At 73.8% G+C, this 112,607-nt stretch carries 105 protein-coding genes, 1 pseudogene and 1 riboswitch (2 of these 107 cut by a window edge); of the genes and pseudogenes, 81 read left to right on the top strand and 25 right to left on the bottom strand.

All coding sequences use genetic code 11. The features are described 5' to 3' along the window. A protein-coding gene (locus IG63_RS0104685) for a LacI family DNA-binding transcriptional regulator (RefSeq protein ID WP_030483223.1) crosses the window boundary here: on the bottom strand, positions 1–789 show its 5' portion. 258 nt of this gene lie to the left of the window's left edge; the window shows 789 of its 1,047 coding nt (coding positions 1–789); the start codon lies at positions 787–789; its stop codon lies beyond the left edge, outside the window. Positions 790–886: 97 nt separating this feature from the next. On the opposite strand from IG63_RS0104685, the gene IG63_RS0104680 reads away from it, so the two are divergent. The 11 genes from IG63_RS0104680 to IG63_RS0104630 all read left to right on the top strand — a co-directional run bounded on the left by IG63_RS0104680 (position 887) and on the right by IG63_RS0104630 (position 14,382). Beyond that, positions 887–2,251, top strand: a complete 1,365-nt coding sequence (locus IG63_RS0104680; RefSeq protein WP_030483222.1) for an MFS transporter — start codon at positions 887–889, stop codon at positions 2,249–2,251. Then, positions 2,248–3,096, top strand: coding sequence for a shikimate dehydrogenase (locus tag IG63_RS0104675; protein WP_030483221.1), 849 nt, complete (start codon positions 2,248–2,250; stop codon positions 3,094–3,096). The genes IG63_RS0104680 and IG63_RS0104675 overlap by 4 nt, the downstream gene beginning before the upstream one ends. A 96-nt stretch (positions 3,097–3,192) precedes the next feature. Beyond that, complete coding sequence (locus IG63_RS21315) at positions 3,193–4,221, top strand: cobalamin B12-binding domain-containing protein (RefSeq protein WP_084596613.1); 1,029 nt, start codon at positions 3,193–3,195, stop codon at positions 4,219–4,221. Further along, positions 4,211–4,981 carry a sensor histidine kinase gene (locus tag IG63_RS0104665; protein WP_030483219.1) on the top strand — a complete coding sequence of 257 codons (771 nt, stop codon included), beginning with the start codon at positions 4,211–4,213 and terminating at the stop codon, positions 4,979–4,981. The genes IG63_RS21315 and IG63_RS0104665 overlap by 11 nt, the downstream gene beginning before the upstream one ends. 51 nt (positions 4,982–5,032) lie before the next feature. Next, positions 5,033–5,138, top strand: a riboswitch (TPP riboswitch). A gap of 1 nt (position 5,139) precedes the next feature. Beyond that, a complete protein-coding gene (locus IG63_RS0104660) occupies positions 5,140–6,234 on the top strand; it encodes a thiamine ABC transporter substrate-binding protein (RefSeq protein ID WP_036194398.1) in 1,095 nt (364 codons plus the stop codon). Then, positions 6,210–7,841, top strand: coding sequence for an ABC transporter permease (locus IG63_RS0104655; protein WP_030483217.1), 1,632 nt, complete (start codon positions 6,210–6,212; stop codon positions 7,839–7,841). Before IG63_RS0104660 ends, IG63_RS0104655 begins: the two co-directional genes overlap by 25 nt. Next, positions 7,841–8,845, top strand: coding sequence for an ABC transporter ATP-binding protein (locus IG63_RS0104650; RefSeq protein ID WP_030483216.1), 1,005 nt, complete (start codon positions 7,841–7,843; stop codon positions 8,843–8,845). Before IG63_RS0104655 ends, IG63_RS0104650 begins: the two co-directional genes overlap by 1 nt. Before the next feature lie 10 nt (positions 8,846–8,855). Next, positions 8,856–9,929, top strand: coding sequence for a phosphatase PAP2 family protein (locus IG63_RS0104645; RefSeq protein WP_245604325.1), 1,074 nt, complete (start codon positions 8,856–8,858; stop codon positions 9,927–9,929). 281 nt (positions 9,930–10,210) lie between these two features. Next, positions 10,211–11,614: a C40 family peptidase gene (locus IG63_RS21310; protein WP_051706145.1), complete on the top strand. Its 1,404-nt coding sequence runs from the start codon at positions 10,211–10,213 to the stop codon at positions 11,612–11,614. A gap of 75 nt (positions 11,615–11,689) precedes the next feature. Continuing rightward, positions 11,690–13,729: an acyl-CoA dehydrogenase family protein gene (locus tag IG63_RS0104635; RefSeq protein WP_051706144.1), complete on the top strand. Its 2,040-nt coding sequence runs from the start codon at positions 11,690–11,692 to the stop codon at positions 13,727–13,729. Continuing rightward, positions 13,729–14,382, top strand: coding sequence for a class I SAM-dependent methyltransferase (locus tag IG63_RS0104630; RefSeq protein WP_051706143.1), 654 nt, complete (start codon positions 13,729–13,731; stop codon positions 14,380–14,382). The genes IG63_RS0104635 and IG63_RS0104630 overlap by 1 nt, the downstream gene beginning before the upstream one ends. 26 nt (positions 14,383–14,408) lie before the next feature. Here the strand turns inward: IG63_RS0104630 and IG63_RS0104625 are convergent, their stop codons facing one another. Then, positions 14,409–15,491 carry a Fic family protein gene (locus IG63_RS0104625; RefSeq protein ID WP_030483211.1) on the bottom strand — a complete coding sequence of 361 codons (1,083 nt, stop codon included), beginning with the start codon at positions 15,489–15,491 and terminating at the stop codon, positions 14,409–14,411. Between the two features lie 337 nt (positions 15,492–15,828). After that, positions 15,829–16,368: an inorganic diphosphatase gene (locus IG63_RS0104620; RefSeq protein WP_051706142.1), complete on the bottom strand. Its 540-nt coding sequence runs from the start codon at positions 16,366–16,368 to the stop codon at positions 15,829–15,831. Between the two features lie 106 nt (positions 16,369–16,474). Between IG63_RS0104620 and dacB the strand changes: the two genes are divergently transcribed. Genes dacB through tilS form a run of 3 tightly spaced genes read left to right on the top strand, consistent with a single transcriptional unit; the run spans position 16,475 to position 19,954 of the window. Then, complete coding sequence (dacB, locus tag IG63_RS0104615; protein ID WP_051706141.1) at positions 16,475–17,941, top strand: D-alanyl-D-alanine carboxypeptidase/D-alanyl-D-alanine endopeptidase; 1,467 nt, start codon at positions 16,475–16,477, stop codon at positions 17,939–17,941. 1 nt (position 17,942) lies between these two features. After that, the gene (locus tag IG63_RS0104610; protein ID WP_030483208.1) at positions 17,943–19,004 is read left to right on the top strand and encodes a zinc-dependent metalloprotease; all 1,062 of its coding nucleotides are present in this window, start codon (positions 17,943–17,945) and stop codon (positions 19,002–19,004) included. Beyond that, the gene (gene tilS / locus IG63_RS0104605) at positions 19,001–19,954 is read left to right on the top strand and encodes a tRNA lysidine(34) synthetase TilS (protein ID WP_030483207.1); all 954 of its coding nucleotides are present in this window, start codon (positions 19,001–19,003) and stop codon (positions 19,952–19,954) included. Before IG63_RS0104610 ends, tilS begins: the two co-directional genes overlap by 4 nt. Here the strand turns inward: tilS and IG63_RS0104600 are convergent. Continuing rightward, the gene (locus tag IG63_RS0104600; RefSeq protein WP_030483206.1) at positions 19,951–20,979 is read right to left on the bottom strand and encodes an LLM class flavin-dependent oxidoreductase; all 1,029 of its coding nucleotides are present in this window, start codon (positions 20,977–20,979) and stop codon (positions 19,951–19,953) included. The two genes, tilS and IG63_RS0104600, sit on opposite strands and share 4 nt — an antisense overlap. Positions 20,980–21,061: 82 nt before the next feature. Between IG63_RS0104600 and hpt the strand changes: the two genes are divergently transcribed. From hpt to IG63_RS21305, 8 genes are all read left to right on the top strand, one after another. Then, positions 21,062–21,613: a hypoxanthine phosphoribosyltransferase gene (hpt, locus tag IG63_RS0104595; RefSeq protein WP_030483205.1), complete on the top strand. Its 552-nt coding sequence runs from the start codon at positions 21,062–21,064 to the stop codon at positions 21,611–21,613. Positions 21,614–21,674: 61 nt separating this feature from the next. Beyond that, positions 21,675–23,726 carry an ATP-dependent zinc metalloprotease FtsH gene (gene ftsH / locus IG63_RS0104590; RefSeq protein WP_084596612.1) on the top strand — a complete coding sequence of 684 codons (2,052 nt, stop codon included), beginning with the start codon at positions 21,675–21,677 and terminating at the stop codon, positions 23,724–23,726. A gap of 51 nt (positions 23,727–23,777) precedes the next feature. Next, positions 23,778–24,350 (top strand): GTP cyclohydrolase I FolE, encoded by a 573-nt coding sequence (gene folE / locus IG63_RS0104585; protein WP_245604351.1) that lies wholly within the window; start codon positions 23,778–23,780, stop codon positions 24,348–24,350. After that, a complete protein-coding gene (gene folP, locus IG63_RS0104580; protein ID WP_051706140.1) occupies positions 24,350–25,234 on the top strand; it encodes a dihydropteroate synthase in 885 nt (294 codons plus the stop codon). The genes folE and folP overlap by 1 nt, the downstream gene beginning before the upstream one ends. Then, entirely contained in the window at positions 25,231–25,668 is a 438-nt protein-coding gene (folB, locus tag IG63_RS0104575) for a dihydroneopterin aldolase (RefSeq protein WP_084596611.1), read from the top strand. Before folP ends, folB begins: the two co-directional genes overlap by 4 nt. Continuing rightward, complete coding sequence (gene folK / locus IG63_RS0104570; RefSeq protein WP_030483200.1) at positions 25,665–26,234, top strand: 2-amino-4-hydroxy-6-hydroxymethyldihydropteridine diphosphokinase; 570 nt, start codon at positions 25,665–25,667, stop codon at positions 26,232–26,234. The genes folB and folK overlap by 4 nt, the downstream gene beginning before the upstream one ends. A 10-nt stretch (positions 26,235–26,244) precedes the next feature. Beyond that, complete coding sequence (locus IG63_RS0104565; RefSeq protein ID WP_051706139.1) at positions 26,245–26,769, top strand: DUF3180 family protein; 525 nt, start codon at positions 26,245–26,247, stop codon at positions 26,767–26,769. Positions 26,770–26,786: 17 nt separating this feature from the next. Beyond that, a complete protein-coding gene (locus IG63_RS21305; RefSeq protein WP_157210017.1) occupies positions 26,787–27,332 on the top strand; it encodes a hypothetical protein in 546 nt (181 codons plus the stop codon). Positions 27,333–27,351: 19 nt separating this feature from the next. Here the strand turns inward: IG63_RS21305 and IG63_RS21300 are convergent, their stop codons facing one another. Next, the gene (locus tag IG63_RS21300) at positions 27,352–29,202 is read right to left on the bottom strand and encodes a glycosyltransferase (RefSeq protein WP_051706138.1); all 1,851 of its coding nucleotides are present in this window, start codon (positions 29,200–29,202) and stop codon (positions 27,352–27,354) included. Between the two features lie 125 nt (positions 29,203–29,327). On the opposite strand from IG63_RS21300, the gene IG63_RS22540 reads away from it, so the two are divergent. Next, entirely contained in the window at positions 29,328–29,468 is a 141-nt protein-coding gene (locus IG63_RS22540; RefSeq protein WP_157210016.1) for a hypothetical protein, read from the top strand. 41 nt (positions 29,469–29,509) lie between these two features. Here the strand turns inward: IG63_RS22540 and IG63_RS0104545 are convergent, their stop codons facing one another. Continuing rightward, a complete protein-coding gene (locus IG63_RS0104545) occupies positions 29,510–30,565 on the bottom strand; it encodes an endonuclease/exonuclease/phosphatase family protein (RefSeq protein WP_030483196.1) in 1,056 nt (351 codons plus the stop codon). A gap of 212 nt (positions 30,566–30,777) precedes the next feature. Between IG63_RS0104545 and IG63_RS0104540 the strand changes: the two genes are divergently transcribed. Then, positions 30,778–31,686, top strand: a complete 909-nt coding sequence (locus IG63_RS0104540; protein ID WP_084596609.1) for a TylF/MycF/NovP-related O-methyltransferase — start codon at positions 30,778–30,780, stop codon at positions 31,684–31,686. A gap of 46 nt (positions 31,687–31,732) precedes the next feature. Continuing rightward, the gene (locus tag IG63_RS0104535) at positions 31,733–34,351 is read left to right on the top strand and encodes a glycosyltransferase (protein WP_030483194.1); all 2,619 of its coding nucleotides are present in this window, start codon (positions 31,733–31,735) and stop codon (positions 34,349–34,351) included. Here the strand turns inward: IG63_RS0104535 and IG63_RS0104530 are convergent. Together IG63_RS0104530 and IG63_RS0104525 are read right to left on the bottom strand one after the other, a co-directional pair. Next, entirely contained in the window at positions 34,323–36,332 is a 2,010-nt protein-coding gene (locus IG63_RS0104530) for a glycosyltransferase (protein WP_030483193.1), read from the bottom strand. The two genes, IG63_RS0104535 and IG63_RS0104530, sit on opposite strands and share 29 nt — an antisense overlap. 75 nt (positions 36,333–36,407) lie before the next feature. Next, complete coding sequence (locus IG63_RS0104525) at positions 36,408–38,186, bottom strand: glycosyltransferase family 61 protein (protein ID WP_030483192.1); 1,779 nt, start codon at positions 38,184–38,186, stop codon at positions 36,408–36,410. A gap of 196 nt (positions 38,187–38,382) precedes the next feature. Here IG63_RS0104525 and IG63_RS21295 point away from each other — a divergent pair, with 196 nt between their 5' ends. The 4 genes from IG63_RS21295 to IG63_RS0104505 all read left to right on the top strand — a co-directional run bounded on the left by IG63_RS21295 (position 38,383) and on the right by IG63_RS0104505 (position 44,243). After that, positions 38,383–41,598 carry a bifunctional glycosyltransferase/CDP-glycerol:glycerophosphate glycerophosphotransferase gene (locus IG63_RS21295; protein ID WP_051706137.1) on the top strand — a complete coding sequence of 1,072 codons (3,216 nt, stop codon included), beginning with the start codon at positions 38,383–38,385 and terminating at the stop codon, positions 41,596–41,598. 127 nt (positions 41,599–41,725) lie between these two features. Next, positions 41,726–42,640, top strand: coding sequence for a Rossmann-like and DUF2520 domain-containing protein (locus IG63_RS0104515; protein WP_051706136.1), 915 nt, complete (start codon positions 41,726–41,728; stop codon positions 42,638–42,640). Continuing rightward, the gene (panC, locus tag IG63_RS0104510; protein WP_030483189.1) at positions 42,637–43,467 is read left to right on the top strand and encodes a pantoate--beta-alanine ligase; all 831 of its coding nucleotides are present in this window, start codon (positions 42,637–42,639) and stop codon (positions 43,465–43,467) included. Before IG63_RS0104515 ends, panC begins: the two co-directional genes overlap by 4 nt. Continuing rightward, a complete protein-coding gene (locus tag IG63_RS0104505) occupies positions 43,464–44,243 on the top strand; it encodes a type III pantothenate kinase (RefSeq protein ID WP_030483188.1) in 780 nt (259 codons plus the stop codon). The genes panC and IG63_RS0104505 overlap by 4 nt, the downstream gene beginning before the upstream one ends. A 164-nt stretch (positions 44,244–44,407) precedes the next feature. Here the strand turns inward: IG63_RS0104505 and IG63_RS0104500 are convergent, their stop codons facing one another. After that, positions 44,408–45,352, bottom strand: a complete 945-nt coding sequence (locus IG63_RS0104500) for a DUF808 domain-containing protein (RefSeq protein WP_030483187.1) — start codon at positions 45,350–45,352, stop codon at positions 44,408–44,410. Between the two features lie 64 nt (positions 45,353–45,416). Between IG63_RS0104500 and lysS the strand changes: the two genes are divergently transcribed. The 6 genes and pseudogenes from lysS (at position 45,417) to IG63_RS0104475 (ending at position 51,514) form a co-directional block, all read left to right on the top strand. Then, positions 45,417–46,949 (top strand): lysine--tRNA ligase, encoded by a 1,533-nt coding sequence (lysS, locus tag IG63_RS0104495; RefSeq protein ID WP_030483186.1) that lies wholly within the window; start codon positions 45,417–45,419, stop codon positions 46,947–46,949. Positions 46,950–47,074: 125 nt separating this feature from the next. Beyond that, positions 47,075–47,407, top strand: a complete 333-nt coding sequence (locus IG63_RS0104490) for a histone-like nucleoid-structuring protein Lsr2 (protein WP_030483185.1) — start codon at positions 47,075–47,077, stop codon at positions 47,405–47,407. Between the two features lie 75 nt (positions 47,408–47,482). Then, positions 47,483–48,088, top strand: a complete 606-nt coding sequence (locus IG63_RS0104485; RefSeq protein ID WP_030483184.1) for a flavin reductase family protein — start codon at positions 47,483–47,485, stop codon at positions 48,086–48,088. A 61-nt stretch (positions 48,089–48,149) separates the two neighbouring features. Further along, a pseudogene (locus IG63_RS23950) lies at positions 48,150–48,320 on the top strand (DUF2071 domain-containing protein); the annotation flags it as partial. Continuing rightward, complete coding sequence (locus IG63_RS23900) at positions 48,260–48,886, top strand: DUF2071 domain-containing protein (protein WP_425411771.1); 627 nt, start codon at positions 48,260–48,262, stop codon at positions 48,884–48,886. The pseudogene IG63_RS23950 and the gene IG63_RS23900, both read left to right, overlap by 61 nt. 90 nt (positions 48,887–48,976) lie before the next feature. Then, complete coding sequence (locus tag IG63_RS0104475; RefSeq protein ID WP_030483183.1) at positions 48,977–51,514, top strand: ATP-dependent Clp protease ATP-binding subunit; 2,538 nt, start codon at positions 48,977–48,979, stop codon at positions 51,512–51,514. Between the two features lie 201 nt (positions 51,515–51,715). On the opposite strand, the gene IG63_RS0104470 is transcribed toward IG63_RS0104475, so the two are convergent. After that, positions 51,716–52,369, bottom strand: coding sequence for a hypothetical protein (locus IG63_RS0104470; protein WP_030483182.1), 654 nt, complete (start codon positions 52,367–52,369; stop codon positions 51,716–51,718). Next, the gene (locus IG63_RS0104465; protein ID WP_036194392.1) at positions 52,366–53,238 is read right to left on the bottom strand and encodes an HhH-GPD family protein; all 873 of its coding nucleotides are present in this window, start codon (positions 53,236–53,238) and stop codon (positions 52,366–52,368) included. The genes IG63_RS0104470 and IG63_RS0104465 overlap by 4 nt, the downstream gene beginning before the upstream one ends. A 65-nt stretch (positions 53,239–53,303) precedes the next feature. Here IG63_RS0104465 and IG63_RS21290 point away from each other — a divergent pair, with 65 nt between their 5' ends. Beyond that, complete coding sequence (locus IG63_RS21290; protein WP_157210015.1) at positions 53,304–54,101, top strand: hypothetical protein; 798 nt, start codon at positions 53,304–53,306, stop codon at positions 54,099–54,101. 254 nt (positions 54,102–54,355) lie between these two features. On the opposite strand, the gene disA is transcribed toward IG63_RS21290, so the two are convergent. After that, complete coding sequence (gene disA / locus IG63_RS0104455; RefSeq protein WP_030483179.1) at positions 54,356–55,441, bottom strand: DNA integrity scanning diadenylate cyclase DisA; 1,086 nt, start codon at positions 55,439–55,441, stop codon at positions 54,356–54,358. A 69-nt stretch (positions 55,442–55,510) separates the two neighbouring features. After that, on the bottom strand, positions 55,511–56,956 hold the full coding sequence (radA, locus tag IG63_RS0104450) for a DNA repair protein RadA (protein ID WP_036194390.1): 1,446 nt from the start codon (positions 56,954–56,956) through the stop codon (positions 55,511–55,513). A gap of 139 nt (positions 56,957–57,095) precedes the next feature. Between radA and IG63_RS0104445 the strand changes: the two genes are divergently transcribed. Then, positions 57,096–58,187, top strand: coding sequence for a LacI family DNA-binding transcriptional regulator (locus tag IG63_RS0104445; protein ID WP_030483177.1), 1,092 nt, complete (start codon positions 57,096–57,098; stop codon positions 58,185–58,187). A 178-nt stretch (positions 58,188–58,365) separates the two neighbouring features. Here the strand turns inward: IG63_RS0104445 and IG63_RS0104440 are convergent, their stop codons facing one another. The 3 genes from IG63_RS0104440 to IG63_RS0104430 all read right to left on the bottom strand — a co-directional run bounded on the left by IG63_RS0104440 (position 58,366) and on the right by IG63_RS0104430 (position 60,555). Next, entirely contained in the window at positions 58,366–58,956 is a 591-nt protein-coding gene (locus tag IG63_RS0104440; RefSeq protein WP_245604324.1) for a class I SAM-dependent methyltransferase, read from the bottom strand. 113 nt (positions 58,957–59,069) lie between these two features. Further along, a complete protein-coding gene (locus IG63_RS0104435; RefSeq protein ID WP_030483175.1) occupies positions 59,070–59,708 on the bottom strand; it encodes a VOC family protein in 639 nt (212 codons plus the stop codon). Positions 59,709–59,787: 79 nt separating this feature from the next. Then, complete coding sequence (locus IG63_RS0104430; protein ID WP_030483174.1) at positions 59,788–60,555, bottom strand: DUF3109 family protein; 768 nt, start codon at positions 60,553–60,555, stop codon at positions 59,788–59,790. A 36-nt stretch (positions 60,556–60,591) separates the two neighbouring features. Between IG63_RS0104430 and IG63_RS0104425 the strand changes: the two genes are divergently transcribed. The 5 genes from IG63_RS0104425 to IG63_RS0104405 all read left to right on the top strand — a co-directional run bounded on the left by IG63_RS0104425 (position 60,592) and on the right by IG63_RS0104405 (position 64,487). Further along, positions 60,592–61,527, top strand: coding sequence for a Ppx/GppA phosphatase family protein (locus tag IG63_RS0104425; protein ID WP_030483173.1), 936 nt, complete (start codon positions 60,592–60,594; stop codon positions 61,525–61,527). Positions 61,528–61,541: 14 nt separating this feature from the next. Further along, positions 61,542–62,387 carry a sugar phosphate isomerase/epimerase family protein gene (locus tag IG63_RS0104420; protein WP_030483172.1) on the top strand — a complete coding sequence of 282 codons (846 nt, stop codon included), beginning with the start codon at positions 61,542–61,544 and terminating at the stop codon, positions 62,385–62,387. Continuing rightward, a complete protein-coding gene (locus IG63_RS0104415) occupies positions 62,384–62,986 on the top strand; it encodes a TetR/AcrR family transcriptional regulator (RefSeq protein ID WP_030483171.1) in 603 nt (200 codons plus the stop codon). The genes IG63_RS0104420 and IG63_RS0104415 overlap by 4 nt, the downstream gene beginning before the upstream one ends. 77 nt (positions 62,987–63,063) lie before the next feature. Next, the gene (locus IG63_RS0104410; RefSeq protein ID WP_245604315.1) at positions 63,064–63,759 is read left to right on the top strand and encodes an ABC transporter ATP-binding protein; all 696 of its coding nucleotides are present in this window, start codon (positions 63,064–63,066) and stop codon (positions 63,757–63,759) included. Continuing rightward, positions 63,756–64,487, top strand: coding sequence for an ABC transporter permease (locus IG63_RS0104405; protein WP_030483169.1), 732 nt, complete (start codon positions 63,756–63,758; stop codon positions 64,485–64,487). The genes IG63_RS0104410 and IG63_RS0104405 overlap by 4 nt, the downstream gene beginning before the upstream one ends. 30 nt (positions 64,488–64,517) lie before the next feature. On the opposite strand, the gene IG63_RS0104400 is transcribed toward IG63_RS0104405, so the two are convergent. Beyond that, positions 64,518–65,384 (bottom strand): aldo/keto reductase, encoded by an 867-nt coding sequence (locus IG63_RS0104400; protein WP_036194388.1) that lies wholly within the window; start codon positions 65,382–65,384, stop codon positions 64,518–64,520. Between the two features lie 82 nt (positions 65,385–65,466). Between IG63_RS0104400 and IG63_RS0104395 the strand changes: the two genes are divergently transcribed. From IG63_RS0104395 to IG63_RS0104365, 7 genes are all read left to right on the top strand, one after another. Continuing rightward, positions 65,467–66,396: a proline dehydrogenase family protein gene (locus IG63_RS0104395; RefSeq protein ID WP_030483167.1), complete on the top strand. Its 930-nt coding sequence runs from the start codon at positions 65,467–65,469 to the stop codon at positions 66,394–66,396. A gap of 17 nt (positions 66,397–66,413) precedes the next feature. Next, positions 66,414–67,217, top strand: coding sequence for a pyrroline-5-carboxylate reductase (proC, locus tag IG63_RS0104390; protein WP_030483166.1), 804 nt, complete (start codon positions 66,414–66,416; stop codon positions 67,215–67,217). Between the two features lie 32 nt (positions 67,218–67,249). Beyond that, the gene (locus IG63_RS0104385; protein ID WP_030483165.1) at positions 67,250–68,449 is read left to right on the top strand and encodes an acetoin utilization protein AcuC; all 1,200 of its coding nucleotides are present in this window, start codon (positions 67,250–67,252) and stop codon (positions 68,447–68,449) included. A gap of 205 nt (positions 68,450–68,654) precedes the next feature. Further along, positions 68,655–68,861 carry a helix-turn-helix domain-containing protein gene (locus tag IG63_RS0104380; protein WP_030483164.1) on the top strand — a complete coding sequence of 69 codons (207 nt, stop codon included), beginning with the start codon at positions 68,655–68,657 and terminating at the stop codon, positions 68,859–68,861. Positions 68,862–69,070: 209 nt separating this feature from the next. After that, positions 69,071–69,172: a 30S ribosomal protein bS22 gene (locus tag IG63_RS21995; protein ID WP_081683056.1), complete on the top strand. Its 102-nt coding sequence runs from the start codon at positions 69,071–69,073 to the stop codon at positions 69,170–69,172. A 17-nt stretch (positions 69,173–69,189) separates the two neighbouring features. Next, positions 69,190–70,332, top strand: a complete 1,143-nt coding sequence (locus tag IG63_RS0104370; RefSeq protein ID WP_084596592.1) for an NAD-dependent epimerase/dehydratase family protein — start codon at positions 69,190–69,192, stop codon at positions 70,330–70,332. Further along, complete coding sequence (locus tag IG63_RS0104365; RefSeq protein ID WP_030483161.1) at positions 70,325–71,497, top strand: lysophospholipid acyltransferase family protein; 1,173 nt, start codon at positions 70,325–70,327, stop codon at positions 71,495–71,497. Before IG63_RS0104370 ends, IG63_RS0104365 begins: the two co-directional genes overlap by 8 nt. Before the next feature lie 18 nt (positions 71,498–71,515). Here the strand turns inward: IG63_RS0104365 and IG63_RS0104360 are convergent, their stop codons facing one another. From IG63_RS0104360 to IG63_RS0104350, 3 genes are all read right to left on the bottom strand, one after another. Continuing rightward, complete coding sequence (locus IG63_RS0104360; protein WP_030483160.1) at positions 71,516–72,802, bottom strand: DUF5667 domain-containing protein; 1,287 nt, start codon at positions 72,800–72,802, stop codon at positions 71,516–71,518. A gap of 205 nt (positions 72,803–73,007) precedes the next feature. Beyond that, positions 73,008–73,787 (bottom strand): sigma-70 family RNA polymerase sigma factor, encoded by a 780-nt coding sequence (locus tag IG63_RS0104355; RefSeq protein ID WP_030483159.1) that lies wholly within the window; start codon positions 73,785–73,787, stop codon positions 73,008–73,010. Positions 73,788–74,035: 248 nt separating this feature from the next. After that, a complete protein-coding gene (locus IG63_RS0104350; RefSeq protein ID WP_030483158.1) occupies positions 74,036–74,950 on the bottom strand; it encodes an HAD family hydrolase in 915 nt (304 codons plus the stop codon). A gap of 226 nt (positions 74,951–75,176) precedes the next feature. Between IG63_RS0104350 and IG63_RS0104345 the strand changes: the two genes are divergently transcribed. The 7 genes from IG63_RS0104345 to hemB all read left to right on the top strand — a co-directional run bounded on the left by IG63_RS0104345 (position 75,177) and on the right by hemB (position 82,934). Next, entirely contained in the window at positions 75,177–76,769 is a 1,593-nt protein-coding gene (locus IG63_RS0104345) for a class I adenylate-forming enzyme family protein (RefSeq protein WP_030483157.1), read from the top strand. Continuing rightward, positions 76,766–77,020 carry a glutaredoxin family protein gene (locus tag IG63_RS0104340; RefSeq protein ID WP_030483156.1) on the top strand — a complete coding sequence of 85 codons (255 nt, stop codon included), beginning with the start codon at positions 76,766–76,768 and terminating at the stop codon, positions 77,018–77,020. Before IG63_RS0104345 ends, IG63_RS0104340 begins: the two co-directional genes overlap by 4 nt. Before the next feature lie 160 nt (positions 77,021–77,180). After that, entirely contained in the window at positions 77,181–77,957 is a 777-nt protein-coding gene (locus IG63_RS0104335) for a redox-sensing transcriptional repressor Rex (protein ID WP_051706135.1), read from the top strand. After that, positions 77,954–79,252 carry a glutamyl-tRNA reductase gene (locus IG63_RS0104330; RefSeq protein ID WP_030483154.1) on the top strand — a complete coding sequence of 433 codons (1,299 nt, stop codon included), beginning with the start codon at positions 77,954–77,956 and terminating at the stop codon, positions 79,250–79,252. Before IG63_RS0104335 ends, IG63_RS0104330 begins: the two co-directional genes overlap by 4 nt. Beyond that, complete coding sequence (hemC, locus tag IG63_RS0104325) at positions 79,249–80,208, top strand: hydroxymethylbilane synthase (protein WP_245604313.1); 960 nt, start codon at positions 79,249–79,251, stop codon at positions 80,206–80,208. Before IG63_RS0104330 ends, hemC begins: the two co-directional genes overlap by 4 nt. A 59-nt stretch (positions 80,209–80,267) precedes the next feature. Next, complete coding sequence (locus tag IG63_RS0104320; protein WP_030483152.1) at positions 80,268–81,944, top strand: bifunctional uroporphyrinogen-III C-methyltransferase/uroporphyrinogen-III synthase; 1,677 nt, start codon at positions 80,268–80,270, stop codon at positions 81,942–81,944. Beyond that, entirely contained in the window at positions 81,945–82,934 is a 990-nt protein-coding gene (hemB, locus tag IG63_RS0104315) for a porphobilinogen synthase (RefSeq protein WP_281174264.1), read from the top strand. Between the two features lies 1 nt (position 82,935). Here the strand turns inward: hemB and IG63_RS21285 are convergent, their stop codons facing one another. Continuing rightward, positions 82,936–84,258: a lytic transglycosylase domain-containing protein gene (locus IG63_RS21285; RefSeq protein ID WP_157210014.1), complete on the bottom strand. Its 1,323-nt coding sequence runs from the start codon at positions 84,256–84,258 to the stop codon at positions 82,936–82,938. A 264-nt stretch (positions 84,259–84,522) separates the two neighbouring features. On the opposite strand from IG63_RS21285, the gene hemL reads away from it, so the two are divergent. The 7 genes from hemL to IG63_RS23790 are packed head-to-tail and all read left to right on the top strand — an operon-like array spanning position 84,523 to position 90,830. Further along, positions 84,523–85,938 carry a glutamate-1-semialdehyde 2,1-aminomutase gene (gene hemL, locus IG63_RS0104305; RefSeq protein WP_036194385.1) on the top strand — a complete coding sequence of 472 codons (1,416 nt, stop codon included), beginning with the start codon at positions 84,523–84,525 and terminating at the stop codon, positions 85,936–85,938. After that, on the top strand, positions 85,935–86,645 hold the full coding sequence (locus tag IG63_RS0104300) for a histidine phosphatase family protein (RefSeq protein ID WP_030483148.1): 711 nt from the start codon (positions 85,935–85,937) through the stop codon (positions 86,643–86,645). Before hemL ends, IG63_RS0104300 begins: the two co-directional genes overlap by 4 nt. Then, positions 86,642–87,208: a TlpA disulfide reductase family protein gene (locus IG63_RS0104295; RefSeq protein WP_030483147.1), complete on the top strand. Its 567-nt coding sequence runs from the start codon at positions 86,642–86,644 to the stop codon at positions 87,206–87,208. The genes IG63_RS0104300 and IG63_RS0104295 overlap by 4 nt, the downstream gene beginning before the upstream one ends. A gap of 32 nt (positions 87,209–87,240) precedes the next feature. Then, positions 87,241–87,996, top strand: coding sequence for a cytochrome c biogenesis CcdA family protein (locus IG63_RS0104290; protein WP_030483146.1), 756 nt, complete (start codon positions 87,241–87,243; stop codon positions 87,994–87,996). Then, positions 87,996–89,663, top strand: a complete 1,668-nt coding sequence (gene resB / locus IG63_RS0104285) for a cytochrome c biogenesis protein ResB (RefSeq protein WP_030483145.1) — start codon at positions 87,996–87,998, stop codon at positions 89,661–89,663. Before IG63_RS0104290 ends, resB begins: the two co-directional genes overlap by 1 nt. After that, positions 89,660–90,658, top strand: coding sequence for a c-type cytochrome biogenesis protein CcsB (gene ccsB / locus IG63_RS0104280; protein WP_036194382.1), 999 nt, complete (start codon positions 89,660–89,662; stop codon positions 90,656–90,658). Before resB ends, ccsB begins: the two co-directional genes overlap by 4 nt. 37 nt (positions 90,659–90,695) lie before the next feature. Continuing rightward, positions 90,696–90,830: a hypothetical protein gene (locus tag IG63_RS23790; protein ID WP_281174263.1), complete on the top strand. Its 135-nt coding sequence runs from the start codon at positions 90,696–90,698 to the stop codon at positions 90,828–90,830. A gap of 61 nt (positions 90,831–90,891) precedes the next feature. Here the strand turns inward: IG63_RS23790 and IG63_RS0104270 are convergent, their stop codons facing one another. Then, the gene (locus IG63_RS0104270) at positions 90,892–91,152 is read right to left on the bottom strand and encodes a DUF4229 domain-containing protein (RefSeq protein ID WP_030483143.1); all 261 of its coding nucleotides are present in this window, start codon (positions 91,150–91,152) and stop codon (positions 90,892–90,894) included. Positions 91,153–91,202: 50 nt separating this feature from the next. On the opposite strand from IG63_RS0104270, the gene IG63_RS21280 reads away from it, so the two are divergent. Then, positions 91,203–91,547 carry a hypothetical protein gene (locus tag IG63_RS21280; protein WP_051706133.1) on the top strand — a complete coding sequence of 115 codons (345 nt, stop codon included), beginning with the start codon at positions 91,203–91,205 and terminating at the stop codon, positions 91,545–91,547. Here the strand turns inward: IG63_RS21280 and IG63_RS0104260 are convergent, their stop codons facing one another. Further along, on the bottom strand, positions 91,548–92,444 hold the full coding sequence (locus tag IG63_RS0104260; RefSeq protein ID WP_030483141.1) for a 1,4-dihydroxy-2-naphthoate polyprenyltransferase: 897 nt from the start codon (positions 92,442–92,444) through the stop codon (positions 91,548–91,550). 151 nt (positions 92,445–92,595) lie between these two features. Between IG63_RS0104260 and IG63_RS0104255 the strand changes: the two genes are divergently transcribed. From IG63_RS0104255 to IG63_RS0104230, 6 genes are read left to right on the top strand one after another with little or no spacing between them, the layout of a single operon-like run. Continuing rightward, on the top strand, positions 92,596–93,558 hold the full coding sequence (locus tag IG63_RS0104255) for an AMP-binding enzyme (RefSeq protein ID WP_245604311.1): 963 nt from the start codon (positions 92,596–92,598) through the stop codon (positions 93,556–93,558). Then, positions 93,555–94,487, top strand: coding sequence for an o-succinylbenzoate synthase (locus IG63_RS0104250; RefSeq protein ID WP_030483139.1), 933 nt, complete (start codon positions 93,555–93,557; stop codon positions 94,485–94,487). The genes IG63_RS0104255 and IG63_RS0104250 overlap by 4 nt, the downstream gene beginning before the upstream one ends. After that, positions 94,484–96,088: a 2-succinyl-5-enolpyruvyl-6-hydroxy-3-cyclohexene-1-carboxylic-acid synthase gene (gene menD / locus IG63_RS0104245; RefSeq protein WP_030483138.1), complete on the top strand. Its 1,605-nt coding sequence runs from the start codon at positions 94,484–94,486 to the stop codon at positions 96,086–96,088. Before IG63_RS0104250 ends, menD begins: the two co-directional genes overlap by 4 nt. Positions 96,089–96,094: 6 nt before the next feature. Continuing rightward, entirely contained in the window at positions 96,095–97,975 is a 1,881-nt protein-coding gene (locus IG63_RS0104240; RefSeq protein WP_030483137.1) for a cation:proton antiporter domain-containing protein, read from the top strand. A gap of 22 nt (positions 97,976–97,997) precedes the next feature. Then, positions 97,998–98,642 (top strand): MBL fold metallo-hydrolase, encoded by a 645-nt coding sequence (locus IG63_RS0104235; RefSeq protein ID WP_030483136.1) that lies wholly within the window; start codon positions 97,998–98,000, stop codon positions 98,640–98,642. A 5-nt stretch (positions 98,643–98,647) separates the two neighbouring features. Next, positions 98,648–99,223: a hypothetical protein gene (locus IG63_RS0104230; protein WP_051706132.1), complete on the top strand. Its 576-nt coding sequence runs from the start codon at positions 98,648–98,650 to the stop codon at positions 99,221–99,223. A gap of 20 nt (positions 99,224–99,243) precedes the next feature. Here IG63_RS0104230 and IG63_RS0104225 read toward each other — a convergent pair whose 3' ends face one another. Beyond that, positions 99,244–100,545, bottom strand: coding sequence for an isochorismate synthase (locus tag IG63_RS0104225; protein ID WP_030483134.1), 1,302 nt, complete (start codon positions 100,543–100,545; stop codon positions 99,244–99,246). A gap of 18 nt (positions 100,546–100,563) precedes the next feature. Further along, complete coding sequence (locus tag IG63_RS0104220; protein ID WP_030483133.1) at positions 100,564–101,484, bottom strand: L,D-transpeptidase family protein; 921 nt, start codon at positions 101,482–101,484, stop codon at positions 100,564–100,566. Between the two features lie 100 nt (positions 101,485–101,584). Between IG63_RS0104220 and IG63_RS0104215 the strand changes: the two genes are divergently transcribed. The 11 genes from IG63_RS0104215 to IG63_RS0104165 all read left to right on the top strand — a co-directional run. After that, positions 101,585–102,274, top strand: a complete 690-nt coding sequence (locus IG63_RS0104215) for a demethylmenaquinone methyltransferase (protein ID WP_030483132.1) — start codon at positions 101,585–101,587, stop codon at positions 102,272–102,274. A 169-nt stretch (positions 102,275–102,443) separates the two neighbouring features. Next, positions 102,444–102,803, top strand: a complete 360-nt coding sequence (locus IG63_RS0104210) for an NADH-quinone oxidoreductase subunit A (protein ID WP_030483131.1) — start codon at positions 102,444–102,446, stop codon at positions 102,801–102,803. 63 nt (positions 102,804–102,866) lie between these two features. Further along, on the top strand, positions 102,867–103,421 hold the full coding sequence (locus IG63_RS0104205) for a NuoB/complex I 20 kDa subunit family protein (RefSeq protein ID WP_030483130.1): 555 nt from the start codon (positions 102,867–102,869) through the stop codon (positions 103,419–103,421). A 68-nt stretch (positions 103,422–103,489) separates the two neighbouring features. Next, positions 103,490–104,179, top strand: a complete 690-nt coding sequence (locus IG63_RS0104200) for an NADH-quinone oxidoreductase subunit C (protein WP_051706238.1) — start codon at positions 103,490–103,492, stop codon at positions 104,177–104,179. Between the two features lie 103 nt (positions 104,180–104,282). Next, positions 104,283–105,617: an NADH-quinone oxidoreductase subunit D gene (locus tag IG63_RS0104195; RefSeq protein ID WP_030483128.1), complete on the top strand. Its 1,335-nt coding sequence runs from the start codon at positions 104,283–104,285 to the stop codon at positions 105,615–105,617. A 67-nt stretch (positions 105,618–105,684) separates the two neighbouring features. Continuing rightward, complete coding sequence (nuoE, locus tag IG63_RS0104190) at positions 105,685–106,593, top strand: NADH-quinone oxidoreductase subunit NuoE (RefSeq protein WP_084596590.1); 909 nt, start codon at positions 105,685–105,687, stop codon at positions 106,591–106,593. Then, complete coding sequence (gene nuoF, locus IG63_RS0104185) at positions 106,590–107,906, top strand: NADH-quinone oxidoreductase subunit NuoF (protein WP_030483126.1); 1,317 nt, start codon at positions 106,590–106,592, stop codon at positions 107,904–107,906. Before nuoE ends, nuoF begins: the two co-directional genes overlap by 4 nt. Beyond that, positions 107,903–110,374, top strand: coding sequence for an NADH-quinone oxidoreductase subunit G (locus IG63_RS0104180; protein WP_030483125.1), 2,472 nt, complete (start codon positions 107,903–107,905; stop codon positions 110,372–110,374). The genes nuoF and IG63_RS0104180 overlap by 4 nt, the downstream gene beginning before the upstream one ends. Then, positions 110,374–111,651: an NADH-quinone oxidoreductase subunit NuoH gene (nuoH, locus tag IG63_RS0104175; RefSeq protein WP_030483124.1), complete on the top strand. Its 1,278-nt coding sequence runs from the start codon at positions 110,374–110,376 to the stop codon at positions 111,649–111,651. The genes IG63_RS0104180 and nuoH overlap by 1 nt, the downstream gene beginning before the upstream one ends. Next, positions 111,651–112,214, top strand: coding sequence for an NADH-quinone oxidoreductase subunit NuoI (gene nuoI, locus IG63_RS0104170; protein WP_030483123.1), 564 nt, complete (start codon positions 111,651–111,653; stop codon positions 112,212–112,214). Before nuoH ends, nuoI begins: the two co-directional genes overlap by 1 nt. Next, positions 112,211–112,607, top strand: partial view of an NADH-quinone oxidoreductase subunit J gene (locus IG63_RS0104165; RefSeq protein ID WP_084596589.1) — the 5' portion only. 395 nt of this gene lie beyond the right edge of the window; only the first 397 of its 792 coding nucleotides appear in the window; it begins with the start codon at positions 112,211–112,213; the stop codon falls past the right edge of the window. Before nuoI ends, IG63_RS0104165 begins: the two co-directional genes overlap by 4 nt.

The raw sequence follows: 112,607 nt of genomic DNA, 5'->3' as shown, positions 1-112,607 counted from the left end.
GACGCCGCGCTCCTCCAGCCGCCGCAGCACGCCGATGGCCAGCACGTCGTTGTGCGCCACGACGGCGGTGGCGCCGCTGGTCAGCAGCGCGTCGGCGGCCGCCGGGCCCGAGGCCATCGTGGGCGTGTAGGGCCCGAAGCGGGTCGCGCTCAGGCCGAGCTCCTCGGCGGCGGTGCGCAGGCCGATCCAGCGCTGGGCCCCCGACCACGACTCGGCCGGACCGCCCAGGAAGACGAAGGAGCGGTGGCCGTGCGAGGCCAGGTGGGTGACGATCTGGCGGGTCCCGCTGGCGAAGTCGGCGACCACGCTGGTCAGGCCGGGGACGGCCCGGTTGACCAGCACCAGCGGGTTGAGCTCGGCCGCGCGGCGCAGCGCCTCGTCCGGCATCCGGGAGGCCATGATGACGAAGCCGTCGACCGCCCGGCCGAGGCGCTCGACCAGGCGCTCCTCCTGCGCGGGGCTCTCCTGCGAGTCGCCGATCACCAGGGTCAGCCGCGCCTCGGCGGCCGCCCGCTCCGCGCCCTTGACCACCCCGGCGAAGTACGGGTTGGTGATGTCGGGGACGACGAGCGCGACCGTGCCGGTGCGACCGGTCCCGAGGGCGCGCGCCGTCGGGTCGGGGGAGTAGCCGAGCCGGGCCGCCACCTCCAGGACGTGCTCCCGGGTGACGTGGTTGACCCGCCCAGGGTTGCTGAAGGCGCGCGACACGGTCGACGGGGCGACCCCGGCCGCCTCGGCGACCGTGGTGATCGTCGCGCGACGCTTGCGCGGGGGTGGGGGCGGGCTCATCCGGCCATCGTGGCACCGGTCTGGCAAATTTTGGCAACCGGTTGCCATGTGACGGACGCCACTCCTAGCGTCACGGTCACTCATCAAGGAGGACCACATGAGCAGCCACACCGCCGCGGACGTCGCGGCCCAGCAGGACCGACGTACGCCGAAGCGCGCGGCCGTCGCCGCCTGGACCGGCAGTGCCCTGGAGTACTACGACCTCGCGATCTACGGCACCGCCGCCGCGCTGGTCTTCCCCCAGATCTTCTTCCCCGAGGGCAACGACTCCGCTGCCACGATCGCGGCCTTCGCCACCTTCGGCGTGGCCTACGTCGCCCGCCCCTTCGGGTCCTTCCTGATGGGCCACATCGGTGACCGGCTCGGCCGCAAGACCATCCTGGTCGGCTGCCTGATGCTGATGGGCATCGCGACCTTCCTGATCGGCTGCCTGCCGACCTACGAGCAGATCGGGCTGTGGGCGCCCACGCTGCTGGTGCTGCTGCGGCTGATGCAGGGCCTCTCCGCCGCCGGCGAGCAGGCTGGCGCCAACTCGATGTCCTTCGAGCACGCCCCCGACGACCGCCGTGGCTTCTTCACCAGCTGGACGCTCAGCGGCACCCAGGGCGGCCAGGTGCTCGCCCCCGCGGTCTTCCTGCCGCTCGCCGCCGTGCTGCCCGAGGAGGCGCTGCTCAGCTGGGGCTGGCGGGTGCCCTTCCTGCTCTCCGCGCTGCTCTTCGTGGTCGGCATGGTGATCCGGCTCAAGCTCGACGAGACGCCGTCCTTCCAGGACGAGGTCGAGGAGGCCGAGGTGCGCAGGGCCCCGCTCTCGGAGCTCTTCGCCGACCACAAGGCCGCGGTGCTGCGGGTCTTCTTCGCCGCCTTCATCGCCATGGTCAACACGATGTTCCAGGTCTTCGCGCTCAACTTCGCGACGTCCGACGACTACGGCATCGGCTTCTCCAACAGCTTCATGCTGTGGCTGGCCATCGTGGCCAACCTCGTCGCCATCGCGATCATCCCCTTCTGGGCGATGCTCTCCGACAAGGTCGGCCGCAAGCCGGTCTTCCTCACCGGACTGCTCGGCAGCGCCGTCCTGGTCACTGCCTTCCTCGGCGCGATCCGGGCCGGCAACGAGCCGCTGACCTTCGCGCTCGGCGTCGCGCTCGCCGGCGTCGTCTACTCCATGCCCAACGCCGTGTGGCCCGCGACGTACGCCGAGTACTTCCCGACCACCGTGCGGCTCTCCGGCATGGCCATCGGCACCCAGTTCGGCTTCGCGCTGGCCGGCTTCACGCCCACCATCGCCAGCGCGCTGATGGGCGGCGACGCCGACAACTGGTGGCGGGTCGCGGCCTTCGCCGTGAGCGCCTGCCTGATCTCCGCGGTCGCCGTGCTCACCGGCCCGAAGGCCACGCACACGGTCCCGACCACCGAGGTCGGCCTGCGGCCGGCCGCCCGTCCCGCGGTCGGTGTCGGGTGAGCGACTCCTACGCCCTCGCGCTCGTGGGCTCCGGCATCGCCCGGTCGCTCACGCCGGCGATGCAGGAGCGCGAGGGCCGCGAGCAGGGTCTCGCGCTGACCTACCGGCTCCTCGACGCCGAGGTGCACGGGCTCGGCGCCGACGACCTGGCCGAGGTGCTGACCTGGGCCGAGCGCTTCGGGCTCGCCGGGCTCAACGTCACCCACCCCTACAAGCAGGCCGTGGTGCCGCTGCTCGACGACCTCTCCGACGCCGCTGCCGACCTCGGCGCGGTCAACACGGTGGTGCTGCGCGAGGGGCGCCGGGTCGGCCACAACACCGACGCCACCGGGTACGGCGCCGGGCTCGCGCGGCTGCTGCCCGACACCGTGGGGGACCGGGCGGTGCTGGTGGGGGCGGGTGGCGCCGGGGTCGCCGTCGGCTACGGCCTGCTCGAGCACGGCGTCGCGCACGTCGCGGTGCACGACCAGGACGCCGAGCGGGCCCACGCGTGCGCCGTACGGCTGGGCAAGCGCTTCGGCGACGACCGCGTGAGCGTGGTGGGGGACCTGGAGTCGGAGACGGCGCGGGCCGAGGGGCTGGTCAACGCCACCCCCGTCGGCATGCACGGCCACCCCGGGCTTCCGGTGCCCGCGCACCTCGTCCGGCCGGGCACCTGGGTCTCCGACGTCGTCTACTTCCCGCTCGAGACCGAGCTGGTGGCGCTGGCCCGCGCGCGGGGCTGCCGGGTGCTGCCGGGCGGCGCGATGGCCGTGGGCCAGGCGGTGGGGGCCTTCGAGCTCTTCACCGGCCGTCCCGCCGACGCCGGGCGCGTGCAGCGCCACTTCGAGCAGCTCACCGGCTGACCGTCTCGACGACGGTGGGGCGTCGCGCGCCCCTGACGTGCGGAAAGGTCCGTTCGGAGCAGTGCGCGGCGGCGCGTTCCGACGTACCCCCGGCCAATGCCGTCGTGGAAGGCCCCTGCGCTCTCGGGAGTCCCGGTCGACGTCCGGGTGCTCGCCGAGGAGGTGGCCGCCGACCTGCAGCTGCTCACCGGCACCGTGGTCGAGGTGGTGCGGCTGCACCTGGAGGCCCTCGACACCGCCCTCTCGCTCGACATGCCCGAGCTGCTCGCCGACCAGCTGAGGTGGCAGGCCGTGCGGCTCGAGAGCGCGGGCGCGCCCTTCGGGCCCGACGACGTGGAGCGCGTCGTCCGCGAGGCGCTCGCGCCGCACCTCGACGACGCGGCCATGCGCGCCGTGCAGGACCTGCAGCACGCCGCCTCGGTGCTCGGGGCGAGCGGCAGCGTCGCCGACGGCGCCGTCGAGCTGGGCGAGGGCCCGGCCCGCGACTACCTCACCGCCGCGCTGGCGGGCCGCCGCGACGACGCCGTGAAGGTCGTGCGCGAGGCGATGCTCGCCGACCTCGACGCCGCCGACATCATGCTCACCATCCTGCAGCCGGCGCAGGTCGAGCTGGGGCGGCTCTGGGAGTCCGGCGAGATCTCGATCGCCCACGAGCACTACACGACCGCGATCACCCAGCTCGCGCTCTCGCTGCTCTACCCCCGGATGCTGCTCAACCGCACCCTGCTCGGCCACAGCATCGTGGCGCTCAGCGTCGGCTCCGAGGGCCACGAGGTCGGCATCCGGATGATCTCCGACCTGCTCGAGCAGGCCGGCTGGCGCACCGCCTACCTGGGGGCCGACGTGCCCCACCGCGACGTCGTCGAGCAGGTGGCGCTGCACCGAGCCGACGTGCTCGCGGTCTCCGCCACGATGGCCGGCCACATCAGCGGCGTCCGCGAGCTGGTGGCGATGCTGCGCGCCGACCCGCGATGCGCCGACGTCCGCGTGCTCGTCGGCGGGCGGCCCTTCACCATCAACCCCCGGCTGGCCGAGCTCGTCGGCGCCGACGGCTGGGCCCCCGACGCCAGGGGCGCGCTCGAGCTGTGCCGCTCGTGGACCGAGGTGCGGACCCGTGCACGCTGACGAGCCCGGCCACGAGCTGCTCCTCCGCGAGATGGGGCGGATCAACAGCGAGCTCGCGGCACAGCGGCGGCTCAGCGCCACCACGCTGCACGACATGTCGGGTCCGGCGCAGGTCGTGCTCGGTCTCAGCGAGTCGATGCTCGAGCACCCCGGGCTCGACCCCTTCCTGCGCGGCCGGCTCGAGCAGCTCTACCGCAGCGCCACCGCGATGGCCGACCTGCTCGCCGACCTCAACCGCGGCTTCTCCCTCGACAACCCCACCCACCTCGACGTACGCCGCCTCGAGGTCGTCGAGCTGGTCTCGTCGGTGGTCGAGCGCACCCGGCTGCTCGCCGACGCCAAGCGGATGCGCCTGCTCCTGCTCGTCGACCAGGTCGACGGCCAGGGCTGCTGGGTCGACGGCGACCCGCTCAAGCTCGAGCGGGCACTGGGCAACCTGCTCGGCAACGCCATCAAGTTCGGCCCCACCGGCTCGACGATCTCCGTGGCCGTCGACCGCGGGATCGAGCACGCCAAGGTCTCGGTGCACGACGAGGGCCCGGGCATCAGCCCGGAGGGCCAGGAGCACGTCTTCGACCTCTTCCACCGCGAGCCCGCCACCGAGCACCTGCCCGGCCAGGGGCTCGGTCTCCACGTCACCAAGCAGATCGTGGAGGGTCACGGCGGCGTCGTGAGCGTGCAGTCGCGCCCGGGGCAGGGCGCGACCTTCCTGATGGAGCTGCCGCTCTCGGTCGACGAGGTCTACGCCGACCTCGCGTGAGGCCCGGGTGAGGGTCCCGTCGCTCCCGGTCGGCGATGTCCTAGGCTGGGCCGCGTCCGACAGGGGAGCGCCACGGAGGCGCTGAGAGTGCGGTGCGCCGCAGACCCTCGAACCTGCTCCGGTTAGCACCGGCGAAGGAAGTCGAAGGAGATCGACTCATGCGTCGTCCGTTCGTCCTCACCCCCCGTCCCCACCACCGCCCCCGCCGCGGCACCCCGCTCCGTGCGCTCGCCGCGGTCCCCGTCCTGGCGCTCGTCGTCACCGCCTGCGGCAGCAGCGCCGGCGACGACGCCGCAGCCGAGGCAGACACCATCACCCTCGCCACCCACGACAGCTGGGCGATGCCCGAGGAGGTGCTGGACGCCTTCAGAGACGAGACCGGCATCGAGGTCGTGGTGCAGCCACAGGGCGACGCGGGCACGCTGACCAACAAGCTCGTGCTGACCCGCGACAACCCGCTCGCCGACGGCGTCTACGGCATCGACAACACCTTCGGCTCGCGCGCCGTCGACGAGGGCGTGCTGGCGCCGTACGACGCGGCGCTGCCCGAGGAGGCCGAGCAGTACCGGCTGCCCGGGGGCGAGCGTGAGCTGACCCCGGTCGACTTCGGCGACGTGTGCGTCAACTACGACCGCACCTGGTTCGAGGAGGAGGGCCTCGAGCCGCCGCGGTCGCTCGACGACCTGCTCGACCCGGCGTACGCCGACCTCTTCGTCACCCCCGGCGCGGCGACCTCCTCGCCCGGCCTGGCCTTCCTGCTCGCCACCGTCGCGGCCGAGGGCGACGACTGGCCGGCGTACTGGGAGGCGCTGGTCGACAACGGCGCCAAGGTCACCGCCGGCTGGTCCGACGCCTACGAGGTCGACTTCACCGCCGGTGGCGGCGGTGGCGACCGCCCGCTCGTGCTGTCGTACTCCTCCTCGCCGCCCTTCACGGTGCCGGAGGGCGGCGACGAGCCGACCACGGCCGCGCTGCTCGACACCTGCTACCGCCAGGTGGAGTACGCCGGCGTGCTCGAGGGCGCTGCCAACCCCGAGGGCATGCAGCAGCTGATCGACTTCATGGTGGGCGAGCAGTTCCAGGAGGCCCTGCCCGACAACATGTACGTCTACCCGGTGACCGACGTGGCGCTGCCGGAGGCCTGGGCCGAGCACGCCCCGACCGCCGAGACGCCGTACGCCGTCGACCCCGCGGAGGTCGCGGCCAACCGCGAGGGCTGGGTGCGCGAGTGGCGCGACCTGGTCTCGCGCTAGCGACCCGGCTGCTCCTGGCCGCGGTGCCGCTCACGGCACTGGGGCTCTTCTTCGCCTACCCCGTGGCCGGGATCCTGCTGCGCGGCCTGCGCCCGGACGGCGCCTGGGAGCTCGGCGCCGTGATCGAGGTCCTGGCACGCGAGCGGGTGCACCGGGTGCTGTGGTTCACGCTGTGGTCCGCCGCGGCCGGAACGACCCTCGCGGTGGTGCTCGGCCTCCCGGTGGCGTGGGCGCTGCACCGGCTGCGCTTCCCCGGCCGTGACCTGCTGCGCGCGCTCGTGCTGGTGCCCTTCGTGCTCCCGACCGTCGTGGTCGGGGTGGCCTTTCGGCAGCTGCTCGCGCCGTCCGGGCCGCTCGGCGGCCTTGGGCTCGACGGCACCGCGGTGGCGATCGTGCTCGCCCTGGCCTTCTTCAACGTCAGCGTCGTGGTGCGCACGGTCGGCTCCTTCTGGGAGGGGCACGACCCGCGCCGTGAGGAGGCGGCGGCCGCGCTCGGCGCCTCCCCGTGGCAGGTGTGGTGGACCGTGACGCTGCCGGGGATCCGGCCGGCCGTGGTCTCGGCGGCGAGCGTGGTCTTCCTCTTCTGCGCCACGGCCTTCGGTGTCGTGCTGACGATGGGCGGGCTGCGCTACGCCAACGTGGAGACCGAGATCTACCTGCTGACCACCCAGGAGCTGGACCTGGCCGGGGCCGCCGCGCTCTCGCTGCTCCAGCTGGCGGTCGTGGTGGGGCTGCTCGGCGTCTCCGCCCGCGCGCGCCGCGGCTCGGGACCCGTGGCGCGCTCCCCGCGTCCGCTGCCGCGCCCCGGGGTGCGTCACCTCGGGGTGCTCGCGTGGACCGCCGCCGTGGTCGCCTTCCTGATGACCCCGCTGGTCTCGCTGCTGGTGGCCTCGCTGCGTCGCGGTGACGGCTGGGGGCTGCAGAACTACGCGGCACTCGCGACCACGGGGGAGGGCAACGCGCTGCTCGTGCCGGTGACCCGCGCGCTGACCACCTCGCTGACGGTGGCGCTGCAGGCCTCGGCCTTCGCGCTCCTGCTCGGCACGCTCGTCGCCTACCTGGTCTCCCGGCCCCGGCGCGGCTCCGGTGCCGCCGTGCTCGACGGGCTCTTCATGCTGCCGCTGGGGGTCTCGGCGGTGACCGTCGGCTTCGGCTTCCTGATCACGCTCGACCGGCCCCCGCTCGACCTGCGCAGCGCCGCCCTGCTGGTCCCGGTCGCCCAGGCCATGGTGGCGCTGCCGCTGGTGGTGCGTACCGTCGCGCCGGTGCTCCATTCCGTCGACGACCGCCAGCGCCAGGCGGCCGCCTCGCTCGGCGCCGGGCCGCTCCGGGTGCTCCGCACCGTCGACCTGGCGGTCGCCTGGCGAGCGCTCCTGGCGGCGGCGGGCTTCGCCTTCGCGGTGTCGCTGGGGGAGTTCGGCGCGACCGCCTTCCTCGCCCGCGACGACGACCCCACGCTGCCGGTGGTGATCTACCGCCTGATCGGTCAGCCGGGCGCGGAGAACTTCGGCATGGCGATGGCCGCCTCGGTGGTGCTCGCCGGCACCACCACGCTGGTGGTGCTCGGGGTGCAGCGGCTGCGCGTCGGCTCAGCGGGAGCCTTCTGATGGGGCTCTCGGTCGAGGCCGTGAGCGTGCGGTACGGCGCCACGCTCGCCGTCGACGCGGTCTCGCTGGAGGTGCCGACGGGGTCGGTGACCGCCGTGCTCGGCCCCTCCGGGTGCGGCAAGTCCTCGCTGCTGCGCGTCGTGGCGGGCCTCGAGCGCCCGGCAGCCGGTCGGGTCGCCGTCGACGGTCGCGACCTGGCCCGGGTGCCGACGCACCGCCGGGGCTTCGCGCTGCTCTTCCAGGACGGCCAGCTCTTCGAGCACCTCACCGTGGCGGGCAACGTCGGCTACGCGCTGCGCCTGCGCCGGGCCCCGCGAGCCCGGCGCGAGGCCCGCGTCGCCGAGCTGCTCTCCCTGGTGGGCCTGGAGGGGTACGACGCCCGCCTGCCCGCGACGCTGTCGGGCGGCGAGCGGCAGCGGGTCGCCCTGGCGCGCGCGCTGGCGGTGGAGCCGCGGCTGCTGCTGCTCGACGAGCCGCTCTCGGCGCTCGACCGGGGACTCCGCGAGCGCCTGGCGGCCGACCTCCACGAGATCCTGCACACGGCCGGCGTCACCGCGCTGCTCGTGACCCACGACCAGGAGGAGGCCTTCGCGGTCGCCGACCGGATGGCGGTGATGCGCGAGGGTCGCGTGGTCCAGCAGGGGTCGCTGGCCGAGGTGTGGCGGCGTCCGGTCGACGCCTGGACCGCGCGCTTCCTCGGCTACGCCGAGACCCTCGAGGGCGAGCAGGCCGCGGCGCTGCGGCGCCTGGCTGCCCCGGAGGCGGACTGGTCGGCGCTGGCGCTGCGGCGCTCCGCGGTGCACCTCGACCCCGAGGGTCCCCTCGCGGCCCGGGTGCTGGAGGCCCGGCTCGACCCCGACCACGTGCGGCTGGTGCTCGACGTCAACGGCGTGGGCCGGCTCCCCGGCGTCGCCGCTCCCGGCAGCGCCGTACGGGTGGGGGAGCGGGTGCGGCTCTCCCTCGACCCCGACCGGCTCGCGTCGCTCCCTCGGGTCACGGCCTAGACTTCTGCGGGTGCGCCGCGCCTACACCCTGATGATCGCCAACACGGTGGTCATGGCGGGTCTGGCGATCGGCTTCAGCCAGTACCTCGGGATCCCGCTGCGCGACCCCGACGGCTTCCTGGGCCCCGCGTGGGTGCGGGCCCCGCTGCTGATCCTCGGCGCCTTCGTCGTCGACATCGTGCCCCGCACCCTGTGGCGCTCGCGCGGCAAGCTGGCGCAGTTCCGCAGCGAGGCGCGGCTGCTGGTGCGCGAGCACTGGACCCGCGAGCGGATCCAGCTGGTCGTGCTCGGCGTGATCTGCTTCTACATCACCTACGTCAGCTACCGGAACCTGAAGAACTACCTGCCGGTGCTGCGGGGCGAGGAGGCCCGCGTCGCGGGCGACTACGAGCTGCACAAGCTCGACCAGTGGCTCTTCCTGGGCAACGACGCCGCCGTGGTGCTGCACGACGTGCTCGGCACCGGGGTGACCGCCCACGTGCTCTCGTGGATCTACCTGATCTTCCTGCCGATCGTGCCGATCTCGGTGACGGTCTGGGTGGTGTGGTCGCGCAACGTCAGCTTCGGCTACTGGTTCGTCACCAGCCAGTGCCTGGTGTGGACCTTCGGCACCGCCAGCTACTACATGATCCCCACGCTCGGCCCCAACTTCGCCTTCCCCTTCCTCTACTCCGAGCTCGAGACCACGGAGGTGAGCGGGCTGCTGGAGGCGCTCTACTGGGGCCGGCGCGACGTGATGAGCGGGGTCTCCGACGGCGTGCAGTCGATCGCCGGCTTCGCCTCCCTGCACGTCGGCGTCACGCTGCTCGTCGCGCTGATCGCGCAGTACACCGTGCGCCACCGGATCATCAAGATCGTGTGCTGGACCTTCATGGGCCTCACCGTGCTGGCGACGACGTACTTCGGCTGGCACTACGTCGCCGACGACATCTACGGCGCCCTGATCGCCTTCACCGCCTTCTACCTCGGTGGCCTGGCCACCGGCCAGCGCTTCGACGAGCACGGGCGTCACACGCACCCGACGACCACGACGGCACGCGTCCCCTCCGACGACGAGCCGGGCCTGCGCCTCCGCGCCAAGTAGCCCCGCCGATCCGCCTCATCTGCACGCCCACCCGCCTGAGATGCGCGCCGACCCGCCTCATCTGCACGCCCACCCGCCTGAGATGCGCGCCGACCCGCCTGAGCTTCCGGCATCTGAGGCGGATCGGCGCGGACGCGCGTGACCCCTGTGTCAAGACGACACGCGAGTTACACGTGTGTATTTATGTGAAGGGTGTTCCTTGTGTGACGAAAGGGACCTAAGGTCGGCCAGGTCCGTGCCGTGGGGAAGCGGCACGGACCCCCGACGAAAGGTGTCGCGACGTGCGCCGCGCCGTCCCCTGCGCCGACCTGCGCGCCGACCTGAGCGCCGCCTCCGCCGGCCGTCCCCTCCGGGGCCGTGCCCGCGTCGTGGCCGGCCTCGCCGCGCTGCTGCTCGCCGCCACCTTGGCCCCGACGGCGACGCCCGCGTGGGCCGACGACGACGCGCCGAGCGCGGACGACGTGGCCGACGCCGAGCGCGAGGTCACCAGCTCGCGCGACCAGGTCGCGGCGATCGAGGGCTCGCTGGCCGCGGCCACGGCCCGGCTCGACGAGGCCAACCTGGCCGCCGCCCAGGCGGCCGAGGCCTACAACGGCGCGGTCTGGCAGCTGCAGCAGGCCCGGGACGACGTACGCCGCTCGGCCGCCGAGCGCCGCGAGGCCGAGGCCGACGTCGAGCGCCAGCGCTCGGGCATCGTCGGCCTGGTCACCGAGAGCTACCAGAACGGCACCGAGCTGAGCACGGCCACGGCCCTGCTCAGCGACGACGGACCGGCCGGGCTGATGAACCGGCAGGCCGTGGTCGAGAGCGCCGGCCAGTCGATGGACGCGCGCTTCCAGGACTTCGAGCGCTCCTCGGAGCGCGCCGAGCGGGCCTCCGAGCGCGCCGAGGCCGCCGAGCAGCGGCAGCAGGACCTCGCCGCCGAGGCCGAGGGCCTCGCCGCGGCCGCGGCCGGCTCGGCCCAGGCCGCCGCCGACGCGACGGTCGCCATCGAGGGGGAGCGCCAGCGCCTGATCGCGCAGCTCGCCCGCGCCCAGAGCATCTCGGTCTCCCTGGCGACCCGGCGCCAGCACGCGCTGGAGCAGCGCGCCCGGCAGCAGGCCGCCGCGGCGGCCGCGACCGCCGCCGCCGCGAGCGAGGCGGAGCAGGCGAGCGGGTCGACCGCCCCCGCGGAGGAGCCCGCCCCCGCTCCGGACCCGGCCCCCGCACCGGACCCGGCCCCCGCACCGGCACCCGAGCCGGAGCCCGCACCGGCCCCGGCCCCCGCGCCAGCACCGGCACCCGCTCCGGCGCCGGCCCCGGCACCCGCCCCCGCCCCGTCGAGCTCGGCGGTGCAGCGTGCCGTCGCCTACGCCTACGCGCAGGTCGGCAAGCCCTACCGCTGGGGCGCCGTCGGCCCCGACACCTTCGACTGCTCGGGCCTGACCATGCAGGCGTGGGCGCGCGGCGGGAAGTCGCTGCCGCACTACTCGGTGGCGCAGTACTCCGAGGGCACCCGGGTCCCCGTCTCGCAGGCCCGCGCCGGCGACCTGCTCTTCTGGAGCAGCAACGGCGCCCAGAGCGGCATCCACCACGTCGCCCTCGCGCTCGGCAGTGGCCGCTACATCGAGGCGCCGCGCACCGGTCTCGACGTCCGCGTGAGCACCTACAGCTACTGGTACCCGACCTTCGCCGTGCGCCTGTAGCGCGCTCGGCGCGAGCACTGTGACGCTTCGCGCAAAGACTGCGTGCACGGTCGTGCTCTCGGGCACAGTGAGGTCATGGCACTGCTGCAGTCCTCCGACCACCCCCGGCAGCCCGAGCCCTCCGAGGCCCCCGACAGTCCGGGCAGCTCCGACACCTCCGTCGACGTCGCCGGCCTCCGCGAGCTGCTCGACGGCCGGTACGCCGCCGTCCGCGACCAGGTGCGCCGCACCATCGCCGAGCACGCCGACCTGGTCGACGCCGGGCTCCGCCTCTCGCGCGACGACTACCGCGACCAGGTGCGCGACGTCATCGTCGACTCCGCCGGCACCGGCGCCCAGGCGCACGGCTTCCCCGAGGCCTACGGCGGGGGCGGCGACGTGGGCGCCAGCATCGCGGCCTTCGAGACGCTCGCCCTCAGCGACCTCAGCGTGCTGGTCAAGTCGGGCGTGCAGTTCGGCCTCTTCGGCGGCGCGATCCTGCAGCTCGGCACCGAGCGGCACCACGCGGCGTACCTCGAGGACCTGATCGGGGCCCGCCTGCTGGGCTGCTTCGCGATGACCGAGACGGGTCACGGCTCCAACGTGCAGGCGCTCGGCACGGTCGCGACGTACGACGCCGTGACCGACGAGTTCGTCATCCACACCCCCGACGCCTACTCGCGCAAGGACTACATCGGCAACGCCGCCCGCCACGGCACCGTCGCGGCGGTCTTCGCCCAGCTCGACGTCGACGGGGAGCGCCACGGCGTGCACGCCTTCGTCGTCCCGCTCCGCGACGAGCAGGGGCAGGTGCTGCCCGGCATCACCATCGAGGACGACGGCCCCAAGATCGGCCTCAACGGTGTCGACAACGGCCGGATCGGCTTCGACCACGTGCGCGTGCCGCGGGAGGCCCTGCTCGACCGCTACGCCACCGTCGACGAGGACGGCACCTACGCCTCGCCGATCGACAACCCCGACCGCCGCTTCTTCACCATGCTCGGCACCCTGGTGCAAGGGCGCGTCTGCGTCGGCGCCGCCGGCATCTCTGCGAGCAAGGTCGCGCTCACGCTGGCGCTACGGTACGCCGAGAAGCGCCGCCAGTTCGGCACCCCCGGGAGCGGCACGGAGGAGGTGCTGCTCGACTACGGGCTCCACCAGCGCCGGCTGCTGCCCCTGTTGGCGCGCACCTACGCGCTGCACTTCGCCCAGGAGGTGCTCTCCGACCAGCTGCACGGCATCGCGACGGCACGCTCCGGGGGCACCGAGCCCAGCGACAAGGACCAGCGGGCGCTCGAGTCGCGCGCAGCCGGCACCAAGGCGCTCGCCACGTGGCACGCCTCGGAGACGATCCAGGAGTGCCGCGAGGCCTGCGGCGGAGCCGGCTACCTGCTCGCCAACCGGCTCGGCACGCTGCGCGCCGACACCGACGTCTTCACCACCTTCGAGGGCGACAACCACATCCTGCTGCAGCTCGTGGCCAAGGGGCTGCTCACCGACTACAGCACCAACTTCGAGGAGCTCGACCAGCTCGGCATGGTCCGCTTCGTCGCCGACCTCGCCGTGGAGACGGTGATCGAGCGCACCGCGGTGCACAAGCTGCTCGAGCGCGTGCGCGACGTGCTGCCCGGCGATGCCGGCCGCGCCCCCGACGCGGGGCTGCGCGACCCGGCGTACCACCTGCAGCTGCTGCGCTGGCGCGAGGAGCACTCGCTCTCCGGCGTCGCCCGCCGGCTCAAGCGCGGCATCGACGCCGGCCACGACCCCGCCGAGGTCTTCGGGCGCGCCCAGTCGCACGTGATCCACGCGGCCCGCGCCCACGTCGAGCGCCTCGTCCTGGAGGCCTTCGTGGCCAAGCTCGACGCGCTGCCGGCCGACGACGCCAACCGCGCGGCGCTGGGCGCGCTGTGCGACCTGCACGCGCTGACCGTGATCGAGGCCGACCGCGGCTGGTTCATGGAGCACGGGCGGCTCTCGAGCGAGCGCAGCAAGGCGATCACCCGCGAGATCGCGCAGCTGTGCCGCGAGGTGCGGCCCGTGGCGGCCGACCTGTGCGACGGCTTCGGCATCCCCGAGGAGCTGCTCGACGTCGAGATGCTGCGCCAGGCGACCGCGGCGGAGTCCGGGATCGCCTGATGCCGCTGCTCGGCGGCTGGGACGCCGACCCGCTGTGGGCCACGGTCTACGACTGGACCGTGGAGCACCCGCGGCTCGGGGGCGCCGCCTGGCGGCTGGGCACCGGGAGCCCGCTCGCACGCCTGTACGCCGCCGCGGCCCCGGTCGGCGAGCAGCCCGCCGGCGCGGCGGTGCTCGACGTGCCCGTGGGCGGAGGGGTGGCCCTGCGGGCGCTGCGGCCCGGCCAGGGGCTGCGCTACGTCGCCTGCGACCTCAGCCCGGCGATGCTGGCGCGCGCGGCGTCGCGCGCCGCGGCGTACGGCGTGGAGGAGCAGGTGGAGACCGTGGCGGCCGACGTCGGGGCGCTGCCCTTCGACGACGCGACCTTCGACCTGGTCGTCAGCCTGACCGGGCTGCACTGCTTCCCCGACCCCCGACGCGCGGTGACCGAGATGGTGCGCGTGCTGCGCCCCGGTGGCTCGCTGTCGTGGTCGACGCTGCTGGAGGACAGCGGACCCCGCACCTGGCCGCTGCGCACCGTCGGCCGCCGCGCCGGCCTGCTCGGCCCCGGCGTCACCGCCCGCGAGCTCACCGGCTGGCTCCACGCCCTCCGCGTCGAGGCCACCCTGGAGCGCTCGGGCCCCTTCGGCTACGTGACCGGCACGCGGGGCTGAGCGCCGGTCTCGTGGCGCGAGTTCGTTCACTCGGGCCGCGTCAACACATCCAGAAACTCGTGGTTGACGAAGAGGATCTCCCTTCCAGCCTTCACATCGCTCAGGAGACCCGCCTGAACCAGGGCGTGCAGCCACGTCGACGCCGTCTGACGCGACACATCGCATCGATCGGCCACCATGCTGATGCGGCAGTAGGGCTGCTCGAACAGGACGGCCAAGAACTGTGCGTCCCGTCCACCCGGAGTTGCAGCGCGAGCTCGTTCGGCAATGTCCTCCTGACACTTGCGGATGGCTCCGATCTTCCGCGACGTCGACGTTGCAGACTCGCGGACAACGTCGAGCATGTAGAGAATCCAGTCGAGCCAGGCGCCTTCGGCGGTCACCGCTCGCAGAAGTCGGTAGTAGTCGTTCTTGCGGGCGATGATCGCGCGCGAGAGATAGAGGATCGGCTCGTGCAGCAGGCCGGCCTCGATCAACATCAGGATGTTGATGACACGTCCGGTCCGCCCATTTCCATCGTGAAACGGGTGGATCGCCTCGAACTGGTAGTGGGCCACTGCCATGCGCACCAACGGATCAAGATCGTCCTCGGCATGGACGAAGCGCTCCCACGCCGCGAGCTTCCCTCGAATGAGGTCGGCTCCCTCGGGCGGCGCGTACACAATCTCCCGCGTCGTGGGGTTTGCGATCCGGGTGCCGGGCACAGCTCGCACAGCCATCTCCCGAGCATGCAGCTCAGAGCAGATGCGAGCAGCCGTCGCCGCCGTAAGCGGCCGACTCCTGATCGATTCGACCCCAGCGAACAGCGCGGTCCGGTAGCGCAGCGCCTCCTTCGTGGCGTGGTCTCCCCCACCTGTGTCGACGTGCTTGAACAACTCATCGGCCGTGGTCACGATGTTCTCGATCTCAGAACTGGCCTGTGCCTCGAGCAGTGGGACAGCGTGGATCAGGATGCCGGGGTTCGGCAGCAGCTGGCCGGCCTGGGCGAGTGTCGCCAGGGCGGCGCGGGCTTCGACAGTGGCCTTGAGCACGGGCTTGGGCTCGAGGTCGAGGCCAGCCGGCGGCAGCGGTGGCAGATCGTTGAAGGGGACTTCGGGGCTCCAGGACAACGTGTCAGCTCTTTCGACTCGTCCGCACTACGTGTTAAGAATTTCAGATAAACCTAACACGTTACCTGGACGTGTCAGGAGACCCGACACATAGCTGAGGCGCCCGCGTGATGCACGAAAGTGATGCACGAAGCCCCGGAATCGGTGTCAAACGGCGGTCATGACTGAACCAGCTTGAACCGCCACGCCCCCGCTGCCCTGCAGTTTCGTCAAGATCCGTGGGCGACCGTCTACCCGGCGACCTCGTGACGCCGGTGGCCGGTTCGTCCCTGTACGACGGGGTGGGGCCATCTGGCGGTCCGTGGCAGCGCGGGAGCGGAAGGGGGAGCGGGCGACCTCAGCCGTCGGTGTGGCGACCGGCGGCGGGGGCGGCGTCGTCCTCGACCTCGGCGTGGTCGGACTCCTCGAAGCGCGTGAAGGAGGCGCGGACCTCGGCCTCGGCCTCGGTGCGGCCGACCCACTCGGCGCCCTCGACGGACTTGCCGGGCTCGAGGTCCTTGTAGACCTCGAAGAAGTGCTGGATCTCGAGGCGGTCGAACTTCGAGACGTGGTTGATGTCGCGCAGGTGCTCCAGGCGCGGGTCGGTCTCGGGGACGCAGAGGACCTTGTCGTCGCCGCCGGCCTCGTCGGTCATCCGGAACATGCCGATCGCGCGGCAGCGGATCAGGCAGCCCGGGAAGGTGGGCTCCTGCAGGATCACCAGGGCGTCGAGCGGGTCGCCGTCGAGGCCCAGGGTGTTCTCGATGAAGCCGTAGTCGGCCGGGTACTGCGTGCTGGTGAAGAGGGTGCGGTCGAGCCGGATCCGGCCACTCTCGTGGTCGACCTCGTACTTGTTGCGCTGACCCTTCGGGATCTCCACCAGTACGTCGAACTCCACCGCGACTCCTCCAGTTGCACGTCGGCACCTGACCCGTCGGCGGGCGCCCGTCCGGCTAGTCTCGCGCACGACCAACGGGAGCGCACGTCGAGAGGGGGTCGCCGCGATGGCGCGTGACCAACGCCACAGTCGGCGACGTCGACGGGTCCTCGGCTGGCTCGCCGAGCTGGTCGTGCTCGCGCTGCTCGCCTTCGCGGTGGCGGCCTACCACTACGACCTCGGCGAGCGCTGGTTCGGCTGGGGTCCCGTCGACCCGCTGGCCGAGCCCGCCGCCGTGCTGCCTCCGGTCGGGCTGCGGCTGCCGGAGCTGCCGGCCGCACCCGCGGTCGCGCCTGCCGAGGACGCCGTGGCGCCGGCGCCGGGCGCGGTCGCCGCGGCGCTGCGCCCCCAGCTGCGGGGTGAGCTGGGTGAGGAGCTCGGCGACCACTACGCCGTGCTCGTCACCGACCTCGCCTCGGGCGAGGAGGCCTTCAGCGCCGGCGCTGCGCGCACCATCCCCGCCTCCACGACCAAGATCCTCACCGCGGTGGCGGCGCTCGAGGCGCTCGCACCGACCGACCGCTTCGCGACCACGGTGCGCTGGCTGCCGGGGCAGCGACGGCTGGTGCTGGTCGGCGGCGGCGACCCCTACCTGGAGCGCTCGCCGGCCGACGCCGAGGGGCTCTACCCCGAGCGGGCCGACCTCGCCACCCTCGCCCGGCGTACGGCGCAGGCGCTGCGGGCGGAGGGCATCGACCTGGCCGGACTGCGGCTCGGCTTCGACGACAGCCTCTTCACCGGACCCGCGGTCAATCCCACCTGGCCAGACCGCTACCTCGACGACATCACCTCGGGGGTCAGCGCGCTCTGGGTCGACCAGGCCGAGCTGGAGGAGGGGGTCGGCTTCGCCGAGGACCCCGCGCTGCAGGCGGCCGGCGTCTTCGCGGCAGCGCTCGAGCGTGCCGGCGTGGAGGTGGCGGGGGAGCCCCGGCGCCGCGCCGCTCCGGACGACGCGGCCGAGGTCGCCCGCGTCGAGGGGGCTCCGGTCGGCGAGGTGGTCGAGCGGATGCTCGCCACGAGCGACAACCAGGCCGCCGACGTGCTCGCCCACCACGTCGGGCTGGCCGAGCGGGGCGAGGGGTCCTTCGTGGCGGGCGCGGCCGCCACGCTCGACGTCGTACGCCGCCTCGGCGTCCCGGCGCGGGGCGACCGGTTGCTCGACGGCAGCGGGCTCTCGCGACGCAACGCGCTGTCGGCCCGGACCCTGGCCGCCACGCTGCGGGTCGCCGCGTCGCCGGAGCACCCGCGGTTGCGGCACGCCGTCACCGGGCTGCCGGTGGCGGGCTTCTCGGGGTCGCTCGCGGCGCGGCTCGACGACGGTCCGCAGGACGCCCTCGGTCGCGTCCGGGCCAAGACCGGCACCCTCACCTCGGTGCACGGCCTCGCGGGCGTCGTCGACACCGCCGACGGGGCGCGCATGGCCTTCGTCGCCATCACCGACTCCGCCCCGGCCGACGGCGAGCTCGACGCGCAGCTGCGCGTCGACGCACTGGCGGCCGCGCTGGCCGCGTGCCGCTGCGGCGTAGGGTCGTGACATGAGCGAGCCAGCCGCCCGCGCCGGGATGATCGACTGGGACCTGGCGGTGAAGGTGGGCTCGCGACTCGTGGGCGAGGGCCCCCGGGTCTCGCGCGACGAGGCCCGCGACGCCGTCGCCGAGCTGCGGGCGGGAGCCGACCGCTCCACCGCCCTGGTCCGCGACTACACCGGCCTGGTCGCCACCGACCGCAGCGCTCCGGTCCTGGTGGTCGACCGCCCCGGCTGGATCCAGGCCAATGCCGACGCCTTCTCCGAGATCATCGGTCCGCTGGTGGAGCGGCTGCAGGGCAAGAAGGGCGCCCCCGGGCCGGTCGCCGAGGCGATCGGGTCCCGCATCACCGGCGCCGAGGTCGGCGCGATGCTCGGCTTCCTGGGCTCGAAGGTGCTCGGGCAGTTCGACCCCTTCCACGACCGGCCGGGCGAGCAGGGACGACTGCTGCTGGTCGCGCCCAACGTCGTGCACGTCGAGCGCGAGCTCGGCGCCGACCCCACCGACTTCCGGCTCTGGGTGTGCCTGCACGAGGAGACCCACCGGGTGCAGTTCACCGCCGTGCCTTGGATGACCGACCACCTGCGCGGCGAGATGGAGACCCTGCTCGGCAGCGTGCGCACCGACGTGGGCGAGCTGCTCGGCGACGTCGTCCGCACCCTGGGCGAGCTCCGCAAGGGCGAGCGCGACGGCAGCCTGGTCGACCTCTTCGCCACCGAGGAGCAGCGCGCCACCATCGACCGCGTCACCGGGGTGATGAGCCTGCTCGAGGGGCACGCCGACGTGGTGATGGACGGCGTCGGTCCCGAGGTCATCCCGAGCGTCGCGGAGATCCGCAAGCGCTTCACGCGACGCCGGCAGGGCGTCGGCCCGCTCGACCGCGTGCTCCGCCGGCTGCTGGGGCTGGACCAGAAGATGGCGCAGTACCGCGACGGTGCGGTCTTCGTGCGCACCGTCGTCGACAAGGTGGGGATGGACGGCTTCAACGCCGTCTGGACCGCCCCCGAGCAGCTCCCCAGCAAGGCCGAGATCCTCGACCCGGCGCTCTGGGTGGCGCGCGTCCACGGATGAGCGCCCTGGCGGTCCGCCAGGCCGTGCGCGAGCACCTGGCCGGCACCGTGCTCGTGGCGTGCTCCGGCGGGGCCGACTCGCTGGCGCTGCTCGTCGCCGCCGTCGCCGAGCGGGGTGCAGCGCGGGTCGTCGGCGTCGTCGTCGACCACGGGCTGCAGGCCGGGTCGGCCGCCCACACCGCCCGCGTCGTCGACCAGATGGCCGCCCTCGGGGTCGACGAGACGGCCTCGATCAGGGTCACCGTCGACCCCGGTCACCGGGGCGTCGAGGCGGGGGCGCGCGAGGCGAGGTACGCCGCGCTGGGCCAGCTGGCGCGTCACTTCGCGGCCGACGTCGTGCTGCTCGGCCACACGCTCGACGACCAGGCCGAGACCGTGCTGCTCGGGCTCACCCGCGGCTCCGGGGGCCGCTCGATCGCCGGGATGCGGCCGGCCCACGACCGCGACGGCGTGACCTTCGTCCGGCCGCTGCTCGACGTCACCCGTGCCGAGACCGAGGCCGCCTGCCGCGAGCAGGACCTCACCTGGTGGGAGGACCCCCACAACGCCGACCGGCGCTTCGTCCGCTCCCGGATCCGCCACGAGGTCGTGCCGACGCTCGAGCGCGAGCTCGGTCCCGGTGTCGCCGCCGCGCTCGCGCGCACCGCGCAGTCCGTGCGGGAGGACGTCGACGCGCTCGACGACATGGCCGAGGCCTGGCTCGCGGCGTCCGTGGGCGAGGTCCGCGTCGACGGTCTCCGGGGGCTCCCGCCGGCGCTGGGGCACCGCGTCGTCCGGCTCGCGGCGCTGGCGGCCGGGGCCCTGCCCGGCGAGCTCACCCGCGCCCACGTGCTCGCGGTCGCCTCGCTGGCCGACGGTCCCGGCGGGCGGCTGATCCGCCTGCCCGGTCACCTCACGGCGTTCCGGGAGGACGGCGTGCTGCGCTTCGGCGCGACGCCGCCGACCGGCTAGAGCACCTCGGCCAGCAGCCGCAGCGTGCTCTCGCGCGTGGGGGAGGTGCGGGGGTCGGTGCCCGGGAGGGCGCCGGCCACCGGGTGCAGCATGACCTCGTCGACGTCGAAGGTGGCGGCGAGCTCACGCACCTGCTTGGCGGCCGAGGCCGGGTCGCCGATCACCCAGCGCTCGAGCATCGCGGTGGCGAGCGGCTCGTGCTCCGGCGCGACGACGGCGTCGGGCACGAGCGGCTGCGGCAGCAGCGGCCGACCGGTGCGCAGCGCGACCATGGCGGTCAGGTTGGGCCGCGCGAGCTCGAGCGCCTCGTCGTACGTCGGCGCGACGACGGCGTTGACCGTGAGGAAGGTCTGCGGTGCGGCGAGCCGCTCCGAGGCCTGGAAGCCCTGCCGGTAGAGCGCGAGCGCGTCGGCGGTGCCCTCACCGGAGAAGTGGTGGGCGAAGACGTAGGGCAGCCCCTGCTGCGCCGCCAGCCGCGCCGAGTAGTCGCTGGAGCCGAGCAGCCACACCGGCGGCACGGAGGTGGCGTACGGCGTCGCGCGCAGCGGGTGGGTGCCGCTGGGCAGCTGCAGCCCGACGCCGTCGGGCGACATCATCGCGAGCACCTCCTCGACGTACTGCGGGAAGCGCGAGACCGCGTCGTCCCCGACGCCCCCGGCGCCGTGGCGCAGCGCCCACGAGGTCACGGGGTCGGAGCCCGGGGCGCGGCCGATCCCGAGGTCGATCCGCCCGGGGTACGCCGCCTCGAGCAGCGCGAACTGCTCGGCCACCACGAGCGGCGCGTGGTTGGGGAGCATCACCCCGCCGGACCCCACCCGGATCCGCGACGTCGCCCCGGCCAGCATCGAGATGAGGAGCGGCGGGTTGGTGGCGGCGACCGCCGGCATGTTGTGGTGCTCGGCCACCCAGTAGCGCTCGAAGCCGAGCTGGTCGGCGACGACCGCGAGCGCGGTGGAGGCCGCGAGGGCGTCGCCGGTGGTCTGGTCGGTGCGGACGGGCACGAGGTCGAGGACCGAGAGGCGCATGCCGGTCCAACGCCGCACCCTGCCCGTCGCATTCCTGACGCCGCCCGTCGTCCGGGGTCGGGCGCTGTGGCAGGCTGCGCCCATGGACGCCAGCAGCGTGCAGGGAGACCTGGTCGACGTCATGTTCACCGAGGCGCAGATCCAGGCCAAGCTGGCCGAGATGGCGCGGCAGATCGAGCGTGACTACGAGGGCGAGGAGCTCCTCCTCGTCGGGGTGCTGCGCGGGGCGGTGATGGTGATGGCCGACCTGGCCCGCGCGCTCGACCGCCACGTCGAGATCGACTGGATGGCGGTCTCGTCCTACGGCTCGGGCACCAAGTCCAGCGGCGTGGTGCGCATCCTCAAGGACCTCGACACCGACATCAGCGGGCGCCACGTGCTGATCGTCGACGAGATCATCGACACCGGCCTCACGCTGAGCTGGCTGACCTCCAACCTCGCCAGCCGCGACCCCGCGAGCGTCGAGATCGGCACCCTGCTGCGCAAGCCGGAGGCCGCCAAGATGGACGTCGACGTCAAGTACGTCGGCTGGGACATCCCCAATGAATTCGTCGTCGGCTACGGCCTCGACTACGACGAGCGCTACCGCAACCTGCGCGACATCGGCACGCTCGCGCCGCACGTCTACGGCTGAGGCCGGGTGACGGGACCGCGACCGCCCACCTCGCGACCCCCCCATTTGGCCACCTGAGAGGATGACGCACGTGAAGAAGTACGTGCGCAGCCCGTGGCTGTGGATCGTCGTGGCCACGGTCGGGGTCCTGCTGGCGCTGAACTACCTCGTGCCCAACGGCGGCTACGAGGAGGTGCGCACCTCGACGATGGTGCGCTACATCCAGGACGGCGACGTCGACCGGATCACCTTCGTCGACGGCGGCGACCAGCGGATCGAGGCCACCCTCGACGACGACCGCGAGGTCACCGCGACCTGGGTGGCGGGCCAGCAGCAGCGGCTGGTCAACGAGGTGCAGCGGCAGATCGCGGCCGACGAGATCGAGAGCTACACCGTCGAGAACCCCCAGCCGAGCGTGCTCGGGTCGCTCTTCACCTTCCTGCTGCCCTTCGTCATCATCATCGCGCTCTTCCTCTTCCTGATGAACCAGGTGCAGGGCGGCGGCGGTCGCGTCATGCAGTTCGCCAAGTCCAAGGCCAAGCTGATCACCAAGGACATGCCGAAGACGACCTTCGCCGACGTCGCCGGCAACGACGAGGCCATCGAGGAGCTCGGCGAGATCAAGGAGTTCCTGCAGGAGCCCGCGAAGTTCCAGGCCGTGGGGGCCAAGATCCCCAAGGGCGTGCTGCTGTACGGCGCCCCGGGCACCGGCAAGACGCTGCTGGCCCGCGCGGTCGCCGGCGAGGCCGGCGTGCCCTTCTACTCCATCTCCGGGTCCGACTTCGTCGAGATGTTCGTCGGCGTCGGCGCCAGCCGCGTCCGCGACCTCTTCGAGCAGGCCAAGGAGAACGCTCCGGCCATCGTCTTCATCGACGAGATCGACGCCGTCGGCCGACACCGCGGTGCCGGCATGGGCGGCGGCCACGACGAGCGCGAGCAGACGCTCAACCAGCTGCTCGTCGAGATGGACGGCTTCGACGTGCGCGGCGGTGTCATCCTCATCGCCGCGACCAACCGTCCCGACATCCTCGACCCGGCGCTGCTGCGCCCGGGTCGCTTCGACCGGCAGATCTCCGTCGACGCCCCCGACCTGGAGGGACGCGAGCAGATCCTCCGCGTCCACGCGCGCGGCAAGCCGATCGCCGACGACGTCGACCTGCGCTCCGTCGCGCGCCGCACGCCCGGCTTCTCGGGCGCCGACCTGGCCAACGTGCTCAACGAGGCGGCGCTGCTGACCGCGCGGGAGAACAAGCTGCAGATCGACGCGCTCGCGCTCGACGAGGCGATCGACCGCGTCATCGCCGGCCCGCAGAAGCGCTCCCGGCTGATGAGCGAGAAGGAGAAGCTCATCACCGCCTACCACGAGGGCGGCCACGCCCTCGTCGCCGCGGCGCTGCCCGGCACCGACCCCGTGCACAAGGTCACGATCCTGCCGCGCGGCCGCGCGCTGGGCTACACGATGGTGCTGCCCGACGAGGACAAGTACTCCCAGACCCGCGCCGAGATGCTCGACCAGCTGGCCTACATGCTCGGCGGCCGGGCCGCCGAGGAGATGGTCTTCCACGACCCCACCACCGGGGCCGGCAACGACATCGAGAAGGCCACCTCGCTGGCGCGGGCGATGGTCACGCAGTACGGCATGACCGAGCGGCTCGGTGCCATCAAGCTGGGCGACAGCCAGGGCGAGCCCTTCATGGGCCGCGACATGGGCCACACCCGCAACTACTCCGAGGACGTCGCCGCGGTCGTCGACGAGGAGACCAAGCGGCTGCTCACGACGGCCCACCAGGAGGCCTTCGACATCCTCGAGGAGAACCGTGACGTCCTCGACGCGCTGGTGCTCGCGCTGATGGAGAAGGAGACCCTCGACAAGGAGCAGATCGCCGAGGTCTTCGAGCCGCTGCGCCGCCGCCCGGTGCGGCCGGCCTGGACCGGCTCGCCGACGCGCAACCCCTCCGACATCCCGCCGGTCGTCATCCCCGAGCGCATCCGCCGTGCGGCCGCCAACGGCGCGGCGCCCGAGGAGGAGGGGGCCGTCGTGCTCACCCCGCCCGGCGCCGGCGGCGACACCCACGGCGACCCGTCGCTCGGCGGCGGCGAGCCGCCCGCACCCCCGTCGCCCGGACAGGCCTGAGCCGACGTGAGCGGGTCCGGCATCGACCCCGTCGGCGAGGGGCAGGGCGCGATCGCGCACTTCGACCAGGCACGCGCCGAGGCAGCCGTGCGCGAGCTGCTCCACGCCATCGGCGAGGACCCCGAGCGCGAGGGGCTGCGCGACACCCCCGCGCGCGTCGCCCGGGCGTACGCCGAGCTCACCCTGGGGCTGCACCAGACGCCCGAGGAGGTGCTCACCACCACCTTCGACCTCGGCCACGACGAGATGGTGCTGGTGCGCGACATCGAGCTGTGGTCGATGTGCGAGCACCACCTGGTGCCCTTCACCGGCGTCGCCCACGTCGGCTACATCCCCAACGGCAGCGGCAAGATCACCGGGCTCTCCAAGCTCGCCCGCGTGGTCGACGTCTTCGCCAAGCGCCCGCAGGTGCAGGAGCGGCTGACCACCCAGGTCGCCGACGCCCTGGTGCGGATCCTGGAGCCGCGCGGGGTGATCGTGGTCATCGAGGCCGAGCACCTGTGCATGACGATGCGCGGCGTCCGCAAGGCCGGTGCCCGCACCATCACCTCGGCCGTGCGCGGCATGATGCACCAGCCCGCGACCCGGGCCGAGGCCATGTCGCTGATCCTCGCCTCGCGCTGATGCGCTCGGCAGGCCTCCCGCGCTCGGCCTGGGCCGACGGCCTGCCGCGCCCGCCCCAACCGCTGGTCATGGGGATCGTCAACGTCACGCCCGACTCCTTCTCCGACGGCGGCCGGTGGGCCGACACCGACCGCGCCGTCGAGCACGGCCTGGCGCTGCTGGAGGAGGGCGCCGACCTGCTCGACGTCGGAGGCGAGTCGACCCGACCCGGCGCCACCCGGCCACTGCTCACCGAGGAGCTCGACCGGGTCGTCCCCGTCATCCGCGAGCTGGTGGCGGCCGACGCCGCGGTCTCGGTCGACACCATGCGCCACGAGGTGGCGGCGGCCGCGCTCGAGGCCGGCGCCGTGATGGTCAACGACGTCTCGGGCGGCCTGGCCGACCCGGCGGTGCTCGACGTCGTCGCCGGGGCCGGAGCGGCGTACGTCGCGATGCACTGGCGCGCGCACGCCCAGCAGATGCAGCAGCACGCGCAGTACGCCGACGTGGTCGTCGAGGTGCGCGACGAGCTGGCGCAGCGGGTGGCGACCGCCGACCGGGCCGGTGTCGACCTCGACCGCCTGGTGCTCGACCCCGGCCTCGGCTTCGCCAAGACCGCCGACCACAACTGGTCGCTGCTGCAGCGACTCCCCGAGCTCGGCGAGCTCGGGCTCCCGCTGCTGGTGGGCTCGAGCCGCAAGTCTTTCCTGGGCACGCTCCTGGCCGACGCCGACGGCACCCCGCGCCCCGTCGACGAGCGCGAGGACGCCGGTGTGGCCCTGACCACACTGGCCGCCATGCAGGGGGTCTGGGGGGTGCGGGTGCACCAGGTGCGGGGCAGCCGCGACGCCCTCCGGGTGCTGGAGAGGTGGTCGCGGACCCCGGGTAGGGTCGGGCCACGATGAGCCACTCCGCCGCCGTCCCCGCAGGCCAGGCGCCCGGTCCGCCGGCGACCCCGCCGCGCCGGGCCGACCGGCTCTCGGTGCGGGGGCTCCGCTTCCAGGGCCACCACGGCGTCTTCGAGCACGAGCGCCGCGAGGGCCAGGAGTTCGTCGTCGACGTGACGCTGCTCACCGACACCCGGCCCGCGGCGCTCAGCGACGAGTTGCGCGACACCATCGACTACGGGACGCTCGTCGAGCAGGTCCGAGCGGTGGTGCAGGGCGAGCCCGTCGACCTGATCGAGACGCTCGCCCACCGCATCGCCGAGGTGTGCTTGAGTCATCCGGCCGTGCTCGAGGCCGAAGTCACCGTGCACAAGCCGCACGCACCGATCCAGGCGTCGTTCGACGACGTCACCCTGACCATCCTCCGAAGCCGACGAGGAGTCGTTTCGTGACCGAGTCACCCAATCCCCACATCATCGACGCCGACAGCCTCACCGGTGAGATGCGCCCCATCCGGCGCGCGGTGATCTCGCTGGGGTCCAACAAGGGCGAGCGCCACAACTCCCTGCAGGGCGCCGTCGACTCCCTCGCCGACACCCCCGACGTGTGGGTCACCTCGGTCTCGCCCGTCTACGAGACCGAGCCGGTCGACGCCCCCGAGGGCTCCAAGCCCTTCCTCAACGCCGTGCTGCTGCTCGACACCACGCTCTCGGCGCCGGTGCTGCTCGAGCGCGCGCTGGCCGTGGAGTCGGCGTACGGCCGGGAGCGCAGCGGCACCCCCAACGAGCCGCGCACGCTCGACGTCGACCTCATCGTGCTGGGCGACCGGCGCGCCGACGACCCCGAGCTCAAGCTGCCGCACCCCAAGGCCGCCGAGCGTGCCTTCGTGCTGGTGCCGTGGCTCGACCTCGAGCCCGACGCCGAGATCCCCGGCGTGGGCGCGGTGGCCGACCTGGTCGAGCAGACCGGTCGCGACGGCGTCGTGCGCCGCGACGACATCGAGCTCGAGCTTCACTGAGGCTCCGGGCTTGACCGACCAGTCCGGACGGCGCCCGAACGAGGGCCCGAACGAGGGCCCCGACGAGGGGCCCGACGACGAGCAGCCGGGCAGCGTCCGGCCCACGGGCCACCGGCCCCTCGCCGCGCTCGTCGTGCTGGGGCTGGTGGGCGGCTGGTCGCTGCGCTTCCTGGCGCTGCGCACCTCCCGGCCCGAGCCCGACGTGCCCTGGACGTCGGTGGCGCTGCTGGCGCTCACCGCGGCGATCCTGGCGACCACCGCGCTGCTGACGCGGCGCGTCGTACGCCGTGACCGGGGCCGGCTGGCCCACCACCAGGCCGTCAACCGGCTGGTGCTGGCCAAGGCCTCGGCCCTGGTCGGCGCGCTGCTGCTCGGTGGGTACGCCGGCTACGCGCTGGCGCAGGTCGGCGTCGGCACCCCGGGCTCGGGCGCCCGGCTGGTGCTCGCGGCGCTGGCCGCCCTGGCGGCCCTGGCGATGACGGCCGGCGCGCTGCTCCTCGAGCACGCGTGTCGCGTCCCACCACGCGAGACCTAGCACCTACGCTGCCGAGCATGGCAGCGACGCCCCCGGGCCGCCCTCCACTCCGGTCTCCACGCCGTCGTCGCCAGCGCAGCGTCCGGGTCTCGGTCGCGCTCTCCCTGCTCGGCAGCGCCACCGTGCTGGTCCTGCTCAGCCTGCCGACGCGCTCGCCGCTGTGGCTGAGCCTGGCGTCGGTCACCTCCATGGTGCTGTCGTGGGCGGCGCTGCGGATGATGTGGTCGGAGGTGGCGCAGTCGCGCCGCGAGAGCGCCGCCGACCGCGCGGCCGCCGCCGTCGCCTACCGCGACCTCTTCGCCACCCGGGCCGCCGAGCACGCGGAGTTCACGACCGCGATGACCGAGCGGCTCGCGCAGGCGACCCTCTCGCAGCGCTACCTCGAGGGTCAGGTGGCCAGGCAGTGCGCCCGCGCCGAGGCCGCCGAGGCCGAGCTGACCCAGGCCCGGGAGCAGGCGCGGCGCGACGAGGTCGGTGGCCGGCGCGACCCCGACGTCGTCGACCTGACCGAGTGGGACGCCGAGGGTCGCCCCTCGGGGTCGCGCGCGCTGCGCCAGGCGTAGGCCCGCCGCTCGCCGCTGGTCACCCCTCGATCAGCAGCCGGACCCGCTCCTGCGGCGAGGCCCCGGGCACGTCCAGGTCGCGGCTCCACACGTGGTTGCGGCACACCATCGAGAGCCGCAGGTACGCCGCCCCGGCGGGGAGCGCCGCGGTGAGCGACGCCGCCGCGACCTCGCCCGTCAGGGTGACCCGGGAGTCGTCGCGTTGCGCCTGCAGCGGCACCTCGACGTGGTGCTCGCTGTCCTCGCCCACGGCCAGGAGCCGCCACCGGGCCTCGTCGAGCACCTGCGGCCGCTTGGCCCGCACGTCGACGGCGACCTCCACCTCGACCCGACCACGCTCCCGCACGGTGAGCTCGCCGGTGGTGAGGGCGTCGTGGTCGCGCCCCCAGCGGCGTCGCAGCCGCAGCCCCGTCAGCTGCGCCTCGACCCGGGAGAGGTCGACCCGGCGCCGCTTGGTGCGCTGCGCCAGGCGCAGCACCTCGACCCAGTCGTCCTCGAAGCGCTGCACGCTGGTGGCGGTGGCCAGGCGGGCGGCCTCGCCGAGCCGGCGTGCCTCGTCGGCGTCGGTGAGCAGCCGCAGCACCGCGGCGGCCATCGCGTCGACGTCGCCGTGGGGGACGAGCAGGCCGTCGCTCCCGTCGGTCACCTGCTCGCGGGGGCCGTACTTGATGTCGTAGGCGACGACCGGGCAGCCGTGGCTCATCGCCTCCTGGATGCTCATGTTCCAGGTCTCCGACTCGCTGGTCATCAGCGCGGCCGCGGCCGTCCAGAGGTGCTCCTTGGCCGCCGGGTCGTGGCCGTGCAGCGTCACGTGGCGCTCCAGGCCGCGCTCCGCGACGGCCCGCTCCAGCAGCTCGCGCTCGGGGCCCTCGCCGTAGACGTCGAGGTGCACCTGGGGCACGCGAGCCCGGACCCGGTCGACCACGGCGACGGCGTCGAGCAGCCCCTTGCCCGGCATCAGCCGGCACACGGTGATCAGGCGGTGCGGGTCGCGCGGGACGGGTGGCGGCTCGGTCGGCGCGTCGACCGCGTTGGGCGCCACGGCCAGCTGCGGTGCCTCGCCGTAGCGCAGGGCGAGGTCGTCGAGCTGCCGTCGCGTCTGGACCACGAGGGCGTCCATCGCGGGCAGCTGCCGCAGCACCGCCCGGCTGTCGCGGACCAGCCGTGAGGTCCAGGCGTACGGCGGCGCCACGTGCACGCCGTGCAGGACGAAGACGGTGTGCACGTGCGGGGCGCGCAGCGGCAGCAGGTGCATGCCCAGCGACCGGGAGTCGATGAAGAGGAAGGTGGGGTCGCCGGCGGTGACCTCCAGGACCCACCGCCGCACCCACGACGCGTAGCTGTCGAAGGTGCCGCGCGGCTCGCCGTCACGACCGACCCGCTCCAGGCTGCGCGGCCAGGTGCGGGAGAAGCGGTAGGCGAAGCGCGGCACCCGCAGGTACGGCGTCCCGTCGGCGCGGAGGTACTCGTGGACCACGGTGCCCCCCTCGGGGCTCCCGTCGGGCTCGGTGTGCACGTGGCGCCACGGACTGCCGTCGGGGCGCAGCTCGGTCTCGCGTCGCATCGTCGGCGTGAGCAGCGGCGTCGCCGGCTCCTCGACGGGGTGCTCCCCCCAGCCGGTCGTCGCGTGCGCGTCGTACAGGTTGGTCACGGGTGTCCCGGGCAGCAGCAGGCCGCTCTCGCGGAGGTCGTCGAGTCGCTGCGACCAGGAGGGTCGCGGGTTGAAGGTCAGCACCTCGGGACGCAGCCCGAAGCGCTCGGCGAGCAGCCGGTTGCGCACCAGGGTGGCGCGGGTCTGGCCGCCGTAGTCGACCCCGACGTCGAGCGGGGTCGAGAGGTAGCGACCCGGCGGCATCCGCTCGTCGCTCATCGCGTGGCATTGAATCATCGCCCTGACCCGTACCCCGTCACGGCGCGCTGTCTGGCAGGATCGGTCCGGTCGAGCGCAGGGGAGCGGGGTCGGTGGTCGTGCGGGTACCAGGTCCACGTGCGCCGGTGCGCGCCTTCCGCCGCCTGCAGGAGCGGATCCAGCAGCAGCAGCAGAGGATCGCGCGACTCGAGACCGAGCTCGGCCGGCTGACCGCGCAGGTCGACGCGCTGGAGCGGATGCTCGCCGAGCGCTCGGGTCGCCCCTGACCCGTGCCCCGTGGCGCGGCCGCGCACGGCCCGACGCCCGGCTAGGGGATCACGATCGTCGCGCGCACCAGGTTGTGGTCGGAGGGGAAGGTGCCCTTGCCGCGCAGCCGGCGCTTGTCGATCCAGGCGACGGTGGCGTACTCGGTGATGGTGAGCCGGTTGGAGGCGAAGATCCAGTCGATGACGTTGCCCTGCTTGCGCTTGTCGCGGTAGTAGCTCCAGGTCTTGACGTCCTTGCGGTAGCCGCTGAAGGAGTTGAGCCAGCCGTTGACGACGCGCTTGGCGCGGGGCTTGCCCGGGTTCTGCTGGAAGCGCTGGTTCAGCGCGTCGGACATCCCGAACTTCCGGGTCAGCGGCAGGGTGCGCTTGGCCCAGGTGGAGAACTTGGTGGTGTTGTAGTCGCCCACCGAGATCACCGGCAGGCTGCCGCGGTTGGCGCCCACCCACTCCAGCAGCTGGCGCCACTGCTTGGGACGGTTGGCCTTGGAGTTGGGGTCGAGGTGGGTGTTGGTGAAGAGGAACTGCGACCCCGTCGCCCGGACCTGGAAGACCGCCCACTCCAGGTAGCGGTCGTAGCCGCCGCGGGTCTGGTCGCGGTACTTCACCGAGCCCTTGCGCACGACTGCGAGACGGTCGGCGTTGTAGACGATCCGGTTGGACAGGGCGCTGCCGTGGTTGCGGTAGTCGCAGTTGGTGCCGCTCCAGGCCCGCTCGCAGTTGTAGGCCTCCGCGGTCGTCAGGCGGTAGTCGCCCGTGCCCTTGCGCCGCAGGCCGTTGAGGACGTCCTCGTACTGCGTCGACCCGGTGACGAGCTTGCGACGGTGCACGGTGCTCGGGTTGGCCTCCTGCAGGCCGATCACGTCGAGCCGGCTGTCGGAGATCCGGTTGACGACGCCGTCGCGCCGGACCGCCCAGGTGCGGTGGGAGCCACGGGCCGACTTGTCGGTCTGCACGCCACCGATGTTGAAGCTGCCGACGCGCAGCGAGGTCGCCGCGGCGGCCTCGGCGCGGTCGCCGGTGGTCGCGGCCGGCGCCAGGATGCCGGCGAGCGACAGGCTGAGGGACGTGGCGAGGACGATGAGTCCACGGTGACGCATGGGGTGAACCTCCAGGTAGGTATGTCCGATTATGCGCAATTTCGGACCACCGCGGGTCGGAATCCCAGGAACTGGACGCCGCGTCCCGCGCGCACCTCCTGGGTGGGCGGGCCTCCGCGGGGCGCGGGCGTCGCTCCCGACCCCGGCCCGTCGGCGCACTAGCATCGGGCCGGGGTCGGACGTACGTCGTCCGCGGGTCCCGGGAGGGTGGCATGGCGCAACCGATCGATCGTGCCCGTCGCGCCGTCGGTGCGGTGCGGCGGCGGCTGCCGGGCGGGACCGCGACGTCCGGCAGGTCTGCCGACGGGAGCACCGACGGCGCCACCGAGGCCGAGCTCCGCACCCGGCTGCGGGCGGCACGGCGCCGGCTGGCCAAGCAGCAGGCGCGCAGCGAGCGGCTGCGCGAGGAGCTGGTGGCCACCCGCGACTCGCTGCGCGACCCCTTCCCCGAGCTCGAGGTGCCCGACCGGGTCGAGCAGGTCATCGCCTCGGTGCGCGCCCAGGGGCTCTCCTACCTCAAGGCGCCCGACCTGCGGATGCTGGCGCGGGTGGTGGCCGAGTCCGACCTCAGTGGCCGCGAGGGGGCGGTGCTGGAGTGCGGCACCGCCCGCGGCGGCTCGGCCATCGTGATGGCGGCCGCGAAGGGGCCGACGCGGCCGATGCGGGTCTACGACGTCTTCGGGATGATCCCGCCGCCCTCCGAGCGCGACGGCGAGGACGTCGCGCGCCGCTACGCCGCGATCCAGTCCGGCGCCGCGCGAGGCACCGGGGGCGAGACCTACTACGGCTACCGCGACGACCTGCTCGGCGAGGTGACGCGCTCCTTCGTCGAGCACGGCGTGGCGCCCGAGGAGCACCGGGTCGAGCTGGTGCAGGGTCTCTTCGAGGACACCGTGCAGGTCGACGGCCCGGTCGCGCTGGCCCACCTCGACGGCGACTGGTACGAGTCGACGATGGTGTGCCTCGAGCGGATCTCGCCGCACCTGGTGCCCGGCGGCCGGCTGGTCATCGACGACTACTACTTCTGGTCGGGCTGCCGCACCGCGGTCGACGAGTACTTCGCGGGCCGGGAGGGCTACCGGCTCGAGCGCCGCGCGCGGCTGCACGTCGTACGCCTCTGACCACGCGCGACCCCGGTCGTCGCCGCCACCCGCCTCGAGGAGAGCCATGAAGAGACTGCCGCGCCGGCTGGCGCACGCCTACCTGCCCGAGGGCGCCAAGCGCCGGCTGCGTGCCTCGCGCGACGCCGTACGCCGCCGCACCGGCACCGAGGCACCCGCGGCGCCCACGCCGTCCGCCGCTCCCGCCGCGCGCCGCCGCAAGCGCCCGGCGTCCGTGCTGGAGTCGGTGCGGCAGGGGCGCCCGCTCGTGGCGGGCCTGGTGACGGAGACCCGGGCGCTGCTGCGTGGCGGCGACCGGGCCGCGGCCCAGGCGCTCGCCGCCTCGCTGGCCGAGCACGACGAGACCGCCACCCTGGGGTCGCTGTGCAGCGGCCTGGTGGCCGCCCACGGCGGGCACCGGGCCCTGGCCTGGCACCACCTGCGCGACCTGCCCCGGGAGCTCTGGTCGCGCTACGCGCTGCGCGAGTTCGTGCGCTGCGGCCTCGACCACGAGCCCGAGCGGGCGCTGGCGGAGGTGCGCGGGCTGCTCGACGGCCCGGCGTCACTGGGTCCGCAGCGCTGGATGGAGCTGCTGGAGGCGGTCTTCGGCCACGGCGACCTCGAGCTCGCGACCGAGCTCTTCGCCGCGCTCGACGACGCGATCGCGGCCGGCGACGACGTCGACGACAGGCTGCTGGTCACGCGCGACTGGGTGCACCGCTGGATCTCGCGTCGCCACGACCAGCCCGCGGCGCCGCGCACCGCCGACGTCAGCCTGGCCGTCGTCGACTACGACCACCCCGGCCGCCACCGGGCCTCGGCCAACATCGGCGACCACGTGCAGACGCTGGCCTCCATGGGCCACCTGGTCCGCCACGCCGACCTGCGCCTGACCGGCCCGCAGGACCTCGTCGAGCTCGCCGAGCAGCTGCGCTCCCGCGTGCCCGAGCACCGCCGCCTGCACGGCGCCGACGCCACCGTGCAGCTGCTCACGATCAACCGCGACGCCAGCGAGTACGACGAGGTGCCGGAGGGCACCTTCGTGCTCGCCTTCGGGTGGTACATGCACGCGGTCTTCGGGCGCCGCTACGGCCTGCCGATGCACCGCAACCTGCACCCGATCTTCGTCTCCTTCCACTGCAACAAGCGCGACCTGCTCACCCCCGAGGCGATCGAGTGGATGCGTGCCCACGGGCCCGTGGGCTGCCGCGACTGGACCACCGTCGACATCCTGCTCTCCGTCGACGTGCCCGCCTTCTTCTCCGGGTGCCTCACCACGACCGTCGACACGGTCTTCCCCGAGCTGCCCGACGCCTTCCCTCCCGCGGCGCCGATCGCGTACGTCGACTCGCCCGCCGAGGCGGAGGCGGCCGGGCCGGACGCCGTGCAGTACCGCCACAGCTCCGACGAGGTCCGCTTCCGCTCCTTCACCGGCAACATGCAGCACGCGATCGACCTGCTCGAGACCTACCGCCGCGACCACCGCGCGGTGGTGACCTCGCGGCTGCACTGCTACCTGCCGATGCGCTCCCTCGGCGCGCAGGTCGACTTCCGTCCCAAGAACCTCTCCGACATCCGCTTCGCCGGGCTCGGTGGCATCGACGACGAGGCCTTCGCGGCCATCCGCGACGGGATGAACGAGCGGCTCGCCCAGGTCTACGGCTGGATCCTGGCCGGCGAGCCCGCCGAGACCGTCTACGCCCGGTGGCGCGAGCTCTGCGCCCCCGACGTCGCAGCCGCCATGGCTCGGCGCGAGGCACCTCCCGCCGCGCTGCCCCCGGTCGACCTCTCCTCGGAGGTCGCGCTCGCACGCTCACGCACGACGTACCACCCCGGTGCGCCGGGCCCGGACGGCGACGCGGTGCGCCACGTGGCGCTCCGGGTCGACCGGCGCCGGGTCCGGGTGGTGCAGGTGGCGCTCGCCGCGCTCACCTCGCGCGCCTCCCGGCCGTTGCACGTGTGGCTGCTCGACGTCACCGGCAGCCATACGCTGGAGACGCTGGCGCCGCACGCCCACGGGCACGCCGTGAGCCTGGTCCCCGTGCGCGGGCTCGGCGCCGGGCTGCGCTCGGGCGACCTCGAGGCCCGCGAGCGGGCGCAGCAGCAGCTCGAGCTGCTGGTGCTGCCCGAGCTGCTGCCCGACGTCGATCGGATCGTGGTGCTGCCGCTCGACGCGGTGGCGCTCGACGACGCGACCTCCCTGACCGACCTCGACCTGGGTGGCGCGGTGCTGGCCGCCAGCGCCGTGCCCGAGGGGCGCGCGGCCAGCGGCTTCGGCGTCGTGCACGCGGCCGGCGACCGCCTGGGGGAGCGCACCACGACGGCGGTCGAGCTGCGGCGGGTGGCCCACGCCTGGCACCGCTTCGACTTCGCCGCCTTCGACCTCGACGTCGCCGTGCTCGACCTCGCCGGCTGGCGCGAGCGTGCGACCGGAGCGCGGGCCCTCGGCCTGCTCGCGGCCTACGACCTCTCGCCCCGCGAGGCGCTGCACGTGCTGCTGGGGCCGGCGCACGCCGTGGTCCCGGCGCGCTGGCACGTGGTGCCGGGCCGCACCCACCACGAGGACCCGGCGCTGCTGCACTGGCTCGACGAGGGCAAGCCGTGGCTGGCGGACCACGCCCCGGGCCAGGCGGCCTGGCACGCGGTGGCCGCCGGCCTCAGCGGGTCGCCGGCGCCCGGCGCGTGAGCACCCACGCGTCGTCGTCGTCGTAGCCGGTCTCCAGGCCGCCCGCGGCGCCCTGCTCGCGGCGCAGCTCGGAGGACCACGCGACGTTGCGCCACGTCACGAAGAGCCGCAGCCGCACCCGCTCGACGTCGTCGTCCGGCGGCGGTACCCCGTCTGCGGCCCCGTCGGCGGCCCCGTCGACCGCGACGGCGTCGCGGACCTCCGGGGTCTCCGGGGTCTCGGAGGACTCCGCGGTCTCCGGCGAGACGAGCACCTCCTCGGGGGTCTCGGGCTCGCCGCCGTCGAGGAGCTGCGCCAGGGTCACGTCGGCCGCCAGCTGCACGCCGCCGTCCTTGCCCGGTCGTGACCGCACCCGCACCGGCACCGTCAGGCGGCGGCCCGACACCGCGTGGACCGCGGCGAGCTCGACCTGCAGCTCCCCGGGCGACGGGGTGCCGTCGGGCGCGCCCCGGAGGTGCAGCTCGCCGCGGAAGCGGAGCCGCTCCTGCGGTCGCCGCCGTGAGGACCACACCGCGCGGCGGCCGCGGCCCACGCGCAGGCGGCGTACGTCGAGCCGGGCGTGCTGCAGCGCGACCCGGCGGGGGCGCGAGCGCACCACAGCGTCGACGACGGCGGCCCAGTCGGCCAGGAAGCGGTCCTGGTCGTGCTGGCGGGCCTTCTCCAGCGCGGCCGCGCTCATCTGCCGCACCAGCTCCGGCTGCCGCAGCAGGCCGACGACGCGCTGCGCCATCGCCTCGACGTCGCCCGCCGCGACGAGGTAGCCGTCGACGCCGTCGGTGATCTGCTCGCGGGGGCCGTACTTGATGTCGTAGCTGACCACCGGGCAGCCGTGGCTCATGCTCTCGAGCGTGGCGAGCGGGTAGCCCTCGAAGCGGCTGGTCATCAAGAAGGCCGAGGAGCGCCACAGGTGCTCGCGCGCGCGAGGGTCGTGACCGCGCAGCGTCACGCGGTCGGCGAGGCCCAGGCGGCGGGCGAGCCGCTCGAGGGCCTCGTGCTGGTAGCCGCTGCCGTAGACGTCGAGGCGCGCGTCCGGCACCTCGCGCGTCACCAGGGCCATCGCCCGGATCGCCTCGCCCAGGTGCTTCTGGGCGGTCAGTCGCGCCACCACGGTCACCTGCCGCGGGTCACGCTCGACGTCGGCGGCCGGCTCGGGCACCTCGACCGGGTTGGGGACGACGTAGGTGTTCGTGGCGTGCCCCCGTGCCATCTCGATGTCCTCGCGCTGGCGCTCGGTGAGGGTCACCAGGGCGTCGAGGTCGTCGGCGCGGTCCATCATCCGCTGGAAGGACTCGTTGAGGGGGCGGTCCCAGCGCCGGTCGCCGGTGACGTGGATGTTGTGCAGCAGGTAGAGCACGTGCACGTGACGGGCCCGGAAGGGCACCACGTGGGGCACCATGTGGCGCGAGTCGAGCATCACGAAGGTCCGCTCGCCCTCCGAGAGCTCCTGCACCCAGCGGCGGTACCACTGGCCGCGGTCGCGGTAGCCACCGACGACCTGGCCGTCGCGGGAGACCCGGAGCAGCCCGCGCCCGAAGGTGCGGGGGTCGTGCCAGTCGAGCTCGGCCACGCGCAGGTACGTCGTGCCGTCGGCCCGCAGGTAGTCCCACCGCGAGCTGCCGTCCTCGAGCTGGTAGTGCCGCCGCCAGGGCTCCCCGTCGCGGAAGCTCTCCTCGGCCACCGTGAACCGGCTCAGGTCGGGCAGCGCGCGCGGTGACGAGACCTCGGGCCAGTCGCGCTCGCGGTAGTGCTCGAAGATGTTGAGCAGCGGGACCTCGGGGGTCAGCATGCCGCGCTCGAGCAGCAGCTCGCGGCGCCGGTCGAGGTCGTCGTGGGGCGTGACGGTCAGCACCCGGGCATCGGCGCCGGCCGCCGCGAAGAGACGGTTGCGCATCAGGGTCGCGCGCGTCTGGCCGCCGGCGTCGGGGTCGACGCCGGGCGCGAGCGAGAAGTAGCGGCCGGAGGCGAGCGGGTTGTGCGACACGGGGGTCCTCGGCGGGGTGCGCGGGTGGGCTGTCCAGATCCTAGGGCCGCCCGTCGCGCGGGGGACGAGCCGCGCTCAGGAGACGGCGCGCTCGAGGAAGTCGCGGTCGCGGTCGAGGTCGACGGTGAAGGCAGAGTTGAAGGCGGCGCTGGACCACTCGCGGGGACGACGTGGGATGTCGGCGGGGCAGTAGACCGTGTGGACCTCGTGGCCGAGCGCGCTGGAGATCAGGAACTCGTTCTGCGCGGTGTAGGACTCCGAGCTGATCAGCACCACGCGGATCGGCTGGGTGGTGAAGATCAGGTTGAACAGCGCGCTGCCGGCGTACCCCGCGACGATCTCGGCGCCGCGGAAGAGCGCGGCCTGCTCGGCCATCGTGTAGTCCTCGGTGAAGACCACGGTGAAGCCGCGCTCGCGGAACCACGCCTCGACCTCCGCCCCGTTGTGGCACACCCGGCGCTGGCCCTTGAAGGCGCCGGGGGAGGTGTGCACCGTGCGGCGGGAGCAGAAGAGCCGCCGCGGCCGGTCGCCGTCGGGGGCCTTCGCGGCCAGGCGCTCGCTGAGCCCGGCCCACTCCCCGACGATGCGCGGGTGCACGTAGCGGGGGTTGTCGAAGAGCGGCGTGGCGCCGATCAGCCGCTCGGGCCGCACCGGCGAGTCGATGAGCTCGATCCGGTCGGCCGGGATGCCCGCGGCGGCGAAGAGCTCGAGCTCGAAGGCGGCCAGCGACGTGCGCCCCGCGTTGACGCCGACCAGGGCCTTGACGTCGGGGTCGCGGCGTTGCGCCTCCTCCCAGCCCCAGAAGCGGGAGACCTGCTCGGTCATGGCGTGCCCGAAGTGACCGCGGAACTCCGAGTCGAGGTAGTAGTAGGTGCCGGGCAGGCGCTCGGGGTCCTTCACGGGGGTCGCCGGCCGGCCCCAGTCGGGGGCGAGGTCGACGACGTAGCGGTTGATCAGCCGCTGCCTGGTCAGGTGGCGGTAGGTGTCGGGCAGCAGCACCCCGCGAGCGCCGACGACCTGGCCCGGCGCGCAGAAGGGGCCGTCGTACTCGCGCAGCGTCGGGGCCGGTGCCTCGGGGTTGGGCTCGAAGCGGTCGGAGCGGTGCGACTCGTTCTCCAGGATCCGCGCCAGGCGCGGTACCGGCGCGGCGTCCTCGCGCAGCAGCACCCGGCCACGCCGGCCCTCGCCGGCGTCGAGCCAGGCGTCGGCGCGGGCCTCGTCGAGCTTGGCCAGCGAGCGGCGGCGCTTGCGCACGGCGAGGTAGCCGGGACGGTCCTCCACCGAGGCGATGCTGTCGGCGAGGTGGGTGCGGTCGGAGCGGCTGGTGCCGCGGTGGGGGTGCGACAGCTCGCCGACCTCGTCCTGCTGCTGGATCTCCAGCAGCCGGGCGACCGTCTGCCGCAGCGTGCGGCCACGTCGGGGGCCGGGACGGTCGGCGGCCTCGGGCGAGACGAGGTAGAGGCCCTGCAGGCCCAGGGCGAAGAGGCTCGCGCCCAGCGCCTCGACGGGCTGGCCGTCGTGGGCACCGGTCTCGAGGACCACCTCGATGGCACCGTGCACCGCGAGCCGGTCGTGCCAGTCCTCGGTCCCCGGGTCGAAGGTGGTGACGTCGATGCTCGGCGCGGCGTCGGCCAGGGCGCGCTCGACCCGGGAGTCCCGCGCGAGCACCGCGACCCGCGTGCGCCGGCGACCCTCGACGACCTGGGCGAGCCGGTGCCCGAGGTCGTCACCGCGTCGTCGTCTGCTCCGCCCGCCCGTGGCCTCGGCGAGGCGGCACCCGAGGCAGTCGCCCCGACCCACGAGGTGTCGCACCGCGGTGCGGACCGCCTCGACGCGGGGACGCAGGCCGCTCATCGAGCACCTCGCCGGATCTCCGCGGGGTGTCGTGACATCGGGGCACCTCTCGGGCTGGGGCGACGGAGACGACGGAGCCGCAGCAACCTACCAGCCACGACGGTGCCTCCGGACGGCCTGGTCGCCCGCCTCGGGACCGCGACGCCCTCGCTACAGTGGCGCCGTCGTGTCGTCTGTCCGAAAGAGGCGCCTGCTCGTGGAGCTTCGTGCGTTCACACGGCGGCTGCCGCCCGGGGCCAAGCGGGTCGTGCGGGCCCTGCGTCGTCGACGCCAGGCGATCGGGCAGCCGCTCCTCAGCGTCGTCGTGCCGGTGCACGACGCCGAGCTGACGCTCGAGCGGTGCGTGGAGAGCCTGGTGGTGCAGTCGTGGCCCCGCAAGGAGATCCTGCTCGTGGTGCACGAGCAGGACGCCGCGTCGCTCGCGCTCGCCACCGACGTGGCCAAGGGGCGCCGGGCCGTCCGGGTCGTGCGCGGTGGCACGGGCTCGGTGGGCTCCGCGCGCAACGCGGGCGAGCGCGCGGCCAAGGGCGCCTACCTGGCCTTCTGCGACGCCGACGACTCGGTGCCGCCCGTGGCCTACCAGCGGCTGCTGCAGAGCCTGGAGGCCTCGGGCTCCGACGTCGCGGTCGGCGGCCTGACCGTCGAGGAGCGTGGTCGCCTGCTGCGACCCTCGTGGCTCTCCTCCACCAACCCCGGCGTACGCCGTGGGGCGTCCGGCGCCGAGGTGCCCGACGTGCTGGCCCACCCCTACCTCGGGGCCCGGCTCTTCCGGCGGTCGTCGTGGCGCCACGCCGGCCTGCGCTTCGCGGAGGGCACCGCCTTCCCCGACCACGTGCTGCTCGCGCAGGTGGCGCTCGCGCCGTGGCGCGTCGACGTGCTGCCCTCGACGGTCTACCACGCCCGCCAGCGGCACGACCGCGGCTCGATGACGCAGCGCTCGCTGCGCGACACCGACCTGGCGATGGACCGTCTCGACCGGCTGCGCGACGCCGTGGCCCTGCTCGACGGCCGGCCCGACGCGCGGCGGGCGCTGCTGCGCGGGGCGCTGATCACGGTCGTGGCCGACCTGGTCCGCTACGCGCTGGTCTACGGCCCGCCGTCGTGGGACCGCGTCAGCCCCGCGGTCTCGGCGCTCCTCGCGGACGCCGACGACGACACCTGGGCCGACGTGCCGGTGGTCGAGCGGATGCTCGCCTGGCTCTGCGCGCACGAGGACATGGAGACCACCGGGGCCTTCCAGGCCTACGCCCACGCCAACCGCACCGGGCTGCACTACGAGCTGGTCGACGGCGTCCCGGTGGTGCGACCCGACGAGCTGGCCGTGCTGGGTCCGCACCCGGAGCACCTGCTGGAGATCTCCCGCCACGAGCTGCGCTACCGCACCCGGCTGGAGGCGCTGCGCTGGGAGAGCGACACCCGCCTGACGATCCGGGGCACCGCCTTCACCGAGTACCTCACGGCCGCCGACCCGGGAGCGGTGACCCGCGTCGTCCTCGAGGACGAGGTCACGGGGGAGCGGTGGCCGCTGCCCACCGAGCCCCACACCGACGAGACGGCCAACCTGTGGGCCGGTCGTGCCCACGAGGACCTCGCGTCGGCGGGCTTCGTCGCCACGGTCGACCTCGACGCGCTGCCGCCGCGCCACGGCCCCGAGCGCGTCTACCGCGTCCTCGTCGAGCACGAGACGGCCGGCAGCTCCTGGGTGGCGGGGCTGCAGAGCCGGCTGCTCGACGGGTCCGCGGGCCAGCTGCACACCGGCGGGGTCGACGGCGCGGTGCTGCGCTTCACCTGGGAGGCCCACGAGGGCCTGCAGGTGCGGCACTCCGGCGGCCGTCTCGACCGGCGCCGGCGCGAGATCGACCCCAACGCCCTGGCCACGGTGCTCGACCTCGAGGTGCTCGACGACGCGGTGGTGCTCACCCTCGACGCGCCCTCGCCCGTCGAGCTGGCGCTGCGCTCGCCCCGGGCCCACCTCGACTGGGTGCCTGCCGAGCGTGGGCACGACGGCGTCGTCCGCGCCCGCCTCCCGCTGCGCAGCGACGAGTGGGGGCAGGGCGCCACCGAGCTGCCCCAGGACCGCTACGTCGTCGACGTGCGGCCGGTCGGCAACCCCCGCCGCACCGTCACCATCTCCAGCTCGCTCTCGCTGTGGCAGCGGATGCCCGTGCGCCTCACGGTGGGCACCTCGACGGTGATCCCCGAGGTCACCGTGGGCCGCGGCTTCCGGATGCGGGTGCAGCCCGCCGAGTGGCGCACGGACCAGTCGGCCAACGCCCGCGCCACGCTGCGCGAGGTCGACTACCCCAGGATGCGCGAGCTGCCGCTGCTCGACGTCGCGATGTTCGAGACCTTCGGCGGCCGCGCCGGCGGCGACCAGCCCGGGCCGCTCGCCGAGGAGCTGCACCGCCGGCACCCCGACCTCGACCTCGCCTTCGTCGTCGTCGACCGCTCGGTGCAGGTGCCCGCGTGCGCCCGGAAGGTGGTGCGGCTCTCGCGCGAGCACCTCGAGCTGCTGGCCCGGGCCCGCTACCTGGTCGTGAACTCCAACCAGCCGCCCTTCTTCGTGCGGCGCGAGGGCCAGGCCGTGGTGCAGACCTGGCACGGCAGCCCGCTCAAGCGCATCGGGCACGACCGCATCCACAACGACATCGACAACTGGTACCACCGCCGCAACCTCGTCGAGGCCGTGAAGCAGTGGGACTTCCTGGTCGCCCAGAGCCCCTTCTGCTCCGTCCGGCTGCGCGAGGCCTTCCACTTCACCGGCACCATGCTCGACGTCGGCTACCCCCGCAACGACGTGCTCCGCTCGCCCGACCGCGCGGAGCGGGCCGCGGAGGTACGCCGCCGGCTCGGCATCGGGGCCGACGTGCCCGTGGTGCTCTACGCCCCGACGTGGCGCGAGACCCGCCGCACGGGTGCCGTCTACGACAAGGTCCTCTACCTCGACCCGCCCACGGTCGCGCGCGAGCTCGACGCCGTGGTGCTGGTGCGCGGGCACTACCACTCCATCCAGGCCGCGGAGAAGCGCGACCCGGACCGCCGGGTCATCGACGTGACGCGCTACCCCGACATCGCCGACCTCTACCTCGCGGCCGACGCGATGGTCACCGACTACTCCTCGGCCTTCTTCGACTTCGCCGCCACCGACAAGCCGATGGCGTTCCTGGCGCCCGACCTCGCGGAGTACCGCGACGACAACCGCGGCTTCTACCTCGACTACCACGAGACCGTGCCGGGGCCGGAGTGCCAGACCACCGCCGAGGTCGTCGAGGTGCTGCGCACCGCGCTGGCCGATCCGTCGTACGACGCGGAGCGACGCGCACGCTTCCGCGAGACCTACGCCCCCTGGGACGACGGCGGCGCCTCCGCGCGCGTGGTCGACGCCCTGCTCGAGGCCTTCCCGCGCCTGTGAGGGGCCGGCCGCGCCGCCGCCACGTGTCGCGCGTCACGTTCCCTGGGTGCGGGTCGACGGGGCGGCGTACGCTTCAGGAGCACGTCATCGAGTAGTCCGGTACCCCTCGGGGACCGGAACGAAGGAGATGAGCGAGATGGCCCGCATCGGGGTCGTCGGCGCCGGCCGTGTCGGTGCCGTCCTGTCCGCAGCGCTGCGCGCCGCGGGTCACGAGGTCGTGGCCGCGGCGGGCGAGTCGGCGGCGTCGCGCGAGCGGATCGCGGCGCTGCTCCCGGGGGTGCCCGTCGGCAAGCCCACCGACGTGGCCCGGGCCTGCGACCTGCTGCTGCTGACCGTGCCCGACGACATGCTCGACAACGTCGCCACGACGCTGGTGGGCGCCGGCGCGATCCGGCCCGGCCAGGTCGTGGTGCACACGTCGGGTCGTCACGGGCTCGCTGCGCTCCACGCCGTGGCGGAGCTGGGGGCGCGACCGGTGGCGCTGCACCCGGCCATGACCTTCACCGGCACCTCGGTCGACCTGCCCCGGTTGCCCGGCTGCGTCTTCGGCATGACCGCCGGCGACGGCGAGCGCGAGCTCGCCGAGTCGCTGGTCGCCGACCTGGGCGGGGTGGTGATGTGGGTGGCCGAGGAGCGCCGGGCGCTCTACCACGCCGGTCTCGCGCACGGCGCCAACCACCTGGTCACGCTGGTCAGCCAGGCGATGGACCTGCTGGCCGCCGCCGGCGCCGACGACCCCGCCGCCACGCTGCGGCCGCTGCTCACCGCGGCGCTCGACAACGCGCTCGAGCGCGGCAACGACGCGCTCACCGGCCCGATCGTGCGCGGCGACGTCCGCACCGTGCAGGCGCACCTGCGCGACCTGGTGGAGACCTCGCCCGCCACGGTGCCGTCGTACGTCGCGATGGCCCGGGCCACTGCCGACCGGGCGATGCTCGACGGCCGGCTGCTGCCGATCCGGGCCTCGCGCATCGCGGGCCTGCTCGACGAGGCGCTGCGCGCGGTGGGCCAGGACGCCCGCGCGCACCACCCCTCCCGGTGACCGCGCCGCTGGTGGTGGGCTCCCGCGCGGAGCTCGACGCCACCCTCCCCGGGGGCCGGCTGCTGGTGCCGACCATGGGGGCCCTGCACGAGGGCCACGCGTCGCTGCTGCGCCTGGCCCGCGCCCACGGCGACGGCCCGCTGGTGGCGTCGGTCTTCGTCAACCCGATGCAGTTCGCGCCGGGGGAGGACCTCGAGCGCTACCCGCGGACCTTCGAGGCCGACCTCGCGCTGTGCGCCCGGGAGGGCGTCGACGTGGTCTTCGCGCCCGACGTCGAGGAGGTCTACCCCGGCGGCGACCCCCAGGTCACCGTCGACCCCGGGCCGCTCGGGGCCGAGCTCGAGGGCGCCAGCCGGCCCACGCACTTCCGCGGCGTCCTGACCGTGGTCGCGAAGCTCCTCGGGCTGGTGCGCCCGGAGGTCGCCGTCTTCGGCGAGAAGGACTACCAGCAGCTGACCCTGGTGCGCCGCATGGTCGACGACCTGTGCCTCGGCGTCCGGGTCGCGGGTGCCCCCACGGTGCGGGACCCCGACGGTCTGGCGCTCTCCAGCCGCAACCGCTACCTCTCCCCCCGCGAGCGGGAGCAGGCGCTGGCCCTGTCGCGGGCGCTCGACGCCGCGCGGCGTACCGGAGCGGTGGAGGCGGCCGAGAAGGTGCTGGCCGACGCCGACGGCGTGGCGGTCGACTACCTCGCCCTGCGCGGCCCCGACCTGGGGCCGGCGCCGGTCGCCGGGCCCGCCCGGCTGCTCGTGGCCGCGCGCGTCGGCACCACCCGGCTGATCGACAACGTCGCCCTCGACCTCGGCGCCGGCTCCGAGGGTCCATGACCCTGCTCTGTGCCGACGTCGGCAACTCCCACACGGTGCTCGGCCTGCTCGACCGCGGGGAGGTCCTGGCGCACTGGCGCGTGGCCTCCGACGAGCGACGTACGGCCGACGAGTGGGCGATCGTGGTGCGCTCGCTGCTGCGGGAGACCTCGCTCGAGCACGCCCTCTCCGGGGTGGCGCTGTGCGCCACCGTGCCGGCGGTGCTGCACGAGTGGCGCGACATGCTCGACCGCAGTTTCGCCGGCCTGCCCCAGGTGATCGTCGAGCCCGGCGTGCGCACCGGGATCCGGCTGCGCACCGACAACCCGCGCGAGGTCGGCGCCGACCGCATCGTCAACTCCCTCGCCGCGGCCGAGCTCTACGGCGGTCCGGCGATCGTGGTCGACTTCGGCACCGCCACCACCTTCGACGTGGTCGACGCCCGGGGCGACTACGTCGGCGGCGCCATCGCCCCCGGCATCGACATCAGCCTCGAGGCGCTCGGGCGGCGGGGCGCGCAGCTGCGCAAGGTCGAGCTGATGCGGCCCCGCAGCGTCATCGCCAAGAACACCGTGGAGGCCCTCCAGTCGGGCATGGTCTTCGGCTTCGCCAGCCAGGTCGACGGCCTCGTCGAGCGGATGACGGCCGAGCTCGGCGTCGCACCCGGCGACGTCCACGTCATCGCCACCGGCGGCCTGGCCCCCGTCGTCGTCGACGAGTGCCGCACCCTGACGCACCACCAGCCCTGGCTGACCCTACTCGGCCTGGAGCTGGTCTTCGACCGCAACGTGGAGTGACGGCCGCCGCCTCCGCGCTTTCCGCGGGGAAAGACCCCCGCGCCCGCGTTTCCGCGCCGAAGGCACCCGACACGCCGACGTACGACGATCCGATCGCGCGGAAACCGTCGTCGAGGTGCTTTCCCCGCGGAAAGCGCGCGCGCCGTGCTCCGCCGTACGCCGCGTCAGTGCGCCTGGGCGTCCTTGGAGCGGCGGGGCACCAGGTGCATCACCACGACGACGACGGCGCCGAGCACCGCGCCGAGCACCGCGGAGAAGAAGGTGTTGGTGAGCCAGCCAAGCAGGCCGCCGAGCGCCCCGGTGGCGTCGGCCACGGCGACCTCGAGGTGGTGCACGACGTCGTAGACCGCGTGCACGCCCAGCTCGTCGAGGCCGACGAGCCAGATGTGGCCGCCGACCCAGAGCATCGCGGCGATCCCGACCGTGCTCAGCACCGACAGGACGACCGGCATCGCCTTGACCAGGCCGGTGCCGAGGCGCTGCAGGCCGGCCGACTGCCCACCCGCGAGCCGCAGGCCGAAGTCGTCCATCCGGATGATCAGCGCGACGGCCCCGTAGACCAGCACCGTGATGCCGATGGCGACGACGACCAGGATGGCCGCCCGCGACCAGAAGCTCTCGGCGGCGACCTCGTTGAGCGCGATCACCATGATCTCCGCGGAGAGGATGAAGTCGGTGCGCACGGCGCCCGCCACCACCTGGCCCTCGTCCTCCGGTCCGCGGTCGGTCGCGGGCTTCTCGGGGGCGCTGTGGCCCGACAGCTTCTCCCAGACCTTCTCCGCCCCCTCGTAGCTGAGGTAGAGGCCGCCGAGCAGCAGCAGCGGCGTCAGCAGCCACGGCAGGAACTCGCTGAGGAGCAGCACCGCCGGCAGGATGAAGACCAGCTTGTTGCGCATCGAGCCCTTGGCAATGCGCCCGATCACGGCGAGCTCGCGGTTGGGGTTGAGCCCCTGGACGTAGCGCGGCGTCACGGCGGCGTCGTCGACGACGACTCCCGCCGCCTTCGCGCTGGCGCGCCCCGCCGCGGCGGCCACGTCGTCGACCGACGCGGCGGTCATGCGGGCCAGGGCCGCGACGTCGTCGAGGAGGGCGGCCAGGCCGCCGCTCATCGGAGGATCTCGCGCGGGCAGGTAGCGGACGTCACGGCAGAAGCGTAGTCATACGCTTGCCCGCATGGCCGACGCTCCCGCTCCTCCTGCCGACGACCGGACCGCCGCCGACGACCTTCCCGAGCAGGTGCAGGTACGCCGCGAGAAGCGCCAGCGGCTGCTCGACGAGGGCGTGGCGCCGTACCCGATCGCGGTGGAGCGCAGCCACACCATCCGGCAGCTGCGCGAGGCCCACGACCCGGCGCTGGAGTCGGGGGAGCTCGCGCCCGACACCCGCACCGGCGAGCACGTCGCCATCACCGGCCGCGTCATGTTCCAGCGCAACACCGGCAAGCTCTGCTTCGCCCGGCTGCGCGAGGGCGACGGCTCGGAGGTGCAGGTGATGCTCAGCCTGGCCGACGTCGGCGAGGAGCGGCTGGCGGCGTACAAGCAGCTCGTCGACATCGGCGACCTGCTCGCGGTGCGCGGCGAGGTGATCACCAGCCGTCGGGGCGAGCTGAGCGTGGCCGCGACCGAGTGGGAGCTGGCCGCCAAGACGCTGCGCCCGCTGCCCAACGAGCACCGGCCGCTCTCCGACGAGGCCCGCATCCGGCTGCGCTACGTCGACATGATGCTGCGCCCCGAGCCGCGCGACCTGGTGCGCGCCAAGGCCGCGGTGCTCAAGAGCCTGCGGGCCACCCTCGACGACCAGGGCTACGTCGAGGTCGAGACCCCGATCCTCCAGCTCACCAACGGCGGGGCGGCCGCGCGCCCCTTCCGCACCCACCTCAACGCCCTCGACCAGGAGATGCTGCTGCGCATCGCCCTCGAGCTCGACCTCAAGCGCGCCATGATCGGCGGCGTCGACCGCGTCTACGAGATCGGCCGGACCTTCCGCAACGAGGGGCTCGACTCCACGCACGCCGCGGAGTTCTCGATGCTCGAGGCCTACCAGGCCTACGGCGACCAGTTCACGATGATGCAGCTGGCCCGCGACCTGGTGCTCGGGGCGGCGGGCGCCCTCGGCCGCACCTCCTTCACCGCCCGCGACGGCTCCGAGGTCGACCTGACCCAGCCCTGGCGCCAGGCGCCGATCTTCGAGCTGGTCTCGGAGGCGCTCGGCGAGCAGGTCGACGTCGCGACCCCGGTGGAGGTGCTGCGCAAGCACGCCGAGGCGCACGACGTCGAGCTGCAGCCGGGGTGGGGGCCCGAGGAGGTGCTGGTCGAGCTCTACGAGCAGCTCGTCGAGGACCACCTGCTCAGCCCCACCTTCGTCATGGACTACCCCAGCAAGGTCAAGCCGCTGGCCAAGGCCCACCGCAGCAAGCCGGGGCTCAACGAGGCCTTCGACCTGATCATCAACGGCGTCGAGCTGGGCGCGGCGTACTCCGAGCTCAACGACCCGGTGGTGCAGCGCGAGCGGCTCACCGAGCAGTCGCTGCTGGCGGCCGCCGGCGACCCCGAGGCGATGGAGCTCGACGAGGTCTTCCTGCGGGCGATGGAATTCGGGATGCCCCCCGCCGGTGGCATCGGGATCGGCGTCGACCGGCTCATCATGCTGCTCACCGGGGCGAGCATCCGCGAGACGATCCTGTTTCCGCTGCTGCGCCCGGAATGATTCACGAATGCGCCGACAAATAGGTGACCAATGCCATTGTCGGTGGAGGCTCATTCCACATAGTGGTCTGTTAGTGTCCGAGTCGTAAACGTTATTCGGAACTCCAGACAGTGGGTTTGATCTCCATGGCGCAGAAGGTGCACATCGTGCTGGTCGACGACCTCGACGAGACCGAGGCCGACGAGACGGTGAGCTTCGGGCTCGACGGCAAGGACTACGTGATCGACCTCAGCGAGGCCAACGCCGCCAAGCTGCGCGAGGCGCTCGCCCCGTGGGTCGCGCACGCCCGTCCGGTGAGCGGCGGGCGCAGTCGCGGCCGTCGCAACGGCGCCAAGGCGGCCGCGGGCGGTCCCGCCCCGGCCGAGATCCGTGCCTGGGCGCGCGACAACGGCTTCGACGTGCCCGAGCGCGGCCGGGTCTCCCAAGAGGTCCGCGACGCCTACGCCGCCGCGCACTGACGCAGCGCCCGACGCCCGGGGTGGCCGGGGTGGCCCGGGTTCAGGGCCCGAGCGGCGACCCCTAGGCTCGCGAGCATGAGCTCGCGCACCGTCTTCGACGTCGACGACGAGGGCGTCAACCCCTACCAGCTGCTCACGGCACTGGTGGTGCCACGACCCATCGCCTGGGTCTCCACCCTCGACGCCCAGGGCCGCGGCAACCTCGCGCCGCACTCGTTCTTCAGCGTCGCCAGCCACCGCCCGCCCACGGTCATGTTCACCTCCGTGGGGCGCAAGGACACCCTCGACAACGTCGAGGCGACCGGCGAGTTCGTGGTCAGCCTGGCCACCGAGCGGCTGCTCGACCAGGTCAACGACTCCAGCGCCCCCTTCGAGGCGGGCGACGACGAGGCGGCGGCCCTCGGGCTCGCGATGGCACCGTCGGTGACGGTGGCGCCGCCCCGGGTGCGCGACTCGCCCGCGTCCCTGGAGTGCCGCCTCGACCGCGTCGTCGAGGTGGGCGCCTCCTGGGTGGTCCTGGGCCGGGTGACCGCGATCGGGGTCGACGACGACGTGCTGGTCGACGGTCACCCGGAGATCTCGCTGCTGCGGCCGCTCTCCCGGCTCGGCCGCAACGAGTGGGGTCGCCCGCCCGAGGTCTTCGAGCTCGACCGTCCCGCCAGCCCGGACGACGTGCGCTGAGCCCCACGGGGCACCCAGGGGCGTGACCCCCGATGCCCCGCCGCTGGCCGGCCGTGCCGTCATGGACCAGGTCTGGTCGGACCTGGTCTTCCTGCACTGGCGCGTCGACCCCGCCCGGGTCGAGCGCTGGATGCCGGCCGGTGCCCGGCCCGACGTGCACGACGGCAGCAGCTGGGTCGGCCTGATCGGCTTCGAGATGCGGCGCGCGGGCTTCGGGCGCGACCGGCCGGTGCCGTACCTCGGCGACTTCGCCGAGATCAACGTGCGCCTCTACTCCGTCGACGACCAGGGGGGTGGCGCGGCGTCGTCTTCGCCAGCCTGGAGACCGAGCGTGCGCTGCTCGCCGCCGTCGCCGACCCTCTGGGCGTGCGCTACCGCTGGGCACGCATCCGGATGGAGCGCCTGGCGGAGGGCACCGGTCGGATCCGGTACGCCGCCCGGCGCCGCCAGCCTCCGGCGCGGGGCGCCCGCACCGACTTCGCCGTGCGACCCCTCGACACGGTGGCCGACGACCCGCTCAGCCGCTTCCTGACCGACCGCTTCGGCATGCACCACGCGCTGGGGCGACGTCCGGTCTGGGTGCCCAACACCCACCCGCGCTGGCCCCTGCGCCACGCCGAGCTGCTGCACTGCCACGACGAGCTGGTGGCTGCGGCGGGCCTGGCCGGGATCGCGGACCGGGCACCGGACCACGTGCTGTGGTCGCCCGGCGTCCGCACCCAGTTCGGCGCGCCGCGGCTCACCGAGCGCGAGGGACCGCACGGCGCGTCCCCGACGCGTTCGCCCACAGCGGACTGAGTCTCGGGCCGGAACACGTAGGCTGGGCTCCGGGTTGGATCCGTCGCGAGGACGCTGCGGAGCGCCCGCGAAGACTTCGAGGAGGAACCCATGTTCGAGCGGTTCACCGACCGAGCCCGTCGAGTGGTGGTGCTGGCCCAGGAAGAGGCCCGCATGCTCTCTCACAACTACATCGGGACCGAGCACATCCTTCTCGGCCTGATCCACGAGGGCGACGGCATCGCCGCCAAGGCGCTGGAGAGCCTCGGGGTCTCCCTGGAGGCCGTCCGCGCGCAGGTCGAGGAGATCATCGGTCAGGGCCAGCAGGCCCCGAGCGGTCACATCCCCTTCACCCCCCGCGCCAAGAAGGTGCTCGAGCTGTCGCTGCGCGAGGCGCTGCAGCTCGGCCACAACTACATCGGCACCGAGCACATCCTGCTCGGCCTGATCCGCGAGGGCGAGGGCGTGGCGGCCCAGGTGCTGCACAAGCTCGGCGCCGACCTCAACCGCGTCCGCCAGCAGGTGATCCAGCTGCTCTCGGGCTACCAGGGCAAGGAGCAGCAGACCGCGGGCACCGCGCCCGAGGCCGCGCCGTCCAGCTCGCTGGTGCTCGACCAGTTCGGCCGCAACCTGACCCAGGCGGCCAAGGAGGGCAAGCTCGACCCGGTCATCGGCCGCGAGCAGGAGATCGAGCGGGTCATGCAGATCCTCTCGCGCCGCACGAAGAACAACCCCGTCCTCATCGGCGAGCCCGGCGTCGGCAAGACCACGATCGTCGAGGGCCTGGCCCAGGACATCGTGCGCGGCGACGTGCCCGAGACGCTGAAGGACAAGCAGATCTACACCCTCGACCTCGGCGCCCTGGTCGCCGGGTCGCGCTACCGCGGCGACTTCGAGGAGCGCCTGAAGAAGGTGCTCAAGGAGATCCGCACCCGCGGCGACATCGTGCTCTTCATCGACGAGATCCACACCCTCGTCGGCGCCGGCGCGGCCGAGGGCGCGATCGACGCCGCCAGCATCCTCAAGCCGATGCTGGCCCGCGGCGAGCTGCAGACCATCGGCGCCACGACGCTCGACGAGTACCGCAAGCACCTGGAGAAGGACGCCGCGCTCGAGCGCCGCTTCCAGCCGATCCAGGTCAACGAGCCCTCGATCGCGCACACCATCGAGATGCTCAAGGGCCTGCGCGACCGCTACGAGGCGCACCACCGGGTGACGATCACCGACGAGGCGCTCGTCTCGGCGGCCACCCTGGCCGACCGCTACATCAGCGACCGCTTCCTGCCCGACAAGGCCATCGACCTCATCGACGAGGCCGGCTCGCGGCTGCGCATCCGCCGGATGACCGCGCCGCCGGACCTGCGCGAGTTCGACGAGAAGATCGGCGAGGTCCGCCGCCGCAAGGAGGGCGCGATCGACGGCCAGGACTTCGAGGCCGCCGCCCGTCTGCGCGACGAGGAGAAGCAGCTGATCCTGGCCAAGGGCGAGCGTGAGAAGCAGTGGCGCGCCGGCGACATGGACGTCGTCGCCGAGGTCGACGAGGAGCTGATCGCCGAGGTGCTCGCCGTGGCGACCGGCATCCCGATCGTCAAGCTCTCCGAGGAGGAGTCGACCCGGCTGCTCAAGATGGAGGACGAGCTGCACAAGCGCGTCATCGGCCAGGAGGAGGCCGTCAAGGCGCTCAGCCGGGCGATCCGGCGTACGCGGGCTGGCCTGAAGGACCCCAAGCGTCCCGGCGGGTCGTTCATCTTCGCCGGGCCCTCGGGCGTCGGCAAGACCTGGCTGTCCAAGACGCTGGCGGAGTTCCTCTTCGGCGACGAGGACGCGCTGATCCAGCTCGACATGTCGGAGTTCAGCGAGAAGCACACCGTCTCGCGGCTCTTCGGCTCGCCCCCCGGCTACGTCGGCTACGAGGAGGGCGGCCAGCTCACCGAGAAGGTGCGCCGCAAGCCCTTCTCCGTGGTGCTCTTCGACGAGGTCGAGAAGGCCCACCCCGACATCTTCAACAGCCTGCTGCAGATCCTGGAGGAAGGTCGCCTGACCGACTCCCAGGGCCGGGTCGTGGACTTCAAGAACACCGTCATCATCATGACGACCAACCTGGGCACCCGCGACATCTCCAAGGGCGTCTCGCTGGGCTTCAACCAGTCCGGTGACGAGGGCACCTACGAGCGGATGAAGAACAAGGTCTCCGAGGAGCTCAAGCAGCACTTCCGGCCCGAGTTCCTCAACCGCGTCGACGAGATCATCGTCTTCCCGCCGCTGACCAAGGAGCAGATCATCTCCATGGTCGACAACATGGTGGCCTCGGTGGAGACGCGGCTGCGCGACCGCGACATGTCGCTGGAGCTGACCCAGCCGGCCAAGGACCTGCTCGCCACGCGCGGGTTCGACCCGGTGCTGGGTGCGCGGCCGCTGCGCCGAACGGTCCAGCGCGAGATCGAGGACGTGCTCGCCGAGAAGATGCTCTTCGGCGAGGTCGGCCCGGGTCAGATCGTGCTGGTCGGTGTCGAGGGCGAGGGCAAGACCGCGACCTTCACCTTCGAGGGCACGCAGAAGACCGCGCTGCCCGACAGCCCGCCGCTCGAGCCCGTCGGCGGTCCCGACGACTCCGACGGCCCGGTCGACGTGGCCAAGGGCGAGGACTGACACCGAGCACCCCACGCTCACGACGAGGGGCCGCACCCACCCGGGTGCGGCCCCTCCGTCGTCCCCGGGGGCTGACGGTGGGCTCGGCGCGTCTCGTGGTGGCTCGTGGTGGCTCGTGGCGGCGAAGTCACTGGTTGACCAGTGACTTCGCCACTTCGCCATGGTTGTGGAGGTGGCGAAGCGGCAGACTTCGTGGCGCGGTCAGGTCCAGGGGCGTACGACGCGGGTCGTCGCCGGCGGCAGCGTCGGGTCGTCGTAGGTCACCACGCTCAGGTCGTCGGGCCCGATGTCGAGGTGACGCGGCTGCTGTGCCAGGAGCGTCCGGGCGACCTGGAGGCCGGCGTCGATCGCGTCGAGGTCGGCGTCGTCGCGGACCACGCCGATCACCAGGTGCGCGTCCGGGTCGAGATGCCCCTCGTCGAGCGGGTAGCGGTGCCGGCCGCCCGCCGCGACCAGGGCCCGTCGCAGCGCGTCGAGCCGGGTCGTGGGGACGCCGTGCGGGTCGACGGGCCACGCGAGCAGGACCACGGTGCGCCCGAAGCGGCTCAGCGTGCGCTCGTGCAGCCGCCGGCCGCGGCTGCTCACCGGCAGGGCGACGTCGGGCCAGCCACCGACCTGCAGCCGCAGCGGCTCGGCCGCGAGCTGCTCGCGCACCAGCCCGGTCAGCGGGGCGTGCAGGGCGGCAGGCGTGTCGTCGAGGCCGAGCACGGTGGTGTGGACGGTGCGGGGGTCGCGCGCGAGGAAGTCGTCGCCGAGCGCCGAGGCGACGTCGCGCTGCACCGCCGTGGCCAGCGGCCACAGCGGGTCGCCGGGCTCCGAGGCGTAGTGGGCCACGATCGCCGAGGTGGGTCTCACGCGACGGTCCCCGGCAGGGCGTAGCGGTCGCCGATGCGCACGACCAGCCCGTCGTCCAGCAGCCCGTCGAGCGCCCGGGCGCGCTGCACCGGCTCGTGCCACGCCGTCGCGATCCGCTCGGCCGAGACGCTGCCCGGCTGGTCGCGCAGCACCGCCAGCAGCCTGCCCCTCACCTGCCGGTCGGTGCCGGCCCAGGCCTGCGCGCGCCGGGGTGGCCCGTCGTACGCCGGGCGCCCGGCGGCGACCCAGGCGCACTGCGGCTCCAGCGGGCAGTCGCCGCACCGCGGCGACGTCGCACGGCAGACCAGCGCCCCGAGCTCCATCACGGCCACCGCCCACGTCGCCGCGACGTCCTCGTCGGGGAGCAGTGCGGTGGCCGTGTCGCGCTCGGCCCGCGTGACCGAGGCGCCGGGGTGCTCGACCCCCTGCACCGCCCGGGCCAGCACCCGGCGCACGTTGGTGTCGAGCACGGCGTGGCGCGCCCCGAAGGCGAAGGACGCGATGGCGCTGGCCGTGTAGTCGCCCACCCCCGGCAGGGCGATGAGGTCGTCGTACGCCGCCGGCACCTCGCCCGCGTGCCGCTCCACGATCGCGCAGGCGGCGGCGTGCAGCCGCAGCGCACGACGCGGGTAGCCGAGCCGTCCCCACGCCCGCACCGCCTCGCCGGAGGGCTCGGCCGCGAGGTCGCCCGGGGTGGGCCAGCGCTCGAGCCACTGCTCGAAGACCGGGATCACCCGCGCGACCGGCGTCTGCTGCAGCATGAGCTCGCTCACCATCACCCGCCACGGCGTCGCCCCCGGGCCCCGCCAGGGCAGCTCGCGGGCGTGCGCGGCGTACCACCGGAGGACGGGATCGTGCAGCGGACTCATCGAGGCGATGATCCCCCGGCGTTGCTCCCCGAGCGAGCCCGGGTGCGCGACTAGCGTGTCGCCCCATGGGTGCCGCACGCCGAGGAGGGGGACGCCTGCCCCGGCGGGTGTACTGGTTCCGTCGCGCGATCGTGCTCGCGGTCGTGGTGGGCCTGGTGGTCGGCATCGCTCACCTCGTCGGCGGCACCGGTGTCGACGAGGCCGCCACGGAGCAGGCCGGCCGGGTCTCGGCCACCCCGTCGACGGCCCCCGCCCCCACCCTGGTCTACGGCCCCACGGCGGCGGCACGGGTCAAGCGCACGAGCGCCGACGTCGCGCCGGCCGAGCCCACGGGGGAGTGCGACCCGCAGGACATCACCGCCCTGCCGACCCTCGAGCGGCCCGAGGCCGGGGGCACGGTGCGCATCACCGTCTCGCTCGCCGGCACCCAGCCCGCCTGCACCTTCCAGGTCGGGCCGAGGTCGCTCGTCGCCAAGGTCACCGACGACGAGGGCCGCGACTTCTGGCGCTCCCAGGACTGCCCGGCCGCGGTCCCGCGCGAGGAGGTCGTGGTGCGCAGCGCCGAGCCGACCGAGGTGACGATGCGCTGGAACGGCCGCAGCTCCGACCGCGGCTGCGGCGACTTCTCCACGTGGGCGCTGCCCGGCTTCTACGACGTGCTGGTCTCGGTGCAGGGCTCCCAGCCCGCCGAGCTCCGCTTCGAGCTGCTGCTGCCCAGCGTCACCTACGTGACCGAGACGCCCACGCCCACAGCGAAGCCGAAGCGGCAGCGCACCCCGCAGGAGAGCCCGAGCCCCTCCGAGTCCGCGTCGCCCGAGTCGCCGCGCCGTACGCCGACCGAGAGCGCCTCACCCCGAGGCTGACTGCGCGCGTCGGGCGGGTTGCGCAGCCGAGGTCAGCGGTCGGGTCACCGGGTCTCGAGGCTCCGGCGACGTCCCTCCTGCGTCGGGACGTCGTCGTCGCACCTCGACCTCCCGGCCCGGATCGGGGGGTTCGCACGCTCACGCTCCGGGCCGTGGCAGGTCTCGACCCGCCCGTCGCGACCTCGTCCCTCGGTCGCGGGGCTCGCTCGACCTCTTCGCGTCGGGACCGCGCTCGTGCCTCGCGCGGTCCCGGCTCAGACGTAGCGCTCGAGGATGCTGGACTCGGCGAGGCGGGAGAGGCCCTCGCGGACGCTGCGGGCGCGCAGCTCGCCGACGCCGTCGACGGCCTGGAGGTCCTCGACGGTCGCGGAGAGCAGCTTCTGCAGGGTGCCGAAGTGGTCGACGAGGCGGTCGACGACGGTGGCGGGCAGGCGCGGCACCTTCGCCAGCAGCCGGTGCCCGCGGGGCGCGACCGCCCCGTCGAGGTGCTCGCCCTGGCCGAGACCGAGCGCGCGCGCCACCTGGCCGATGTCGACCAGGTCGGCGGGGGAGAGCTGCTCGAGGCCCTGGAGCACCTCGTCGACCTCCAGGGAGCGCCGGCCGCCCGCCTGGTAGTCGCGCACCACGAGCGCGCGGTCGGTGTCGACGCCGGTGACCAGCTCCTCGAGCTGCAGCGAGAGCAGCCGGCCGTCGGTGCCGAGCTCGTTGACGTAGTCGTCGATCTCGCGGGCGATCCGGCTGACCATCTCCAGGCGTTGCGCCACCACCGCGACGTCGCGCACCGTCACGAGGTCCTCGATCTCCAGCGCCGAGAGGGTGGAGGAGACCTCGTCGAGGCGCACCTTGTAGCGCTCGAGCGTGGCCAGGGCCTGGTTGGCGCGGGCGAGGATCTGCCCGGAGTCCTCCAGGGTGTAGCGGATCTCGCCGACGTAGATCGCGATGATCTGCATCGACTGCGACACCGAGATGACCGGGAAGCCGGTCTGCTTGGCGACCCGGTCGGCGGTGCGGTGCCGGGTGCCGGTCTCCTCCGAGGGGATGGTGTGGTCGGGCATCAGGTGCACGTTGGCGCGGTGGATGCGGGTGATGTCGCTGTCGAGCACGATGCCGCCGTCCATCTTGGCCAGCTCGCGCAGCGCCGTGGAGGAGAAGGGCACGTCGAGGGTGAAGCCGCCCGTGAGCAGGCCCTCGACCTCGCGGTCGAGTCCGAGCACGATCAGCGCGCCGGTGCGGCCGCGGAGGATCCGCTCCAGCCCGTCGCGCAGCGAGGTGCCCGGGGCGATCCGGGCCAGCGTCAGGCGCAGCCGGGCAGCGTCGTCAGTGCGGTCGGGGGTGGCCACGGGATCAGCGTAGTGGCTGATGGTGCTCCTGAGGCGCCGCGCGCGCGGCGCGGGGATCGGAGCAGCGGGTCAGCGCACCTCGCCCGGCGGTCGCTCCAGCCCGGCGACGCGCGTCTGCCGGTCGACCTTGAGCGCCTCGAGGGCCTGGCCGACACCGTCGACCTCGAGCACGCGGAGCCCGTCGACGACCATGCTCTCGCCGGGGGCGTGCTGACGGGTGGCGTGGTGCTCGACGGGCACCAGCGCGGAGCGGAAGCCCATGCGAGCGGCCTCCCCGAGCCGGGCGCCGAGGTCACGGACGCGGCGCACCTCACCGGACAGGCCGATCTCGCCGACCGCGACGACCTGGCGGGAGAGCGGGCGGTCCCACCACGCGGAGACCACCGCGAGGGCGATGGCCAGGTCGTTGGCGGGGTCGGTGAGCCGGGCACCTCCGACGCTGGAGCAGAAGACGTCGTGGCCGTGCAGCCGGATGCCGGCGCGCTGCTGCAGCACCGCGAGCACCATCGCCAGCCGGGCGGGGTCGATGCCCGAGGTGGTGCGGCGCGGCTTCTCCGCGGAGCTCGGCGTCACCAGGGCCTGCACCTCGCCCAGCATCGCGCGGCGGCCCTCCATGCTGACCGTCACGCAGCTGCCGGGCACGGCGCTCTGGCGGTCGTCGAGGAAGAGCCCCGTGGGGTCGGTGATCGCGACGATGCCGGTGGCGGAGAGGTCGAAGCAGCCGATCTCGTCGACCGGGCCGTAGCGGTTCTTCACCGCGCGCACCAGCCGCAGCCGGGAGGTGCGCTCACCCTCGAACTGCAGCACCACGTCGACGAGGTGCTCGAGCACCCGTGGGCCCGCGATGGTGCCGTCCTTGGTCACGTGGCCGACCAGCACGACGGTGATGTTGCGCAGCTTGGCCATGCGGACCAGCGCGGCGGAGACCTCCTTGACCTGCGTGACGCCGCCGGGCACGCCGTCGACGTCGCCGGCGCTGATCGTCTGGACCGAGTCGACGACCAGCAGCGTCGGCCGCACGGCCTCGACGTGGCCCAGCACGGCGGCCAGGTCGGTCTCGGCCGCCAGGTAGAGCTCGTCGTGAATGCCGCCGGTGCGGTCGGCGCGCAGCCGCACCTGGGCCGCGGACTCCTCGCCGCTGACGTAGAGCACCCGCTGACCGGTGCGGGCGGTCTGCGACGCGACCTCGAGCAGCAGGGTCGACTTGCCGACGCCGGGCTCGCCGGCGAGCAGGATCGCCGCGCCGGGCACGAGGCCGCCCCCGAGCACCCGGTCGAGCTCCTCGACGCCGCTGCCGCGCGCCGTGGACTCCTCGATCGGGACCTCGCCGATGGGACGGGCCGGGGCGCTGACGGGACCGGCCTGGACGCGGCTGCGCGGGGCGGCGCGCTCGACGAGGCTGCCCCAGGCCTGGCACTCGCCGCACCGGCCCATCCACTTCACGGTCTCCCAGCCGCACTCCTGGCACTGGTAGGCCGGCTTGGGCGACTTGGGACTGGTGCGCTGCGATGCCATGCCCCGCAACCTAGGCGGCCCCACCGACAAGGGCGCGCGCGACAGGCGGACGACGTGGGCGACGACGCTCCCGGCCCGGCTGCGTCTACTGTTGGATCGTTCCACTGCTCCCGCGCCGCGGGCCCCAGGCGAGGTCACCATGTCCAGCACGTCGCGCAGCAGCGCCGGTCGCGAACCGAGCCGGCGTCGTCCGCGCGTCCTCGGCGGCGACGGCGTCCCGACGCTCGCGACGGTCGCCGACGAGGCCGGGGTGTCGCGCCAGACGGTCTCCAACGCGCTCAACAACCCCGAGCTGCTGCGGCCCGAGACCCTGGTCCGGGTGCAGTCGGTGATCGAGCGCCTCGGCTACTCGCCCAACCGGGCGGCGCGGCAGCTGCGCACCCGCTCCTCGCACCTGGTGGGGCTGCGCTTCGAGCCGGCGCAGGAGGGCACCAGCAACGCGCTGATGGACCGCTTCCTGCACAGCCTGGTCGAGGCGGCCTCCCGCACGGGGCACCACCTGCTGCTCTTCTCCGGCGACCCCGCCGACCCGCTCGACGGCTACGAGGACCTGCTGCGCTCCACCGCCGTCGACGCCTTCGTGGTCACCGACACCTACGCCGGCACCCCCCAGGCCGGCTTCCTGCAGGACCGCGGCGCGCCCTTCGTGGCCTTCGGACGACCCTGGGACGACCCGCGCGCCGACCACGCCTGGGTCGACGTCGACGGCGCGGCCGGCGCCCGGCTCGCGACCGAGCACCTGCTCGACCAGGGCCACCGCCGGATCGCCTGGCTGGGCTGGGAGCGGTCGTCGCGGATCAGCCAGGACCGCCGCTCCGGCTGGGAGGCGGCGCTGCGCGAGGCCGGCGTCGATCCGGTCGGGCTGGGCGTGCGGCTCACCGACAACGTCGACGCCGCCCGCATGGCCGCGCACCGCGTGCTGGAGGACGCCACCGTCACGGCCTTCGTCTGCGCCAGCGACACGCTCGCCGTCGGGGTGCTGCACGCCCTCGCCGAGCGCAGGGTCCAGCCCGGCGCGCAGGTCGGAGTCGTCGGCTTCGACGACTCCGCGGCCGCGCAGGTCACCTGGCCCGGCCTCACCTCGGTGCGCCAGCCGCTCGAGCAGGTCGCCGTCGAGCTGGTGCGGAGCCTGCACCGGGTGCTCGGTCACCAGCCGGTCGAGGAGCAGGGCCGGATGCTCGAGCCCACCCTCGTCGTACGCCGCTCCAGCGAGCGCGGCTGGAAGCCCTAGGCGTCGCGTCCGCTGTTTCACCAGTCAACTGGTGAAACTGTCACCTCCCCGCCGAAGCCTCAGCAGGCAAGTGTGGGTTTCACCAGCTAACTGGTGAAACGGTCGAGCGCCGACACGAGCGCCGACACTGGCGCCGACACTGGCGCCGACGCATCCGCAGGACCGGCGGGGGCGACGCTCAGAAGGTGCGGGTCCAGAGCGAGACGGCGTAGTCGACGGTGAGGCCGTCGTGGGAGTCGAGCACCTCGGCGGCGACGTCGGTGGGGAGCTCGATGCGGACGACGGCCTCGAGGTCGGCGCGGGAGTCGAAGGTCCAGGCCATGGCCACGGGGTGGCGCTGCCAGCCGCGGTCGGCCCAGAAGCGGCGTACCTCGGCGCCGTCGACTTCGGGGTAGCCGCGGCGGAACCACGTGCTGAAGGTCGAGGGCGTCAGCGGGTCGTTGTCGATGACGAAGGCCCGGCCTCCGGGGCGCACCACCCGGTCGAGCTCGGCCAGGCCCGGCTCGCACCCGGGACCGAAGAAGTACGCCCACCGGGCGTGCACCACGTCGACCGAGGCGTCGGGCAGGGGCAGCGACTGCGCGGTGCCCTGGAGCACCGCCACCCGCGGCGTGCGACGCACCCGGCGGGCGGCGATCGCGACGAGGTCGGGGTGGGGCTCGACGCCGATCACGGAGGCGGCCTCGGCCGCGAAGAGGGGGAGGTGGAACCCGGTGCCGCAGCCGACGTCGAGGACGTCGAGGCCGGTCCAGCCACCGAGCTCGCGCATCAGTGCCGGGAGCGCGCCGGCGCGGTCGACCGCGCCGTTCTCGATCTCGTAGACGTGCGGGTGGTGCCAGATGTTGGGGCTCGGGCGCGCCCCGGTCGGCAGCGGCCGACCGCTCAGAGCCGGACCAGCCCGTGGCGGGTGCGGAGCTGCGCGGCGACGATGCCCGGCGTGCCGTGGGGGGCGACCCAGTCGACCTTGACGCCACCGAGCGGCTGGTCGACCGATTGGCCGAGCCACTCCGAGACGCGGGCGGGGTCGCCGGCGATCTCCAGGCACTCCAGGCTCACGTCGCCGGTGGCGCCGGCGCTGGGGTGGTCGCCCGGAGCGCCGTCCCACTGGATGAAGAAGGGCAGCTGCGGGTCGGACTGGAGCCCCTTGACGCCCAGCTGACGCCAGTGCAGCTCGACGCCGTCGGGGCGGTGCCGGTTGCCGCTGACCGCCTCGCGGCCGAGGCGCTGCTCGTGGGGGCTGATGTCGTCGACGGCCACGACCCAGCCGAGCCAGCCGCCGCCGAGGGCGGAGCGGGCACGCACGGCCTGGCCGAAGGGAGCCTTGTCGGACGCCGGGTGGTCGAGCACCTCGACCACCTCGAGGTAGGTGTCTCCCGTCAGCGGGAGGATGGCGTTGCGGGTGCCGAAGCGGGGGTGCACCCCGCCGGCGCGGAAGGTCTCGCCGAGCTGCTCGGCGAGGCGCTCTGTCGTTCCTGCGACGCCGCCCGGACCGGCTGCGAAGACGATGTGATCGAGACGCATACCTGATTCTGACGCGGGTAGCGGTGCCCGTCGGCACCGGGGTCGCTCCCGGCCGTCGCTCGCGTCCGGACGGCGCGCCTCACGCCTCCGGGTCGGCGGGGTGGATCGCGAGCCGCGAGCGGGAGCGCAGGTGCTCCTCGCAGGCGACGACGAGGGCGTCGTACGCCGGCGCCCCCATCAGCTCCACCAGCTCGCGGGCGTTGGCCAGGTAGACCGGCTCCGCGCCCACGTGGGCCTCGGTGTTGCCGGTGCAGTACCAGTCGAGGTCGTGCCCGCCGGGACCCCAGCCGCGGCGGTCGTACTCACCGATCGAGACCTCCAGGTAGCTGGTGCCGTCAGGCCGCTCGACGTCGCGGTAGCCGCGCCGCAGCGGCAGCTGCCAGCACACGTCGGGCTTGGTCTCGACGAAGTGGAGGTCGCGCGCGAGCGCCAGCGAGTGCAGCGCGCAGCCGTAGCCGGCGGAGGAGCCGAGCGGGTTGTGGAAGATGCAGGCACCGTCGACCACCCGGGTCTTGCGGTCGCCCTCCTCGTCGGTCTCGACCCAGCCCTTGCGCCGCAGCCGGCCCTTGGCGTCGAGCGCCTCCCCGCGGTGGTGCCAGCCCTCCGCGTCGAGCTCGTCGACCCAGGCGGCGACGCGCTCCTCGTCGGCCTTGTCGCTGAAGTGCGCCCCGAGCGTGCAGCAACCCGCCTCGGGAGCGCTGGCGTAGATGCCGGGACAGCCCTGGCCGAAGATGCAGCTCCAGCGGGAGGTCAGCCAGGTCAGGTCGCAGCGGAAGACCTGGTCGCCGTCGGCGGGGTCGGGGAGCTCCAGCCAGGCGCGGGGGAAGTCCAGGTCGACCTCGGGCACGCCCGCCAGCGTACGGGGGGCCAGTAGTCTCACGGCATGCGCCTGGGCGTCCTGGACATCGGCTCCAACACCGGCCACCTGCTGGTGGTCGACGCCTACCGCGGCGCCGCCCCGCTGCCGGCGTCGTCGGTCAAGGAGCCGCTGCGCCTGGCCGAGCACCTCGACGACGACGGGGCGGTGACCGAGAAGGGCGTCACCGCGCTGACCGACTTCGTCGCGCGCGCCCTGCGGCTGGCCGAGGACAAGGGCTGCGAGCAGGTCTACTCCTTCGCCACCTCGGCGGTCCGCGAGGCCGCCAACGGCGAGGAGGTGCTCGCCCACGTGGAGCAGGCCACCGGCGTCGACATCGCCGTGCTGCCGGGGGAGGACGAGGCGCGGCTGACCTTCCTGGCCGTACGCCGCTGGTTCGGGTGGTCCTCCGGGCGGCTCGCGGTCTTCGACATCGGGGGCGGCTCGCTGGAGGTGGCCGCGGGCGACGACGAGGCGCCCACGGTGGCGTGGAGCGTGCCGCTGGGGGCCGGCCGCCTGGCGCGGCAGCACTTCGCGGGTGGACCTCCGAGCGGGAAGAGGCTGAAGTCGCTGCGTGCGGAGCTGCGCACCGTGGTCGCGCGCGACGCCGGCTCGGTGCTGCGCGGCGGCCGCCCCGACCACGCCGTGGCGACGTCGAAGACCTTCCGCAGCCTGGCCCGCATCTGCGGCGCGGCGCCCTCGAGCGACGGCCAGTTCGTGCGCCGCGTGCTCCCGGCCGCCGAGCTGTCGTCGTGGACCCCCAAGCTGCTGGAGATGAAGAACGACGAGATCGCCGCCCTCCCTGGCGTCTCCAGCGGCCGCGCCCACCAGGTGGTGGCCGGCGCCATGGTCGCCGAGGCCGTGATGGACGTCTTCGACCTGTCCGAGCTCGAGATCTGCCCCTGGGCGCTGCGCGAGGGCGTCATCCTCGACCGCCTCGACCAGCTCAGCGCGCGTCGGTAGCGCCGCCCCACCCGATGACCAGCCCGGCGTCCCAGCCGCTCTTCGGCCTCTCGACGGCCTCGGTCTACCCCGAGCCCACCGCCCAGGCCTTCGACTACGCCGAGCGGCTCGGGTACGACGCCGTGGAGGTGATGGTCGGCATCGACGTGGTCAGCCAGAGCACCGACCGGCTGCGCTCGCTGCGCGACCACCACGGCGTGCCGGTGTGCGCCGTGCACGCGCCCTGCCTGCTCATCACCCAGCGTGTGTGGGGCACCGAGCCGTGGGCCAAGCTCGAGCGGAGCGCCGAGATGGCCAGGGACCTCGACGCCGACGTGGTGGTGGTGCACCCGCCCTTCCGCTGGCAGCGCGACTACGCCGCCGGCTTCGTCGAGGGCATCGCCGACCTGGAGCGGCGTACCGGCATCGCCTTCGCGGTGGAGAACATGTATCCGTGGCGGGCGACGTCGCGGCGCGGCATGGTCGTCTACCAGCCGGGTTGGGACCCCTCCGAGGAGAGCTACGCCAACACCTGTGTCGACCTCTCCCACGCCGCCACCGCGCAGTCCGACCCCGTCGCGATGGCCGAGCGGCTGGGCCCGCGGCTGCGCCACGTGCACATGACCGACGGCAGCGGCTCGGCCAAGGACGAGCACCTCGTGCCCGGGCACGGGGCGATGCCGTGCGGGCCCTTCCTCGAGGGGCTGGCGGCGCGGGGCTTCAGCGGCCACGTGGTCGCCGAGATCAACACCCGCAAGGCGGGCGACCCCGAGGCGCGCGAGCGCGACCTGCTGGAGTCGCTGGCCTTCTCGCGGCTGCACTTCGCGGCGCCCGGCGAGGGCGCGGGGGTGCAGCCCGGCCTGGAGCCGGAGCGTCCGTGACCGCCGTGACGCGCGGTCGGCGGCCCGGGGGCCCCGACACCCGGGCGCAGATCCTCGCGGCGGCCCGTGAGCTCTTCGCCGCCCGCGGCTTCGCCCGCACCTCGGTGCGGGCGGTCGCGGCGCAGGCGGGCGTCGACCCGTCGCTGGTGCACCACTACTTCGGCCGCAAGGACGACCTGCTGCTCGCCTCGCTCGAGATGCCCGTCGACCCGCGCGAGCTGCTGGCGCCCGTCGTGGCCGCCGGGGCCGACGCCGCGGGCGAGGGCCTGCTGCGCGCCTTCCTCGGGGCGTGGGACGACCCGGCCCTCCAGCCGGTGCTGCTCGGCGCCGTACGCCGCCTGCTCGAGCCGGGGGGCGAGTCGCTGCTGACCGAGGGCTTCGTGCCCGGGGTGCTGCTGCCGGTGGGCCGGGCACTCGGGATCGACCGGCCCGAGCTGCGGATGCCCCTGGTGGCCAGCCAGGTGCTCGGGCTGATCCTCACGCGCTACGTGCTGCGGCTGGAGCCGGTCTCCTCGCTGCCCTCCGACGCCGTCGTGGCGGCGTACGCCCCCACGCTGCAGCGCTACCTGACCGGCGACCTCGACGGCGTCGGTGGCTGAGCCCCGGAGGCCTCGACGACGCTCTTGACACCAGCGCCGCACAGGCGTTAATTCATCACATGATGAAAAATGCGGTGGTGGCGCGCAGGCTGTGCGTCACGCGGGGCGGCAACCCCGTGCTCCGCGACCTCGACTTCGAGGTCGCCGCCGGGTCGGTGACGGGGCTGCTCGGTCCGTCCGGCTGCGGCAAGACCACGCTGATGCGGGCGGTGATCGGCACCCAGCGCATCACCGGCGGCACCGTGGAGGTGCTCGACGAGCGGGCGGCGGCACCGGCGTTGCGACACCGGGTCGGCTACGTCTCGCAGGCCCCCAGCGTCTACGACGACCTCACGGTGCGCGAGAACCTGCGCTTCTTCGCCCGGGTGCTGGGGGTCCCGCGAGAGCGGGTCGACGCGTGCGTCGCGACCGTGGCGCTGGGGGACCACGCCGACCGGGTCGTCGCCCGGCTCTCGGGCGGGCAGCGCTCCCGGGTCTCCCTCGCCGTCGCGCTGCTGGGCGAGCCTGACCTGCTCGTGCTCGACGAGCCCACCGTCGGCCTCGACCCCGTGCTCCGGGTCGAGCTCTGGAGCACCTTCCACCGCCTCGCCGAGGCGGGCGCCGCGGTGCTGGTCTCCAGCCACGTCATGGACGAGGCCGCCCGCTGCGACCGGCTGCTGCTGATGCGCGAGGGCACCCTGCTGGCCGACGACGCCCCGGCGGCGCTGCTGCGCCGCACCGGCGCGCCGGACGTCGAGCACGCCTTCCTCTCCCTCGTGGGAGCGGGGGCATGAGCCCCCGCATCACCGCCGCCGTGGCGCTGCGGGTGCTGACCCAGCTGCGGCGCGACCACCGCACCGCGGCGATGCTGCTGGTGCTTCCCACGCTGCTGATGTCTCTCCTGTGGTGGATGTTCGTCGACCTGCCCGGTGCCGGCTTCTCCGCCCTCGGTCCGGCCCTGCTGGCGCTGGTGCCCTTCATCGTGATGTTCCTGGTCACCTCGGTGACGACCCTGCGCGAGCGCACCTCGGGCACCCTCGAGCGGCTGCTGGTCATGCCGATGGGCAAGCTCGACTTCCTGCTGGGCTACCTGGTCGCCTTCGGCCTGGTCGCGGCGCTGCAGTCCGCGGTCGCGGTCGGCACCTGCGTGTGGCTGCTCGACCTCCGCGTCGTCGGCTCGGCCTGGTTGCTGCTCCTGGTCGCCGTGGTCGACGCCGTGCTCGGCACCGCGCTCGGGCTGCTCGTCTCGGCCTTCGCCCGCACCGAGTTCCAGGCGGTGCAGTTCATGCCGGCCGTGGTGATCCCGCAGATCCTGCTGTGCGGGCTCTTCGTCGCGCGCGACCAGCTGCCCCGCGCGCTCGAGGTGGTCTCCGACGTGCTCCCGCTGTCGTACGCCGTCGACGCGATGCAGGCGGTCGCCACCTCGACCGACCCGGTGTGGGGCGACGTCGGCGTCGTCGCGGCGTACGCCGTCGCGGCGGTCGCGCTCGGTGCGCTCACGCTGCGGCGGCAGACCGCCTGAGGTCGGGCCCCGGACAGGTCCCGCGACGGGTCACCCCCAGGGCAGCGTGCGGCGGTGTGCCCAGTAGGCGGCGGGGTCCTCCGGCGTCAGCTCGGGTGGGTCGGTGACGTCGAGGGCGGCCAGGTTGGCCCGCAGCTGCGAGACCGAGGAGGCGCCGCTGAGCACGACGTCGGCCCACGGCTGGGCGAGGGCGGCGGCGAGCGCGTCGGCGTCGCGCTCGGCGAGCCGGCCGTTGGCCATCGCCTCCTTGACGACGACGGACCAGCCGGCCGCATGGGCCTCGGCGAGCGCCGGCCCGGCGGAGGGCTCGAGCAGGTTCCAGGTCGACTGCACCGTCGAGAAGGGGGACTCGGGCAGCGCGAGGGCGCGACGCAGCACCTCGGCCTGGTCGGGGCCGCTCGTCGAGAGCCCCACGCGCACCCCGCTCTCGGCGAGGCCGCTCAGCGCGTCGAGCACCGCCGGGTCGCCGAGCGCCGGGGAGTCGGAGGTGAGGCTGTGCACCAGGTAGAGGTCGGGGGTGCGTCCGAGGGCGGCGAGGGTCTCGGCCCACTGCCGCTCGAAGGTCGCGACGGTGTGGTCCTTGGTCTCGTGCTCGGAGGCGCCGGGCACGAAGTCGGCGACGTAGGTGTAGCCCCACTTGGAGCCCACCGTGACTCCCGGTCGAGGGGCCGCGGCCAGCCAGCTGCCCACGAACTCCTCCCCGGCGCCGTAGGAGCGCGCGGTGTCGACGTGCCGCACGCCCGCGGCCCAGGCCGCGTCGAGCACCTCGTGCGCGTGCCGCTCCAGGTGGCCCCGGTCGTAGCGTGCCTCGCCCAGCTCGCGGTCGAGGTCCCGGTGGAGGTTCAGGTACTCCGGGCGCCCGAGGGCTGCCGTCCCGAGTCCGAGCCGTGCCGTCATGGGTGCGATCGTGCCAGGTGCGCCGGACGGTTACCGTGGCTGGCGCACCTGCCCGCGATGCGAGAAGCCGGAGGACCCGACGGTGCTGCGTCAACCGATCCTGCTGCTCGCCCGCAGCGAGCAGGTCAAGCACCTGGCCACCAGGCTGCCCGTCGCCGGACGCATCGTCGACCGCTTCGTGCCGGGGGAGACGACCACCGCCGCGGTGGCGGCCACCCGCGCGCTGGTCGACGACGGCATGGAGGTGACGCTCGACTACCTCGGCGAGGACACCCGCGACCGCGCGCAGGCCGAGGCCACCGTGGCGGCCTACCTCGACCTCCTGGAGGCGCTGGGTGCCGCCGGCCTCTCGCGCACGGCCGAGGTCAGCGTCAAGCTCTCCGCCATCGGCCAGGCGCTGCCCGGGGACGGACCGCAGCTGGCCACCGACCACGCCCGCCGCATCTGCGAGGCGGCCCGCACGGTGGGCACCACGGTCACCCTCGACATGGAGGACCACACCACCACCGACCTGACCCTGGCGACGCTGCGCGAGCTGCGCCGCGACTTCCCCGAGACCGGTGCCGTGCTGCAGGCCTACCTGCACCGCACCGAGGCCGACTGCCGCTCCCTGGCCCACGAGGGCAGCCGGGTGCGGCTGTGCAAGGGCGCCTACCAGGAGCCGTCCGAGGTCGCCTACCAGGACCGCGAGGACGTCGACAAGTCCTACGTGCGCTGCCTGAAGGTGCTCATGGCCGGCGCCGGCTACCCGATGGTGGCCACGCACGACCCGCGCATGGTCAAGATCGCCTCGGCGCTGGCCACGCGCAGCGGCCGGGTGCCGGGCAGCTACGAGTTCCAGATGCTCTACGGCTGCCGCCCCGAGGAGCAGCGCCGGCTCGCGGGCGCCGGCGAGCGCACCCGCGTCTACCTGCCGTACGGCGAGGAGTGGTACGGCTACCTGATGCGCCGGCTCGCGGAGCGCCCGGCCAACCTGACCTTCTTCGCCCGCGCCCTGGTCTCGAAGAAGTAGCCCGAGGAGGCAACCAGATGACCGTCGCGATCATCGGCGCCGGGGTGATGGGGGAGACCCTGCTCTCCGGCCTGGTCCGTGGTGGGCACGACCCCGCCGACCTGCTCGTCGTCGAGCGCCGCCCCGAGCGGGCCGCCGAGCTCGCCGAGCGGTATGCCGTGACCGTGGTGGCCGACGTCGCCGCCGTGGCCGAGGCCGACACCATCGCCCTGGTGGTGAAGCCGCAGGACATGGGCGACGTGCTCGACGAGCTCGCGCCGCACGTCGCCGCGGGCCAGCTGGTGGTCAGCCTGGCCGCCGGCATCACCACCGGCTTCGTGGAGAGCCGGCTGCCCGACGGCGTCGCCGTGGTCCGGGTGATGCCCAACACCCCCGCCCTCGTCGACGAGGGCATGGCCGCGGTCTCGCCCGGGCGCCACTGCGACGAGGAGCACCTCGCGCGCGCCGAGGCGATGCTGGCGCCCACCGGACGGGTGGTCCGGGTGCCGGAGAAGCAGCAGGACGCGGTGACCGCGATCTCGGGCTCCGGTCCGGCCTACCTCTTCTTCGTGGTCGAGTCGATGATCGAGGCCGGCGTGCACCTCGGCCTGCCCCGCAGCACCGCCACCGAGCTGGTGGTGCAGACCGTGGTCGGCTCGGCCAAGCTGCTGCGCGAGACCGGCGAGCACCCCACGGTCCTGCGCGAGCAGGTCACCTCGCCGGGCGGCACCACCGCCGCCGCAATCCGCCAGCTCGAGGACCACAAGGTGCGCGCCGCCTTCATCACCGCGATGGAAGCGGCTCGCGACCGCTCCCGGGCGCTCGCCGCGACCGACGACTGAGCGCGTCCCGGCAGCGAGTAGTTTCACCTCACATGAGCGAGTCCAGCGGTGCGCCCAGCGGCTGCCGGGCCTGTCTGGTCTACGACGAGTCCCTCGTGGGCTACGACTTCGGGCCCGGCCACCCGATGAGCCCGATCCGGGTCGACCTCACCGTCGGCCTCTCGCGGCACAGCGGTGTGCTCGACCGGCTGCGCACCGTGGTCGCCCCCGACGCCACGGAGGACGAGCTGCTGACGGTGCACGACGAGCGGCTCGTCGAGGCGGTGCGCGCCGCCGGAGCCTCGCCGCCGCGGGTCGACGCGGCGTACGGGCTGGGGAGCGACGACAACCCCGTCTTCACCCATATGCACGAGGCCTCGCGCCACGTCGTCGGCGCGAGCCTCGAGGCGGCGCGCCAGGTCTGGCGCGGCGAGGCCGACCACGCCGCCAACATCACCGGCGGGCTGCACCACGCCATGCCCGACCGGGTGAGCGGCTTCTGCGTCTACAACGACGTCGCCGTCGCGATCCGCTGGCTGCTCGACCAGGGGGCGCGCCGGGTCGCCTACGTCGACGTCGACGTGCACCACGGCGACGGCGTCGAGCGGATCTTCTACGACGACCCGCGGGTGCTGACGATCTCGCTGCACGAGACGGGGCAGATGCTCTTCCCGGGCACCGGCTTCCCGGCCGACTCCGGGGGCCCCGGTGCCGTCGGCAGTGCCGTCAACCTGGCGCTGCCCCCGGGCACGGCCGACGCCGGCTGGCTGCGGGCCTTCCACGCCGTGGTCCCCGACCTGGTCCGCGCCTTCGAGCCCGACGTGCTCGTCACGCAGCACGGCTGCGACAGCCACCGCGACGACCCGCTCGCCCACCTCGCGCTCAGCGTCGACGGGCAGCGGGCGAGCTACCTGGCGCTGCACGACCTGGCCCACGACGCGGCGGGCGGCAAGTGGGTCGCCTTCGGTGGCGGTGGCTACGCCGTGGTCGACGTGGTGCCGCGGTCGTGGACGCACCTGCTCGCCACGCTGGGCGGCGTACCGCTCGACCCGGCGACGGCCACGCCGGAGGCCTGGCGAGCCGACGTCCTGGAGCGCTTCGGCGTCCGGGCGCCGTCGCAGATGACCGACGGCCGGGAGCCGTCGTACCGCCCCTGGGAGGAGGGGTACGACCCCGGCACCTGGCTCGACCGCGCGGTGCAGGCGACCCGGGACGCGGTCTTCCCCGAGCACGGTCTCGACCCCCTGGTCTAGCCGGCGTGGGAGGCCCCCGGAGGGGTTGGTCTACCGTGGTCGGACACCCGGACGAAGCGAAAGCAAGCGGACACGCCGTTTTCACTTGCGTCACTTTGGGGAAAACATGGCTCATTGGTCACAGGTGGGCCTATATTCCTCACAGCGCACGTGGGGGGACGTCAGAGGACGTCCGGAGGCGTGCGACGAGAAAGCTTGGTGTGTGATGCCGACCGACATTCCCGGAGACATCTCCGAGGTCAAGTTCCTGACCGTCGCCGAGGTGGCTGCGCTGATGCGCGTCTCCAAGATGACGGTGTACCGACTCGTCCACAACGGCGAGCTCCCCGCCGTCCGCGTGGGGCGGTCGTTCCGTGTCAAGGAGGACGACGTGCACGTCTACCTCCGCAGCAGCTTCTTCGACGCCGGCTGACCCCGCCCGTCGCCCTCCTGTCGGCCCGCCCCTCGCCACCGCCCCCGCCCTCGGGGTCGCCGCGTCCGCACCCGTGACGCGATTGGGAGCCCTGCCTGCACGGCGGCTAGGCTGAGTCCTCGGGCACCGGCTCCGCCGGCTGCCCGCACGACTCTCGACCGCAGGACCCGGGGCACCGACCCGGGCCGACGAGCAGGAAGCAGGCCGACGTGGGTTCTGTCATCAAGAAGCGCCGCAAGCGCATGGCGAAGAAGAAGCACCGCAAGCTGCTGAAGAAGACGCGCGTGCAGCGTCGCCGTCTGGGCAAGTAGTCGAGGCCCACTCCCCGATGGGTCAGGTCGTGCTCGTCACCGGCGTCGCCGGTGACCTCGGCCGCCGCTGTGCGGCGCAGCTCTCGACGGCGCCCGGTGTCGACCGGGTGGTCGCCGTCGACGTGCTGCCTCCGCGCGGCGACCTCGGGGGCGCCGACTTCGTGCGCGCCGACATCCGCAACCCCGTGATCGCCAAGGTGATCGTGCGGGAGCGGGTCGACACCGTCGTGCACACCAGCGTCGCCGCGACCGCGGCGGCGGCCGGTGGCCGCTCCTCGACCAAGGAGCTCAACGTCATCGGCACCATGCAGCTGCTCGCGGCGTGCCAGCAGGCACCCGAGGTGCGCAAGCTGGTGGTGAAGTCCAGCGCCGCCTTCTACGGCGCCTCCCACCGCGACCCGGCGATGTTCACCGAGGACATGACGGCCAAGCGCCTCCCCGGCAGCGGCTACGCCAAGGACGTCACCGAGGTCGAGTCCTACACCCGCGGCTTCGCCCGCCGCCGCCCCGACGTCGCCGTGACGACCCTGCGCACGGCCAACGTGCTCGGCCCCACCATCGCCTCGTCGATGAGCGGCTACTTCGGGCTCCCGGTGCTGCCCTCGGTGCTCGGCTTCAACCCGCGGTTGCAGTTCCTGCACGAGCAGGACGCCCTCGACGTGCTCCAGCACGCTGCCACCGCCGACGTGGCCGGCACCTACAACGTCGCCGGCGACGGCGTGCTGACGCTCTCCCAGGCCGTACGCCGCCTCGGTCGCCCGACGCTGCCGATGCCGGCGGCGCTGGTGCCGACCTTCGGCTCCGCCCTGCGCCAGACCAGGGTCGCCGACTTCTCGCCCGACGCCGTCGCCTTCCTGACCTACGGCCGCGGCCTCGACACCACCCGGATGCGCAGCATGCTCGGCTTCGAGCCGCGCTACACCACCGAGCAGGCGCTGGCCGACTTCGCCGCCGCGGTGGGTCCCGGCGTGATCGCCCCGCAGCGCGTGCGGGCGATCGAGCGCTCGCTGGTATCCGCGATGCGCACGGAGCGCCGCGAGCCCGTGCCGGCGGCCGCGCTGCCGACGTGGGAGGCGGCGCAGGAGGCCGCGCACGACGCCGACCGGGAGGCACGGCCGACCCGGGCACGCGCCACCGAGAGGGGTGGTCACGATGGGTGACGCCGAGATCATCCCGCTGGGCACCCGAGGCCGTCCGGGCCGCGGCAGCGGCGCGCAGCGGCCCTCGAGCACCAGCCGGGGTCTGGCCGCGGGTCGTCCCGCCGCGCGCAGCGGCGTACCCCGTCAGGGTGCGCCGGAGGCCGCATCTGAGGAGCACGTCGAGCCCGTGGAGCCCGTCGTCCAGCCCGAGGAGGCACCGACCTCGGCGGCCGACCCGTCACCCTCCCCGCGGGCGGCGGCCCGCACCGAGCACCGCCTCCCCGGGCCCCCGGCCTCCTCGCCGGGCGAGTGGCTCGCGGCGCTCACCACGGCCGCGAAGGAGGTCTTCGGCGACCAGTGGGAGCCGCGCCTGGCCGAGATGCTGGCCTTCCTGCGCCGCCGGCTCACCGGCGACTACGAGGTCGACGACTTCGGCTTCGACCCCGAGCTCACCGACCGCTTCCTGCTCGCGGCGGTGCGCCCGCTGGCGGAGAAGTGGTTCCGCATCGAGGTGGTCGGCGCCGACAACATCCCCGCCGAGGGTGGCGCGCTGGTCGTCTCCAACCACTCCGGCACGGTCCCGGTCGACGGCGTCATGACCGCCGTGACCGTGCGCGACCACACCGGCCGCCACCTGCGCGCCCTGGGCGCCGACCTGGTCTTCCGGCTCCCGGTGGTCAGCGACGTCTTCCGGCGCGGCGGCGCCACCCTGGCCTGCAGCGAGGACGCCGAGCGGATGCTGCGCGACGGCGAGCTCGTCGGCGTGTGGCCCGAGGGCTTCAAGGGCATCGGCAAGCCCTTCAGCGAGCGCTACAAGCTGCAGCGCTTCGGACGCGGCGGCTTCGTCTCGGCCGCGATCCGCACCGGGGTGCCGATCGTGCCGACCTCCGTGGTCGGCGCCGAGGAGATCTACCCGCTCGTCGGCAACGTGCCGTCGTTGGCGCGGCTGCTGGGCCTGCCCTACCTGCCGATCACCCCGCTCTTCCCGTGGCTCGGTCCGCTCGGGCTGGTGCCGCTGCCCTCGAAGTGGCTCATCGAGTTCGGCGAGCCGATCCGCACCGACGACTACGACGCGGGCGCCGCCGACGACCCGATGCTGGTCTTCAACGTCACCGACCAGGTGCGCGAGTCGATCCAGCAGACGCTCTACACGCTGCTGATGAAGCGCCGCTCGGTCTTCTCCTGAGCCTGGCCCAGGCGGTCGTCAGTCGCCGAGCAGTGACGAGGAGTCGCTGAGCGACCCGGTGACCCCGCTGACGCCGTCGACGGCCTGGTCGACGGTGTCGGTGACGCCGCGCACCGGCTGCTCCAGCGGCCCGGTGGCGGCCGGCAGCCGCTCGGTGACCTGACCCACGCCGTCGCCGAGCCCCTTCACCAGGTCGTCGACCGCCTGGGTGGTGCCCTTGACGGTGCCGCGCACGCCCTCCTCGACCGAGCCCCCGACCGCACCGCCGGCGCCCTCGACGACCTCGCCGACCGAGCCGACCGTGGTGGTCACCGTGCTGGCCACCGGTCCGCGCGCCGTCGGCGCGGTGGCGGGCCACTCCCGGCCCGACGGGAGCCGGGGGACCTGGACGGCCTCGCGCTCGGCCAGCGCGCCGAGCTCGCGGATCTGGGCGCGGTCGAGCTCGCCGAGCGCCTGGCTGTCGAGCCTGGCCTGGTCGGCCGGACGCGCGAGCAGGGCCTCGATGCTGGGCGCCCCGGCAGCCTCGGCGAGGGAGTCGGAGGCCGGGAGTGCGAGCGAGTCGCCGCAGGCCGCGCACAGCGAGCGTGCCTGGCGGTCGAGCGACTCGAGCGTGTCGGCGGCCTCGAGGGTGACGCTCTGCACCGCCGGGTCCTCGGTGTCGAGCGACTCCAGGCGGGGCAGCTGGGTGGCGGCGAACTCGCGCACGGCCGTGACGCTGTCGTCGTCGCCGTCGGCCTGGTAGGCGGCGAAGAGCTCGCGGGCACCGGCGTCGGCCATCGAGCTGAACTCCTCGACCGAGCGCACCACCAGCGCGGTGTCGGCGTCGCGCCGCTGCAGCGCCGCGGCCTCGTCGAGCCGGGTGGCGGCGTGGGCCAGGGCGGCCTCACCGGGCGAGGCCTCGCCGATCCCGAGCGCGGAGACGACCTGCTCCCCTCCCCGCTTGATCGGGTAGAGCGGGTCGCCAGGCAGCGAGCCCTGGGCGGCGACCGCCATGCCCGCGGTGCCGCCGACGATGGCCAGCGACGCGGCGAGGGTGCCGACCCGCCGGCGCAAGGGCGTGGGTGCGGCGGGCACGCGGCGTACGGGTGGGGGAGTGGCGACCAGCTCGGTCGCAGCGGCCGCCATCAGCCGCTCGCGCAGGTCGGCGGTGAAGTCGGCCCGCGGCTGCACCGGCGGGTGCTCGGTGAGCAGCGAGACCGTGCGGAGCAGGTCGGCGTGGCGCTGTTCGACCTCCGGGGTCGCGGCACCCGTGACCGCGGCGTGCAGCTCCTCGGCGTCCTGCCGGGAGCGGAAGAGGGAGGTCATGCGCGTCGTCCTGACCACGAGAGGGAAGTGGCGGTGCAGGGATGCCCCCGACCAGGGAGGGAGGTGGTCGGGGGGCACCCTGTCGCTGCGCCCAACGAGGGCCTCGTCGCGGAAGTTATGCGGCGGGCGATGTTACCGACGGGAAACGTTCCCAGTGGTCTAGAAGTGCGACGGATCCCGTCGTCCGTGACGGGCGTGCGAGACCTCATCGGAGGTCCTCGGGCAGGGCCTTGGCGAGGTTGCGCACGCCTCGCAGCTGCAGCTGCTTGACCGCGCCGGCGCTGCGTCCGAGCACCTCGGCGGTCTCGGCGATGGAGAGTCCCTGCAGGAAGCGCATCACCAGGCACTCGCGCTGCTCGGTCGGCAGCTCCTCCAGGGCCGCGAGCAGCACCTCGTTGGTCAGCGTGGCGAGCACCTCGCCCTCGGGTCCCTCGGTGGCGCTGTCGAGCGTCCGCACGTCCTCGGTGGTGTGCTCCAGGCGGGTCCGGCTGGCCTTGAAGTGGTCGGTGGCCAGGTTGCGGGCGATGGTGGTCAGCCAGGCACCGAAGTCCTTGCCCTGCCAGCGGAAGGAGCTCATCGAGCGCAGCGCGCGGAAGAAGGTCTCGGAGGTCAGGTCCTCGGCGAGCGTCACCGAGCCGACCCGGTAGTAGAGGAAGCGGTAGACGCTGCCCTGGTAGTGGTCGTAGAGCTGGCCGAAGGCGGCCGCGTCGCCGTTGCGGGCCAGCTCGACGAGCGCGATCAGCCGGCGGCCCTCGGCCTCGTCGTCGTGCGAGGACGCCGCGTGCTCGCGGTCGTCGCCGGCGCCACCGGGCGGCGTACCGGCCACGGTGCCGCGGGGACCGCTCGCCTGGCTCAGCAGCCGATGGCCCTCGACGCGTGCCGTCGGACCGCCGGCGAGCAGGGGCTGGGCGCACTCCGCGCGCAGCACCTCGAGCACGGCGCGACGCAACGCGTCGAGGCCGTGCCGTCCCTCCAGGTGCGGCATGGTGACCCCCGACCGGCCCGGTGTGGCCGGCTCCCTCGGTTCAGCCCGAGGATACGGCCTGGGTGGACAGGTGTGAACCGATCCGGCCGGGTCTTCTGGCCGGCTTTGTGGGCGGTCCGATGGGTGCGCCGGCGCTGCCGGAATCCCAGGTTCACCTGGGGTACTGGCTCTTCACATCCGTTGCAACGCGTGTGAGGAGCGGGTTTCCCAGGTGAACCTGGGAAACCGGCACCGGCCGCGGACGCCGCTCAGCCCAGACGGCGGCGGATCGCGGTGCCGGCGGCGACGGTGCCGGCCGCGGCGCCGGCGAGGGCGGCGGTCAGCATCGTGGCGCGGGCGGCCTTGCGGCCGGTCCGGTAGTCACGGATCCGCCAGCCCTCGCGGCGGGCGTGCTCGCGCAGCCGGGTGTCGGGGTTGATCGCGCAGGGGTCGCCGACGATCGAGAGCATCGGCAGGTCGTTGTAGGAGTCGGAGTACGCCGAGCAGCGCGCCAGGTCGAGCCCGAAGCGCTCGGCCAGCTGCTGCACGGCCACGGCCTTGGCGGAGCCGTGCAGCATCTCGCCGACGAGCTCGCCGGTGTAGACACCGTCGACGTGCTCGGCGACGGTGCCCAGGGCGCCGGTGAGGCCGAGCCGGCGCGCGATGATCGTCGCGATCTCGATCGGCGCAGCGGTCACCAGCCACACCCGCTGGCCCTGGTCGAGGTGCAGCTGGGCCAGGGCACGGGTGCCGGGCCAGATCCGGTGGGCCATGCTCTCGTCGAAGATCTCCTCGCCCAGCGACTCCAGCTCCGAGACCGTGTGGCCGGCGATGAAGGCCAGCGCCGAGGCGCGCGCGTCGGCCACGTGCTCGGGGTCCTCGACGCCGACGATGCGGAAGTAGGCCTGCTTCCACGCCGCGCCGAGGATGTCTCGGGTGGTGAAGAACTCGCGCCGGTGGAGGCCGCGGGCCAGGTGGAAGATCGAGGCGCCCTGCATCACGGTGTTGTCGACGTCGAAGAAGGCCGCGGCGACCGGGTCGGGGTCGACGGTCAGGGCGCTCTCGACCTCGGCGACCGCGGCCGCGGCCTCGCCGGCCAGCTGCGAGCGCCGCTGCAGGTTGGGCGGACGGGACGGTCGGTCGTTCGACCGTCGACCGGCTGCTCGATCGCGCGGGGGCGTCACGCCGTCAACATAGAGGCAGGTGCACACCGGTGGAAGCCGAGCGGACGGCACGGCGGGCGCCGCCGCGTCGTACCCCGGCGGCCGGGACGCCGCCACGTAGCCACGAAGTCTGCCGCTTCGCCACGAGCACAACCGTGGCGACGTGGCGAAGTCACTGGTGAACCAGTGACTTTGCCGCCGCGGCCACCCCCGCGCCGCGTCGCGGACCCTGTGGGAGACTCCCCCGATGGAGGCGAACCTGGCCGAGCTGCTCACCAGGGCCGGTCTCGAGGAGCCCGGCAAGACCGCGCTCTCCGAGGCCGACACCGGCCGCAGCATGACCTGGGCCGACCTCGACGAGCTGGCCCGGCGGGTCGCGCAGGGGCTCTTCGACGCGGGTCTCGTCGCGGGCATGCGGGTGATGATCGTCGCCGGCAACCGCATCGAGGCCGTCGCGGCGTACCTCGGCACGCTGCGCGCGGGCATGGTCGCCGTGCCCGTCGACCCCGCCGTCTCGACCGGTGAGCTGCTGCGCACGCTGGTCGACTCCGGTGCGCGCCTCGTGGTCTGCGACGGTGCCGCGGTGACCACCGTGCGGGCGGCGGTGCAGGGTCTGGGGGAGGCGCTGGTCGCCGCTCGGCGCGAGGAGTCGAGCCGCCCGCGGATCGTCACCGTCGGCACCACGGTCCTCCCCGGCGAGCGCGGCTGGGACCACCTCGTGATGGGAGCGGGTCATCCGGTCCCGGTGCGTCCCGACGGCGAGTCGCTGGCGGCGCTGCTCTACACCAGCGGCGCCTCCGGCCGGCCGCGCGCCGCGATGCTCACCCACCGTGCCCTGCTCGCCAACGTCGAGCAGGTCGCCTCGGCGACGCAGCCGATGCTGCACGGCCGCGACGTCGTGCTGGGTGTGCTCCCGCTGCACCACTCCTATGGTCTGGGCGCGGTGCTGGGGCAGGTGCTACGCCAGCACGCGCGACTGGTGCTGGTCGACGGCTTCGCGGCCGAGGCGTCGCTCGACCTGATCGAGGACGAGGCCATCACGGTCGCGCCGGTGGCGCCGCGGGCGCTCGACGCCTGGCTGCTGGTGCCGGCGCTGGAGGAGCGGATGGGCCCGCTGCGGTTGGTCCTCAGCGGCTCGGCCGCCCTCGGGCACGACGTCGCCGAGGAGTTCACCCGTCGCACCGGCCTCCCCGTGCACCAGGGGTACGGCCTCACCGAGTGCGGCCCGGTGGTCACCTCGACGCTGGTGGGCGAGGAGCCGGCGTCGACCGGGTCGGTGGGCCGACCGCTCCCCGGGGTGGGTCTGCGGCTGGTCGACGACCGGGGCGAGCCGCCGGTGGAGGGCGACCCGGGCCAGATCCTGGTGCACGGCCCGCAGCTCTTCTCCGGCTACTGGCCCGAGGGGCGCGGCGGCCCCGATGCCGACGGCTGGTGGAACACCGGCGACGTCGGCCTGCTCGACGGTGCGGGCGAGCTGCACCTCGTCGACCGCGTCAGCGACGTCGTGGTCGTCTCGGGCTTCCAGGTCTTCCCGACCGAGGTCGAGGAGGTGATCGCCGAGCTGGCCGACGTGGGGGCGGTCGCCGTCGTGGGCGTCGACGACGACCGGACCGGGGAGGCCGTGGTCGCCTACGTCACCCACGCCGCCGACGCCGACCTGCCCGATCCCGACGAGCTCGAGGCGCGGGTGCGCCGCCACTGCGAGGCACGGCTCGCGGGCTTCAAGGTGCCGGCCGTGGTGCGGGTGATCGACGACCTGCCACGCACCGCCACGGGCAAGATCCAGCGCGGCCGGCTGCGGGCCGAGGCCCGGGGTCGGGAGAGCGGGTTGCTGCGGTGAGCGCCGACCCCGCAGCCGCCGGCCGGGTGCTCGTCTACTCCCGCGAGGGGTGCCACCTGTGCGCCCAGGCGCTGGAGGTGGTCGCGCGGGTCTGCGCCGACGTCGGGACGACGTACTCCGTGGTCGACGTCGACACCGACCCCGCGCTGCAGCAGGAGTACGGCGAGCAGGTGCCGGTCACGCTCGTCGACGGACGCCGTCACGACTTCTGGCGGGTCGACGAGGGGCGGTTGCGCGCCGCCCTCGCGTGACCGCGCCGACGACGCATCCGCTGCCCACGAGCCGCCCGACCGGCCACCCCGGATCGCGTGTGACTTCTCACATGTGCTAGCCGGCCCGGTCACCGAGTTTGTTCGCACGTTCACAAACTCCTACAGTGACGCAGGGCAGGCCCGTGAGGGTGCCCGCGACGTGCGGAAAAGAGGCCATCGGCAAGTGAGTGGGGCAAGGATCCCGGAGGCGACGGTCGCCCGTCTCCCGGTGTACCTGCGGGCGCTCAACGCGATGCACGAGGCTGGCACCACGACCTGCTCGAGCCTCGAGCTCGCCCAGGCCGCCGGCGTCAACAGCGCCAAGCTGCGCAAGGACCTCTCCCACCTCGGCTCCTACGGCACCCGCGGCGTCGGCTACGACGTGGGCTACCTGCGCTACCAGATCGCCCGCGAGATCGGGCTGACCCAGGACTGGCCGGTCGTGGTGGTCGGCATCGGCAACCTGGGCCACGCGCTCGCCAACTACTCCGGCTTCAGCTCCCGAGGCTTCCGCACCGTCGCCCTGCTCGACGGCGACGGCACCCGGCTGGGCGAGCACGTCGCCGGCCTGCGCATCCGGGGCTTCGACGACCTCGACGAGGTCGTCGCCGAGCACGGCGTCGTCATCGGCGTCATCGCCACCCCCGCGTCCGGGGCCCAGGAGGTCGCCGACCGCATGGTCGCCACCGGCATCCGCAGCATCCTCAACTTCGCGCCGACGATCCTCACCGTGCCCGAGGGCGTCGACGTGCGCCGGGTCGACCTCTCCAGCGAGCTCCAGATCCTCGCCTACCACGAGCAGCGCAAGTCCGGCGGCGAGCGCGGTCTGCCGGCCAGCGTGGCCCACGAGCTCGCGGAGGCCGTCGACGACGTGGCCGCCGTCGCGGCCCCGAGCACCGAGCAGACCGCTGGGCAGGCCGCGGGGGCCCGGCGATGAGCGTCCTGGTGGTGGGCCTCTCCCACAAGACCGCGCCGCTGCCGCTGCTGGAGCGCGTCGCGCTCGGCGCCGACGGCTCGGGCAAGCTCATCCGCGAGGTCAGCGACCTCGACCACGTCACCGAGGCCACGGTGCTCTCGACGTGCAACCGCACCGAGGTGTACGCCGACGTCGAGCGCTTCCACGGCAGCGTCGAGGCGATCTCCCGGATGCTCGGCGAGCTCGCGGGCTCGCGGCCCGAGGAGCTGCTCGACCACCTCTACGTGCACTACGACGACGGCGCCGTCTCGCACCTCTTCCACGTCACGGCCGGGCTCGACAGCATGGTCCTCGGCGAGAGCCAGATCCTCGGCCAGGCCCGTGAGGCGCTGCGCACCGGCCAGGAGGCCGGCACGATCGGGCCCTCCCTCAACGTGCTCTTCCAGCAGGCGCTGCGCGTCGGCAAGCGCTCCCACGCCGAGACCGACATCGACCGGGTGGCGCCCAGCGTCGTGGGGGCCGCCCTCGAGCGGGCCACCGACCACGTCGGGCCGCTGGAGGGCCGCCACGTGCTCGTCGTCGGGGCGGGCTCGATGGCGGGGCTCACCGTCGCCACCGTCGCGCGGGCGGGGGCCGCCTCGGTGACGGTCGCCAACCGGTCGCCCGAGCGCGCCGAGCGGCTCGCCCGGCACTACGGCGCGACCGCGCTCCCGCTGGCCCGGCTCGCCGAGCACGCCGGACCGGTCGACGTGCTCGTCTCCTGCACCGGCGCCGCCGGCCAGGTGATCTCGGCGGCCGACCTGGCCGCGCGGCGTACGCCGGAGTCGGGGCCGCTCGCCGTGCTCGACCTGGCGCTGCCGCGCGACGTCGACCCCGCGGTCGGCGACCTCCCCGGCGTGATGCTGGTCAGCCTCGAGACGCTGGCGGCGCAGCTGGGCCAGGCGCCCGGAGCGACCGACGTCGACGGCGTGCGCGCGATCGTCGGTCAGGAGCTGACGGCCTTCCTCGCGGCGCGCCGCAGCCAGAGCGTGACGCCCACGGTCGTGGCGCTGCGCACCATGGCCACCGGTCTCGTGCAGGACGAGCTCGCCCGCCTGGAGACCCGGCTGCCCAGCCTCGACCCCGCCAGCCGCTCCGAGGTGGAGACCGCGATCCGACGTGTCGTCGACAAGCTGCTCCACCAGCCCACGGTGCGCGTCAAGCAGCTGGCCAACGAGTCCGGCGCGATCTCCTACGCCGCCGCGCTCGCCGAGCTCTTCGCCCTCGACCCCGAGGCCGTCGAGGCCGTGACCCGGGCGGAGGTGGAGCGTCCGTGACCCTCTCGACCGACCCCACCGCCCCCACGTCGACCCGCGTCGTGCGCATCGGCACCCGTGCCTCGGCGCTGGCGCGCACGCAGAGCACCCACGTGGCCGACGCGATCACGGCCCACACCGGCCTGCCCACCGAGCTGGTGCTCATCCGGACCGAGGGCGACGCGTCCACGGCGCCGCTGGCGCAGATCGGCGGCATCGGTGTCTTCGTCAGCGCGCTGCGCGAGGCGCTCCTGCGGGGTGAGGTCGACGTCGCCGTGCACTCGCTCAAGGACCTGCCCACGGCGCCTCCGGAGCACATCGCGCTCGCCGCGGTGCCGCGCCGCGAGGACCCGCGCGACGTCGTGGTCGCCCGCGACGGCCTGACCCTGGGCGAGCTGCCGGCCGGGGCCCTCGTGGCCACCGGGTCGCCGCGACGCGTGGCCCAGGTGGCGGCCCTCGGGCTCGGCGTCGAGCTCGTCGGCATCCGTGGCAACGTCGACACCCGCATCCGCAAGGTGCGCGAGGGCGAGGTCGACGCCGTGCTGCTGGCGCGCGCCGGGCTCGCCCGGCTCGACCGGCTCGACGACGTCACCGAGGTGCTCGACCCGATCCAGGTGCTGCCCGCACCCGGACAGGGGGCGCTGGCCGTGGAGTGCCGCGACGACGACGTCGAGCTGCGCGCGACGCTCGCCCAAGCCCTCGACGACCCCGACACCCGGGCCTGCGTCACGGCCGAGCGGGTGCTGCTCGCGACCCTCGAGGCGGGCTGTGCCGCGCCCGTCGGTGCGCTGGCCGAAGTTGCGATGGGTGAGGTCGATGACGAACTCTGGGTGCGAGCAGTGGCACTCGCACCTGACGGGGCGGTCGCGATCCGGCGCTCCGCGTCCGGCCCCCTGGGTGATCCCGAGCGGCTCGGACGGGAGCTGGCCGAGGAGATGCTGGCCGAGGGAGCCGCCCGCTTGATCGCGGAGACCTGACCGGTCCACCGCACCCGAACTGCCCTGATCCGAAGAAGAGTCGACGCAAGAAGGCGATTGTGACCAAGCAGAAGACGACCAAGAACGCCACCCAGGCCCCGGCACCCGGCTGCGCCGTGGGACGCCCGGCGACGTGGGTCTCGTTCGTCGGCAGCGGCCCCGGTGATCCGGGTCTGCTGACGGTCCGTGCCCTGGAGCTGCTGCGTGCGGCCGAGGTCGTGGTCACCGAGGTGCCCGACCACGAGGCGATGGTGCGTGCCGTGCTGGGCCTGCCGCTCGACGGCGAGCTCGAGCAGGGCCCCGTCTTCGTCGACGGCGGCTTCGGCGAGGACGGCCAGCCGCTGACCCACGCCGCCCGCGCGAAGGTCGTGGTCAAGCAGGCGAAGTCCGGGCGTCGCGTAGTCCGGCTGATGTCGGGCGACCCCTTCATCTACGCCTCCGGACCGGAGGAGGCGCTCGCCTGCACCAAGGCGGGCGTCGGCTTCGAGATCGTCCCCGGCGTCTCGTCGGTCACGGCCGTCCCGGCGTACGCCGGCATCCCGCTGACCACCAAGCACCACCGCGAGGTGGCCGTCGTGACCTGCGGCGACGCCAAGATCGACTGGTACGCCTACTCGGCGCACCCGACCCTGGTGCTGCTCTCGGCCGTGGGCTCGATCGGCGAGGTCGCCGAGCAGCTGATGGCGGCCGGGCGCGACGAGAGCACCCCGATCTCGATGACCCGCACCGGCACGCTCACCACCCAGGAGACCCTGGTCTCCACGCTGGGCGAGATCGCCGCCGACGTCAGCAAGGCCGGCATGACGCCTCCCGCCGTCACCGTCGTGGGCAAGGTCGTCGACCTGCGCGAGACGCTGTCGTGGTTCGAGACCAAGCCGCTCTTCGGCTGGCGGGTCCTGGTGCCCCGCACCAAGGAGCAGGCCGGCTCGCTGTCGGCCTCGCTGCGCGGCTACGGCGCGGTGCCCGAGGAGGTGCCCACCATCTCGGTGGAGCCGCCGCGCAACCCGCTGCAGATGGACAAGGCGGTGCGCGGGCTGGTCGAGGGCCGCTACGAGTGGATCGCCTTCACCTCGGTCAACGCCGTGAAGGCGGTCCGTGAGAAGTTCGAGGAGTACGGCCTCGACGCGCGGGCCTTCTCCGGCCTCAAGATCGCGGCCGTCGGCGACAAGACCGCGGCCTACCTGGCCGAGTGGGGCCTCAACGCCGACCTGGTGCCCTCGGGCGAGCAGTCGGCGCGCGGCCTGCTCGACGACTGGCCGCCCTTCGACGACGTGCTCGACCCGATCAACCGGGTCTTCCTGCCGCGTGCCGACATCGCCACCGAGACCCTCGTCGCGGGGCTGATCGAGCTCGGCTGGGAGGTCGACGACGTCACCGCCTACCGCACCGTGCGCGCGGCGCCCCCGCCGGCGCCGACCCGCGAGGCGATCAAGAGCGGCAAGTTCGACGCGGTCGTCTTCACCTCGTCCTCGACGGTGCGCAACCTGGTCGGCATCGCCGGCAAGCCGCACACCGCCACCGTGATCGCGGTGATCGGTCCGGCCACGGCCAAGACCGCCGAGGAGCACGGCCTGCGGGTCGACGTGATGGCGGCCAACCCCTCGGTCGAGGAGCTGGTCGACGCGCTGGCCGACTTCGGCGCGGCGCGCCGCGCGTCGTTCCTCGAGTCCGGCCAGCCGGTCACGCGCCCCTCGCAGCGGCGTACGACGGCGCGCCGACGCACCGGGTCGAAGTAGGTGTCGGGCCCCGGCTTCCCCGTGGTGCGGCCGCGCCGGATGCGCCGCACGCCGGCGCTGCGGCGGATGCTCGCCGAGGTGCGGGTGCGCCCGGAGCAGCTGGTGCTGCCGATGTTCGTCGCCGAGGGGATCGACGCGCCGCGTCCGATCGCCTCGATGCCGGGCGTGGTGCAGCACAGCCGTGACAGCCTGCGCGCGGCCGCCACGGAGGCCGCGGCCGCCGGCATCGGCGGGGTGATGCTCTTCGGTCTCCCCGACCCCGAGAAGAAGGACGCCACCGGCTCCCAGGCGATCGACCCCGCCGGCATCCTCAACGTCGCCATCACCGACGTCGTCGGCGAGGTGGGCGAGCAGCTCACCGTGATGAGCGACCTGTGCCTCGACGAGTTCACCGATCACGGTCACTGCGGCGTGCTCGACCCCGACGGGTGGGTCGACAACGACCGCACCCTGGAGCTGTACGCCGAGATGTCGCTCGCCCACGCCGCGGCGGGCGTCGACCTCGTCGGGCCCAGCGGGATGATGGACGGTCAGGTCGCCGCGGTGCGTCGCGCCCTTGACGACCACGACCACGGGGGCACCGGCATCCTGGCCTACTCGGCGAAGTACGCCTCCCCGGCCTACGGGCCCTTCCGCGAGGCGGTCAACTCCTCGCTGCAGGGCGACCGCCGCACCTACCAGCAGGACCCCGCCAACCGGCGCGAGGGCGTGCGCGAGGCGCTGCTCGACGTCGAGGAGGGCGCCGACGCCGTGATGGTGAAGCCCGCGATGTCCTACCTCGACGTCGTCGCCGCCGTCCGCGCCGCGGTGAGCGTGCCGGTCGCGACGTACCACGTGTCGGGTGAGTACGCGATGGTCGAGGCTGCCGCCGCCCGCGGCTGGGTCGACCGCGACGCCGTGATGCTGGAGCAGCTCACCGCCTGCCACCGTGCCGGCGCCGACGTGATCCTGACCTACTGGGCGTTGGACGCCGCCGCGCTGCTGCGCTGAGTCAGCCGGTCGCCGTCTGGTCGATGCACTTGGTCAGCGCCGCGACGTCGAGGGCGCTGATGCCCTTGCCGAGGCAGATCACCTTGGCCTCGGCCCGGGTGATGACGTCCTCGACGGGCTCGGTGACCGGCTCGGTCGCCCCGCCCGTGGCCTCGTCGACGGCGTCGGTCGTGTCCTTCACCGTCTCCTTGACGGTGCCGGCGGCGCCCTTGACGGTGTCGTCGACGCCCTTCTTCACGGTGCCGCCCGCCGACCCGCCCGTGGAGCCGCCCGAGCCCGAGCCGCCGGTGGAGCCCCCGGTGGAGCCGCCGACGCCGGGCAGGCCGCCCGTCGTCCCGCCGGTCGAGCCGCTGCCGGTGCTGCCCGTCGAGCCACCTGCGGAGCCGCCCGTGGAGCCGCTCGAGGCCTGCTGCCGGCGGCGCTGCTCGGCCCGCTGGAGCGCCTTCTCGCGCTGCACCCGCTGAGTGCGCGCCTGGTAGGAGCCGCGGATGCTCGAGGTGTAGTCGGGGGTGAAGGTGTTGCCGGCCTGGGTGCCGGAGGGCACCGCGGTGAAGTCGCCGGAGCTGTAGGCCTCCATGATGCGCAGCACCAGCTGCACGTACTCGTCGCTGCGGTTGTAGCGGAAGACCGCGGCCTCCTGGCCCGCCCGCGTCGAGAGGTCGTCGTCGCCGGAGCAGAGGTAGACCGAGGACGCCAGGGCCGCGTCGTCGAGGTCCTGCGGGTTGCGCTCGCCGTCGCCGTCGGCGTCGACCTTGACGACCTGCCAGGTGGAGGGGATGAACTGCATCGGCCCGACCGCGCGGTCGTAGACCTCGTCCTGGTCGAGCAGGCCACCGTCGGTGTCGTTGATGACGGCGGTGCCGTTGCTGCCGTCGAGCGCGATCCCGTAGATGCCGGGCGTGCTGACGCCCTCGTCGCTGAGCGTGTTGCCGCCGTAGCGGCCGTGGTCGGACTCGACCCGGCCGATGGCCGCGACCAGCTCCCACGGCATCCGGCAGGAGTCGTCGGCGGCGCCGATGATCTGCCCCGCGCGCTGGTAGGCCGTCAGGGCGGGAGCGGGGATGCCGTTGGCGGAGGCCCCGGAGACCACGGAGTCGGCGGCTCCCTCGGGCACGGCGGGGGCGATGACGCCCGGGGCCGGCACGCTGGCGGGCGCCTCGATGGCGTCGGCGGGGACGGTGGTGCCGTCGGGCAGCGACGCGGCGGTCTGGGTGCCGCCCGCGGTCGCGGAGGTGCCGACCAGGCTGGCGGTCCACACCCCCGAGATCAGCGCCAGCGGCGCAAGGGTGATCGCCTTGCTGCGGCGGGACAAGACAGACGGCATCGAGCTACTTCCTCCCCTGGTGCTTCATCGCACCGTGTCCCCGAGTGGTGCGTCGTCGCGTCCAACGAGACTTCCCTCACAAGGTCACGGTCGAAACCTCGTGTGAGCCCGGTCACGTCCGACGCGCCACCCGGTCAAGATACGGCGATACCGGGCAGCCTGCTACAGATCCGCGACATTCTCTACCCATCGGTAGCACGACTGTGCACCGAGCGCCGCCCACCGGAGGTCCGGCGGTGTGGAGCGGTCAGCGACAATGGCGCGGTGCCCGAGCAGAGCAGCGTCGTCCCGCACGCCCCCGTCGTCCCCGAGGTCTCGGCGGCCTGGTTCGAGCGCGCGCAGCGCGTGACCCCGGGCGGGGTCAACTCGCCCGTGCGCGCCTTCAACGCGGTGGGAGGCACGCCGCGCTTCATGGCCTCCGGCGAGGGCGCCTGGCTCACCGACGTCGACGGGCGGCGCTACGTCGACCTGATCTGCTCGTGGGGACCCCTGCTGCTGGGTCACGCCCACCCCGAGGTGCAGGCGCGGGTGGCCGAGGCGGTCGCGCGGGGCACGTCGTACGGCACCCCCACGCGCAGCGAGGTCGAGCTCGCCGAGGAGATCGTCGCGCGCACGCCGATCGAGCAGGTCCGGCTGGTCTCCTCGGGCACCGAGGCCACCATGTCGGCCATCCGGCTGGCCCGCGGCTTCACCGGGCGGGAGGTGGTGGTGAAGTTCGCCGGCTGCTACCACGGCCACGTCGACGCCCTGCTCGCCGAGGCCGGCAGCGGCCTCGCCACCCTCCGAGACACCTCGTCCCTCGGCTCCTCAGGACGACGCGCTACCTCGGTGGCCGGCACGCCCGGCGTCCCGGCCGCGTCGGTCGAGGCCACCGTGGTGCTGCCCTACAACGACCGCGCGGCGGTGGAGCGGCTCTTCGCCGAGCGCGGCAGCGAGATCGCCTGCCTGGTCACGGAGGCCTCGCCCGGCAACATGGGCGTGGTGCCGCCGGAGCCGGGCTTCAACGCCTTCCTGGCCGAGACCTGCGCCCGCCACGGCGCGCTGCTGGTCAGCGACGAGGTGATGACCGGCTTCCGCGTCTCCCGCCAGGGGCAGTGGGGGCTCGACGGCGCCCACGAGGGCTGGCGTCCCGACCTGATCACCTTCGGCAAGGTCATGGGCGGCGGCTTCCCCGCCGCGGCCTTCGGCGGCCGCGCCGACGTGATGGCGATGCTGTCGCCGGGCGGACCCGTCTACCAGGCCGGCACGCTGGCCGGCAACCCGGTGGCGACCACCGCCGGCCTCGCCACCCTGCGCCTGGCCACCGACGAGGTCTACGCCCACGTCGACGCCGCCGCCGCGCGCCTCTCGGCCGAGGTCGGCGCCCGGCTGACCCGGGCCGGGGTCCCGCACGTGGTGCAGTCGGGCGGCAACATGTTCTCGGTCTTCCTCGGTGTCGAGACCGGCCCGGTGCGTGACTTCGCGGCGGCGTCCGCCCAGGACACCGGCCTCTACCGCGCCTTCTTCCACGCCATGCTCGACCAGGGCGTCTACTTGCCGCCGAGCGCCTTCGAGGCCTGGTTCCTCTCCGCCGCCCACGATGACGAGGCGCTCGACCACGTGATCGGGGCGCTGCCGGCGGCCTGCGACGCGGCCGCGGCGGCGTACGACGAGGTCACGACGGGGGGTGGGCAGCGATGACGCAGCTCTCCGGTGACGGCCGCACCACGGTGCACCTGCTGCGCCACGGCGAGGTCTACAACCCCGACGGCATCCTCTACGGCCGCGCCGACGGCTACCACCTCTCCGCGCGCGGACGCCGCATGGCCGACCGCGTCGCCGACCGGATCGGCGACCGCGACATCACCCTGATCGTCTCCTCGCCGCTCGAGCGCGCGCAGGAGACCGCCGCCCCGCTCGCCCACGCCCGCGGCCTGGAGATCGAGACCGACGACCGGGTGATCGAGTCCAGCTCGATCTTCGAGGGGCAGCGCTTCGGCGTACGCCGGTCGATCCTGCGCGCCCCCGGCGTATGGCGCCACATCTGGAACCCCCTGGAGCCCTCGTGGGGCGAGCCCTACAAGGAGATCGCGGCCCGGATGCGCGCGGCCGTCGACGACGTCCGTCGGCGCGTCGAGGGCCACGAGGGCGTCATCGTCTCCCACCAGCTCCCGATCTGGACCGCGCGCCTGGCGGCCGAGGGTCGCTCCTACCTCCACGACCCGCGCAAGCGCCACTGCTCGCTGTGCTCGCTGACGTCCTTCACCTTCGAGGGCGACCGGCTGGTCCAGGTCGCCTACAGCGAGCCGGCCGGCGACCTGATCCCGGTGGCCGACCGCGGCAAGGCCTTCTCCTCGGGCGGCAAGGAGGAGCGCGCCGCGCAGCCGGGGGAGCGCGACGACCGATGAGGCGCACGGCCGCGCTCGTGGTGGCCGGGCTGCTCCTGCTCGTGGGCTGCTCGGACAACCCGTCGTCGGGCGACCAGGGCTTCGTCGGCAGCACCGGGCTGATCGACCGGGTCGCGGTCGCCGACCGCGAGCCGCCCGGGGCCGTGGAGGGGGAGACGCTCCAGGGGGAGCAGGTCTCGCTCGACGACTTCGCCGGGCAGGTCGTGGTGGTCAACGTCTGGGGCTCCTGGTGCCCGCCCTGCCGCAAGGAGGCGCCGCTGCTCGCGGAGGTCGCCCGCGACCTGGAGGACCGCGACGTCGCCTTCCTCGGCATCAACACGCGCGACTCCAGCCGTGACCAGGCGCTGGCCTTCGAGCGTCGCTTCGAGGTGCCCTACCCCTCCATCTACGACTCCAGCGGCCGCACCATGCTCGCCTTCTCCGGCGTGCTGCCGCCCAGTGCGATCCCGAGCACCCTGGTCATCGACGCCGAGGGCCGGGTGGCGGCCCGCATCCTCGACGAGGTGCCGAGCGCGCGCACGCTGGTGCAGCTGGTCGAGGACGTGCAGGAGGGCGGCGCGTGACGACGGCGTACGCCGTGGGCGTGCTCGACGGCCTGGGCGAGTGGTTCGCCACCCAGGCCTACTCCGGCTCGCTGCTGCTCGCGATCCCCGTGGCCCTGCTCGCGGGACTCGTCTCCTTCTTCAGCCCCTGCGTGGTGCCGCTGCTGCCCGGCTACCTCTCCTACGCCACCGGCCTCTCCGGCGCCGACCTGGCCGAGGGCAACGCCAGCCGCGGCCGGCTGCTGGCGGGCTCGCTGCTCTTCGTGCTCGGCTTCTCCTTCGTCTTCGTCTCCCTCGGCACCTTCATCGGGGCCGTCGGCGAGTGGCTCTGGGAGTACCGCGAGCCGATCACCATCGTGCTCGGCGCGCTCACCATCGTGCTCGGGCTGGTCTTCATCGGGGCGGTGCCCTGGGCGCAGCGCGACGTCCGCGTCCACGGGGCGCCGTACGTCGGGGTGGCGGCGGCGCCGCTGCTCGGCGTGCTCTTCGGTCTCGGCTGGACGCCCTGCATCGGGCCCACGCTGAGCGCCGTGCTGACGCTGAGCTACAACGAGGCCTCGGCGGGTCGCGGCGCGCTGCTGACGCTCTTCTACTGCCTGGGGCTCGGCGCCCCCTTCGTCGTCGCCGCGCTCGCCTACCGGCGCGTGCTGGGCCGGATCGGCTGGCTGCGCCGGCACCAGCGGGCCGTCACCGTGGTGGGGGGCGTCATGCTGGTGGCCGTGGGGCTGCTGCTGGTGACCGGGGCCTGGGACCACCTCATCGGCTGGCTGCGGGTGTGGTTCCCCGCCGACTTCGAGACGAGCGTGTGATGCCCCCCGACACCCGCCTCGACACCGACCTCGACCACCGGGCGTCGTCCTCCGCCCCGGCGCCGCCGCCCTCGGAGCCGCCGTCGCTGGCTCCCCGGGAGCTGGCGCGCTGGGCCTGGCGCCAGCTCACGTCGATGCGCACCGCGCTGCTGCTGCTCTTCCTGCTCGCCCTGGCCGCCGTGCCCGGCTCGGTGGTGCCGCAGGAGGGCGTCGACTCCACCCGCGTGGCGCAGTGGCAGGCCGACCACCCCCGGCTCACCCCCGTCTACGAGTGGCTGGGCCTCTTCTCGGTCTACGACTCGGTGTGGTTCTCCGCCATCTACATGCTGCTGATGGTCTCGCTGGTCGGCTGCATCGTCCCGCGCACCCGGGTCTACTGGCGCGGCCTGCGCGCCCAGCCCCCGCGCACGCCGCGGCGCCTCGACCGGCTCCCCGCCCACCGGTCCTTCACCACCGACGCCGCCCCCGAGGAGGTGCTCGGGCTGGCCCGGGAGCGGCTGCGCGCCCGTCGCTACCGGCTGCGCCGTCCCACCGACGACGCGAGCGACGAGGCCGGTGACGGCTCGGTCTCCGCCGAGCGCGGCTACCTGCGCGAGGCCGGCAACCTGGTCTTCCACCTCGCCATCATCGTGGTCCTGGTCGGGGTCGCGATGGGCTCGCTGTGGGGCTTCCGCGGCAGCGTCGTGGTGGTCACCGGCGACGGCTTCGCCAACACGCTGACCCGCTACGACGAGTTCAGCGCGGGTCCCTTCTTCGACCCCGACGACCTCGAGCCCTTCGACGTCACGATCGACGACTTCGACCTCACCTTCATCGAGGAGGGCCGCCAGCGCGGCATGGCCTCGCAGTTCCGCGCCGACGTGACCTACCGCTCCTCCCCGGACGCCGAGCCCGAGCAGCGCGAGCTCGCGGTCAACCACCCGCTCTCGGTCGACGACACCGACGTCTTCCTGATCGGCCACGGCTACGCCCCGCAGATCACGGTGCGCAACGACGACGGGTCGGTGGCGTACTCGGGACCCACGGTCTTCCTGCCCGAGGACACCACCTTCCGCAGCTTCGGGGTGGTGCGGGTGCCCGACGCCACCGGCGCCGACGGCGAGCGGCAGCAGATCGGGCTGGAGGGGGAGTTCTACCCCACCTACTTCTTCATCCGCGGCGAGGGCGGCGGGCCGGGCACGGCCTTCCCCGACGCCCGCAACCCGGTGGTCTCGATGCTCGCCTACGGCGGCGACCTGGGCATGGACGACGGCTCGCCGCAGTCGGTCTACCTGCTCGACAAGGACGCCCTCGAGCCGCTGACCGACGACGAGGGCAAGCCGGTGCGCGTCGACCTCGCCCTCGGCCAGACCGTCGACCTGCCCGACGGCCTCGGCAGCGTCAGCTTCGACGGGCTCTCGCGCTTCGTGAAGCTCGACGTGGCCGAGCGCCCCGGCCAGGGGCTGGCCCTGGCCGGCCTGGTCGTGGCGCTGCTCGGTCTGCTGGGCTCGCTCTACGTGCGGCCCCGACGCCTCTGGGTGCGGGCCGAGCGCACCGACGACGGGCGTACGCTCGTCAGCGTCGCAGGCCTCGACCGCAGCTCGGGCGGAGACCTCTCCGGTGAGCTCGACGACCTGGTGACGCGCCTTTCCCCCACGCCGCAGACCCCGCAGGAGCAGACGCCGTGACGCACGAGCAGTTCGAGGTGCTGAGCAACCAGGCGGTCGCCGCGTGCGCGGTCGTCTACTTCCTGGCGTTCCTCGCGCACATGGCCCAGTGGGCCGTCGGCCGCCGGGTCAGCGTCGAGGAGCGCACGCTGGCGACGGCGGGCGGGCCCGAGACGACCGAGCAGGTCGCGGCCTACCCCGACGACGACGCGGAGCCGGTGATGCGCGCGCGCCGCATCGGGGTCGCGCTCACGGTCGTGGCGGCCGCCGCGCACCTGCTGGCGGTGGTGGCCCGCGGCCTCGCGGCCGACCCCGAGCGGGTGCCGTGGGGCAACATGTACGAGTTCACGCTCACCGGCACGCTCGTGGTCACCGTGCTCTACCTGGTGCTCTACCGCCGCTACCGGCTCGGCTGGCTCTCGCCGGTCGTCACCGGCTTCGTGCTGGTCACGCTGATGATCGACGTGCTCGCCCTCTACGAGCCCGTGGTGCCGCTGCAGGACTCGCTGCAGTCGCCCTGGCTGGTCATCCACGTCATCGCCGCCATCATCGCGACGGGCGCCTTCACCATCGGTGGCATGTGCTCGCTGCTCTACCTGGTCAAGGAGCGGTGGGAGTCGCGACGCCCCGCCGGCGCGCCCCTGGGCGGCGGCTATCTCGCCCGGCTCCCCAGCCTCGCGGTGCTCGACCGGGTCGCCTACCGCACCCACGCCTTCGGCTTCCCGATCTGGACCTTCGCCGCGCTGATCACCGGCCCGATCTGGGCCCACTACGCCTGGGGCCGGGCCTGGGGCTGGGACCCCAAGGAGGTGTGGGCCTTCATCACCTGGGTGGTGTACGCCGCCTACCTCCACGCCAGGGCCACGTCGGGCTGGAAGGGCCGGTCGGCGGCGCTGATCGCGCTGGTCGGCCTGGCGACGCTGTGGTTCAACTTCATCGGCATCAACTTCTTCTTCGGCTCCGGCTCCCAGCACTCCTACGCCCTCGAGCTGGTCGCCTCCGTCACGACGGTGTAGCGGGTCACCGCGAGGGCCGTGCTGGCACACTGGAGCCATGTGGTTCCTCGTGCTGCTGCTCATCGTCGGTGCCTGCGCAGCGGCCTACCGCTTCCGGGTGCCGCTGCTCGCCAAGCTGCTCGGCCAGTCGGAGACCCGGGTGGCCCGTCAGCTCAAGCGCAAGGGCCACTGAGCGGCGCCACCCCGCCGGGGTCGCCGTCGCGCACGATCGCTGCTGGACCGCTGCCGGGTCGCTAGTCGACGTCCTCGCGTGAGCGCCGCTCCTCCATCTTGGAGCTGGCGGCCTCCGCGCGCCGCTGCACCTTCAGCGCGAAGGCGTCGCGCTGCCGCTTGAGCAGCTTCACGGAGAGCACGGCCGAGACGACGACGGCGAGCAGGAACGAGACGAGCAGCGTCCCCTGGCCCCACACCAGCACGCCGATGCCGCCGATGACGGCGTACGTCGCGACGAACAGCAGCATCCGCAGCGCGGTGTAGACGGCGAACTCCCTCATCCTGCGAGGGTATCGGGGAGACGTCACCGGTCCCCGCCTACCCTGGGGGCATGGGTCGGCTGGTGATCTTCCTGCTGCTGCTCGCGGTCGTCGTCTACGCCGCGTTCTGGCTGCTCGAGCGGCGCGCCGTACGCCGCCGCGGCGGTGGCGGTGGTCCCGCCGGTGGCGCGAGCGGCCGGCCGGCGCCCCGGGCGCCGCGCGGCCCCGACGACGACGAGGACTTCCTGCGCGAGCTGGAGCGCAAGCGCCGCCACCGCGAGCGCGAGGCCAAGAAGGACAAGGGCGAGGGCCAGGTCCCGCCGACCCCGCCGCCCGCGGCGCCCGACGCGGAGCAGCCGCCGGTCAAGGAGCCGGAGAAGCGCGACGACGGCGCGCCCGACTCCACCGCCAGCTGATCAGCCGTAGGTCGCCAGCAGCACGCCGAGGCCGCAGCCGAGCAGGATGCCCGCGCCGTAGAGCAGCGTGGCGACGCCGGTGTGCTGGAGCACCGGCACCAGGGCCGGCCCGGTGGCCTTCTCGCCGAGCACCAGGTCGAGGGCGCGGAAGGCCGGGGCGGCCGCGGCGAGGGCGAGGAGCACGTACCAGCTCGTGGTGAGCGCGACCCCCACGAGGACGACGGCGGCCAGGTCGAGCAGCAGCCCGTAGAGGTGGCGGGTGCGCTCGTCGCCGAGGCGCACCGCGAGCGTCATCTTGCCGGCCTCGCGGTCGGTCGGGATGTCGCGCAGGTTGTTGGCGACCAGGATCGCGCAGGTGAGCGCGCCCACCCCGATGGCGGCCCAGAGCGAGCCGAGCACGAAGCGCTCGGCCTGCACGTACGTCGTGCCGACGGTCGCCACCAGGCCGAAGAAGACGAAGACCATGACCTCGCCGAGCCCGGCGTAGCCGTAGGGCCGGCTGCCGCCGGTGTAGTACCAGGCCGCGACCAGGCACAGCGCCCCCACCGCCACCAGCCACCAGGACGTGGTGGCGGCGAGCACCAGGCCGACGACGCCGGCGGCGCCGAGGGCCGCGAGGGCGGCGAGCCTCACCGCGCGCGGCGACGCCACTCCCGACCCGACCAGCCGCATCGGCCCGACGCGGTCGGCGTCGGTGCCGCGGATGCCGTCGGAGTAGTCGTTGGCGTAGTTGACCCCGACCTGGAGCAGCAGCGCCACGGCGAGGGCCAGCAGCGCCTTCCACCACACCGCCTCGCGCTCCCACAGCGCCACGCCCGTGCCCGCGAGCACCGGCGCCACCGCCGCCGGGAGCGTGCGCGGTCGGGCGCCGGCGAGCCACTGGGCGGGGGAGGCCATGGGCCGGATCCTGCCAGGGCCCGAGCGCTGCCGGTTCCCCAGGTTCACCTGGGGTTCCTGCACTTCACACAGGTTGCAACGCGTGTGAGGAGCGGGATTCCCAGGTGAACCTGGGAAACCGGCACCGACGGCGGCTGACTACGGTGGCGGGGTGAGCCAGCCCGACGCCAGCCTGCGCCCCGTGGCGGGTACGCCGTCGCAGGTGCGGACGCTGCTGGAGGCGTGGGAGAGCGCCGACGTGGAGCCAAAGCCACTCGTCGTCGCGACCTCGGGCTCCACCGGCCGCCCCAAGCGCGTGGTGCTCTCGCGGCGAGCGATGCGGGCGAGCGCCGACGCGACCCACGCCCGGCTCGGCGGCCCGGGCACCTGGGAGCTCGACCTGCCGCCCACCTACGTCGCCGGCCTGCAGGTGCTCTACCGCACCCTGCGCGGCGGTGGCGGCGACCGGCGCTACACCTCGCTGGTGCCGACCCAGCTGGTGCGGGCGGTGCGCGAGCGCGATCCCGGCCCGGCGGCGTACGACGCGGTGCTAGTGGGGGGCGGGCCGCTCGACGCCGGGGTGCGGGCCGAGGCCGAGGCCGGCGGCGTCCGGGTCGTGCAGACCTACGGCATGAGCGAGACCTGCGGCGGCTGCGTCTACGACGGCGTGCCGCTCGACGGCGTCGAGGTGCGGGTGCGCGACGGCGAGGTGCAGCTGCGCGGGCCGGTGCTCTTCGACGGCTACGAGGGCGAGCCGGAGCGCACCGCCGCGGCGTACGACGAGGGCTGGCTGCGCACCGACGACCTCGGCGAGGTCGTCGACGGCCGGCTGCGGGTGACGGGCCGCCGCGACGACGTCGTGCTCAGCGGGGGCCTCAACGTGCCCGCCACCGCGGTCGCGCGGATGCTCGCCACGCACCCCGCCGTGAGCGAGGTGGTCGTGCTCGGCGTGCCCGACGAGGAGTGGGGCGAGCGGGTGGTGGCCTTCTGCGTGGCCGACGGGGTGCCCGAGGCCGAGCTGGCGGCCACGGTGGCCCCGCGCGAGTGGCGCCCCAAGCAGTGGGTGCGGCTCGACGCCGTGCCGCTGCTCCCCAACGGCAAGCCCGACCGCGCGGCCCTGCGAGCGCTCGCGTGAGCGTCTACTCGATCCCGCTGCGCACCCGCTTCCGCGGCCTCACCGAGCGCGAGGGGCTGCTGCTGCGTGGCGACGCCGGCTGGGGGGAGTGGAGCCCCTTCCTGGAGTACGACGACGCGGTCGCGCGGCCGTGGCTCGCCGCCGCGCGCGAGGCGGCCGACGAGGGCTTCCCCGCGCCGCTGCGCGCGGAGGTGCCGGTCAACGTGACCGTGCCCGCCTGCGACCCCGAGCGGGCTGCCGCGATCGTGCGCGCCGGGGGCTGCCGCACGGCGAAGGTCAAGGTCGCCGAGCCGGGGCAGGACCCGGGCGAGGACGAGGCCCGGCTCGAGGCGGTGCGCGAGGCGATCGGCGACGGCCTGGTGCGCATCGACGCCAACGGCGCCTGGGACGTCGACACCGCCGTCGAGCGCATCCGCGTGCTCGAGCGCGCCGCCGGCGGGCTGGAGTACGTCGAGCAGCCGTGCGCCGCGGTCGAGGAGCTGGCCGCCGTGCGTCGCCGCACCGACGTCCCCATCGCCGCCGACGAGTCGATCCGCCGCGCCGCCGACCCCTACCGGGTGCGCGACCTCGAGGCCGCCGACGTCGCGGTGCTCAAGGTGCAGCCGCTGGGCGGCGTGCGCGCCTGCCTGCGGATCGCCGAGGACATCGGCCTGCCCGTGGTGGTCTCCAGCGCGGTCGAGAGCAGCGTCGGCATCGCGATGGGCGTCGCCCTGGCGGCGGCCCTGCCCACCCTCGAGCACGCCTGCGGCCTCGCGACGGTGCAGCTGCTGACCGACGACGTCACCAGCGAGCCGCTGCTGCCCGTCGACGGCCGGCTGCCCGTGCGGGCGGTGCGTCCCGACCGGCTCGAGGCGGTCGCGGCGCCCGCCGGGCGGCGGCAGCACTGGGAGGCGCGCCTCGCGCGCGTGGGCGCGGAGGTGACGGCGTGAGCACCGAGCCGGAGGGCTTCCCGGCGCCGGGGGCGCAGCGCCTGGCCGTCGCCGTGGTCGACGGGCTGCTCGCCGCCGGAGCCACCGACGCCGTGCTCTGCCCGGGGTCGCGCAACGCGCCGCTGGCCTTCGCGCTGGCCGACGCCCCGCTGCGCCTGCACACCCGGATCGACGAGCGCACGGCCGGCTTCCTCGCGCTCGGCCTGGCCAAGGCCTCGCGACGGCCCGTGCCCGTGGTGTGCACCAGCGGCACCGCGGCCGCCAACCTGCACCCCGCCGTGCTCGAGGCCGCCCACGCGGGGGTGCCGCTCGTGGTCGTCACCGCCGACCGCCCCGCCCGGCTGCGCGGCACCGGCGCCAACCAGACCACCGACCAGGTCGGGCTCTTCGGCGACGCCGCCCCCTGCCTCGACCTCGACGCCCCCCGCGACCTCGACGTGCCGGAGCGGGGCCCCCTGCACCTCAACGTGCAGCTGGACGACCCGTTGGTGCCGCCCGCCGAGGGCATGCCCCTCCTCGCGGCCCCGGTCGGGCGTCCCGCGCCGCGCCCGCACCCCTGGCACGTCGACGCCGGCCCCGTCGAGATGCCGCTCGGGCCGCGCACGGTCGTGGTGGCCGGCGACGACGCCGGGCCGCCGGCGCGGATGCTGGCGGAGCGTGCCGGGTGGCCGCTCCTGGCCGAGCCCAGCTCGGGCTCCCGCACCGGCACCCACGCGCTGCGCTGCTACCGGCTGCTCCTGACGACCGCGCTCGCGGGGGAGGTCGAGCGTGTCGTGGTCGCGGGGCACCCGACGCTGAGCCGGCCCGTCCTGCGGCTGCTGGCCCGCGACGACGTCGAGGTGGTCGAGATCCCGGCGGCGGGCCGCTGGCCGGCCCGGCCCTTCCCCGTCGCGGCCAGCCAGCGCGCGCTCACCGCCGCGCCTGACGACCCCGCCTGGCTGGAGCGCTGGCGGACCGCCGACCGCGAGCTCGCCGCCCGGGTCGACGACCTGCTCCGACGACGTCCCGGTCTCACCCCGCACGAGGTCGCCCAGGTGGTCGACGCCGCCAACCCGCCGGGCGGCCTGCTCGTGGTGGGGGCCAGCAACCCGATCCGCGACCTCGACCTGATGGCCGGCGCCCACCCCGTAGGGCAGCGGCGGATGGTGCTGGCCAACCGCGGCCTGGCCGGCATCGACGGCACCGTCTCCACCGCCGTCGGCGCCGCCCTGGGGCGGCCGCGCTCGTCGCGCGCCACGGCGTACGTCGGCGACGTGACCTTCCTGCACGACATGACCGGCCTGGTGCTCGGGCCCGACGAGCCGCGTCCCGACCTCACCGTCGTGGTGGCCAACGACGACGGCGGCTCGATCTTCGCCACGCTGGAGCAGGGCGCCCCGGCGTACGCCGACCGCTTCGAGCGGCTCTTCGGCACCCCGCACGGCGTCGACCTGGCCGCGCTGTGCGCCGCCACGCGCACCCCCCACTGGCGCGTCGGGAGCCGCGCCGAGCTCGAGCACGCACTGGCCAGCCCCAACGGCGGCGTCGAGGTGGTCGAGGTGAGGCTGTCCAGACAGGACCGTCGAGCACTAGAGGAATCACTGCGCACCCTGGCAGGTTGATTTCTCGTGCACCTCGTCGTCCTGCTCGTCGCCATCGTCGTGGTGGTCGTGGTCGTCACGAGCCTGTGCGAGCGTGCCGACCTGCCGACCCCGCTGGTGCTCACGGTGGTCGGGGTGGCGGCGTCCTACCTGCCCTTCGTGCCGGAGGTCGCGCTCGAGCCCGAGGTGGTGCTCTTCGGCCTGCTGCCGCCGCTGCTGTACGCCGCCGCGCAGCAGACCAGCCTCGTCGACTTCAACGCCAACCGGCGCGCGATCCTGCTGCTCTCGGTGGGCCTCGTGATCGCGACCACGGTCGCGGTGGGCGTGGTCGTGCACGCCCTGCTGCCCGGGGTCGGGTGGCCGGCGGCGCTCGCGATCGGCGCCGTCGTGGCGCCGCCGGACGCGGTGGCGGCCACGGCCATCGGCCGCCGGATCGGGCTGCCGCGGCGCGTCGTGACCATCCTGGAGGGCGAGTCGCTGCTCAACGACGCGACCGCCCTCGTGGCGCTCAACACCGCGATCGCCGCGGGGATCGCCTCGCTGGCGTGGTGCGTGGTCGGGCTCGACTTCCTGGTCGCCGCGGTGGGCGGCGTCGCCGTCGGCCTGCTCTTCTACCTCGTCATCGGGTCGGCGCGCCGCCACGTCACCCTGGTGCCGATCGACACCGCGCTCGGCCTGGTGACGCCCTTCGCGGCGTACGTCGCGGCGGAGGAGATCCACGTGCCGACCGCCCCCGACCACTACAGCCACCCGAGCGGCGTGGTCGCGGTGGTCGTGGTCGGGCTGCTGCTGGGGCACCGGGCCCCCGTGCTGCAGCGCGCGCAGTCGCGGATCGCGGAGAGCATCAACTGGCGCAGCATCCAGTTCCTGCTCGAGAGCGCGGTCTTCCTGCTGATCGGCCTGCAGGCCGACACCATCATCCGCGACGCCTTCGGGGGCGAGGCCGCCCCCGGACGTGTGCTCACCGTCTGCGCGGCCACGCTGGTCGCGGTGGTGGTGGTGCGGCTCGCGTGGGTCTTCGGCTCCCGGATGCTCCTCATGACGCGGCTGCCCAGCGGCCGCAAGCCACCGCGCAGCTTCACCTTCCTCGTCGGCTGGGCCGGCATGCGCGGCGTGGTCACGCTCGCGGCGGCCTTCGTGATCCCCGAGGACACGCCCTACCGCGACGTGCTCCTGCTGGTCGCCTTCACCGTCGCCTTCGGCACCCTGCTGGGGCAGGGCGCGACCCTGCCCTGGGTGGCGCGGCGGCTGCAGGCGCCCTCGCCCGACCCGGCGTCCGACGCCCTGGCCCGCGCCACCCTGCTCCACCGGGCCTCGCAGGCGGGCCTGGCACGACTCGAGGAGCTCGCCGTCGACGACCCGCACCACGTCGCCGACACCATCCGCGACAAGGTCGAGCGGCGCGACTTCGCCGCGTGGGAGCGGGTCGGGCCGCAGCAGCAGGAGAACCCCAGCGACATCTACGCCCGCTGGCGCCAGGAGATGATCGACGTCGAGCGGTCGGCGGTGCTGGAGGTGCGCAGCACCGGCACGGTGCCGCACGAGGTGGTGGCCGAGGTCCTGGCCATGCTCGACGTCGAGGAGTCGATGCTGGCCTACAGCGTGGCCGAGCGCGACCGTGTGCACGCCGCGACGGCGACGCACCTGGAGGGCGACTGCGAGCACCTCCGGCAGGTCCCTCCCGCCGTCTCCCCCGACACCCCGGGGGAGTGCGGCGACTGCCGCCGCGAGGGCACCGCCTGGGTCCATCTGCGGATGTGCGTGCGCTGCGGCCACGTCGCGTGCTGCGACTCCTCCCCGGAGCGGCACGCCTCGCGCCACTTCCAGCACAGCGGCCACGAGGTGATGCGCTCGGCGGAGCCCGGCGAGGACTGGCGCTGGTGCTTCGTCGACCAGCTCACCGGCTGACCGGCTGGCTACGCTCCTCCCCATGCGGATCACCAAGTTCGGCCATGCCTGCGTGCGGATCGAGTCGGGGGACACCGTCCTGGTGATCGACCCCGGGGCCTTCACCGAGCAGGACGAGGCGGTCGAGGGCGCGACCGCGGTGCTGGTGACCCACGAGCACCCCGACCACTGGACCGTGGACCACCTGCGCCGTGCCGAGGCTCCGGTGCACACCATCGCGGCCGTCGCCGAGCAGGTGCGCAGCGCCGACGCAGGGCTCGACGACCGGCTCAGCGTCGTCCGTCCCGGTGACCGGCTCGACCTCGGCGTCCCCGTCGAGGTGGTCGGCGAGAAGCACGCCGTGATCCACCCCGCCCTGCCGCACTTCGACAACAGCGGCTTCCTCGTCGACGTCGAGGGCACGACCGTCTTCCACCCCGGCGACGCCCTCACCGTGCCCGACCGCCCGGTCGACCTGCTGCTGCTCCCGGTCAGCGCGCCCTGGCTGAAGATCTCCGAGGCGATCGACTTCGCCGTGGCGGTGGCGGCACCGCGCAACGTCGGCATCCACGACGCGATCTACAGCGAGACCGGCCACAAGGTCGTCACCAGCCACCTGGAGCGCTTCCTCGGCGAGCAGGGCGGCAGCTACGCCCGGCTCGCGCCCGGCGCCGACGTGGAGGTCTGACGCGCGTGGTCGAGTGGCTGCGCGGCCTCTCGGTGAGCGAGCTGGTCTGGCTCACGCTGCTCGTGCTGCTGGTGCTTCTCGTGGTCTCGGGCCTGCTGACCCGGGCCCTGGTGCGCCGCGGCCTGCGCACCCCGTGGGTCATCCGCCGCATCAACAGGGTCCGCGAGCGGGCGATCGACGTGGTCAAGCGGCCGATCACGGTGGCGGTGCTCGACGAGGTCGCCGACGTCATCGCCACCGGCCACTACACCAAGAACATCTCGGCCGCCCTCGTGGAGAACCACGACGAGCTCATCGAGCTGGTCCGCGAGAAGGTCCGCGACGACCCCGCGTCGCGGGTGGTCAACCGGCTGCCCGGCTACGACGCCATCGTCGGCCAGGTCACCGAGACCACGCTGCGGGTGCTGATCGAGATGCTCGGCGACCCCCGGATGGACGAGCTCGTCTCCGACCTGCTGCGCAACAACCTGCAGCAGATCAAGCGCGCCGTGCGCGAGCGCGAGCACGAGGAGGTCCGGCTCGACGAGCCCGACCCCGCCCCCATCCACCTCTCCCACCTGGCCCCCGACCGCCGCCGCTGACCCGTCGACAGGGGCTGCGGCTACGCGCCGGAGAGGGCGTCGCGCACGGGCAGGAACTTGGCCTGGGCCTCGGCGAGCTCGGCCTCGGGGTCGGAGCTGGCGACGATGCCGCAGCCGGCGAAGAGCCGCACCGTGCGGCCGGAGACGTGGGCCGAGCGCAGTGCGATGCCGAGCTCGCCGTCGCCGTGGGCGTCGAGCCAGCCGACGGGGGCGGCGTAGCGGTCGCGGTGCATGCCCTCGAGCTCGGTGATCAGCGCGACCGCGGCGTCCGTCGGGGTGCCGCCGACGGCGGCCGAGGGGTGCAGCGCCGAGGCGAGCAGCAACAGCGCCGCAGGGTCGTGCTCGCCGCCGGCGTCGTGGTCGTGGGTGACCCCCGTGACGTCGGTGGCCAGGTGCATCACGTTGGGCAGGTGCAGCACGAAGGGCACCTCCGGCACGTTGGTCGAGGAGCAGTACGGCGCCAGCGACTCGGCCACCGAGCGCACGGCGTACTCGTGCTCCTCGAGGTCCTTCGACGACCGGGCGAGCTGCCCCGCGAGGGCGGCGTCGCGCGAGACGTCGCCGGTGCGGCGGATGGTGCCGGCCAGCACGCGGGAGGTGATCAGCCCGCGCTCGCGGCGCACCAGCAGCTCGGGGGTGGCGCCGAGGAGGCCGTCGACGTGGAAGGTCCAGCACATCGGATAGTCGGCGGCCAGGCGCCGCAGCGGCCAGCGGACGTCGAGGTCGTCGTCGAGCGTGGCGAGCAGGTCGCGGGCCAGCACCACCTTCTCCAGGTCGCCCGAGCCGATCCGCGCCACGGCCTCGGCGACGACCGTCTCCCACGCGGCCCCGCTCATCGCGCCGTCGGCGAAGGTCAGCCCGCGCGGCGACGGTGGCTCCGTCGCGGGGGCGAGCGACGGCAGCGGGGCGAGCTCGTCGGGAGCCGTGACGGTGAGCCAGGCCCGGCCACCGCGTCGTCCGACGACCACGTGCGGCACGACGAGCACGCTGTCGCCCGGCTCGTCGGCGAAGCCGAAGCTCGCCAGGCACACCAGCCCGGAGCCCGGCAGGTCGACGTCGTCGCGCACCACCGCCGTGGTCGCGGTCTCGCGCCACCACTCCGCGGCCGTCTCGAAGCGCTGCGGCCCCGCGGTGTCGGCGCGGGCCGCCTCGCCCCACGCGACGATGCCCTCGCCGCGGCGCAACCAGGCCGTGGGCTGCTCGCCGGGTCCGGGGACGGGCAGCAGCGTGAGCAGGTCCTCGGGCAGCGAGGCCACGTCGAGCTCGACGGTGCGGGCCACGAGGCGGGCGGCCGGCGCCTGGGAGACCCGGTCGCTCGTCACGCGAGCGACTCTACGACCTCACGACCAGTAGACGACCACCGCGTCGCCCACCCGCACCTGGTCGAAGAGCCAGGTGATCCCCGGCAGGTCGCGCACGTTGACGCAGCCGTGCGAGGCCCCGGCGTAGCCCGTGGCGGCGAAGTCGGCCGAGTAGTGCACGGCCTGCCCGCCGGAGAAGAACATCGCGAAGGGCATGGGGGTGTCGTAGAGCGACGAGACGTGGTCGCGCGACTTCCAGCCCACCGAGAAGCGGCCCTCGCGGGTCGGGGTGAACTCCGAGCCGAAGCGCACCGCCAGCGTGCGGAGCACCTGGCCGTCGACGACCCAGCGCAGCGTGCTGCTGGCCTTGTCGACACACAGCACCCGGCCGGTGAGGCAGCGCGGGTCGAGGCCGGCGTCGGTCTCGACGTCGCCGGGGAAGCGGTTGGCCAGCTCGTCGGCCGTGGGCTCCCGCGTCATCGCGAGCAGCCGGTCCATGGTGCGCTGGTCGACGTAGCCCGTCTCGGCGATGCGGCGCTTCTCCTGGAAGCCGCGCACCGCCTCGGCGAGCGTGTCGTCGTAGCGGTCGTCGACGTCGCCGTAGACCCAGGCGATCTGGCGCAGCCGCGACTGCAGCTCCCTGACCTCGGCGGAGTCGTCGCCAGGTCCGAGCAGCCGCGGCCCCGGCGCCGGGACGGCGTACGGCCGCACGGCGGGCAGGGGTGCCGGCCGCGCCGTCGCGCGGGTGCCGCTCCACCGCTCCGGTGTGCGCACCGGAGCGGTGTCCGGTGTCGTCGCAAGGCTCGTCGGGGTCGGGGAGGCGCTGGACGTCTCACCGGGCGCGGCCGCCTGTGCGGAGGCGTCGCCCACCCGGTGGGAGAGCGTGAAGCCGACGGCACTGGTGGCGAGGAGCACCAGCGCGACCATCACCGAGGTGCCCCAGGGGAAGGTGCGGGACATGGGGACCATCCTCACCGAGCCGACGGCGCTCTCCCGGTAGGACTCCCCGCAGCGCCCCGCGGTTTCGCAGCGTCCCCCGGCCCCGCCTACGCTTCGCTGCGTGACCCGAGCGAGCCTGGACAAGCGCCCCGACGAGGTGCAGGCGATGTTCGACGCCGTCGCCAAGCGCTACGACGTCACCAACGACGTGCTCTCGCTCGGGCAGGACCGCCGCTGGCGCCGCGCCGTGCTGCGCGCGGTCGACCCGCGGCCGGGCATGCGGGTGCTCGACCTCGCCGCCGGCACCGGCACCTCCTCGGTGCCCTTCGCCGAGCACGGCGCCCACGTCGTGCCCTGCGACTTCTCGGTCGGGATGCTGCGCGTCGGCAAGAAGGCGCGGCCGCAGCTGCCCTTCACGGCCGGAGACGCCACCCGGCTGCCCTTCGCCGACGACTCCTTCGACGCCGCCACGATCAGCTTCGGGCTGCGCAACGTCGTCGACCCCGATGCAGGCCTTCGCGAGATCCGCCGCGTCGTGCGCCCGGGCGGGCGGCTGGTGGTCTGCGAGTTCAGCAGCCCGACGTGGGCGCCCTTCCGCACCGTCTACGTCGAGTACCTGATGCGGGCGCTGCCCCCGGTGGCGCGCGCCGTCTCCTCCAGCCCCGACGCCTACGTCTACCTCGCCGAGTCGATCCGGTCGTGGCCCGACCAGCCGGCCCTGGCCGCGCGCCTGGCCGCGGCGGGGTGGCACGACGTGGAGTGGCAGAACCTCTCCGCCGGCATCGTGGCGCTCCATCGCGCCACCGCCTGAGCCTCGTAATTACGCAACAGCACCGTGCGGTAAATCTGCAGGTCAGGCCGGGTACGACACCCCCGGAGGGGGGTTCGCGGGATGTGACGCGGGCCTCTATGCTGAGTGGTCGCCGGACTTCGTGAAGCATTTCACGAGTGCACGAGCACAGTCGCTGACGAGGAGGACCATGGAGCTCTACACGCCGATCCTGGCGCTGATGGTCCTGGCGCTCGGCTTCGCCGTCTTCTCGGTGGTGGTCAGCTCGCTGACCGGCCCGGCCCGCTACAACCGGGCCAAGCTCGACTCCTACGAGTGCGGCATCGAGCCGACGCCGCAGGCCCACGGCGGTGGGCGCATCCCCGTGAAGTACTACACCGTCGCGATGACCTTCATCATCTTCGACGTCGAGATCATGTTCCTCGTGCCGTGGGCGATCTACTTCGACGAGCTGGCCCTCTTCGGCTTCCTCGCGATGCTGCTCTTCCTGGTCAACATCACCATCGCCTACGTCTACGAGTTCAAGCGCGGGGGACTCGACTGGGACTGAGTCCCGGCCGACCCCCCCCGACACCACCCCAGTCACGCACCACTCCCCGGAGGGACCGAACCAGTGGGAATCGAGGAGAAGCTCCCCAGCGGGGTGCTCCTGACCACCGTCGAGGGCGTCGCCGGCTACATGCGCAAGGCGTCCTTCTGGCCCGCCACCTTCGGCCTGGCCTGCTGCGCCATCGAGATGATGACCAGCGGCGGACCGAAGTACGACCTCGCACGCTTCGGCATGGAGGTCTTCCGGGCCAGCCCGCGCCAGGCCGACCTGATGATCGTCGCGGGTCGGGTCAGCCAGAAGATGGCGCCGGTGCTCCGCCAGATCTACGACCAGATGGCCGAGCCCAAGTGGGTCCTCGCCATGGGCGTGTGCGCCAGCTCGGGCGGCATGTTCAACAACTACGCGATCGTCCAGGGCGTCGACCACGTCGTGCCGGTCGACATGTACCTGCCCGGCTGCCCCCCGCGTCCCGAGATGCTCATTGACGCGATCCTCAAGCTCCACGACCAGGTGCAGGCGACCAAGATGGGCGCCCACCGCACCGCCGAGATCGTCGAGCAGGAGACCGCCGCGCTCAACGCCGCGCCCACCAGCCAGATGAAGGGGCTCATGCGGTGAGCGAGGACCAGGAGCCCCGCACCGAGAACGACCGTCCGGCCCGCACCGAGCCCGACGTCACGTCACGGCTGCCGGAGAACACCCCCTCGCCCACGGGCGCGGGTCCCGAGCCCCTCGGCCGGCGCCAGGGCATGTTCGGCGTCCGCGGCACCGGTGACACCTCCGGCTACGGCGGGCTGGTGCGCGAGGTGGCGATGCCGGGCGGCACCGAGGCGCCGTACGGCGGCTGGTTCGACGAGGTCGCCACCGCGCTGGCCGAGGGCGCCGCCGACGACGGCATCGGCGCGCCCTTCGAGAAGGTCGTGGTCCACCGCGGCGAGATCACCTTCTTCGTGCGCCGCGAGCACCTGGCCGCCCTGGCGCGGCGGCTCCGCGACGACGCGCGGCTGCGCTTCGAGCTGTGCTCCTCGGTCAGCGGGGTGCACTACCCCGAGGACACCGGTCGCGAGCTGCACGTCGTCTACCACCTGCTCTCGATGACCCACAACCGCCGGATCCGCCTCGAGGTGACCTGCCCCGACGCCGACCCGCACGTGCCGAGCGTGGTGCCGACCTACCCCACCGCCGACTGGCACGAGCGCGAGGCCTTCGACTTCTTCGGCATCGTCTTCGACGGCCACCCCGCGCTCACCCGCATCCAGATGCCGGACGACTGGCCCGGCCACCCCCAGCGCAAGGACTACCCCTTGGGCGGGATCCCCGTGGAGTACAAGGGCGGCACCATCCCGCCGCCCGACACCCGAAGGGCCTACAACTGATGCGGCCCGGCCACCCCCAGCGCAAGGACACTGCGCCGTCTGGCGCCCTCCGGGCGCAGGGCGGCACCATCCCGCCGCCCGACACCCGAAGGGCCTACCACTGATGACACAGGACGCGTACGCCGCCGGCGCGGAGACCAGCCAGGGACGGGTCTTCACCGTCACCGGGCAGGACTGGGACTCCATCACCGAGGGCCTGCAGGAGGAGCACGACGACAAGGTCGTGGTCAACATGGGGCCCCAGCACCCCTCGACGCACGGGGTGCTCCGGCTGATCCTGGAGCTCGAGGGCGAGACCGTCACCGAGGCCCGGTGCGGCATCGGCTACCTGCACACCGGCATCGAGAAGAACATGGAGTTCCGCACCTGGGTGCAGGGCACCACCTTCTGCACCCGGATGGACTACCTGAGCCCCTTCTACAACGAGGCGACCTACGCCATGGGCGTCGAGCGGCTGCTCGACATCGAGGACGACGTGCCGGAGAAGGCGCAGGTCATGCGGGTGCTCCTGATGGAGCTCAACCGGCTCTCCTCCCACCTCGTCTGCATCGCCACCGGCGGCATGGAGATCGGCGCGCTCACCGTCATGACGGTGGGCTTCCGCGAGCGCGAGCTGGTCCTCGACCTCTTCGAGCTCATCACCGGGCTGCGCATGAACCACGCCTTCATCCGCCCCGGCGGCGTCGCCCAGGACCTTCCGGCCGGCGCCCTCGACGAGATCCGCGACTTCGTCAAGCTGATGAAGAAGCGGCTGCCCGAGTACGCCGCGCTCTGCAACGCCAACCCGATCTTCAAGGCCCGCCTCGACGGCGTCGGTCACCTCGACCTCGCCGGCTGCCTGGCGCTCGGCATCACCGGTCCCGTGCTGCGCTCCACCGGCTACCCGTGGGACCTGCGCAAGAGCCAGCCCTACAGCGGCTACGAGGACTACGAGTTCGACGTCCCGACCCGCGACTCCATGGACGCCTACGGCCGCTTCCGGATCCGGCTCGACGAGATGTGGGAGTCGCTGCGCATCGTCGAGCAGGCCACCGACCGGCTCGCGGACCTGGAGGGCGCTCCCGTGATGGTGGCCGACAAGAAGATCGCGTGGCCCAGCCAGCTCTCGATCGGCGCCGACGGCATGGGCAACAGCCCCGACCACATCCAGCACATCATGGGCGAGTCGATGGAGGCCCTGATCCACCACTTCAAGCTGGTGACCGAGGGCTTCCGCGTCCCGCCGGGCCAGGCCTACGTGCCGGTCGAGTCGCCCCGCGGCGAGCTCGGCGCCCACGTCGTCTCCGACGGCGGCACCCGGCCCTTCCGCGCGCACTTCCGCGACCCGTCCTTCGTCAACCTGCAGGCGACCTCCGTGATGAGCGAGGGCGGCCAGGTGGCCGACGTCATCGTGGCGATCGCCTCCATCGACCCCGTGATGGGAGGTGTCGACCGATGAACCACCCCACCCGATTCTCTCCGTCCCCCGCTTCGCTCCTCCCGTCGACAATCGTGAGGGGACCCCGATGACCGCGTCCGACGGTGCCAGCCGGATCCCCGGCATCGACGACGGCACCAACGCCGCCGCCGTGTCGACCACGGCCGAGACCAGCGAGCCGCTCGACGCGGCGACGTACGCCGAGCTGCGCGAGATCGGCGCCCGCTACCCCCAGGCCCGCTCCGGGCTGCTGCCGATGCTGCACCTGGTGCAGAGCGTCGAGGGCCGGGTGACCTCCCGCGGCATCGAGGCCTGCGCCGAGATCCTCGGCATCTCCGCGGCCGAGGTCAGCGGCGTGGCGACCTTCTACACGATGTACAAGCGGCGTCCGGTCGGCGACTACCACGTCGGTGTCTGCACCAACACGCTGTGCGCGGTGATGGGCGGCGACCTGATCTTCGAGCGGCTCAAGGAGCACCTCGACGTCGGCAACGACGAGACCACCGACGATGGCGCGATCACCCTCGAGCACGTCGAGTGCAACGCCGCCTGCGACTACGCACCGGTGATGACGGTCAACTGGGAGTTCATGGACAACATGACGCCCGACTCGGCCTGCGCGCTCGTCGACCGGCTCCGGGCGGGCGAGCCCGTCAGCAGCACGCGGGGGCCCCGCCTGGTGACCTGGCGCCAGGCCGAGCGGGTGCTCGCCGGCTTCCCCGACGACCTCGCCGACGAGGGACCGTCGGCCGGCCCCTCCTCGCTGGTGGGGCTGCAGATCGCGCGCGAGCGCGAGTGGACCGCCGAGGCCCGGCCCGACGGCGACGACGACTCTGCCGCCGAGGCCACCGCCGAGCAGGTCGACCCCGCCAGCTCCGGCGCGGCCGAGGGCTCGCACGAGGCCGAGGAGATCGAGGACGACGCCGCGGTCGCGGCGTCCGACGCCGACGTCAAGCACGAGGACAACCCCGACAACCCTGGGGGCGACGACAAGTGAGCCGCTTCGACACCCTGACCCCGGTCCTGACGGACAACTGGGACGCCGACCGCTCGTGGACCCTGGCGTCCTACGAGGACCGCGGGGGGTACGCCGCCGTGCGCACCGCCCTCGGCATGGCGCCCGCCGACGTGGTCGAGGCCGTCAAGGCCTCCAACCTGCGCGGCCGTGGCGGCGCGGGCTTCCCGACCGGCATGAAGTGGGGCTTCATCCCGCAGGACAACCCCAAGCCCAAGTACCTCGTGGTCAACGCCGACGAGTCCGAGCCGGGCACCTGCAAGGACGTCCCGCTGATGATGGCCAGCCCGCACACGCTGGTGGAGGGCGTCATCATCGCCTCCTACGCCATCCGGGCCAGCCACGCCTTCATCTACGTGCGGGGCGAGGTGCTCCACGTCGTCCGGCGGCTGCAGCGCGCCGTGCAGGAGGCCTACCTCGCCGGCCACCTCGGCACCGACATCCACGGCTCCGGCTACAGCCTCGAGCTGACCGTGCACGCCGGGGCCGGTGCCTACATCTGCGGTGAGGAGACGGCGCTGCTCGACTCCCTCGAGGGACGCCGCGGGCAGCCCCGGCTGCGCCCGCCCTTCCCGGCGGTCGCCGGCCTCTACGCCAGCCCCACGGTGATCAACAACGTCGAGTCGATCGCGTCGGTGCCGAGCATCATCGCGCGCGGGGCCGAGTGGTTCGCCTCGATGGGCACCGAGAAGTCCAAGGGCTTCGGCATCTTCAGCCTCTCCGGCCACGTCGCCAACCCGGGGCAGTTCGAGGCCCCGCTCGGCATCACGCTGCGCGAGCTGATCGACCTCGCCGGCGGCATGCGCGAGGGCCACGAGCTGAAGTTCTGGACCCCCGGCGGGTCCAGCACCCCGATCCTCACCGCCGAGCACCTCGACGTGCCGCTCGACTTCGAGGGCGTAGCGGGCGCCGGCTCGATGCTCGGCACGCGCGCGCTGCAGCTCTTCGACGAGACCACCTGCGTGGTGCGCGCCGTGCTGCGGTGGACCGAGTTCTACAAGCACGAGTCGTGCGGCAAGTGCACGCCGTGCCGCGAGGGCACCTGGTGGCTGGTGCAGACGCTGGCCAACCTCGAGCAGGGCAAGGGTCAGGAGTCCGACCTCGACCTGCTCGACGACGTCTGCGACAACATCCTGGGGCGCTCCTTCTGCGCGCTCGGCGACGGTGCCACCAGCCCGATCACCTCCTCGATCCAGTACTTCCGCGAGGAGTACCTGGCCCACCTCACCCACGGGGGCTGCCCCTTCGACCGCGAGGCCTCCACGGTCTTCGCCCGTCAGGAGGTCCCGGCGTGACGACGACCCCGGAGAAGTCGAAGGAGACCGCGCCGCAGCGCAGCGACGAGGTCACGGTGACCATCGACGGCGTCGAGGTCTCCGTGCCCAAGGACACCCTGGTGATCCGGGCCGCCGAGCAGATCGGCGTGCAGATCCCGCGCTTCTGCGACCACCCGCTGCTGGCGCCCGTGGGCGCCTGCCGCCAGTGCCTGGTCGAGGTGCCCGACGCCGGCAACGGCCGCGGCATGCCCAAGCCGCAGGCGTCGTGCACGCTCACCGTCGCCGACGGCATGGTGGTCAACACCCAGGCCACCTCGCCGGTCGCTGACAAGGCGCAGCAGGGCGTGATGGAGCTGCTGCTCATCAACCACCCGCTCGACTGCCCCGTCTGCGACAAGGGCGGCGAGTGCCCGCTGCAGAACCAGGCGATGAGCAACGGCCGCGGCGAGACCCGCTTCGTCGAGCACAAGCGGCTCTACCCCAAGCCGATCAACATCTCGGCCGCCGTGCTGCTCGACCGGGAGCGCTGCGTGCTGTGCGCGCGCTGCACACGCTTCTCCGAGCAGATCGCCGGCGACCCCTTCATCGCGCTGGTCGAGCGCGGGGCGCTGCAGCAGGTCGGCATCTACGAGAAGGAGCCCTTCGAGAGCTACTTCTCCGGCAACACCATCCAGATCTGCCCCGTGGGGGCGCTGACCTCGTCGTCCTACCGCTTCCGCTCGCGTCCCTTCGACCTCGTCTCCACGCCGAGCGTGACCGAGCACGACGCCAGTGGCTCCGCGATCCGGGTCGACCACCGCCGCGGCAAGGTGATGCGCCGCCTGGCCGGCGACGACCCCGAGGTCAACGAGGAGTGGATCACCGACAAGGACCGCTTCGGCTTCCGCTGGAGCCGGCTCGACGACCGGCTGACCCACCCGCTGGTGCGCGACCACGGCCCCGACGGGGAGCCCGGTGAGCTGCGCGCGGCGAGCTGGCCCGAGGCCTTCGCGGTCGCGGCGCGCGGGCTCGCCGCCGCCCGTGAGGCCGGCGGCGTCGGCGTGCTGCCCGGTGGTCGCCTGACCGTCGAGGACGCCTACGCCTACGCCAAGTTCGCCCGCGTCGCGCTCGGCACCAACGACGTCGACTTCCGCGCCCGGGCGCACTCGCCGGAGGAGGCGGCCTACCTCGCCGCCCACGTCGCCGGCACCACGCCCGGCGATGGTGCGGTGACCTACGCCGACCTGGAGTCGGCCCGGGCCGTGGTGCTGGTGGGCTTCGAGCCCGAGGACGAGGCCGGCTCGGTGTTCCTGCGCCTGCGCAAGGCCGCCCGCGGCGGCGTGACCTCCGGGTCGTCGCTGCTGGGCGTCTGGTCGATCGCGCCCTACACCTCGCGCGGGCTGCACAAGCTCGGCGGCACGCTGATCCCGACCCGTCCCGGCGACGAGGCCGCGGCGGTCGAGGCGCTCGCCCACGACGGCGACGTCGCCCTCGACGCCGGCGGGCTCATCCTGGTCGGCGAGCGGATGGCCGCCGTGCCCGGCGTGCTCAGCGCCGTCGCGCGGCTCGCGGCCACCACGGGTGCCCGCGCGGCCTGGATCCCGCGTCGCGCCGGCGACCGCGGCGCGGTCGAGGTCGGCTGCCTACCGACCCTGCTGCCCGGGGGGCGTCCCGTCGCCGACGCCGCCGCCCGGGTCGACCTGGCTGCCGCCTGGGGCGTCGACGACGTGCCGGCCCAGGCGGGCCGCGACACCGACGGCATCGTCGCCGCGGCGGCGTCCGGCGAGCTCGGCGGTCTCGTCGTCGGCGGCGTCGACCCCGGCGACCTGCCCGACCCGGTCCTCGCCGCGAAGGCACTGGCGCAGGTGGGCTTCCTGGTCTCCCTGGAGGTGCGCGAGTCGGCCGTGACCGCGCTCGCCGACGTCGTGCTCCCCGTCGCGCCGCCCACCGACAAGTCCGGCTCCTACGTCAACTGGGAGGGCCGGGTGCGCCAGTTCGGCCCGGTGCTCCACGTGCCGGGCTCGCTGCCCGACGTCCGCGTGCTGGCCGGGATCGCCGAGGAGATGGGCGTGCGCCTCGGCGTCCGCTCGCCCGAGCAGGCCTGGGACGAGCTCGCCCAGCTCGGCGGCTGGGACGGCGAGCGAGCGGCGCACGACCACGTCGCGCCGTCCGCGTCCACCGCGGGCGAGGCCCCGGGCCTCGTGCTGGCCTCGTGGAAGCAGCTGGTCGACGACGGCCGGCTCCAGGACGGCGACGACGACTTCCGGGCCACGGCCCGCGCCCCCCGGGTGCTGGTCTCGCAGGCCGTGCTCGACCGGCTGGGCGCCCGTCCGGGGGAGCGGGTCACGCTGACGGGTCCGCTCGGCTCGGCCGAGCTCCCCATCGGCGTCGCCGACCTCGCCGACGGCACCTGCTGGGCGCCGGCGAGCGCGCCCGGGCTCTCGGTGCGCCACCTCGTCGGCCCCGCGGGGTCCGCGGTGTCGCTGACCTTCGGAGGAGACGTCTGATGGGCCCGACGCTGGAGAGCTTCGGTCAGGACCCCGTGTGGGTCGTGATCCTCAAGGCCGTGCTGGTCTTCGTGGTGCTGGTGCTGCTGACGCTCTTCAACATCTGGTGGGAGCGCCGGGTGGTGGCGCGGATGCAGCACCGCATCGGCCCCAACCGCAACGGCCCCTTCGGCCTGCTGCAGAGTCTCGCCGACGGCGTGAAGCTGGCGCTGAAGGAGGACATCATCCCCAAGGCCGCCGACAAGGTGGTCTTCGTCCTGGCGCCCGTGATCGTCGTGGTGCCGGCCTTCGTGACCTTCTCGGTGATCCCCTTCGGGCCCGAGGTCCGGATCCCCTTCACCGACGTCGTCACGCCGCTGCAGCTCACCGACATGCCGGTGGCCGTCATCTTCGTGATGGCGATCGCCTCGATCGGCATCTACGGCATCGTCCTGGGCGGCTGGTCGAGCGGCTCCACCTACTCCCTGCTCGGCGGCCTGCGCTCCAGCGCCCAGATGATCTCCTACGAGGTCGCGATGGGCCTGGCCCTGATCACGGTCTTCCTCCAGGCCGGCACGATGTCGACCTCCGAGATCGTCAACGCCCAGGCGGGGCTGTGGTACTTCGTCCCGCTGCTGCCGTCCTTCATCATCTACGTGATCTCGATGGTCGGCGAGGTCAACCGCGCCCCCTTCGACCTGCCCGAGGCCGAGGGCGAGCTCGTCGGCGGCTTCCACACCGAGTACTCGTCGCTGAAGTTCGCGCTCTTCTTCCTCGCCGAGTACATCAACATGGCGACCGTCTCGGCGATCGCCACGACGCTCTTCCTCGGCGGCTGGCGCGCGCCCTTCGGCATCGCCCAGGTCTGGGAGGGCGCCAACGAGGGCTACTGGCCGGTGCTGTGGTTCTTCGGCAAGATGCTCGCCTTCATCTTCTTCTTCATCTGGCTCCGGGGCTCGCTGCCGCGGCTGCGCTACGACCAGTTCATGGACTTCGGCTGGAAGGTGCTGATCCCGATCTCCCTGGTCTGGATCGTGGGCGTGGCCGGCATGCGGATCGTGCGCAACGAGTACGCCGGCCAGCTCGACCAGACCTGGCTGTTCGTGGCGGCGGGCGTCTTCGCGGCGGTGCTCGTCGTGCTGCTCCTGCTGCCCGAGCGGCGCCAGCCCGAGCCCGAGCCCGAGCGGGCCGAGTTCGACGCGTTCGCCGGCGGCTACCCGGTGCCGCCCATGCCCGGCCAGGAGCTGCCCGCCCGGGTGCCCACCGGCGCGACCACCCATGACGGAGGGAACGACTGATGGCCTCGTTGAAGGAGCAGCTCTGGGACCCGGTCGCCGGGTTCGGGGTGACCTTCCGGACGATGTTCCGCAAGGTCGTCACCGAGCAGTACCCCGAGCAGAAGGAGCCCACGGCCCCGCGCTTCCACGGCCGCCACCAGCTCAACCGCTGGAGCGACGGCCTGGAGAAGTGCATCGGCTGCGAGCTGTGCGCCTGGGCCTGCCCGGCCGACGCGATCTACGTCGAGGGCGCCCCCAACACCGACGAGGAGCGCTTCAGCCCCGGCGAGCGCTACGGCCGCGTCTACCAGATCAACTACCTGCGCTGCATCCTGTGCGGGCTCTGCATCGAGGCCTGCCCGACGCGCGCGCTGACGATGACCAACGAGTACGAGCTGGCCGACAACAACCGCAGCGACCTGATCTACGAGAAGTCCGACCTGCTCGCGCCGCTGCTGCCGGGCATGGAGGCGCCCCCGCACCCGATGCAGGACGGCGCCGACGAGGGCGACTACTACCGCCGCAACCTCCGGCCGCACACCGGCACCAGCACGGGCACCGGCACGGGTGGTGAGACCGCGTGATCGCCTTCTGGATCCTCGCGCCGGTCATGGTGGTCGCCGCGCTGGGCATGGTGCTCGCCCGCAAGGCGGTGCACTGCGCGCTGCTGCTGGCGGTCGTGATGATCAGCCTGGCCGTGCTGTACGCCGTGCAGGACGCGCCCTTCCTCTTCGCCGTGCAGATCATCGTCTACACCGGCGCGATCCTGATGCTCTTCCTCTTCGTGCTGATGCTCGTCGGGGTCGACGCCTCCGACTCGGTGGTCGAGACCATCCGTGGCCAGCGCCTGGCCTCGGTGCTGCTCGGCCTGGGCTTCGGGGTGCTGCTGGTGCTGGGCGTCGCCCAGGTCTCGGTGGGCACCGTCGTCGGACTCAGCGAGGCCAACGCGGGCGGCAACATCGAGGGCATCGCGGCGG

Origin of the sequence: Nocardioides aequoreus, from assembly GCF_000720335.1 — a bacterium.
Classification (GTDB): Bacteria; Actinomycetota; Actinomycetes; order Propionibacteriales; family Nocardioidaceae; genus Marmoricola; species Marmoricola aequoreus.
This window is presented reverse-complemented; position numbering and strand designations above follow the sequence as displayed.

Bases quoted from the DNA above. Each gene is read 5' to 3' on its own strand.
- IG63_RS21315 (WP_084596613.1), top strand. From the start codon at position 3,193: ATGCCGTCGTGGAAGGCCCCTGCGCTCTCGGGAGTCCCGGTCGACGTC.
- tilS (WP_030483207.1), top strand. From the start codon at position 19,001: ATGAGCGCCCTGGCGGTCCGCCAGGCCGTGCGCGAGCACCTGGCCGGC.
- IG63_RS0104380 (WP_030483164.1), top strand. From the start codon at position 68,655: ATGCCGACCGACATTCCCGGAGACATCTCCGAGGTCAAGTTCCTGACC.
- IG63_RS0104505 (WP_030483188.1), top strand. From the start codon at position 43,464: ATGACCCTGCTCTGTGCCGACGTCGGCAACTCCCACACGGTGCTCGGC.
- proC (WP_030483166.1), top strand. From the start codon at position 66,414: ATGACCGTCGCGATCATCGGCGCCGGGGTGATGGGGGAGACCCTGCTC.
- IG63_RS0104400 (WP_036194388.1), bottom strand. From the start codon at position 65,384: ATGACGGCACGGCTCGGACTCGGGACGGCAGCCCTCGGGCGCCCGGAG.
- IG63_RS0104545 (WP_030483196.1), bottom strand. From the start codon at position 30,565: ATGCGTCACCGTGGACTCATCGTCCTCGCCACGTCCCTCAGCCTGTCG.
- IG63_RS0104465 (WP_036194392.1), bottom strand. From the start codon at position 53,238: ATGAGTCCGCTGCACGATCCCGTCCTCCGGTGGTACGCCGCGCACGCC.
- IG63_RS0104220 (WP_030483133.1), bottom strand. From the start codon at position 101,484: ATGTCCCGCACCTTCCCCTGGGGCACCTCGGTGATGGTCGCGCTGGTG.
- IG63_RS0104535 (WP_030483194.1), top strand. From the start codon at position 31,733: ATGAAGAGACTGCCGCGCCGGCTGGCGCACGCCTACCTGCCCGAGGGC.
- IG63_RS0104525 (WP_030483192.1), bottom strand. From the start codon at position 38,186: ATGAGCGGCCTGCGTCCCCGCGTCGAGGCGGTCCGCACCGCGGTGCGA.
- IG63_RS0104235 (WP_030483136.1), top strand. From the start codon at position 97,998: ATGCGGATCACCAAGTTCGGCCATGCCTGCGTGCGGATCGAGTCGGGG.
- IG63_RS0104610 (WP_030483208.1), top strand. From the start codon at position 17,943: ATGAGCGAGCCAGCCGCCCGCGCCGGGATGATCGACTGGGACCTGGCG.
- IG63_RS0104630 (WP_051706143.1), top strand. From the start codon at position 13,729: ATGCCGCTGCTCGGCGGCTGGGACGCCGACCCGCTGTGGGCCACGGTC.
- IG63_RS23790 (WP_281174263.1), top strand. From the start codon at position 90,696: ATGTGGTTCCTCGTGCTGCTGCTCATCGTCGGTGCCTGCGCAGCGGCC.
- IG63_RS0104360 (WP_030483160.1), bottom strand. From the start codon at position 72,802: ATGACCTCCCTCTTCCGCTCCCGGCAGGACGCCGAGGAGCTGCACGCC.
- IG63_RS0104355 (WP_030483159.1), bottom strand. From the start codon at position 73,787: ATGCCGCACCTGGAGGGACGGCACGGCCTCGACGCGTTGCGTCGCGCC.
- IG63_RS0104295 (WP_030483147.1), top strand. From the start codon at position 86,642: ATGAGGCGCACGGCCGCGCTCGTGGTGGCCGGGCTGCTCCTGCTCGTG.
- IG63_RS0104660 (WP_036194398.1), top strand. From the start codon at position 5,140: ATGCGTCGTCCGTTCGTCCTCACCCCCCGTCCCCACCACCGCCCCCGC.
- ftsH (WP_084596612.1), top strand. From the start codon at position 21,675: ATGACGCACGTGAAGAAGTACGTGCGCAGCCCGTGGCTGTGGATCGTC.
- folP (WP_051706140.1), top strand. From the start codon at position 24,350: ATGCGCTCGGCAGGCCTCCCGCGCTCGGCCTGGGCCGACGGCCTGCCG.
- IG63_RS0104635 (WP_051706144.1), top strand. From the start codon at position 11,690: ATGGCACTGCTGCAGTCCTCCGACCACCCCCGGCAGCCCGAGCCCTCC.
- IG63_RS21285 (WP_157210014.1), bottom strand. From the start codon at position 84,258: ATGCCGTCTGTCTTGTCCCGCCGCAGCAAGGCGATCACCCTTGCGCCG.
- IG63_RS21280 (WP_051706133.1), top strand. From the start codon at position 91,203: ATGGGTCGGCTGGTGATCTTCCTGCTGCTGCTCGCGGTCGTCGTCTAC.
- IG63_RS0104365 (WP_030483161.1), top strand. From the start codon at position 70,325: ATGGGTGACGCCGAGATCATCCCGCTGGGCACCCGAGGCCGTCCGGGC.
- nuoH (WP_030483124.1), top strand. From the start codon at position 110,374: ATGGGCCCGACGCTGGAGAGCTTCGGTCAGGACCCCGTGTGGGTCGTG.
- IG63_RS0104300 (WP_030483148.1), top strand. From the start codon at position 85,935: ATGACGCAGCTCTCCGGTGACGGCCGCACCACGGTGCACCTGCTGCGC.
- IG63_RS0104490 (WP_030483185.1), top strand. From the start codon at position 47,075: ATGGCGCAGAAGGTGCACATCGTGCTGGTCGACGACCTCGACGAGACC.
- resB (WP_030483145.1), top strand. From the start codon at position 87,996: ATGCCCCCCGACACCCGCCTCGACACCGACCTCGACCACCGGGCGTCG.
- IG63_RS0104600 (WP_030483206.1), bottom strand. From the start codon at position 20,979: ATGCGCCTCTCGGTCCTCGACCTCGTGCCCGTCCGCACCGACCAGACC.
- IG63_RS0104210 (WP_030483131.1), top strand. From the start codon at position 102,444: ATGGAGCTCTACACGCCGATCCTGGCGCTGATGGTCCTGGCGCTCGGC.
- IG63_RS0104500 (WP_030483187.1), bottom strand. From the start codon at position 45,352: ATGAGCGGCGGCCTGGCCGCCCTCCTCGACGACGTCGCGGCCCTGGCC.
- IG63_RS0104405 (WP_030483169.1), top strand. From the start codon at position 63,756: ATGAGCCCCCGCATCACCGCCGCCGTGGCGCTGCGGGTGCTGACCCAG.
- IG63_RS0104385 (WP_030483165.1), top strand. From the start codon at position 67,250: ATGAGCGAGTCCAGCGGTGCGCCCAGCGGCTGCCGGGCCTGTCTGGTC.
- lysS (WP_030483186.1), top strand. From the start codon at position 45,417: ATGGCCGACGCTCCCGCTCCTCCTGCCGACGACCGGACCGCCGCCGAC.
- IG63_RS0104680 (WP_030483222.1), top strand. From the start codon at position 887: ATGAGCAGCCACACCGCCGCGGACGTCGCGGCCCAGCAGGACCGACGT.
- IG63_RS0104345 (WP_030483157.1), top strand. From the start codon at position 75,177: ATGGAGGCGAACCTGGCCGAGCTGCTCACCAGGGCCGGTCTCGAGGAG.
- IG63_RS0104475 (WP_030483183.1), top strand. From the start codon at position 48,977: ATGTTCGAGCGGTTCACCGACCGAGCCCGTCGAGTGGTGGTGCTGGCC.
- IG63_RS0104650 (WP_030483216.1), top strand. From the start codon at position 7,841: ATGGGGCTCTCGGTCGAGGCCGTGAGCGTGCGGTACGGCGCCACGCTC.
- dacB (WP_051706141.1), top strand. From the start codon at position 16,475: ATGGCGCGTGACCAACGCCACAGTCGGCGACGTCGACGGGTCCTCGGC.
- radA (WP_036194390.1), bottom strand. From the start codon at position 56,956: ATGGCATCGCAGCGCACCAGTCCCAAGTCGCCCAAGCCGGCCTACCAG.
- IG63_RS0104440 (WP_245604324.1), bottom strand. From the start codon at position 58,956: ATGCGCGAGCTCGGTGGCTGGACCGGCCTCGACGTCCTCGACGTCGGC.
- IG63_RS0104485 (WP_030483184.1), top strand. From the start codon at position 47,483: ATGAGCTCGCGCACCGTCTTCGACGTCGACGACGAGGGCGTCAACCCC.
- IG63_RS0104435 (WP_030483175.1), bottom strand. From the start codon at position 59,708: ATGCGTCTCGATCACATCGTCTTCGCAGCCGGTCCGGGCGGCGTCGCA.
- IG63_RS0104330 (WP_030483154.1), top strand. From the start codon at position 77,954: ATGAGCGTCCTGGTGGTGGGCCTCTCCCACAAGACCGCGCCGCTGCCG.
- IG63_RS0104445 (WP_030483177.1), top strand. From the start codon at position 57,096: ATGTCCAGCACGTCGCGCAGCAGCGCCGGTCGCGAACCGAGCCGGCGT.
- IG63_RS0104195 (WP_030483128.1), top strand. From the start codon at position 104,283: ATGACACAGGACGCGTACGCCGCCGGCGCGGAGACCAGCCAGGGACGG.
- IG63_RS0104540 (WP_084596609.1), top strand. From the start codon at position 30,778: ATGGCGCAACCGATCGATCGTGCCCGTCGCGCCGTCGGTGCGGTGCGG.
- IG63_RS21290 (WP_157210015.1), top strand. From the start codon at position 53,304: ATGGGTGCCGCACGCCGAGGAGGGGGACGCCTGCCCCGGCGGGTGTAC.
- IG63_RS0104270 (WP_030483143.1), bottom strand. From the start codon at position 91,152: ATGAGGGAGTTCGCCGTCTACACCGCGCTGCGGATGCTGCTGTTCGTC.
- IG63_RS0104260 (WP_030483141.1), bottom strand. From the start codon at position 92,444: ATGGCCTCCCCCGCCCAGTGGCTCGCCGGCGCCCGACCGCGCACGCTC.
- nuoI (WP_030483123.1), top strand. From the start codon at position 111,651: ATGGCCTCGTTGAAGGAGCAGCTCTGGGACCCGGTCGCCGGGTTCGGG.
- IG63_RS21305 (WP_157210017.1), top strand. From the start codon at position 26,787: ATGGCAGCGACGCCCCCGGGCCGCCCTCCACTCCGGTCTCCACGCCGT.
- hpt (WP_030483205.1), top strand. From the start codon at position 21,062: ATGGACGCCAGCAGCGTGCAGGGAGACCTGGTCGACGTCATGTTCACC.
- IG63_RS0104425 (WP_030483173.1), top strand. From the start codon at position 60,592: ATGCGCCTGGGCGTCCTGGACATCGGCTCCAACACCGGCCACCTGCTG.
- IG63_RS0104370 (WP_084596592.1), top strand. From the start codon at position 69,190: ATGGGTCAGGTCGTGCTCGTCACCGGCGTCGCCGGTGACCTCGGCCGC.
- nuoE (WP_084596590.1), top strand. From the start codon at position 105,685: ATGACCGCGTCCGACGGTGCCAGCCGGATCCCCGGCATCGACGACGGC.
- folB (WP_084596611.1), top strand. From the start codon at position 25,231: ATGAGCCACTCCGCCGCCGTCCCCGCAGGCCAGGCGCCCGGTCCGCCG.
- IG63_RS0104420 (WP_030483172.1), top strand. From the start codon at position 61,542: ATGACCAGCCCGGCGTCCCAGCCGCTCTTCGGCCTCTCGACGGCCTCG.
- IG63_RS0104515 (WP_051706136.1), top strand. From the start codon at position 41,726: ATGAGCGAGATGGCCCGCATCGGGGTCGTCGGCGCCGGCCGTGTCGGT.
- IG63_RS21300 (WP_051706138.1), bottom strand. From the start codon at position 29,202: ATGAGCGACGAGCGGATGCCGCCGGGTCGCTACCTCTCGACCCCGCTC.